The 115,343-nt window shown below is 47.6% G+C and carries 102 protein-coding genes and 1 pseudogene (2 of these 103 cut by a window edge); 49 read left to right on the top strand and 54 right to left on the bottom strand.

What is annotated here, in order from left to right; translation table 11 throughout:
- The 12 genes from ispH to rplS form a co-directional block, all read left to right on the top strand.
- Positions 1–568: the 3' portion of a 4-hydroxy-3-methylbut-2-enyl diphosphate reductase gene (ispH, locus tag BKE30_RS01390; protein ID WP_076876868.1), read on the top strand. Its footprint begins 386 nt before the window's first position; only the last 568 of its 954 coding nucleotides appear in the window; the start codon falls outside the window, past its left edge; its stop codon occupies positions 566–568.
- Between the two features lie 164 nt (positions 569–732).
- Positions 733–1,182, top strand: coding sequence for a GspH/FimT family pseudopilin (locus BKE30_RS01385; RefSeq protein WP_076876867.1), 450 nt, complete (start codon positions 733–735; stop codon positions 1,180–1,182).
- A complete protein-coding gene (gene pilV / locus BKE30_RS01380; protein ID WP_076876866.1) occupies positions 1,182–1,703 on the top strand; it encodes a type IV pilus modification protein PilV in 522 nt (173 codons plus the stop codon). Before BKE30_RS01385 ends, pilV begins: the two co-directional genes overlap by 1 nt.
- A gap of 1 nt (position 1,704) precedes the next feature.
- On the top strand, positions 1,705–2,754 hold the full coding sequence (locus BKE30_RS01375) for a PilW family protein (protein ID WP_076876865.1): 1,050 nt from the start codon (positions 1,705–1,707) through the stop codon (positions 2,752–2,754).
- Positions 2,755–2,756: 2 nt separating this feature from the next.
- On the top strand, positions 2,757–3,581 hold the full coding sequence (locus tag BKE30_RS01370) for a pilus assembly PilX family protein (RefSeq protein WP_076876864.1): 825 nt from the start codon (positions 2,757–2,759) through the stop codon (positions 3,579–3,581).
- Between the two features lie 18 nt (positions 3,582–3,599).
- Positions 3,600–7,814 (top strand): pilus assembly protein, encoded by a 4,215-nt coding sequence (locus BKE30_RS01365; protein ID WP_406564647.1) that lies wholly within the window; start codon positions 3,600–3,602, stop codon positions 7,812–7,814.
- 21 nt (positions 7,815–7,835) lie between these two features.
- A complete protein-coding gene (locus BKE30_RS01360; protein ID WP_076876862.1) occupies positions 7,836–8,381 on the top strand; it encodes a type IV pilin protein in 546 nt (181 codons plus the stop codon).
- Complete coding sequence (locus BKE30_RS01355; RefSeq protein ID WP_076876861.1) at positions 8,368–8,832, top strand: type IV pilin protein; 465 nt, start codon at positions 8,368–8,370, stop codon at positions 8,830–8,832. The genes BKE30_RS01360 and BKE30_RS01355 overlap by 14 nt, the downstream gene beginning before the upstream one ends.
- Before the next feature lie 135 nt (positions 8,833–8,967).
- On the top strand, positions 8,968–9,237 hold the full coding sequence (rpsP, locus tag BKE30_RS01350) for a 30S ribosomal protein S16 (RefSeq protein ID WP_076876860.1): 270 nt from the start codon (positions 8,968–8,970) through the stop codon (positions 9,235–9,237).
- Between the two features lie 22 nt (positions 9,238–9,259).
- The gene (gene rimM / locus BKE30_RS01345) at positions 9,260–9,808 is read left to right on the top strand and encodes a ribosome maturation factor RimM (protein ID WP_076876859.1); all 549 of its coding nucleotides are present in this window, start codon (positions 9,260–9,262) and stop codon (positions 9,806–9,808) included.
- A gap of 51 nt (positions 9,809–9,859) precedes the next feature.
- On the top strand, positions 9,860–10,660 hold the full coding sequence (gene trmD, locus BKE30_RS01340) for a tRNA (guanosine(37)-N1)-methyltransferase TrmD (RefSeq protein WP_076876858.1): 801 nt from the start codon (positions 9,860–9,862) through the stop codon (positions 10,658–10,660).
- Positions 10,661–10,860: 200 nt separating this feature from the next.
- On the top strand, positions 10,861–11,238 hold the full coding sequence (gene rplS / locus BKE30_RS01335) for a 50S ribosomal protein L19 (protein WP_076876857.1): 378 nt from the start codon (positions 10,861–10,863) through the stop codon (positions 11,236–11,238).
- Positions 11,239–11,318: 80 nt separating this feature from the next.
- On the opposite strand, the gene BKE30_RS01330 is transcribed toward rplS, so the two are convergent.
- From BKE30_RS01330 to BKE30_RS01290, 9 genes are all read right to left on the bottom strand, one after another.
- The gene (locus BKE30_RS01330; protein ID WP_076876856.1) at positions 11,319–12,374 is read right to left on the bottom strand and encodes a lipase secretion chaperone; all 1,056 of its coding nucleotides are present in this window, start codon (positions 12,372–12,374) and stop codon (positions 11,319–11,321) included.
- Positions 12,375–12,500: 126 nt separating this feature from the next.
- Positions 12,501–13,460, bottom strand: coding sequence for a lipase family alpha/beta hydrolase (locus BKE30_RS01325; protein WP_198938029.1), 960 nt, complete (start codon positions 13,458–13,460; stop codon positions 12,501–12,503).
- A 176-nt stretch (positions 13,461–13,636) separates the two neighbouring features.
- A complete protein-coding gene (locus BKE30_RS01320) occupies positions 13,637–14,002 on the bottom strand; it encodes a Na+/H+ antiporter subunit G (RefSeq protein WP_076876855.1) in 366 nt (121 codons plus the stop codon).
- 40 nt (positions 14,003–14,042) lie between these two features.
- A complete protein-coding gene (locus BKE30_RS01315; protein ID WP_076876854.1) occupies positions 14,043–14,324 on the bottom strand; it encodes a K+/H+ antiporter subunit F in 282 nt (93 codons plus the stop codon).
- Entirely contained in the window at positions 14,314–14,919 is a 606-nt protein-coding gene (locus tag BKE30_RS01310; RefSeq protein WP_076876853.1) for a Na+/H+ antiporter subunit E, read from the bottom strand. Before BKE30_RS01310 ends, BKE30_RS01315 begins: the two co-directional genes overlap by 11 nt.
- A complete protein-coding gene (locus BKE30_RS01305; protein ID WP_076876852.1) occupies positions 14,909–16,783 on the bottom strand; it encodes a monovalent cation/H+ antiporter subunit D in 1,875 nt (624 codons plus the stop codon). The genes BKE30_RS01310 and BKE30_RS01305 overlap by 11 nt, the downstream gene beginning before the upstream one ends.
- The gene (locus BKE30_RS01300; protein WP_076876851.1) at positions 16,783–17,160 is read right to left on the bottom strand and encodes a Na+/H+ antiporter subunit C; all 378 of its coding nucleotides are present in this window, start codon (positions 17,158–17,160) and stop codon (positions 16,783–16,785) included. The genes BKE30_RS01305 and BKE30_RS01300 overlap by 1 nt, the downstream gene beginning before the upstream one ends.
- 28 nt (positions 17,161–17,188) lie before the next feature.
- Complete coding sequence (locus BKE30_RS01295) at positions 17,189–20,023, bottom strand: monovalent cation/H+ antiporter subunit A (RefSeq protein WP_076876850.1); 2,835 nt, start codon at positions 20,021–20,023, stop codon at positions 17,189–17,191.
- Between the two features lie 250 nt (positions 20,024–20,273).
- Positions 20,274–21,215: a tRNA dihydrouridine synthase gene (locus tag BKE30_RS01290; RefSeq protein ID WP_076876849.1), complete on the bottom strand. Its 942-nt coding sequence runs from the start codon at positions 21,213–21,215 to the stop codon at positions 20,274–20,276.
- Positions 21,216–21,388: 173 nt separating this feature from the next.
- Between BKE30_RS01290 and relB the strand changes: the two genes are divergently transcribed.
- Genes relB through BKE30_RS01275 form a run of 3 tightly spaced genes read left to right on the top strand, consistent with a single transcriptional unit; the run spans position 21,389 to position 22,181 of the window.
- Complete coding sequence (gene relB / locus BKE30_RS01285) at positions 21,389–21,616, top strand: type II toxin-antitoxin system RelB family antitoxin (RefSeq protein WP_076876848.1); 228 nt, start codon at positions 21,389–21,391, stop codon at positions 21,614–21,616.
- Positions 21,600–21,875, top strand: coding sequence for a type II toxin-antitoxin system RelE family toxin (locus BKE30_RS01280; RefSeq protein ID WP_076876847.1), 276 nt, complete (start codon positions 21,600–21,602; stop codon positions 21,873–21,875). The genes relB and BKE30_RS01280 overlap by 17 nt, the downstream gene beginning before the upstream one ends.
- A 30-nt stretch (positions 21,876–21,905) precedes the next feature.
- Positions 21,906–22,181 (top strand): hypothetical protein, encoded by a 276-nt coding sequence (locus BKE30_RS01275; RefSeq protein WP_076876846.1) that lies wholly within the window; start codon positions 21,906–21,908, stop codon positions 22,179–22,181.
- 7 nt (positions 22,182–22,188) lie between these two features.
- Here the strand turns inward: BKE30_RS01275 and BKE30_RS01270 are convergent, their stop codons facing one another.
- Positions 22,189–23,724 (bottom strand): UvrD-helicase domain-containing protein, encoded by a 1,536-nt coding sequence (locus BKE30_RS01270; protein ID WP_076876845.1) that lies wholly within the window; start codon positions 23,722–23,724, stop codon positions 22,189–22,191.
- Positions 23,725–24,211: 487 nt separating this feature from the next.
- On the opposite strand from BKE30_RS01270, the gene BKE30_RS01265 reads away from it, so the two are divergent.
- A complete protein-coding gene (locus tag BKE30_RS01265) occupies positions 24,212–24,688 on the top strand; it encodes a DUF2750 domain-containing protein (RefSeq protein ID WP_083698383.1) in 477 nt (158 codons plus the stop codon).
- A 202-nt stretch (positions 24,689–24,890) separates the two neighbouring features.
- Here BKE30_RS01265 and BKE30_RS01260 read toward each other — a convergent pair whose 3' ends face one another.
- From BKE30_RS01260 to BKE30_RS01190, 15 genes and pseudogenes are all read right to left on the bottom strand, one after another.
- The gene (locus BKE30_RS01260; protein ID WP_076876843.1) at positions 24,891–27,128 is read right to left on the bottom strand and encodes a PhoX family protein; all 2,238 of its coding nucleotides are present in this window, start codon (positions 27,126–27,128) and stop codon (positions 24,891–24,893) included.
- Positions 27,129–27,350: 222 nt separating this feature from the next.
- A complete protein-coding gene (gene tatC, locus BKE30_RS01255; RefSeq protein WP_076876842.1) occupies positions 27,351–28,118 on the bottom strand; it encodes a twin-arginine translocase subunit TatC in 768 nt (255 codons plus the stop codon).
- The gene (gene tatB, locus BKE30_RS01250) at positions 28,115–28,624 is read right to left on the bottom strand and encodes a Sec-independent protein translocase protein TatB (protein WP_076876841.1); all 510 of its coding nucleotides are present in this window, start codon (positions 28,622–28,624) and stop codon (positions 28,115–28,117) included. The genes tatC and tatB overlap by 4 nt, the downstream gene beginning before the upstream one ends.
- A 92-nt stretch (positions 28,625–28,716) precedes the next feature.
- Positions 28,717–28,953: a Sec-independent protein translocase subunit TatA gene (gene tatA, locus BKE30_RS01245; RefSeq protein WP_076876840.1), complete on the bottom strand. Its 237-nt coding sequence runs from the start codon at positions 28,951–28,953 to the stop codon at positions 28,717–28,719.
- 274 nt (positions 28,954–29,227) lie between these two features.
- On the bottom strand, positions 29,228–30,031 hold the full coding sequence (gene hisIE, locus BKE30_RS01240) for a bifunctional phosphoribosyl-AMP cyclohydrolase/phosphoribosyl-ATP diphosphatase HisIE (protein WP_076876839.1): 804 nt from the start codon (positions 30,029–30,031) through the stop codon (positions 29,228–29,230).
- Positions 30,032–30,256: 225 nt separating this feature from the next.
- Positions 30,257–31,372: a hypothetical protein gene (locus BKE30_RS01235; RefSeq protein ID WP_076876911.1), complete on the bottom strand. Its 1,116-nt coding sequence runs from the start codon at positions 31,370–31,372 to the stop codon at positions 30,257–30,259.
- Positions 31,373–31,500: 128 nt separating this feature from the next.
- Positions 31,501–33,249: a hypothetical protein gene (locus tag BKE30_RS01230; protein WP_076876838.1), complete on the bottom strand. Its 1,749-nt coding sequence runs from the start codon at positions 33,247–33,249 to the stop codon at positions 31,501–31,503.
- A 225-nt stretch (positions 33,250–33,474) separates the two neighbouring features.
- Positions 33,475–34,587: a patatin-like phospholipase family protein gene (locus tag BKE30_RS01225; RefSeq protein ID WP_076876837.1), complete on the bottom strand. Its 1,113-nt coding sequence runs from the start codon at positions 34,585–34,587 to the stop codon at positions 33,475–33,477.
- Between the two features lie 113 nt (positions 34,588–34,700).
- Positions 34,701–35,486, bottom strand: coding sequence for a TraX family protein (locus BKE30_RS01220; RefSeq protein WP_083698382.1), 786 nt, complete (start codon positions 35,484–35,486; stop codon positions 34,701–34,703).
- A gap of 76 nt (positions 35,487–35,562) precedes the next feature.
- Positions 35,563–36,162, bottom strand: a complete 600-nt coding sequence (locus BKE30_RS01215; protein ID WP_076876909.1) for a LysE family translocator — start codon at positions 36,160–36,162, stop codon at positions 35,563–35,565.
- A 93-nt stretch (positions 36,163–36,255) separates the two neighbouring features.
- On the bottom strand, positions 36,256–37,875 hold the full coding sequence (locus BKE30_RS01210; RefSeq protein WP_076876836.1) for an ABC1 kinase family protein: 1,620 nt from the start codon (positions 37,873–37,875) through the stop codon (positions 36,256–36,258).
- A gap of 158 nt (positions 37,876–38,033) precedes the next feature.
- Positions 38,034–38,705: pseudogene (locus tag BKE30_RS01205) on the bottom strand (ubiquinone biosynthesis accessory factor UbiJ); the annotation flags it as partial.
- 397 nt (positions 38,706–39,102) lie between these two features.
- Positions 39,103–40,062 (bottom strand): bifunctional demethylmenaquinone methyltransferase/2-methoxy-6-polyprenyl-1,4-benzoquinol methylase UbiE, encoded by a 960-nt coding sequence (ubiE, locus tag BKE30_RS01200; RefSeq protein WP_083698381.1) that lies wholly within the window; start codon positions 40,060–40,062, stop codon positions 39,103–39,105.
- Positions 40,063–40,286: 224 nt separating this feature from the next.
- On the bottom strand, positions 40,287–40,991 hold the full coding sequence (locus tag BKE30_RS01195; protein WP_076876834.1) for an FFLEELY motif protein: 705 nt from the start codon (positions 40,989–40,991) through the stop codon (positions 40,287–40,289).
- An 88-nt stretch (positions 40,992–41,079) separates the two neighbouring features.
- Entirely contained in the window at positions 41,080–41,802 is a 723-nt protein-coding gene (locus BKE30_RS01190) for an FFLEELY motif protein (RefSeq protein ID WP_076876833.1), read from the bottom strand.
- 231 nt (positions 41,803–42,033) lie between these two features.
- Here BKE30_RS01190 and BKE30_RS01185 point away from each other — a divergent pair, with 231 nt between their 5' ends.
- The gene (locus tag BKE30_RS01185) at positions 42,034–43,539 is read left to right on the top strand and encodes a phosphate--AMP phosphotransferase (RefSeq protein WP_083698386.1); all 1,506 of its coding nucleotides are present in this window, start codon (positions 42,034–42,036) and stop codon (positions 43,537–43,539) included.
- Here BKE30_RS01185 and rtcR read toward each other — a convergent pair.
- Positions 43,521–45,167 (bottom strand): RNA repair transcriptional activator RtcR, encoded by a 1,647-nt coding sequence (gene rtcR, locus BKE30_RS01180; RefSeq protein ID WP_076876831.1) that lies wholly within the window; start codon positions 45,165–45,167, stop codon positions 43,521–43,523. The genes BKE30_RS01185 and rtcR overlap by 19 nt on opposite strands.
- A 178-nt stretch (positions 45,168–45,345) precedes the next feature.
- Between rtcR and BKE30_RS01175 the strand changes: the two genes are divergently transcribed.
- Complete coding sequence (locus BKE30_RS01175; RefSeq protein ID WP_076876907.1) at positions 45,346–46,332, top strand: ribonuclease Z; 987 nt, start codon at positions 45,346–45,348, stop codon at positions 46,330–46,332.
- Between the two features lie 12 nt (positions 46,333–46,344).
- Here the strand turns inward: BKE30_RS01175 and BKE30_RS01170 are convergent, their stop codons facing one another.
- Positions 46,345–46,692 (bottom strand): hypothetical protein, encoded by a 348-nt coding sequence (locus tag BKE30_RS01170; RefSeq protein ID WP_227518284.1) that lies wholly within the window; start codon positions 46,690–46,692, stop codon positions 46,345–46,347.
- A gap of 79 nt (positions 46,693–46,771) precedes the next feature.
- On the opposite strand from BKE30_RS01170, the gene BKE30_RS01165 reads away from it, so the two are divergent.
- The 7 genes from BKE30_RS01165 to BKE30_RS01135 all read left to right on the top strand — a co-directional run bounded on the left by BKE30_RS01165 (position 46,772) and on the right by BKE30_RS01135 (position 52,110).
- Positions 46,772–47,044: a hypothetical protein gene (locus BKE30_RS01165; RefSeq protein WP_227518283.1), complete on the top strand. Its 273-nt coding sequence runs from the start codon at positions 46,772–46,774 to the stop codon at positions 47,042–47,044.
- 275 nt (positions 47,045–47,319) lie between these two features.
- Complete coding sequence (locus BKE30_RS01160) at positions 47,320–48,594, top strand: RtcB family protein (RefSeq protein ID WP_076876904.1); 1,275 nt, start codon at positions 47,320–47,322, stop codon at positions 48,592–48,594.
- 32 nt (positions 48,595–48,626) lie between these two features.
- A complete protein-coding gene (locus BKE30_RS01155; RefSeq protein WP_076876830.1) occupies positions 48,627–49,043 on the top strand; it encodes a hypothetical protein in 417 nt (138 codons plus the stop codon).
- A gap of 1 nt (position 49,044) precedes the next feature.
- The gene (locus BKE30_RS01150) at positions 49,045–49,500 is read left to right on the top strand and encodes a DIP1984 family protein (RefSeq protein ID WP_076876829.1); all 456 of its coding nucleotides are present in this window, start codon (positions 49,045–49,047) and stop codon (positions 49,498–49,500) included.
- A gap of 292 nt (positions 49,501–49,792) precedes the next feature.
- Complete coding sequence (rtcA, locus tag BKE30_RS01145) at positions 49,793–50,818, top strand: RNA 3'-terminal phosphate cyclase (RefSeq protein WP_076876828.1); 1,026 nt, start codon at positions 49,793–49,795, stop codon at positions 50,816–50,818.
- 156 nt (positions 50,819–50,974) lie between these two features.
- Positions 50,975–51,499, top strand: coding sequence for a hypothetical protein (locus BKE30_RS01140; RefSeq protein WP_076876827.1), 525 nt, complete (start codon positions 50,975–50,977; stop codon positions 51,497–51,499).
- Positions 51,500–51,597: 98 nt separating this feature from the next.
- On the top strand, positions 51,598–52,110 hold the full coding sequence (locus tag BKE30_RS01135; protein WP_076876826.1) for a hypothetical protein: 513 nt from the start codon (positions 51,598–51,600) through the stop codon (positions 52,108–52,110).
- A gap of 59 nt (positions 52,111–52,169) precedes the next feature.
- On the opposite strand, the gene BKE30_RS01130 is transcribed toward BKE30_RS01135, so the two are convergent.
- Together BKE30_RS01130 and BKE30_RS01125 are read right to left on the bottom strand one after the other, a co-directional pair.
- Positions 52,170–54,005 (bottom strand): ABC transporter ATP-binding protein, encoded by a 1,836-nt coding sequence (locus tag BKE30_RS01130; protein WP_076876825.1) that lies wholly within the window; start codon positions 54,003–54,005, stop codon positions 52,170–52,172.
- 392 nt (positions 54,006–54,397) lie between these two features.
- Positions 54,398–54,901 carry a hypothetical protein gene (locus BKE30_RS01125; protein WP_076876903.1) on the bottom strand — a complete coding sequence of 168 codons (504 nt, stop codon included), beginning with the start codon at positions 54,899–54,901 and terminating at the stop codon, positions 54,398–54,400.
- Between the two features lie 443 nt (positions 54,902–55,344).
- Between BKE30_RS01125 and BKE30_RS01115 the strand changes: the two genes are divergently transcribed.
- The 5 genes from BKE30_RS01115 to BKE30_RS01095 all read left to right on the top strand — a co-directional run bounded on the left by BKE30_RS01115 (position 55,345) and on the right by BKE30_RS01095 (position 66,577).
- The gene (locus BKE30_RS01115) at positions 55,345–58,818 is read left to right on the top strand and encodes an exodeoxyribonuclease V subunit gamma (RefSeq protein ID WP_076876823.1); all 3,474 of its coding nucleotides are present in this window, start codon (positions 55,345–55,347) and stop codon (positions 58,816–58,818) included.
- Positions 58,819–58,893: 75 nt separating this feature from the next.
- Positions 58,894–62,652, top strand: coding sequence for a UvrD-helicase domain-containing protein (locus tag BKE30_RS01110; RefSeq protein ID WP_076876822.1), 3,759 nt, complete (start codon positions 58,894–58,896; stop codon positions 62,650–62,652).
- Positions 62,653–62,733: 81 nt separating this feature from the next.
- Entirely contained in the window at positions 62,734–64,497 is a 1,764-nt protein-coding gene (gene recD, locus BKE30_RS01105; RefSeq protein ID WP_158073142.1) for an exodeoxyribonuclease V subunit alpha, read from the top strand.
- A gap of 385 nt (positions 64,498–64,882) precedes the next feature.
- Positions 64,883–65,335 (top strand): hemerythrin domain-containing protein, encoded by a 453-nt coding sequence (locus tag BKE30_RS01100; RefSeq protein WP_076876821.1) that lies wholly within the window; start codon positions 64,883–64,885, stop codon positions 65,333–65,335.
- 153 nt (positions 65,336–65,488) lie between these two features.
- Positions 65,489–66,577: a catalase family protein gene (locus BKE30_RS01095; RefSeq protein ID WP_076876820.1), complete on the top strand. Its 1,089-nt coding sequence runs from the start codon at positions 65,489–65,491 to the stop codon at positions 66,575–66,577.
- Between the two features lie 76 nt (positions 66,578–66,653).
- Here the strand turns inward: BKE30_RS01095 and serA are convergent, their stop codons facing one another.
- Positions 66,654–67,886: a phosphoglycerate dehydrogenase gene (serA, locus tag BKE30_RS01090; RefSeq protein ID WP_076876819.1), complete on the bottom strand. Its 1,233-nt coding sequence runs from the start codon at positions 67,884–67,886 to the stop codon at positions 66,654–66,656.
- 101 nt (positions 67,887–67,987) lie between these two features.
- Here serA and BKE30_RS01085 point away from each other — a divergent pair, with 101 nt between their 5' ends.
- The 3 genes from BKE30_RS01085 to BKE30_RS01075 all read left to right on the top strand — a co-directional run bounded on the left by BKE30_RS01085 (position 67,988) and on the right by BKE30_RS01075 (position 70,670).
- On the top strand, positions 67,988–69,397 hold the full coding sequence (locus BKE30_RS01085; protein WP_076876818.1) for an FAD-binding oxidoreductase: 1,410 nt from the start codon (positions 67,988–67,990) through the stop codon (positions 69,395–69,397).
- 80 nt (positions 69,398–69,477) lie between these two features.
- On the top strand, positions 69,478–69,921 hold the full coding sequence (locus BKE30_RS01080) for an ATP-binding protein (protein WP_076876817.1): 444 nt from the start codon (positions 69,478–69,480) through the stop codon (positions 69,919–69,921).
- A complete protein-coding gene (locus BKE30_RS01075) occupies positions 69,918–70,670 on the top strand; it encodes a tRNA(His) guanylyltransferase Thg1 family protein (RefSeq protein WP_076876816.1) in 753 nt (250 codons plus the stop codon). Before BKE30_RS01080 ends, BKE30_RS01075 begins: the two co-directional genes overlap by 4 nt.
- A gap of 195 nt (positions 70,671–70,865) precedes the next feature.
- On the opposite strand, the gene BKE30_RS01070 is transcribed toward BKE30_RS01075, so the two are convergent.
- From BKE30_RS01070 to infA, 3 genes are all read right to left on the bottom strand, one after another.
- Entirely contained in the window at positions 70,866–71,744 is an 879-nt protein-coding gene (locus BKE30_RS01070) for an MASE1 domain-containing protein (RefSeq protein WP_158073141.1), read from the bottom strand.
- A 170-nt stretch (positions 71,745–71,914) separates the two neighbouring features.
- On the bottom strand, positions 71,915–72,676 hold the full coding sequence (locus BKE30_RS01065; protein WP_076876814.1) for a hypothetical protein: 762 nt from the start codon (positions 72,674–72,676) through the stop codon (positions 71,915–71,917).
- A 320-nt stretch (positions 72,677–72,996) separates the two neighbouring features.
- Positions 72,997–73,218, bottom strand: coding sequence for a translation initiation factor IF-1 (infA, locus tag BKE30_RS01060; protein WP_026472443.1), 222 nt, complete (start codon positions 73,216–73,218; stop codon positions 72,997–72,999).
- Positions 73,219–73,451: 233 nt separating this feature from the next.
- Between infA and BKE30_RS01055 the strand changes: the two genes are divergently transcribed.
- Positions 73,452–74,462: an AraC family transcriptional regulator gene (locus tag BKE30_RS01055; RefSeq protein ID WP_076876813.1), complete on the top strand. Its 1,011-nt coding sequence runs from the start codon at positions 73,452–73,454 to the stop codon at positions 74,460–74,462.
- A 55-nt stretch (positions 74,463–74,517) separates the two neighbouring features.
- On the opposite strand, the gene truA is transcribed toward BKE30_RS01055, so the two are convergent.
- From truA to asd, 4 genes are all read right to left on the bottom strand, one after another.
- Entirely contained in the window at positions 74,518–75,315 is a 798-nt protein-coding gene (gene truA / locus BKE30_RS01050; protein WP_076876812.1) for a tRNA pseudouridine(38-40) synthase TruA, read from the bottom strand.
- A 37-nt stretch (positions 75,316–75,352) separates the two neighbouring features.
- Positions 75,353–76,375, bottom strand: coding sequence for an asparaginase domain-containing protein (locus BKE30_RS01045; RefSeq protein ID WP_076876811.1), 1,023 nt, complete (start codon positions 76,373–76,375; stop codon positions 75,353–75,355).
- A 178-nt stretch (positions 76,376–76,553) separates the two neighbouring features.
- A complete protein-coding gene (locus BKE30_RS01040) occupies positions 76,554–79,250 on the bottom strand; it encodes a FimV/HubP family polar landmark protein (protein WP_076876810.1) in 2,697 nt (898 codons plus the stop codon).
- A 149-nt stretch (positions 79,251–79,399) separates the two neighbouring features.
- Positions 79,400–80,524: an aspartate-semialdehyde dehydrogenase gene (gene asd / locus BKE30_RS01035; protein ID WP_076876809.1), complete on the bottom strand. Its 1,125-nt coding sequence runs from the start codon at positions 80,522–80,524 to the stop codon at positions 79,400–79,402.
- Positions 80,525–80,707: 183 nt separating this feature from the next.
- On the opposite strand from asd, the gene BKE30_RS01030 reads away from it, so the two are divergent.
- A complete protein-coding gene (locus BKE30_RS01030; RefSeq protein WP_076876808.1) occupies positions 80,708–81,814 on the top strand; it encodes an endonuclease/exonuclease/phosphatase family protein in 1,107 nt (368 codons plus the stop codon).
- Positions 81,815–82,198: 384 nt separating this feature from the next.
- On the opposite strand, the gene BKE30_RS01025 is transcribed toward BKE30_RS01030, so the two are convergent.
- The 4 genes from BKE30_RS01025 to BKE30_RS01010 form a co-directional block, all read right to left on the bottom strand.
- Positions 82,199–83,302: a glycosyltransferase family 4 protein gene (locus BKE30_RS01025; RefSeq protein WP_076876807.1), complete on the bottom strand. Its 1,104-nt coding sequence runs from the start codon at positions 83,300–83,302 to the stop codon at positions 82,199–82,201.
- Positions 83,303–83,420: 118 nt separating this feature from the next.
- Positions 83,421–84,356 (bottom strand): LpxL/LpxP family Kdo(2)-lipid IV(A) lauroyl/palmitoleoyl acyltransferase, encoded by a 936-nt coding sequence (lpxL, locus tag BKE30_RS01020; protein WP_076876806.1) that lies wholly within the window; start codon positions 84,354–84,356, stop codon positions 83,421–83,423.
- Positions 84,353–85,051 (bottom strand): hypothetical protein, encoded by a 699-nt coding sequence (locus tag BKE30_RS01015; protein ID WP_143253613.1) that lies wholly within the window; start codon positions 85,049–85,051, stop codon positions 84,353–84,355. The genes lpxL and BKE30_RS01015 overlap by 4 nt, the downstream gene beginning before the upstream one ends.
- A 4-nt stretch (positions 85,052–85,055) precedes the next feature.
- Complete coding sequence (locus BKE30_RS01010; RefSeq protein ID WP_076876804.1) at positions 85,056–87,005, bottom strand: ATP-binding cassette domain-containing protein; 1,950 nt, start codon at positions 87,003–87,005, stop codon at positions 85,056–85,058.
- A gap of 35 nt (positions 87,006–87,040) precedes the next feature.
- Between BKE30_RS01010 and BKE30_RS01005 the strand changes: the two genes are divergently transcribed.
- Positions 87,041–87,286, top strand: a complete 246-nt coding sequence (locus tag BKE30_RS01005) for a SlyX family protein (protein ID WP_076876803.1) — start codon at positions 87,041–87,043, stop codon at positions 87,284–87,286.
- Positions 87,287–87,341: 55 nt separating this feature from the next.
- On the opposite strand, the gene BKE30_RS01000 is transcribed toward BKE30_RS01005, so the two are convergent.
- Complete coding sequence (locus BKE30_RS01000; protein WP_076876802.1) at positions 87,342–88,136, bottom strand: enoyl-CoA hydratase-related protein; 795 nt, start codon at positions 88,134–88,136, stop codon at positions 87,342–87,344.
- A 128-nt stretch (positions 88,137–88,264) separates the two neighbouring features.
- On the bottom strand, positions 88,265–89,014 hold the full coding sequence (locus BKE30_RS00995; protein WP_076876801.1) for an SDR family oxidoreductase: 750 nt from the start codon (positions 89,012–89,014) through the stop codon (positions 88,265–88,267).
- Positions 89,015–89,185: 171 nt separating this feature from the next.
- On the opposite strand from BKE30_RS00995, the gene BKE30_RS00990 reads away from it, so the two are divergent.
- The 7 genes from BKE30_RS00990 (at position 89,186) to BKE30_RS00960 (ending at position 95,840) form a co-directional block, all read left to right on the top strand.
- Positions 89,186–89,524: a winged helix-turn-helix transcriptional regulator gene (locus BKE30_RS00990; RefSeq protein WP_083698379.1), complete on the top strand. Its 339-nt coding sequence runs from the start codon at positions 89,186–89,188 to the stop codon at positions 89,522–89,524.
- Between the two features lie 108 nt (positions 89,525–89,632).
- Positions 89,633–90,085, top strand: a complete 453-nt coding sequence (locus tag BKE30_RS00985; protein ID WP_076876799.1) for an ammonium transporter — start codon at positions 89,633–89,635, stop codon at positions 90,083–90,085.
- 42 nt (positions 90,086–90,127) lie between these two features.
- Positions 90,128–92,848, top strand: a complete 2,721-nt coding sequence (gene topA / locus BKE30_RS00980; RefSeq protein WP_076876798.1) for a type I DNA topoisomerase — start codon at positions 90,128–90,130, stop codon at positions 92,846–92,848.
- Positions 92,849–93,111: 263 nt separating this feature from the next.
- The gene (gene tmk, locus BKE30_RS00975; RefSeq protein ID WP_076876797.1) at positions 93,112–93,729 is read left to right on the top strand and encodes a dTMP kinase; all 618 of its coding nucleotides are present in this window, start codon (positions 93,112–93,114) and stop codon (positions 93,727–93,729) included.
- A gap of 12 nt (positions 93,730–93,741) precedes the next feature.
- Positions 93,742–94,062, top strand: coding sequence for a hypothetical protein (locus tag BKE30_RS00970; protein WP_076876796.1), 321 nt, complete (start codon positions 93,742–93,744; stop codon positions 94,060–94,062).
- A 5-nt stretch (positions 94,063–94,067) separates the two neighbouring features.
- Entirely contained in the window at positions 94,068–94,853 is a 786-nt protein-coding gene (locus tag BKE30_RS00965; protein WP_076876795.1) for a dCTP deaminase, read from the top strand.
- Positions 94,854–94,859: 6 nt separating this feature from the next.
- On the top strand, positions 94,860–95,840 hold the full coding sequence (locus BKE30_RS00960) for an oxidoreductase (RefSeq protein WP_076876794.1): 981 nt from the start codon (positions 94,860–94,862) through the stop codon (positions 95,838–95,840).
- 196 nt (positions 95,841–96,036) lie between these two features.
- Here BKE30_RS00960 and BKE30_RS00955 read toward each other — a convergent pair whose 3' ends face one another.
- The 3 genes from BKE30_RS00955 to BKE30_RS00945 form a co-directional block, all read right to left on the bottom strand.
- Positions 96,037–96,801: a hypothetical protein gene (locus tag BKE30_RS00955; protein WP_076876793.1), complete on the bottom strand. Its 765-nt coding sequence runs from the start codon at positions 96,799–96,801 to the stop codon at positions 96,037–96,039.
- 35 nt (positions 96,802–96,836) lie between these two features.
- A complete protein-coding gene (locus BKE30_RS00950) occupies positions 96,837–97,808 on the bottom strand; it encodes a CorA family divalent cation transporter (RefSeq protein ID WP_076876792.1) in 972 nt (323 codons plus the stop codon).
- 287 nt (positions 97,809–98,095) lie between these two features.
- Positions 98,096–98,941 carry an inositol monophosphatase family protein gene (locus tag BKE30_RS00945; protein ID WP_076876791.1) on the bottom strand — a complete coding sequence of 282 codons (846 nt, stop codon included), beginning with the start codon at positions 98,939–98,941 and terminating at the stop codon, positions 98,096–98,098.
- A gap of 320 nt (positions 98,942–99,261) precedes the next feature.
- On the opposite strand from BKE30_RS00945, the gene BKE30_RS00940 reads away from it, so the two are divergent.
- The gene (locus tag BKE30_RS00940; RefSeq protein WP_076876901.1) at positions 99,262–100,266 is read left to right on the top strand and encodes a zinc-binding dehydrogenase; all 1,005 of its coding nucleotides are present in this window, start codon (positions 99,262–99,264) and stop codon (positions 100,264–100,266) included.
- A gap of 182 nt (positions 100,267–100,448) precedes the next feature.
- On the opposite strand, the gene dxs is transcribed toward BKE30_RS00940, so the two are convergent.
- Positions 100,449–102,374, bottom strand: a complete 1,926-nt coding sequence (dxs, locus tag BKE30_RS00935) for a 1-deoxy-D-xylulose-5-phosphate synthase (RefSeq protein ID WP_076876790.1) — start codon at positions 102,372–102,374, stop codon at positions 100,449–100,451.
- A 316-nt stretch (positions 102,375–102,690) separates the two neighbouring features.
- Here dxs and ribA point away from each other — a divergent pair, with 316 nt between their 5' ends.
- Both ribA and hemF read left to right on the top strand, forming a co-directional pair.
- Positions 102,691–103,290, top strand: coding sequence for a GTP cyclohydrolase II (gene ribA, locus BKE30_RS00930; RefSeq protein WP_076876900.1), 600 nt, complete (start codon positions 102,691–102,693; stop codon positions 103,288–103,290).
- A 172-nt stretch (positions 103,291–103,462) separates the two neighbouring features.
- Positions 103,463–104,455, top strand: a complete 993-nt coding sequence (gene hemF / locus BKE30_RS00925; RefSeq protein ID WP_076876789.1) for an oxygen-dependent coproporphyrinogen oxidase — start codon at positions 103,463–103,465, stop codon at positions 104,453–104,455.
- 148 nt (positions 104,456–104,603) lie between these two features.
- Here the strand turns inward: hemF and BKE30_RS00920 are convergent, their stop codons facing one another.
- The 3 genes from BKE30_RS00920 to BKE30_RS00910 form a co-directional block, all read right to left on the bottom strand.
- Positions 104,604–105,968, bottom strand: coding sequence for a hypothetical protein (locus BKE30_RS00920; protein WP_076876788.1), 1,365 nt, complete (start codon positions 105,966–105,968; stop codon positions 104,604–104,606).
- A 223-nt stretch (positions 105,969–106,191) separates the two neighbouring features.
- Positions 106,192–107,742 carry an OmpA family protein gene (locus BKE30_RS00915; protein WP_076876787.1) on the bottom strand — a complete coding sequence of 517 codons (1,551 nt, stop codon included), beginning with the start codon at positions 107,740–107,742 and terminating at the stop codon, positions 106,192–106,194.
- Between the two features lie 433 nt (positions 107,743–108,175).
- Complete coding sequence (locus tag BKE30_RS00910; RefSeq protein WP_076876786.1) at positions 108,176–109,228, bottom strand: NAD(P)H-dependent flavin oxidoreductase; 1,053 nt, start codon at positions 109,226–109,228, stop codon at positions 108,176–108,178.
- 123 nt (positions 109,229–109,351) lie between these two features.
- Here BKE30_RS00910 and BKE30_RS00905 point away from each other — a divergent pair, with 123 nt between their 5' ends.
- Together BKE30_RS00905 and BKE30_RS00900 are read left to right on the top strand one after the other, a co-directional pair.
- Complete coding sequence (locus BKE30_RS00905) at positions 109,352–109,855, top strand: DUF6586 family protein (RefSeq protein WP_076876785.1); 504 nt, start codon at positions 109,352–109,354, stop codon at positions 109,853–109,855.
- A 195-nt stretch (positions 109,856–110,050) separates the two neighbouring features.
- Complete coding sequence (locus BKE30_RS00900) at positions 110,051–110,332, top strand: hypothetical protein (protein ID WP_034280446.1); 282 nt, start codon at positions 110,051–110,053, stop codon at positions 110,330–110,332.
- A gap of 253 nt (positions 110,333–110,585) precedes the next feature.
- Here BKE30_RS00900 and BKE30_RS00895 read toward each other — a convergent pair whose 3' ends face one another.
- The 4 genes from BKE30_RS00895 to BKE30_RS00880 all read right to left on the bottom strand — a co-directional run bounded on the left by BKE30_RS00895 (position 110,586) and on the right by BKE30_RS00880 (position 114,548).
- On the bottom strand, positions 110,586–112,322 hold the full coding sequence (locus tag BKE30_RS00895; RefSeq protein WP_076876899.1) for a cation:proton antiporter: 1,737 nt from the start codon (positions 112,320–112,322) through the stop codon (positions 110,586–110,588).
- Positions 112,323–112,531: 209 nt separating this feature from the next.
- Entirely contained in the window at positions 112,532–112,687 is a 156-nt protein-coding gene (gene rpmG / locus BKE30_RS00890) for a 50S ribosomal protein L33 (protein ID WP_003654787.1), read from the bottom strand.
- Between the two features lie 12 nt (positions 112,688–112,699).
- Entirely contained in the window at positions 112,700–112,936 is a 237-nt protein-coding gene (gene rpmB, locus BKE30_RS00885) for a 50S ribosomal protein L28 (protein ID WP_031952295.1), read from the bottom strand.
- Positions 112,937–113,096: 160 nt separating this feature from the next.
- Complete coding sequence (locus tag BKE30_RS00880; RefSeq protein WP_076876784.1) at positions 113,097–114,548, bottom strand: coniferyl aldehyde dehydrogenase; 1,452 nt, start codon at positions 114,546–114,548, stop codon at positions 113,097–113,099.
- Between the two features lie 125 nt (positions 114,549–114,673).
- Between BKE30_RS00880 and BKE30_RS00875 the strand changes: the two genes are divergently transcribed.
- Positions 114,674–115,343, top strand: partial view of a TetR/AcrR family transcriptional regulator gene (locus tag BKE30_RS00875; RefSeq protein WP_076876783.1) — the 5' portion only. 56 nt of this gene lie beyond the right edge of the window; 670 of the gene's 726 nt are visible here — the first part of the coding sequence; the start codon lies at positions 114,674–114,676; the stop codon falls past the right edge of the window.

Raw genomic sequence — 115,343 nt, 5'->3', positions numbered from 1 at the left:
CACCATGGGACAATATGATAAAAGTGCTGGTGGCACTATTTATCTAGTTGAAGATGAACAGGATGTTGCTCGCCTTGAAGTCCGTGATCCTGAGCGCATTGCTTTTGTGACCCAGACCACATTGTCGCTGGATGATACCGCGCGTGTAATTGATGCCTTGCGTGCGCGCTTTCCCAATATTCAAGGGCCTCGCAAAGACGATATTTGCTATGCCACTCAGAACCGTCAGGATGCAGTCCGTGATCTTGCCAGCCGTTGCGATGTGGTGCTGGTGGTAGGTTCCCCTAACTCATCCAATTCCAACCGCCTGCGTGAACTGGCAGAACGCATGGGCAAGAAGGCTTACCTGATTGATAATGCAGACCAGCTCAATCCAGAATGGTTTTTCAATGACTGCAAAATTGGCGTCACGGCCGGCGCATCAGCACCTGAAGTATTGATTGGCCAGGTCATCCAGCGTCTGCAATCCTGGGGTGCTACCTTGCCTCAGGAGCTGGCAGGCCGTGAGGAAAATATTGTATTCACCTTACCCCGTGAACTAAGAATAGCTACGCATCAAGTTGACTGAGTTCACATTTTTAAAAATATAAAAGATAAAAATAGCCAGAAACTGTAGCTCATCATGCTTTTATAGGCGTCAGTCGCCTACTGCTTGTGTTATGTACTTTACCTGCTTAATCTAAACTATAGAGAAGTGTTCAGGATGAACATGGGCTTGATAAGGTGGTAGGTATGCAGAGTAGTCGAGGCTTTACGCTAGTTGAATTAATGGTCACGATTGCTGTAGTTGCCATTTTAGCGATGATTGCTGCCCCATCGATGAGTAATTTGATCGCTAAACAGCAGTTAAATAAAACAACACGTGAACTTGCTGAAACATTAACGCTTGCCAGAAGTCAGGCTGCACTTTTAAGGCAGGAGGTTACCGTGACATTAAACAGTGATACAGCGAACACTGATACTAATTATTATTGGAAGCCATCAGCAAATAATACACTTAAGGCTCCAACTACTATTCCTTCTCTCGTGTTTATGGCAAATGGAACCATGAAAAATACGGCATTGAATACACCATTTACAGATACCGATTTTGTCATTTGTAATTCGAGAATTCCCACTCCAAAAACTATAAAGCTTTCAAGAATGGGCAGTGTGACTTTGGGTACAGGGGGTTCTTGCTAATGAATATTTTAATTAAACAAAAAGGCGTAGGGTTGGTTGAGGTTTTAGTGGCACTTTTGCTTTTGGCAATTGGTGTAATAGGCTATGCGGCTTTACAGTTAAGAGCAGTGGAAGCTTCTAGTGAGGCGATGACTCGTTCGCAGGCATTATTAGTGATGCGTAGCTTAACCGAAAGCATTAGGGCTAATGTAGCAGGACAAGCATTATATCCTGCAGCTGTAAATTCTTATGTGAATTATACGAATGCCACTTCAGCACCTACCAGCTGTGCCAATTCTTTATGTACTGCTACGCAATTTGTTAATTATGAAGCTTATCAAGCTGCCAAGTCAGCTTATGTGGTAGGTATGACAATGACAATGACCGATTGCCCGGGTGTTGGCAGTGCCAGTGTCAAGCGGCAATGTGTGTTTGGAGCTTGGGGGGATACCACTATTACTGCAACAGATTATACAAACTGTATGTCTGTGGCAGGTGTTTATAAGTCTCAAGCAAAATGCATTATGATGGAGGCTTATTAAAATGAATAATAATCATGGTGTAAAAATAATAAGCGCCACAATGAAAAAACAGGCTGGTTTTACGCTTATAGAGTTAATGGTATCAATTACATTAGGTTTAATTGTGACTGCAGCAGCAATTCAGCTGTTTACAGGCGGACTGATTAGTACGCGCGTTCAACAGGCAAATTCCGAGCTTCAAGATAGTGGGTTATTTGGCTTAGAATATATTGCGCGTGATATTCGCTTGGCAAATCAAGGTAACTTAAGCAACCCAGCTTTAAATGATCAAACTTTATGGGGTGGAATCGTATTAACCGCCAGAACGTCGACTGTGACAAATGCAAACTTACCCATTCCTGCTGCCGCTCCCTTTATATCTTCAGGTTTGCTGACACATAGTGTGGGTACTGGAGAAGCAGTAAGTGCGACTGCTAATGAGTGGCTTGGGTTATCAAAAGTAAAAATAGGTAGTGCTGATGCAGTGAGTGACCAACTTACCATTCAATTTGTTGCACCCACAAATATGACAAATTGCGAAGGCGTGAATGTTTTGGAGGGAGATTTGGTGGTGCAGCGTTATTTTATGCGACCTGATACTTCTTCAACCACTGATTATGTAGTTGCATGTGATGCTAACACGCCAAATGCCACAGCCACAGCACAACCTACAACCCTGACTGGATTTGGCGATGCTGGACAAGTGGTGATTCCTAGGGCAGATCATTTAAAGTTCTTATTAGGTGCTAAGGATCCTAATGGAAATCTTTCCTATTATACAGTGAATCAGTATAGAGCAGCTGCTACAGAGGCAAGACGGGTTGCCGCTGCCACAGGTGGTGCCACTCCGCAGCCAGCAAAAACTGCCACTATTCCACCACGAATCGTTTTGGTGAAAATGGGAATATTGATTAGGTCTTTAGATAACACTCAAAATCCGTCACTTGATCTAACAAAAACTTTTGATATTTTAGGTGACACAGTCACACCAGCTGACACCACTACTCGCTACGCACGCCATGTTTATACAGTGACAATCGCGCTAAGAAACGGCTTAGGAGAGGTGCTATAAACATGGCTAAACTAATTAGGCAAAAAGGTCAACAAGGCGCCACTTTAATCATGGTATTGTTTGTCTTATTGATTATTACCATGGTTGGTGTACTAGCTATTCGTGTTGCAATGACTTCGCTTAATGTTGCAACGAATAGCCAAATTGGACAATTATTATTACAAACAGGCGATACACCAAATAACCAAATATTAAACACTACAAATTTATCCAATATTTTGGATTTTAGTGGTGCTGTAGGCGCTGCGATTAAAGAGCATGAAACCGATCCGGGTAAAGAATATATTTTTTGCTATAAACCCACATCTTCCAAAAAACTAGGCGCATTAGTTGACACAACAGTACTAGTACCACCTGCTAGCAATGCAGTAAGAGATACAAAAGCTACTATAGATTCAACACAAAGTAATCGTACCGGGTTCTGTAACTTGGAAAAAGACTTTGGAAGTGGTCGCGAAGCAGTAGTTACTCAAATTGCAATTACAATTCCAACGGATGCTGATGCTGATGCGGCACCAGGTGCTTATTTAGTTCGAGATACTGATGTTAGCTCGGGCTCTAGCGCAGCGACCAAAACGTCACAGCAACGTATTCGTGTTACGACTACTGCAATTTTACCAGCCTATGCTTCAGCATCTTTAAGCGTTATTCAAGAAGATTGTATTGGCTCAGCAACTGCTGTTGGCTATATCAATGATAATACTGATAAAGCGACGGTGGGTAAAAAGACGATGGCAGACTGCTTGGCTGGATATGGAGTACCTGTAAATAGCCAGATGCAGGAAATAAACTTGGTTGAATTACGAACTCAAACGCAAGCACTATAGGTTATTGGGAGAAATATGATGGAAAATGAAAATAAATTGTTCCCAATGATGCGCTTGCAACGCGTGAAATTGGCTGCATCTTTTGCATGGGCATTTACTGGAACACTACTGATTGCCTCATCTGTCGTGCAAGCCAGTGATATGCAAATTTATGCGGTACCTACGGCAGGTAAAAAAACCATTGTGATGATGTTGGATACATCAGGTTCGATGAACTATATTTCTGCAGATTATGACGTTGGTGGTAATTCAACTTCAGCTACAGGAACAAGTGTAACAGCTAATGGGTCAGGAACTAGGGTGCAAATCCTTGATGCCCTTACAGGACTTAGTGATAACACAACTTATAAAGTGACGGGTACAAATCTGCCATATATGCTGCGATTCACCTATGTGAATAAAAGTAGTGTCGCAGATGTACCTGCTAAAGTAAAAAATACAACCTCAGGTTGTGAAAAAGTGGGTACAACAGGAAGAATTTATCGCTGTTATGACCGAATCACACGCTTAAAAGACGGTCTGTTCGCATTTTTAGATAGTGATAACTCCACCTTGGTAAATGCTCGGGTCGGTTTAGGTCATTATTCTGTAGATGGCGATGGTAATGCAGGGAAAATTTTGGTGCCTGCGAGTGCCTTAGGTGCAATCGGCTCAACACAACGAAATGCGCTAAAAACTGCAGCAATGGGTTTAGTAGCCATAGGTGGTACACCTACTGCTGCTGCATACACCGAAGCAGCCGCTTATTTGATGGGGACATCGACAGTCGGTTCAAGTACAGTCAGTATCCCAATGTATATTAGATATTATCCAACAATCTCAACACAAACTTATTTTTATCGTCGAACTGGTAATCAAAGTAATCGTAGGTTTTATCAATGTAGAGCCGATGGAGCTGGTGTAACAAGCACCTCTGCTTGTACTTCAACGACCGAAATCACAGATAATAATACGATTAATAACATCACAAATATGGATAATGACGGTGGTAATAATCCTCGTTATTATTATAGAAATGTCGATACAACTTCAACAACGCTTAATTATAGAAGTTGTACGGCTTATGACACAAGTGGTTGTACCTCATGGAGCAGTGCTTCAACAACTAATCCGACAACTTCAGCTTATACTGCATGCACAGTGAGTGGTGCGAGTGGAGGGGGGTGTGTTTATGAAGATAAAACGATTTTAGGCACAAACAGCTATAGCGGCTTTAAGGACTCAGTCTCAACATCTAAAAAAACAGATTTATTAAGTTATTCTTCGCCTCTACCAGCGGCTGCAGATCGTGTCAGTTGTGATGGTCAGGGTGTATATATCTTATCGGATGGTGTACCTACTGAAAAAGATGATTCAACGCTGAATTCAGTCATGAATGCCAGTCTCAATAGCACAACTTTTAGCTGTTCTGCATCTGGCGCATTGACGAGCGATTCAGATTGGCACTGTATGAGTAACTACGCCAAAAAATTATTTAATGGTGGGGAAATTCAAAGCGTTGCTGCAAATGCAACCAATCCCATGAATGTTCCCATCCAGACTGCATTTGTTGGTTTTGGTGGTGATTTCTCTGACTTGGCAGGGGATGATGTAAAAAATGCCTGTAAATTAACGTCTAGGACTCAAAGTGATCGTACCAGTGATGATGCCTGTTCTCCTAATCAGGGTACAAATGCAGTAGCAAATCCTGGCTATGGTAATGGCGGCTTTTTTACAGCACAAACTGCTGCTGGTGTCACTGATAGCGTGATCGCTTTTATTAACAATTTAGGCGTAGCGCCATTAGAGCCTTTAACCACAGGTGCAATTTCTGTTCCCGTAGATCCACTAACTTCTAACGGCTTTCAGCCGTATGGTTATTTACGTGCATTAGAGCCTAATCCAGCCAATGCTAAGCTCATATGGTTAGGTAATTTGAAGAAATATCAGGTTCTTTTGGATGGGACTAATGCTGGTGCCTTTGGTGATAAAAATAAAAGCTTAATTTATAATAGTAAAGGCGCTTTTGTACAATCCACTAAAGACATGTGGAATACCAGTGCATATGATGATGGGGGTATTACTCAACTTGGTGGTGTTTACTCAAAAGTACCTATGCCAGTGCTTGGTCAAACTCAAGATTTAACAACAAAGCCACCAAAATATACCGTGCTAAGCAATCCAGATGCCATCCGCTCTCTATTTACCGATGTAGCTTCAACAGATGGCGCTACGTTAGGTGCAATGTCTAATAATAATTCACTTTTACGTATTCCTGAAGGTCCAGTACCAACGACAGGTGTCGGAGCTTATATTCTTAGTAAGTTAAATGCGGCAACTGGTCAAACGACACTTAAAGATTTCCCTTTGTTAGCTAAGCAAAAAATACTTAATTACTTAGGTTATAGCGTACCGCTTGATAGCACAGCAACTGCTTTGCCATCTTCACTAGTTACACCAGATGCACCCCATCTTGCTATGGGTGGTAGTGTCCACTCTTTCCCTGTGCAACTGACTTACTCTGGAACATTGGACGCTAATGGAGACTTAACTGCTACCCGTGATCAATCAGTACTATACGGCAGTATGGAAGGTGGCTTACATATTGTGAACGGTGATACAGGTGTAGAGCAAATGGTTTTTGTTCCATCAGAGATATTGAGAAATGAAGTTGCATCCAAAGCATTGGTTAAAGGTGAAGAAGATTTACTATCCCCAACAGCTGGGGTGGATGGTGCTTGGGTGGCAGATCCTGCCTACAAAGTAAGTAGTACTGGTAATTCTATTACAGCTCGTCAAATGAATGTCTATGGTGGCTTGCGCATGGGTGGTAATAGTTATTACGGATTAGATGTACTTGATCCCTCTAGCCCTAAACTTTTATTTAGAGCTGGGTCCGATCAGTCGGATTTTAGTCGGATGGGTCAAAGTTGGTCTAAACCCGTATTGGCTAATATTCGCTACAACGGTGCTATTAAACGTGTAATGATTGTTGGTGGTGGTTATGACACTTGCTATGAAAGTCCAACTTTTACGTTAGCTGCATCAGGAAGTGGTACTACTTGTGCTACTACCAGTGCTGCTAAAGGCAATGCGGTATATATTATTGATGCAAAAACTGGTGCACGTTTGTGGTGGGCTAGTGATTCAGGTGCTGATAGTAATAATGCTAATATGAAACATAGTGTGGTTAGTCGTATTAGCGCATTAGATCGAAATGCTGATGGCTTAATTGATCATCTTTATTTTGGTGATCTGGGTGGGCAGGTATTCCGCGCTGATTTAAATAATAATCAGACAAAGACTGGTAGTAGTTATAGTTCATTTGGCGTAAGGGTGGCTCGGCTAGCTAACCTAGCAACAACCGACGCGGGTGCAGCTCTTACAGATGGTAAAAACCCACGTTTTTATGAAGCACCAACAGTTACTATTCATGATCAAGCAGGCAAAACTTTTATTGTGGTGGGTATTGCCTCTGGTAATCGTAGTACACCATTAGACGTTTTTCCTATTATAGGGCGCGATGGCATGAGTCCAGCAGTAGCACTCAATGACCGGTTGGTGAATAATGTATACGGTATTATAGATCGTGATTTTATCAATAAAGATTTGATGACAATTGCAGACACTTCATTAATTACACGAGATAAGACATTATCGACATTCCAGAAAGATCCTCAGACCATTGCTAGCGGAAGTGTAATAAGTACATTTTTTCCGTCTTCTGGTACGGGGAAAGATGGCTGGTATCGTTCTTTGTCTAGCAAAAGTGATGGTACTGAACGAGCCGATAATAGTTTCCGTATTAAAGGCGGAATGAAAGCATTTGAAGAGCCGATTGCATTAACTGGTAATTTGATTGTTCCTGTTTATGATCCGCAAGGAACAGGTATTACACCATCCAACTCATGTTTGCCAAGGGTGGTAGGCGAGACAGATAGACAGTTGTATTGCTTACCATTTGGTGTTTGCTTAAATACCAACGGTACTACAAATACTACTGCTGAGCTTAAAACTGGCTTCTTAACTACTATTGATACGGCCAAATGCCCAGTAGGTGTCACTGAATGTAATGACAATACTTTGGGTTCTGGAATTCGTGGTGTTGCATTAGTGCCTAAGAAAGACACTTCAGGTAGTCCAGATAGTTGTGGAAGACTAACACTTGCTGGCAATGAAAGTGGAGTGGGTGAGTGGCAATGTACTCGGAAATTAAACCCAACTCGATGGTATGAAAAATACACGAGTTCTTAAGGGTTTAAGGGGGGGTAGATTATGAAAAGTAAGTGTACTGGGTTTACGTTAGTAGAGCTGATGATAGTTGTGATGATTGTTGCTATCTTGGCAGCAATTGCTCTGCCTAGCTATCAAGTCTACGGGCGTAGAGCTGCCGTTTCAACAGCCCAACAAGAAATGCTGAAGCTAGCAGAGCAATTAGAGCGACATAAAGGTAAAAACTTTAGCTATGCTTGCTTTGATTTAGCTGATATTTATGGCGGTACAGCAGGTCAAACTACTAAAGATTTGCCTTTAGGGGCTAGTGCTAGTAGCGTTCAGTACACTTTAAGCCTATTTGATACGAGTACATCAACCGCAGGTGTTTTATATAATGCAGCCTGCGTAGCTCCTACCTTTCCTCCATCTTCTGATATAAAACCAAGGGCTAAAAAGTGGGCTATTAAAGCGACTAAAAGTGCTAATGGTATGCAAGTGCAAAATTATAATTTATTAATGACCAGTGATGGGGTGAGGTGTATGACCAAAAACGCAATTAGTGGCTACAGTAGCTGCGGCGCAGGTGGTACCTATGAAATATGGTAATAAAGGTTTTACGCTTATAGAGCTGATGATCGTTGTTATAATCATCGGTATATTGGCTGCAATCGCATATCCTTCGTATAAGCAGTATTCCATTAGAACACAACGTACAAATGCGCAAGGGGAAATGCTACAAATCGCAAGAACGCTTTCTAATTATAAAATGGCTAATGGTAACTATGCAAATAGAACTTCTGCAAATGTATATGGAGGCACTGTTATACCGAATCAAGGTACTGCATTGTACAGTATAACTCTTACAGATAATGCCGATAAGCTACTAACTGCATCAGATGCAAATGTTAACACGTGGAAATTAATAGCTAAGCCCATTTCTAATACTGCTCAAGCTGGTAATGGATGGATATGTTTAAACGATCAGCTGCAAAAATATTGGGCAAAAGGAATTAACAGTTGTAGTTTATCGGCTACTTCAGACTGGTCTGATCGATAAATAACTTCACCCTATTGATTAAATTTCTTCCTATTTAGCTCTTAATCAAGTAAAATACCGCCCTCTTGAAAGGGGTCTAAAGACTGTTCGGTGGTCGGGCAGGGTGAAGATCCGTAAGAATCATAAAGGTGTATCATGGTTGTAATTCGTTTAGCCCGTGGCGGTGCCAAAAAGCGTCCATTCTATCAAATCGTTGTGACTGATAGTCGCAATGCGCGTGATGGCCGTTTTATTGAGCGTATTGGTTTTTATAACCCAACCGCACAAGGTAATGCTGAAAAAATCCGTTTAAACACTGAGCGTTACAGCTACTGGGTAAGCCAAGGTGCACAAGCATCTGAGCGGGTAGCATCCATTGCTGCACAAAGTGCTAAAGCGCAAAGTAATGTACAGCCTGCTGCTTAATTTTCAGCAGATTGTTTAAGTCATGAATACGATACCGCAACCACCGGCTGACCGCATTCACATTGGGCAGTTGCGTGCTGCGTATGGTATTCAGGGCTGGCTATGGGTGTATTCCAATACGGATCCCATGGCCAATCTGTTTAATTACCTGCCATGGTGGATTGAAACACCCACTGGCTGGAAAACAGTAGATGTGAAGCGCTGGCGCACGCAAGGCAAGGGTCTGGTTGTTTTACTAAAAGATGTTGCAGACCGTAATGCTGCTGAGCAGTTAACCGGAGTGAACATCTGGATATCCAAGTCACAATTGCCCAAGCCGGGGCTGGATGAGTTTTACTGGGCCGATCTGGTGGGACTTACTGTGCTGGGTACTGATGAAGCGGGGAAGTCGGTGAATCTGGGTCAGATTGCCGAGTTGTTTGAAACTGGTGCCAATGATGTGATGGTGGTACGTGCTACCGCTGATAGTGTTGATGGCGATGAGCGCATGATTCCGTGGCATGTAGATGTGGTGCAGGATATTGATCTGGAAGCACGGCAGATGCGGGTTAACTGGGGTGCAGATTATTAAGCCTAAGCTGCCAATGGTAGCTGCTTTTAATCGTTAAGGGATAATGTTGCGATGTGGCTTGCAGTCATTACTTTATTCCCTGATATGTTTGATGCCATGACTGAATCCGGAATTACCGGACGTGCTATTAAGCGCGGTCAGGTTCAGTTTAGCTGCGTTAATCCACGCGATTTTACGATAGATAATTATCACCGGGTGGATGATCGGCCATTTGGTGGTGGGCCGGGTATGGTAATGCTGCCTGAGCCGCTAGAAAAAGCCATATTGCATGCCAAGGCCAAGGCAGCAGACGCAGGCTATCCAGAAGTTCCAGTGGTGTATATGTCACCGCAGGGCAAGACGCTTAACGAATCAGGTGTTAAACAGCTGGTTCAGTATGATGGCCTGATTGTATTGTGCGGTCGCTATGAAGGCATAGATGAGCGCATCATTGAGCAGTATGTTGATCAGGAATGGTCAATTGGTGATTATGTCCTAACAGGTGGTGAATTGCCTGCCATGGTAATGCTGGACAGTATGATCCGGCGCTTGCCTGATGTGATGACCGATAATCAGTCGGCAGAGCAGGATTCCTTTGTGGATGGTTTGCTGGATTGTCCGCATTACACCAAACCTGATGTGTTTAATGGTATAGCAGTGCCGGCAGTTTTAAAAACGGGCCATCACTTGAATATTGAAAAATGGCGTTTTTTGCAGCGCTATCAGCGTACACAGGCTCGTCGACCTGAATTGCTTGAAGGTGTGCAACTGACGCGCCAGCAAAAAAAATGGTTGATGAGTGAGAAAAAATCAGAGTCACTTCGTCTTGCAGGACAATGTCCTTCATCTGCCCAAGCGCAAGACGATAGTTAAGCCCGAGTGGCAAAGAATTGCAGCAATTGAAAAATTGTTGTTCTGACCGAGGATTAATCGGTTATTTGTAAAGCGCTTTTGGCCCATAATTGTATGGTTCCAAAGGTAAACCATAACGGGAGATATGCGCCTTAGCCTCTGTCCCCAGTGTGTCAAACCTGCTTTTGACTCAGGTTGACCACATATCAGGAGTATCCACCATGAGTGGCAAGCATCCTTTAGTTCAAGCTGTAGAAACTGCTCAGCTGAAATCCAATATCCCTGCTTTTGCACCCGGCGACACTGTTGTTGTTCAGGTTAAAGTAAAAGAAGGTGACCGTGAGCGTTTACAGGCTTTTGAAGGCGTGGTTATTGCGATTAAAAACCGCGGTTTAAACTCTGCATTCACTGTACGTAAAATTTCTAGCGGTGTTGGTGTTGAGCGTGTGTTCCAGACTCACTCTCCAGTTGTGGCCAACATTGAAGTGAAACGTCGTGGTGATGTACGCCGTGCCAAGCTGTACTATCTGCGTGATCGTTCAGGTAAATCTGCACGTATCCGTGAGAAGTTACCAGCTCGCAAAACTGCTGCTCAATAAGCAACAGTTCCGCATAAAAAACGCACTGATGTGCGTTTTTTTATGGCTTTAAATTACGGTGTGCCATACTGGTTTTACTGTTATTGCAGTAGTTCGCTGATGTTAGTGCCCTGATCCTTAAAATGTTCATACGTCACTGCACGCTGGCGTTCAGCTTCATTACTGAACTGACGCTCACGCAATGCAGTAATAGCCTGCTGCTTGTCTTCGGCAGCCTGATTGCTGTTTAAAATGCTCTGACGCTGACTGAGATAATCCTGTACCCGGTTTTGCCAGCTGGCCCGTGACTGGTCTAGCTGATCTAGCCGCTCGGCCGCTTCATGGCCCACCAGTTGTTCACGCATTTGCTGCAATTCGGCCTTGCTGCCATTTTTTTGCCTGATTTGCTGGGTTAATGCCCGTAAGTCTTGCAGCTTGCTCATATCTTGCAGGTTTTTTTGTAAATCCTGTGGCAATTGAGCAAAACGTTGTTTGAGTTGCTGGGCTTTTTGCGCGGCACTCAGGGCTTTATTATCAAGAATGCTCAGGCGGTCAATGGTGTACTGGTTATAGGTGATTTCATCACCGAACAGGGCATTTAGTTCTGCCGGGTTAAAATACTGCTGACGCAACTGGATTAACTGATTTAGCACGCGCTGCAAATGATCAGGGTCAGTATTGGCCCCGCTATTTTGCAGTTTGCCTTCCGCTTCACGGTATTTCAGGTAACGTTGCCAAAGATCGGTAGCCTGTGTTGCTGCACTGTCTGGCAGGTTTTGGCTGATGTACTGTTTAACTTGTTGATCAATGGCAGTGAGTGGTTTTTCGCCAATCTGGGTTAAAAAATATTCAAAACAACGGCGAATATTGACATTCAAAACCAGTTGGCCTGCCGATGTTGCTTCTAGTGCGCAGTCCAGTTCAGTGTCCTGCAATGAGGCCGATAATCCCTCTGCTGCTTCAGTAGGGCTACTGATTTTGACAGCCACCGGGTCTTGTAGGCTTGTGGTTTGTTGGGCATGGCTTTGTGTGGTAAACGGTACGTCATGTGCGGAAAGCGTGGAGGGATTGTCCGGTTTAAGCCAGAGGATCAGGCTAGTTACCGCGATTGCCAGTACAACGACTAGCGTGGTTGCAAGGAGATATTTTTTTTTCATTAGCCGATTTTAATAAGCAGAAAATAATGCAGGACTGCATTTCCAGTAAAGCCTAATACTGAGGAAACCGGAAATGCAGTTGATGGAAGTACGCCCTGAAAACAATTTATGGACGTAATGGCAGGTTTATAGTCCGGCCAGTTTCAGGCGGTTGGCGTGCTGGCGATACAGCTCAACCGGATCCGGACTAAACAGGCCACGTAAGCCCAGAATCTGGTTTACTTCGTCCAAATGATTATGGGCGTAATCATCACGAATGACCTTGCCAAAATGCGCGCTACAGGTGCCAACCAGACCATCATTATCTGTAAAACCAAAAGCTAAACCAGCAAGGCCCACAACGATGGTGTCGGGGTCAAGCACGTTGGTTACGGTCTTGTTGCCTGTCCATGAGTAGTTATAAATGCCATTGGTTACTGCTGTGCCTTGTCCGCACTCAGTGGTTGGGATGCCATTTGGAAAGCGCTTGTTAAAGGTCAGTGCGCCTTGAGTGCTCAGACTTTTTAATGAAGCATTCATGTTGGTTGGCAGGTTGGGCTTGCCCTGTGCCCAGTTCATGACAGGCACCAGCGTGGCTTCCACAAAGGCTGACACGACGGTCGCACCAACGCCGGTAGACAACAGTAAGTCAGCTACCTTAGAGCCTTTATTGACCCCTGCAACTGTGGTGACTGAAGCAATTTTGGACGGAATGACGCCCGCTGCATAACGGGTAGTTGGGCCGCCATGGCTATGACCAATCAGATTGACTTTTTTGGCACCCGTAATGGCCAGCACTTCTTCAACCTGTCGTACCAGTTGTTCGCCACGCACTTCGGTACTGTTGAGGGGGGAAACCTGGGTGGCATAAACGGTTGCCCCGTTACTGGCCAGATCAGGCAATACACGGTAAAAATAGTCCAGACCAAACTCAGGCACGCCCAGACGGGTAAAGCCAAACATGCCGTGGTTGAATACAATCGGGTATTTGGTTTTGGCGTAGGTGGCTTTGGTGTTGGTCGGGGTTGTCTGTACGGCTGCAAAGGCAGAGCTGCTACCCAGCAGTGTTAAGCCGACCAGACCGGTGATTAGTTTACTTTTCAGCATCATTGCCGTTCCTCATTATTAAAATTGTCCTGAGAACCTTATTAGTTTTACTTAAGGCCGGTTAAATATTATGCTTTTTAAAAATGAGGACGAACTGTGGAGGATGACTGGCGCGACATAATGGGAACGCTGTCGCATTTTTGATCAAATTATAAGAGTAGTGACCAGTATAAAAATTATTCTTCGGACTCGCGGGGGCGCTGCCATGGCAGGGGACGGTCAATGGCTTCGGGAACATCACCGCTTTGTGAGCGTAGATTAAGGTGAATGGCTGCTTGCGCCATCAGGTTGGCGGAAACCGGCGCGGTAATGAAGGCCAGCAGGCTGATCAGGATTTCAGCCATGCCAAAACGTCCAAAGGTAATAGACAGCAAAATTGAGGCAATCAGTACACCACCCAGACCCAGTGTGGAAGATTTGGTAGGTGCATGCAGGCGCATAAACAGGTCGGGCAGGCGAAACAGGCCCACTGCACCAATTACCAGAAACAGCGAGGCTGTCAGCACACAAACAATGGCAAGAATTTCCAGTATATGATTCATGTCTGGCTCCTGATAACTAACATGTTATTGAATAAAAAACTTAATCAATAATGTGGCCGGTGGTGAAGTAACGAGCCAGCGCGGCAGTAGATACAAATCCCAGCATGGCGACCAGTAGGGCTGCTTCAAAATAAATAAAACTATGCCAGTACATGCCCAGAATCACAATGAGCGCGGTGGCATTTAAAAACAGGGTATCCAGTGCCAGCAGGCGATCCACTACCGATGGGCCAATCAGCAAGCGCCACGTACACAAGGCAATGGCAAAACTAACGGCACCAAGACTGATTTGCAGGGCCAGCGTTAGCCAGTCAATGGTCATGCTGTGGTTCTCCTTCTGGCTTGGTGATAGGAGCTGTTTTGGTGAGGTTGCTGAATGGTTTAGTAGTCATGTCACTGGGCTGGACATTAAATATCCTGATTAATGGCTGCTCATAACGCTGCTTGATTTCATCAATAACTGCATTAGGGTCATCAGTACTCAAAGCATGCACCAGAATATTATTCTGGTCTTCTTCCAGTCCGGCAGATACAGTACCCGGCGTAGTAGTAATAATGAGCGCCAGCAAGGTATTGACCTTAGGATGCGTTGTGTCCAGTGGCACCCGAATCCATTTGGGATGCAGCTTGTGCAACGGCCCCAGCACCTGTATGGCCACCCGGATATTGGCCACCATAATGTCCCATAACACCACCAGCAACAGCCGGATTGCGCTAGGCCAGTGTACCGGTTCAGCAGGCTGGATAAAGTACTGGCTAAGCTTGGGGAAAATAATGGCTACCAGTAAGGCCAGTAACAGGTGCGCAGTTTCCACGCTGTGCATGAGCATAAGCCAGCTAGCACCCAGAACAAATGATAAAAACGGGTGCGGAAACAGGCGATGAAAGCGGTCGGGCCAGACACTGTCAGGGCGCATCGGGAGTCCTCACTGGTTTTATTTCAGAGATGACCTGCTTGGGTAATTCAGGCACGGTGGACTGGTTTTGTGGCATGGGTGCATTGGGCACACCAGTGGTTGCCTGAGGGGAAGCCACAGCCGGATTTGTAGCAGGTGGTTCAATTTGCCGGGCCTGATCAACAAGTGCCGGGTCTTCAATAACCTCATCCTGTTCCAGATTATCAGTGACCGCCGTGGACTGGGTATTTTTAACATAAGGCAGATAGGACGGGTCAAACGGACGCCGACTGATGGGCTGGTTGCTGGCATCATATTGCAATATGGCCTTCTGGTAGGCTGGCGCATCCTGAAGTTGCAGGGCGGTTGCGGTGGTGTACTGGCGTACGGGTGAGGCAAAAATCATCAGTAACAACAGCACACCGAGCAGGCTAAAAAATGCAACCGGCAAACGGTGCGGAATCACCCGATCCGGCAACAGGTACTGTGACTGAACAAGGTCATTGGGTGGTTCTACCCGCCAGAAAATAATAATCCCGACCCGGACTAGCGCCAACAGACTGATAAAACTGACCAGCAATACGGTTAGGAATATCCAGAAAGTACCCGGCAGCTCGGCTGCACTGCGCAACAGCATGATTTTGCCTAAAAATCCGGTAAAGGGTGGCAGGCCAGCAATCATCATCATTACGACGATAGTGCAAATACCCAGCAATACGGGCTGCTGCACAGCAATGGCCGGATGCAGGGTGTCTTCAACCGCACTGCGCTGGTAGCTGATCCATTCCACCAGCAAATAAAAGGCAGCCACCACCAATGTACTGTGAATTAAATAAAACAGGGCAGCTGACCATGCCGCAACACTGGGCAGGGCAATACCAATTAAGATAGTTCCCACGGACGACAGCAGCATATAGCTGACCAGCCGGCGCAGGGTATGGGCTGCCAGTGCGCCAATAATGCCAATAATGCTGGACACCAGTGCAATGGGCAATAGCCAGCTCATCAGTTGCTGGCTGGCATCTACTGTGGCGGCAGCAAATATAGTGCCATTGACCCGCAGGATAGCGTAGACCCCAACTTTGGTCATAATGGCAAACAGTGCCATAACGGGTGGTGAGGCTGCTGCATAGGTATTGGGCAGCCAGAAGGATAACGGCACAATAGCCGCCTTAATGGCAAAAACCACCAGCAAAATCATGCCAGCGGCTTGCGCCATGGCAAACTGGTCACTGCCGAGTGCTGGAAGCAGGCGCGCCACATCGGCCATGTTCAGGCTACCGACATTGCCATACACCACGGCAAGGCCAATCAGGAAAATGGCGGAAGCGGTGAGGTTGAGCACCACATAATGCACCCCCATGCGAAAACGGATACGGCCCTGTCCATGTAGCAGCAACACATAAGAGGCCAGCAGCAGGATTTCAAAAAATACAAATAGGTTAAACAGGTCACCCGTTAAAAAAGCACCACACAGTCCCATTAGCTGGAACTGGAACATGGCATGGAAGTAGCGCCCTTTCTGGTCCCAGCCGCCAGTGGCATACCATAGCACCGGCAAGGCCAGGCCATAAGTTAGCATGATCATCAGGGCAGACAGACGGTCAAGCACCAGGGCAATGCCAAATGGGGCAGCCCATTCCCCCAGGTAGTAACTTTTAATGACACCCTGATCGGCTTGTACCAGCAGGTTAACCGCCAGTAAAAAACCCAGCGCTGTAGTAGCCAGTCCAATAATCCGGCTGGTACGCAGGCGATGTTTATGCTTATTGGAGTCAAGGCTGGGATAGCCCACCAGAATAAGGCTAAAAGCTGCAAATGCTGGCAATAAAATAGAAAAAATAGGCGTATGCAAACGCCAGAAATCAATCATGGCCTCAAACATTAAGGCATATCCCTAACTTTGTTTTGAATGGTCTGCGGTGCCTGCTCCGGAATGGCAGCATCCACATGGTCACTGCCACTTTCATGGCGACTGCGCAAGGCCAGCTGCACCACAAAGGCAGTGGTGGCAAAACCAATCACAATAGCAGTCAGCACCAGCGCCTGAGGCAGTGGGTCGGTACTTTGGGTGGTATTCACCAGAATGGGCGCGGCATCGGTTTTTAGGCGGCCCATGCTAAAAATAAATATATTGACCGCATAACCCAGTAGCGATAAACCCAGAATCACCGGAAAAGTGCGACCACGCAGCAGCAAATAAATAGCTGAGGCAGTCACCACACCAATTCCGGTTGCCACCAGAAACTCCAGACTAATCATAATGAGTCATCCTGTACTGTTGGTTTTTTCATTGGGGTTTCTCCGGTAGCACAGGGCCTGCCATGGTGGAATGCCGTGAATCGCCCAGCACGGAAATCAGCAGCAGGGTAGAACCTACCACTGTAAAAAATACCCCAATGTCAAACAGCATGGCAGAAGCCATTGGCAGTTTACCCAGAATGGGAACGTCCAGATAAAAATAAGCACTGGTTAAAAATGGCCGGCCCCACAACAAGGCGCCCAGACCTGTCAGGCCTGCCAGACTTAGTCCGCCACCAATCCAGCACTCATACAGGCGTCCATCACGGGCATGAATCAGTTTTTCAGCCTGTTCCTGTCCTACCGCAATGTATTGAATCACCAGTGCAATGGCCGTAATCAGACCGGCAATGAAGCCGCCACCCGGCAAATTGTGTCCACGGAGCAAAATATACAGGCTATATACCAATGCAATGGGCAATACCCATGAGGCGGTCATACGCAGCATCAGTGGAGACGGATGAAAGCGCAGGGTTAAGCCCGGTGTGGCAATAGCTCCATGCGCGCGCATGCCATCCATCATGACCAGTGCACCCACAGCAGCAATAGCCAGCACACAGATTTCACCAAAGGTATCAAAGCCACGGAAATCTACCAGAATTACATTCACGACATTGCTGCCACCGCCTTTGGGCAGGGATTCCTGCATAAAGAACCATGAAATGGACTGGTGGTCACGGGTCATGATCAGCCACGCCAGCCATGCAATCCCGGAGCCGCCCAGTATGGCTAACACCACATCACGCCAGTGCCGGGTACGGCTGGATTCATAGGGCGACAGTTGTGGTAATAGTGATAAACCCATCAGTAGCAGCACGGTAGTGACCACATCAACCGAGAGCTGGGTTAAGGCCAGATCCGGCGCAGACAGGGCAATAAAACATAAGCTGGCGACCAGCCCGACTGCCCCTACCAGCAGCACAGCCTTGATACGTTCATGGTGGAAATACAGCAGCATCAGGCAGGAAATAATCAGTAAAACCCACAGGATAATGGCAGGCCAGGTGGCATAATTCAGCAATCGGCTACCTGTAGACAGGTTTTGTCCCCATAGAGGGGCCAGTGTCATCACCATGGTAGACACCACAATGAGCATTAGGTAACGCTGCAACGAACCATTTTCCAGATAATTGGTAAAGCGGCGTGCGGCTTTGACACTGTTTTCCAGCGTCCAGTCCAGCAGGTTTTCACCAGTAAAACGGCCAAACCACTGGTTGGTGTTTATTTTTAAAATATTGTGTTGTCGCACCAGCAGCAAATACAGCAGGGTTCCGCCAATCAGTGCCACAAGGCTCATGATCAGTGGCAGGTTAAAGCCATGCCATAGCTTTAGGTGCGCTGGATGTGCGGGAACATAGCCCAGTATGGCATTGGCACCCAGATGAATAATGCTTTCAGCAAAAAACGCAGGTAAAACACCCACCAGCACACAAATACAGCACAACAGAATAATGGGTGCGCGCATCCCCAAGGCAGGTTCATGCGCTTGCTGGTTGGCAATTTTCTGGTTTAACGCGCCACCAAAAAAGGTATTGTGCACAAAGCGTACCGAATAAGCCACGGCAAACAGGCTGGCCAGGGTTGCCAGCATGGGCACCAGTAACAGCCAGGTGCTGCCAGCTAAAGCCACGGTTTCGGTCAGGAACATTTCCTTGGACAAAAATCCATTGGTGAGCGGCACACCTGCCATGGCCGCCGCTGCAATCATGGACAGGGTGCCGGTAAAAGGCATAAGCGCCCACAGCCCGCCCAGCTTGCGTAGATCACGCGTGCCTGCCTCATGGTCAATGATCCCGGCAATCATAAACAGGGCAGCCTTGAAAGACGCATGGTTCAGCACATGAAAAATAGCCGCAGCAATGGCCAGAGGTGACCCTAAACCCAGCAGGCAGACAATCAAGCCCAGATGGCTAATGGTCGAGTAAGCCAGCAGGCCCTTAAGATCATGCTGAAAAATGGCCAGAAAAGCCGCAAAACAAAACGTAAGCAGACCAACCGTGGTCACAATCCCATGAAACCACAGCGAACCTGCAAAAATGGGAAACAGACGCGCCAGCAGGAAAATCCCGGCCTTAACCATGGTGGCAGAGTGCAAATAACCGGACACCGGCGTTGGCGCAGCCATGGCATTGGGTAGCCAGCTATGAAAGGGGAATTGCGCACTTTTGGTAAATGCACCCAGTAAAATCAGCAGCAGGGCCGGAACAAAATAAGGACTGGCCTGCAATTGCTGGCGCATTCCCAGCAAAACATCCAGCTCATACGTGCCGCCAATATAACCGAGCAGGACAAAGCCACCGAGTATGGCAAGCCCGCCAAATCCGGTAATGGTCAATGCCATTTGTGCGCCTTTTTGCGCCACTTCGTAGTTTTGCCAGTAACCTACCAGCAGGAACGATGAAATACTGGTGAGTTCCCAAAAAATCAGCAGTATCAGTAAGTTATTGGACAGCACAATGCCCAGCATGGCGGACATAAACAGCATAAGCAGGCTATACAGCTTACCCAGCGAGTTTTTGCGGCTCAGGTAATACCAGGCATAAATAAAAATCAGGGTACCAATACCTGAAATCAGCATGCCAAAAATTAGCGCCAGTCCATCCAGCCGGAAGCTTAAGTTCAGGCCAATTTCCGGCAGCCACTGCCATTGCTGCAACAGGGGCTGTTCCAGACCGTGCGTAAGGGCAAGCACCAGCAAGCTGCCAAAACAGCCAAGACTAATGGCACAGGCTGCAATGCAACTATAAAGCCTGTCAATCCGCGCCAGCCACCAGGTTAATGGCGTTCCCAAAAGCAGAGGCAGCAGGACAATCAGTAGCAACACGGCAAGTTTCCATTTTTAGTAAAAAGGATATCTGGCTGATATCACAATAAATTAACCCTAAGCATTGAATCATAGCAGTATCAGCAGATAGCTGTACCCGAAAACATTGCAATGGACAAAACAACTGACGTAGTCAAAAGGTTTACGTCAAAAAAACAGCCAATAAAGTATACTGAATAAAAATTAATGCACACTTAAGGGTTACAGTGGCTGGACAACAATAACGGAAATACAACTATTTTTCTATGCGTTACTGCTTTAGACAGTGCTGTTGCAACGCAGCACGCAGAATATCCATATCCCTGATTTTTTTAATGTCATTCCACAGTAACTCGGCTTCACTATAGCCCTGCGTCAGCATGCCCAGCCATTGTTTGTAGCGTCCCACCAGTCCTTGCTCGGTCTTCGTGGCACCATCCAGAAAATCCAGTTGCAACTGAACCAGTTCAGGCCAACTCAACTGCTGACTGTCATTGTTGTGGCGCACCCGGTTAACCAGATCAGGCCGGGTCACCGCACCACGCCCCAGCATTAAATCCTTGCAGCCGGAAATTTCCAGACAGCGCTGTGCCTGTTCCAGTGTCCAGATTTCACCATTGGCAATGACCGGAATGCCAATAGCCTGTTGAATGGCAGGCAATTTTTCCCAATAGGCAGGTGGCTTATAGCCATCAGACTTGGTGCGCGCATGCACGGTCAGCCAGCTTGCACCAGCCGCTTCTATCGCCAGCGCATTGTCTAGCGTGTGGTTTTCATCCAGATAGCCCAGCCGCATTTTGGCCGATACTGGAATATGCGCAGGGACGGCATCACGCACGGCTTTCACCAGCGCATAAATCACGTCGGGTTCATCCAGCAGCACCGCGCCACCGCGATGCCTATTTACGGTTTTGGCGGGGCAACCAAAATTCAGGTCAATGGCGGGCGCGCCCAGTTCCGCTGCCCGTGCGGCATTTTGCGCCAGCCGGTTGGCATCATTACCCAGAAACTGCACATGCACCGGCGTGCCACTGTTGGTTTTGCCGCCGTTTTGTAGCTCTGGGCAAAAGGTATAAAACACATGTTCCGGCAACAGGCTGTCAGTCACACGAATAAATTCGGTCACGCACCAGTCGTAATGACCCACTGACGTGAGTAAGTCCCGCATCAACGGATCAGTTAAGCCTTCCATTGGCGCTAGAACCAGTTTCATAAATATGCTCGGATTTAGAGAAGGAAGTAGGATAAAAGTCAGGCGCTTTATAGCGGATTTTTGGGGTGTTGGCGAGGGAAATAAGCACAAATGTAATTGTCGCTTTGGTAAATATGATAACGTATAATTGAATACATGTATTCAAAAACGATGCCTTCAAGGGGAGTTTTACGATGGCTACTTCAATTCGGCTTGATCCAGTAACCGAGCAACGCCTGAATCATTTGACGACAGCAACGGGACGTACCAAGGCATTTTATCTACGTGAATTGGTAGAGCGCGGTCTAGAGGATTTAGAAGACTATTATCTGGCTGAAAATACTATGCAGCGCGTACGTCAAAGCCAAGAGCGCATTTATAGTCTGGATGAGGTGGAGCGCGAACTTGGTTTGGCAGATTGAATTTACTGAAGCATCGCTTAAGCAGCTTAAAAAGATTGACCGCACGGTTGCAAAACGAATTGTCGAGTTTATGAAAACCCGAATTGCGGCACAGCAAGACCCACGGATTTCTGGCAAAGCATTACAGGGAAAATCACTGGGAATTTATTGGCGCTACCGAGTAGGAGACTACCGGATTATTTGTGATATACAGGATCAAAAATTAATTGTTCTGGTGGTAGAGGTTGGACATCGCAAGGATGTTTATTCTGGGCAGTAACAATAAAATGAATAATTAGGAAAGAACATTTTGAGTTTTATTAGTGTTGGTATTTTTGCGAATGATAGTGATGAGGATATGATCGTTTTCTTGGAATTACTTTGTGAAGAAATTCATGTGAGTGCAGGGCTTTCTTTTGATCTTTTTATTGAAGATATACCCCATGCTTTGCCAATCACTATTAATTATAGCAAGCAGACTCTACAAATTTATCCAAATCAAGGAATACCTAAATGGCTGATTGAATTTAATGGGCAACAAATTGAGCCCGGCTATCCTACTATACTGAAAAACTATCTAACCTAAACACTTTTCAAAACGCCACAATCTTCTTGTCACTTGGCTTGTTCTTATCTTCCTTGATTTGCTCTTTGCGCAGCGCATTTAACAGCGGCATTAAATAATGCACATTCAGGCTCTTTTGCGCACGGGTGCAGGCCACATACAGCAGGCGCAATTCTTCCACGCTCACCTGTGCCTCATCCTTGTGAATTTTAAAATTATAGTCATCTTCAATTTGCACATGATGCCATTCCAGACCCTTGGCCTTGTGCGCAGTGGAAATCACATAATCGGCTTCGCTAATCGGGCTGATTTTGGCCAGTGCCCGCTTTAACGGTTCGGTGCCGTGTTCATCCACCAGCCGTACCAGTGGCTTAATGTCACTGCCATCATTGGTTTCGCAGTATTCATGCACTTCATGCCACGAGCTAAACCATGACAGTTCCGGCACATCAAATACCTTGCGGCCCTGCTTGAGCGCGCTGGCCGCATCGACAAAACGCGCAATGCGTTCATGGTCGGCTTGTAATGCCACCTTGTTGCCCTGTACCAGACCGGACAATAACAACTCCATGGCGCGGGCATTGCTGCGGCACAAAATCGCATTACGTTTTTTGGGAAATGGCTGGGTGTCCACGATGGATTTTAAGTCATCACGGCCATGCAACGGCACGTCTTCGCCCAGTTTGCGTAAAAACACATTGGCCACTTCAGCAATGGATTCACCAAAACGAAATGATTGCGTCAACCGTGACGAGGGCAGTGGCAATTGCTGCATGGCATTGACTGCACCGCGCCATGCATAAATCTGCTGGTGCGCATCACCCACATAAATTACCTGCGAATTTTGTTTCAGCAAAATGCCCAGCATCAATGGGTCGGCATCCTGTGCTTCATCAAACAAAATATAATCGCTATGAATCACCGGACTGGACAGCGCCCATTTTTTTAAATAAATATCGTGGCCAATGCCAGCATTGTGGCGCGGGTCAATGGATTCCAGCCAGCGCCGTTCCACAAATGGATACAGGTGCTGTTGCAGGGCAGTGGCGTCGTCCTCGTGCATCCATTCGGGCATCATGACATGGCGAGGTGCCGGATATTGGGCATTGGTGGAGCAAAACTGGCTAACCGCATTGCTGATCAGGTTGGCTTGCCGGCTGGCCGTTAAGGTAAAATTTTCATAGCTGCCGCTGAGCAGGCGGCGAATGGTGATGGGCTGAAGCTGGTATTCGCGCGCCAGAATGCTGGGGCTTAAACGCGGCAGGCGCAGCTTGTCGGTAATGCCGCGATCCACATGCCGAAAAGCCAGCGAGTGAAAAGTACGGCAGTCCACGCCCCGGTGAAATTTTTGGCGTGCCTGATCGGCAATACCCTTGTTAAAGGCCAGATATAGCCCGCGACGCTGTGGCATGGCATCGCTAATCATTTTGAGCGTGGTGGTTTTACCCGTCCCGGCATAAGCCATGATCTTGAAGGATTCCCCCAGCCGTGCATGGTCAATAGCGGTACTTTGTTCGAGCGTGGCAAGCACTTCCTGACCGGCGGGGTGTTGTGATTGGGTCACAGTATTCCTTAATTCAACAAGACAAAATGAATAAAACTAAACCAACAGAACTAAACCAGTAAGGCTAAGCGAATAGGCATCAGCAGGCCTAAGCAGGCAAACAGAAAAATAAACACAGCGGCTGCAATGCGCCTGTACACCAGTGGCGTATGATGGCGGCTGCCAATAATAAAGAGAAATGGATGCGTCTTATGCTACCTGAAATTGGCTGTCATGGCAAAAAAACAGCCGTTCCTGATTGGTTATAAAATACTTAAGCCAAGCGCATAGTGCGGGCTTTTCTTGACTTTCCGGGGCAGGGTTGTTTTACTTTTCAGGGCCTACTTTTAAGCGGTACGTGTAAATCAGCTTTGCCTGTTGGTGCTTTACTGTTGGCAGGGCCACCAAGCATTGCTGATTGTGTATTTATGGCTTTAAACGGTAAGGTGCTGAACTTTAGATAAAGCCCAGCCAGTTGAATAAAAATATTTATTGTCGAGAGATAACTATGGAAAATTTAGTGCAGGTACCCCAGCCGAATATGCTGGAACTGGATGCCAAAGCCCGCTACAAATATTTTATCCAGAAAATTGTTGCCAAGCGTGAAGTCTGGGGCCTGTATCACGAAGGCTGGGCCATGTCCGGTACGGTTGGTGGTAACATGGCCTTGCCACTGTGGCCGGATGCCAAATATGCGCGGCTCTGCAACAACCGTAACTGGGCCAAGCATCAGGTACAGGCCATGAGCCTGAAAACCTTTGTGGAACAGTTGATTCCACTGTTAATTGAAAAACAGTGCATGGCTTCGGTTTTTTTAACGCCGGACTGGAACAGTGTGCTGGTAGAACCCGAGCGTTTGCTGGCCGATATCAAAAGTTATGTGTATGCCTGCTTTCAGGCAGAAAAAGACCAGTGGCCTGAACAAGCCCACATACATCAGGCTGAACCGGATTTGCCTACCCTGTCCAGCCCGTCCATTCAATAAAGTTCTTTCAAAGTTCTGGTTTCGACAGGGTTCAACACGCTCACGCCGGGGACTTGTCGAAATGGTCGAAGGCACAGGGATGAGTTATAAAGGAAGTCTAATCAATCCTGAATATAAACATAAATTCCAAAACATAAAACCCTCCGGCAGTGGGAGGGTTTTACAAAGCCTAACGCTTAGTTAACAGCATTAACCGCAGACATTAACCAACAATCACGCCGCCATCCTTACGGGTTACCACCACTGTGGCAGAGCGTGGACGGCTGGTGGTATTGGCAGCATTGGTTTGCGTGGCTGGCCAATGACTGCCAAAACTGGCCGGGTTATTGTAGTCCGGTTTGCTTTCTTCACCCGGATGCTGGACATTCAGGAAAATCGCCTTGCAGTCCGGGGTCATGGCAATGCCAGTAATTTCACATTCCTTGGGGCCAACCAGAAAACGCTTTAGACTGCTGTCAGTCACATTTTTGCCTTTAATGGTCATTTGCTGGCCAGAGGCATTGCTCAAGGCTTGTGCCGTCGCCACACCACCGTCACCCACCTCACCCGGCAGGGCAGCCAGCATCATGCAGTTGGTCACATCAGTGTACTGGCCATCATCGGTTTGAATCCACAGCACGCCACGGTTATCAAACCACATGCCATCCGGGCTGGAGAAGTCATTGGTATCGGTCAGGCCAGACAGGTTAACACTGGTGGCCGCATCCGCCTGCGCGCCAAACAGGTAAATATCCCAGCTAAAGGTAGTGCCATCATGGCGGTTGTTGGCTTCCTTAAAGCGGATAATATGACCGTTATTGTTGCCGATTGAAGTTTTACCTTCCTTGTCGTCTTCGTATTGACGCGGGTTCATGGCATCAACCGGATATTTTTTACCGCGGTCGCTGTTGTTGGTCAGGGTAATATAGACTTCACCGTTGGTAGGATTAACCGCACACCATTCCGGGCGATCCATCTTGGTGGCACCCACGCTGTCACCGGCCAGCCGTGCATGGGCCAGTACATCCGCCTGATTGCTAAAGGCATAGGTGCTGTTGTTACTGGTCAGGCCATTTTTGCCATAGCTCAGCTCAATCCACTGGCCCTTGCCATCTTCGCTGAACCTGGCCACATACAACGTGCCTTCGTTCAGGTATTTGTCACCTGCCGCATAGCCACCGTTAATGTCTGCATTGCGCCACAGTGCCTTGGATACGAACTTGTAGATGTATTCGCCTCTGGAGTCATCACCCATATAGAAGGTCAGGGGCTGTCCTTCAACGGCTGGGCTAACCCGGCAGTCTTCGTGGGCAAAGCGGCCCATAGCCGTGCGCTTGCGTGGCGCACTGGTAGAAAACGGGTCAATTTCCACAATCCAGCCAAAGGTATTTGGGCCATTGCGATAATCCTGCTCGGCGCTGTTAGCAGTTACCGAGGCATTCCAGCGGTCAAACAAATCCTGCTGGCTACTGCCGCTTACGGTTTCCCACAGATAGCGTGAACCAGAGCCCTGTTTTAGGCCATAGCGGTTGAGGGCTATAATTTCCTTGGGAGTACGCTGAAGATCATCAGCAGCATTACGGGCAAAGTAACCAATATAGTTTTCTTCACAGGCTAAATAAGTGCCCCATGGTGTATTACCGTTACCACAGTTGTTATGTGTGCCGCGGGTTTTGTTGCCATTGCTGGAAAACCTGGTTTTGACCAGATCGCTGCCTCTGAGCGGGCCGCTAATTTCCATTTCGGTGCTGGCAGTAATGCGGCGGTTAAATACAGAATCTTTAACCATGCTCACCTTGCTGGTTTTCTCGTCTTTTTTGACTTCAACCACCGATACACCGTGGGCGTTGAATTCCTTAATCACCTCATCTTCAACCGTGCGCTTGCCAGCAACAATGGTTGCCCCAGTGGGATGCAGGTAATTCGGGTTGATGTATTCGTGGTTTAACACCAGCAGGCCGCGGGCAGACTGTTCGGCCTGCCATTTGTTATTACTGCCAACCCCAAAGAAATGCATGCCATCATGGCAGTCACCGGAGCGCATGCTATAAGACGCGCCACTTTCACGGCTGCTGTCCTGCCATGCGGCAATGCTGGAACTTAAAGGGTCACCCATGGCATAAAGTACAGTAGCTTCATAGCCTTCAGGTACAGTCACCAGGTCATTCCTGTTTTTATCAACCGCTTTAAAGCTTAAAGCTTCCGGGCGCGCAGGGGTGTCTGGTGTAACCGGTGGAGTGGTATTGCCGTTATTGTTGTCGTTATCATTGTCATCGCTGCCACAGCCCACCAGGGAGGCTGCCATAAAGATTGCAGCCGCACCACTGCTGGTTTTAAGTACCTGACGACGGCTCAGTTGATTGTTCAGTAACCGGCTGTTTAAAATACTGTCAAAATGAGGATTGTCCGAGGTGTTGCAGTCAATTTCGCGTTCTTCGGTATAGGGGCTTAGCTGAGTCATTGTCAGTCCTGGCAAATCACATGTCAAAAAAAGGAATGCCTGCATATTGCAGGCTATTGATGACAGAAACTTGACAGGGAGTTGACCAATTAATGACAGTTTAAATCATTAACCAAGCCACTAAAAACAATCACTTAAACCATCATTTTCAGTAAAAGCATTCAGGTTAAGCAGCCCCTGTTTAGCAATATATTTAAAAGGTTAAAATTTCAGTCATTGAATTTAAGAATTCGCGCGCTGTTTTTCCAGAAAGCGGCCAAAGAACAAGCCTACTTCAAACAGCAGCCACATGGGAATGGCGAGCATGGCCATACTTAGGGCATCCGGTGGGGTAATGAACATGGACACAAAGAAACAGCCCACAATAATATAACGCCGCTTGGCCACCATGGTTTCTACCGACACAATACCAGCCAGAATCAACAATAGTGTGGCAACCGGCACTTCAAAGGTCAGGCCAAACACCAGAAACAGCTTGAGGCAAAAACCCAGATAACTGTTGATGTCAGTCATGGGGGCTACTGTTTCAGGCGCGGCATGAATAAAAAAAGTCAGCACTGCAGGCAGCGTAATAAAGTAAGCAAAAGCAATGCCCACATAAAACAGCACAATACTGGAAAACAGCAGCGGCATGGCAATACGCTTTTCCCGGCTGTACAGGCCGGGGGCTACAAACTGCCAGATCTGGTGCAGGATATACGGCATGGCAATCATTAGCGCAATAAAGAAATTGAGCTTAAAGGGCGCCATAAAAGTTGCGGTCACATCGGTGGCAATCATGGTGGCATTGGCAGGAAGCTGGGCGCGTAATGGCCGTGACAGACCTTCATACAACTGATTGGCAAAGGGCAGCATGATAAAAAACAGCACCAGCACAACACTTAAAATGCGGATCAGCCGGGTGCGCAGCTCCATTAAGTGCGAGGTCAGCGGCATTTGCGATAACTGCTCTTGCTCAGCCTGTTCAGGTGGGGTGCTGAGTAAATTCATAAGGCCGCCTCAGTTGGAATTACAGCAGAAAGTTGAGGTTGTTGAGACCCGTTATGAGGCTGAGCACCAGCATGGTGTTGAGCATCAGGCGCTAACTGATACTGTTGCACCAGCGCCAGCCTGAGCAAATGACCAATGGTGTAAGGCGCACCCATTGCTTGCGTCAATGGCAGCGTAATGGGTAAATAAATACTGGCAGACGCAAGGACAGATGGTGCAGTAGGCGACTGATTCAGCTCAGCCAGTTCATCAGACATCTGGTCAAGCTGTGCCTGCATTTGTGCTTCAATGGTTTTAATACGGGCCAGTTCCTGCTGCATGTGCTCGCGCAGTTCTGCCAGTTGTAGTTCTTTTTCAATATCCTGTTGCAGGTTGCTAACCAGATGACGCAAGCGTGCATACCAGCGCCCGGCAGTACGTACCGCCGTTGGCAACTTTTCTGGTCCCAGAATAACCAGCGCAATAATGCCAAACAGCAATAATTCGCTAAAACCAATATTTAGCATAAGTCAGATTCAACCTGAGGCGGGCAACTTTATTCAACTTCATTTCTGGCACATCAAACGGGATATAGCACAGCAATGCAACCAATCCCGCTTCAGGTTTTGTCCTGTGAGGCAACTGGCTCAGCTACAGTGGCTTTGCCATTAACCACACGTTCATCATGCAAACGTGCCGCTTCTGCTTTTCGGGCTTCTTCATCCTTAACAGAATCCTTGAAGTCTTTGACCGCCCCGCCCAGGTCCTTACCCAGATTTTTGAGTTTAGAAGTACCAAACAGTAAAATCACTACGATGGCAAACAGCACAATATGCCAGATTGATAAACCAGCCATGGCCAGCTCCTTGAAATATTATCGTTCATTGACTCATGACAAAATTAGCATGATTTGATGACAACATTGTGAATATTTATTGATGACGCTTGGCGCTAAAGTTCTTTAAGCACCTTCTTTTTATTAAAAATTTTGTATTGGCAGTGTATTGCGGCTTACCCAGCCGTAATTTTATTTTTCTGATGGCCAAAAAACAGGACTAATACCTTGTGGCGGGCTTGCCCTGAGAATTGCTAGGGCAGGCACACCATTAAAACACTTTTATGCTGAACTGTTATGACGAAGCACCACGCGCTGCTTTTTCATCCAGTCCCGACAGCCCCATGCGGCGTGCCAGTTCATCCAGCACCAGTTGCGGTGCCAGATCAAAATAACCCAGCATGACAATACTGTGAAACCATAAGTCAGCGGTTTCATAAATCAGCTTATCCTGATATTCCTGCGCATTCAGGTGAGTTGCACAATCCTTGGCCGCCAAAATGGTTTCTATGCTTTCTTCACCGACTTTTTCCAGCACCTTGTTCAGACCTTTTTGATAAAGGCTGGCCACATAGGATTTGTCACCGCTGGCCTGTTTGCGCTGCTGCATGATACCCGCCAGATGGGCCAGTACATCATGGCTTTCCATGTTGGTAAGTTGCTGTTCGGCCTCTACTGCCTGACTGTGCTGTAGATCATGTGATGTTTTGCGGTCCCCACCATAAATGGCATGCGGGTCTTTTTGTACCGCATCCACTACTTGCCAACCCTGTGGGGTGAGTACCTGGTAAAAGCAGGATTCACGTCCGGTATGGCAGGCAATGCCACCGTGCTGGGTAATTTGCAGCACAATTACGTCACTATCACAGTCCAGCCGGATTTCATGCACTTCCTGATAGTGCCCGGATTCTTCACCTTTATGCCATAGCCTGTTGCGCGAGCGCGAAAAATAAACGCCACGGTTTTTTTTGGCGGTTAGCTGGAGTGCCTCACGGTTCATCCATGCCACCATGAGAATCCGGCCAGTGTGATGATCTTGAGCAATTGCCGGAATCAAGCCGTTTTGGTCAAATTTTACATCATCTAGCCAGTTACTCATGAGGATACTCGTTGGGTGAAATCAGAAAAGGTTAAGTGGAGATTATAATGTAATTTGCACCGCTTGTACGGGTCAGTGCACTAGTGTTGTCGGCATAAGGGTTGTCGGTAGAGTGCACTTCAATGCCTACAAAAAAACCATACCCATAAAAAGAAAAACTGGCTTCTGAAAAACGCTTCAGCCGCCAGTTTGAACACCACATCAAACTACAGTTACAGCAATTGATTAAAAATTGGCAAAACGCACACCAAATGAGGCGTAACCATATTTACGGTCTAACCGTGATGCAGTGACTGAGTTATACAAAAATGGAATAGTGCCAATGAAGTTGTTTTTAAACACCTGACTGGCCACAAACACACTGGTGTAATTGTTTAGCTTATAGGATAAATCCAGTCCCAGCGTATGGTTGCTCTTAATGGCTGAGTTGCCATAATTGCTTACCCGGTCATCAATATCCTGACGCATCAGGTACTGAAACTGATAACCCAACTGGCTATTGAATTTCTTGTAGCTCCAGTTCCACGAACCGCCAATACTAAAAAAGCCAGCGTCATAGCTTAGGTCTTTATCCATATCCAGCCCGTAGTCTGAAGCGGGATAGCTAATAATGGCTTCATTGATTTGGGTATTGCCGTCTCTACAGGGCGCAACCAGTTGGCCATTGAGCTGATTGCTGGAATCCACCTGAATATTAAAATTACAGTTACCACCAACATTCAAAGTGGCATTTAAGCTATCTACCTCTACTTTGCTATAACCAAGGCTGACAAAACCATTTAATTTATTCTGGCGATCCAGACGGCGTGCAAACAGTAAATCCACTTGAGCCTGGATATCGTTCAAGTCATTGACTTTAAGATTACTCAAGCGCTGGTTGTTAACAATGGTGGTGGACGTTTTGCTGAGTTCGTCAGCCTGATTACCCCATAAAGATAGCCGAATGGCCGCTTCATCACCCGGCTTAAGGGTCAGTAGTGGCTTGTATTGAACAGCAGCCAGCCAGCTATCAATCTGGTTACTATCCTGTCCGTATTCAATATTACGGTTCCAGTACGCTACCTCGCCAATCCACTGCGGATTAAAGGCATAACTGAGTATGAGATGGCCGCCGTCATAATCTCCAGCATTGTCGCTGGTTGCGCCTTCACTTTCACGGATATTAAAAATATCAACCGTGTCATTCACAAGATCAAAACTGGCTTCTACGGCTAGTGGCGAGGCAGTATTGGCTGGCAGGGGTTGCAGGAACACATCATTGGGTGCTGCAAAACCAGTACCTGAAACAGCGCAAGCACAACCGAGCGCTATACTGGAAAAATAATGACGTTTGGGAAACATAAAAAATCCTTCATCGACAAGAAGGTGAAATACAAAAATAAGTACTTTGAAAAAATGTAAAGCCATAATGCAATAAAGCTGCCCGAAGGCAACTTTATTGGTATTACATCGGGCTAATTTGCAATAACTTACTGAATCGCAAGTTGTGCATTAACACCCTGACCCAGCAAGCTAGCCTGACCCGCATTAACAGTAATGCTGGTGGCCGGAGTACCATTACCAGAACCTACACGAACGGTGGTATTGGCAGTTGCACCCATACTGACCTTGATAGATACTTTGTCACCTGATTTTGGTGTGTAGCTCGCCATGGCTGCTTTAAAAGCACTGCTCTTGTTAGATGCTTTATTCAGGAACACATCCACAGGCAGGCTTAGCGTACCATTGGTAACAGTCAGGTTATCTACTGCTAAATTAGCGGACTGTACACTGGTCGTTTGTGTACCAGCAGTGGTGAAAGAATAATTGGTGCCTTGAGGAATTGAGGCAGAAGTAAGTTTGCCGGCATTGTCAAAGCCCAGATTAACTTTATCTACCACAATATTTAACGTGTTGGCGTTGTTAATGGTGTAGCTCAAGCCTACTTTAGCTTCTGAGAAACCAGTTTTAAACGGGTTACCCATTTTATTCATGTTTAATTGAACTGAATTAAAGCCACCTGTTACAGCTAAAGGAGCATTATTGGCACTAGAGTTAGCCAATTGTTGTACGCTGTAGGTCTGGGCATTACCATTAAACCCGGCGTTTACCAGTTGAATAAAGTCATTGTAAGTTTCAATATTCTCAAGGTCATCAATCACATCGGCAGGTAGCTGCTGATTGGCTGGCAAGGTTTGATTCAAGGCATTAGCTGCATCAGCAATCCCTGTACCACTACCAATTGCTACACCTAAAGCTTGTAGGGCAGCTTGGGTAGCAGGATTTGTATTGGTAATTAAACTAAATACAGCATCAAGTGCTTCAGGGGCCGCTTGTGATAAAGAAGCGGTTCTAATGGTTGCAGTTTGACCACCGGCTTGCAGCGCAGCTAACGTTTCAGCAGGACTGCCTTTTACTGTAAAGCCTTCCATTGCATCATTAACAGCTTCTACTTTTTGCTGAATAGTTGCTGCGGCGATAGCGGCAGTATTCTTGGCAACGGCATCAATATTGGCTTGCAATTCGGCACTTAAATTGGCACTTGCATTTCGTACAGAGTTTTCAATGACGGACTGAATAAATGCAGTTTCAGTCAGGCCAGAGGTTGTGCTGTTGCTGTTCACACGTGCAACCATCTGGCTAGATAATGCTTTTGTTGCCGCTTGGGAGGCTTGTTCTGGTGTTAAAGTTGTACCAGATTGGTCACTGAGTTCAATCAGGAGTGATTGAATCTGATTGAGTAACTGCTGGGTTACTACCGTCGTTTGTAGAACTTCACTATTGGTCATTGGATCAATCAACAGGAAATTCTGGTTGGTAATTCCAAGCTGCTGAGCGAATTTTGCAGTGTTTGCGATACCGGCATCGGTATAGCTAATGATAGTAGTGATTGGAGAAACTACAACCAAGGTAGCTCTATTATTTGGAATTGCCAATGCTCTTAGTACGCCATTAAACGGCAGGCTTGTACCAATATCAGTACCACCAGTTACGGTGACAGTACTTTCAAAACAGTTTGCCGGGAAGTTAAAGCCACCTTGGGTGTCTGTTACAGTGGTTTGGCCATTACAGCCATCAAATCGTACGGTAGCGCCAGATAAGTAAAAGTCAATAACCTTACCTTTTGGGGCCACTTGAGGAGTATTGGAGTCATTATCACTACTGCCGCCGCCACAACCTGCCAATAACAGAGAGCTGGTAGCCAGAGCGAGTGCGGTGGTTTTAAAGAGGGTTTTCATTTGCTTATTCTTCCTTTGGCAAAAAATGGAGAGCTATTAACCCGGACAATCGAACCATCAGTAATGGTTTTTCCGGCCAAATAACTGTTGTTGTAGGCTTAAAATGATTTTCTTATATCAAAAAACGGCTGTACGGGCAATGGAAAAAGGACAAACCTCCTTTTTTAGTTCAATATTTCTTGTAAAATTTGTTAAATAAACTTAAAACTGTTTCACGGTTTTTGATCAAAATACAATCATTTTCTCAATAATCTGCTGTTTTTCTACCAGCTCCAGAAACTCATCGCCCAGACGCTGGCTTTCTGCCACGGACTGTTGCCAGCATTTTTTGCGCGCGCTATCGTTACCGGCAAAACGGGCAAAGTCGCTGCGGTCCGGCAAACGGCCCAAGGGCAGGGACGCCAGATACTGCGGGGATGGCGAAATCAATACGGTACGTTGATGGTTCTGTGCATTGGCTTTACGCCAGCTTAATCCTTTATCAAACCAGCCGGGTATAATCCGGTCGGTAAAATGCGGATAAAGCACTAGTCCTTTGGGCCTGTAAGCCAGATCCAGATGATAGTCCAGCAAACCGCCATCACGATAACTGCCTTTGGGTGCCAGCGGAATATCCTTAACCGCGCTCATCACTGCCGGAATGGCTGCCGAGGCCATTAGCAAATGCATGGCATTGTCCATAGTGAGGGGGAGATGGTGGGTAAAAAATTCCTGCGTATCATTGAGGGGAAGCGGATTGTGCTGTGGATGGGCATAGGCAAACCCGCGTTGCATAAACAGGCGATTAGCCCGCCGGGATAACATGTTGCTGCCAAATACGCCTGCCAGCGCCAAACCCAGCGGAACGACATGGTCACTGGCAAAAATATGCCGGCTTTTGACCACCACAATCACCAGTTGCATCCATGGATGAGTAATCAGGTTATCCATCTTGTCCTCAATAAGCTGTTGCAGCATGTCATGGCAGCGCTTGGTGACATCCGGTATTTTGTCTTTTTTGGAAAACTGCATGTCAGTGTACAGCTCAGCCAATCGTTTTGGTCCTTCTATGCCTCCGTGCGCAGCAATAGCGGCAAAACGCCAGCTACCAATGGAAGCACCAAAACACGTTCGCTTGCCATCCCCATGAACAGGCGCACGCGGCAGGAAATCTGCAAAAATGGCTTGATCCAGTCCGCATAGTCCAATGCCTTTGGGACCTCCGGCTGCACCCGGAATAATGTCAATATCCTGCGGCTGTAAGCCATTCTGGCGAATATGTGCCATGGCCTCTGTTCCGGCACGAATGGTGAGAACCGGAGTTTTATGGTGGATATACGCCAAAACAGTCTCGCACATCAAATGAACACAACTGTATTGTGCAAAAACGGTTGGATATGTACAACCATGTTATCAGAATGACCAGTTTATAGATTTTGTTTAGGTGGATAGAGGTGTTTATTTTTTAATTTTTATAATTTAATCAATTGATATTTAAAAATTTTTATAAGATAAATAATAAGCAGGTGAGCTGGATAGAACCAGTAGCCCCAGCCAGTGACCGGATACACTGCAAACCTGATAGGCTGGCGTAATAAAAAAATACCGAGAGCAGGTGCCATCAATGCAGTAAACAGTAACAGGCACTGGTGCAAGTTAAAGGTAGTGTTTGGCGCATTAAACCCAGTGCTTAAGGTATCAAATGAAGTATTACACAAGGCGCTAAGCAGCATGGCCAGCAAGATAAAACCATGGCCGTATCGTAAACCAGCCAGACAGGCTGCTGGCAACAGAACGCCCAAAGCACCATACATCAGCCATGGGTGCAGCAGCAGGGCCAGCCCTGAGAAAGTGACGGCGAGTAACAAACCAATGCGTGATTGATAATGCAAAGCAAAACAAATCAATAAGCCCAGCAGTAGGGTCGGCATGATATTTAAAGTATCTGCGTCGGGACGTAGCAGGCGATAGGGTAATTCGGAAATCAGCGCAAAAATCCCTAAACGAACCAGATAGGGAAACTGATGGTTTATAGCAGCATTAGACGGCAGGCGCTGGACATTGGCGGCAATGGCTAAACAAAATAGCGGAAATGCAAAGCGGCCAATGATAATTAAGGCAGGGCTATCAGGAAAAACAAAGCGCAAATGGTCAATTACCATGGTGAGCATGGCAATCCATTTCAATAGATCCTGTGCTTTAGCGCGTTGTTGCATGATTTTTTGAAAGCGGCTACCGGTAAGTTTAAGTTTTTGCACTGGAAAAGCGTGATGATTGCAGTAGCACAATGATGGCTTGAATCCAGAACTGCCACAGATCCGGCATAGTTTGTGTTTATTTCAGAATAGGGTAAATACTGGCAACCAGTAAAAAGCCCATGCTGATATTAAACCATTTTAAGTAGGCTGGCCGATTAAGAACCTGCTTTAGTAATACGCCAAACAAGGCCCAGCAGGCAATGCAGGGCAGGTTAATGAGGGCAAATACCATGGAAATCCACCACATGCTGGCAACCGGATGCAGGGTGCTGCTATAGAGAATCATGGCTGATAGCGCCATCATCCATGCCTTGGGATTAACCCATTGAAATAACGCAGCTTGCAGGAATGTCAGGGGGTGGCTGGTGGCCAATTCATTGCGATTCATACTGCGGCTACGGGCTATCTGAATCGCTAGATAAATCAAATACAGTGCAGAAATGACTTTTAAGGCCAGATGTAATGCAGGAAATTGCTGTAAAAACGCCCCAATCCCCAGACCAGTTGCCATACATAGCACAAAAAAACCGACACAAATGCCCAGCATGTGCGGGATCGTTCGCCTAAAGCCAAAATTAACCCCGGAACTCAGCAGCATAATATTATTCGGGCCGGGTGTAATGGAGCTAACCAGCGCAAACAGTGATAGGCCCGTTAAGGTTTGGAGCGTCAACATTACCATCACTGCACTCAATTTACCCTGTTAGCCAGTGTGTCTAATCGGCACATCAGGCTTATTACTTAGTAATGACAATAGACCAATACGCCATTAGGCAATTAGGCGCCAGAGCACCACAAATCCGGCCAGCACCAGAAAAATAACCGCCACTGGCCATGGCAGTTGGGTGGCAGTCACCAGCAATGCCAAAAATCCACTGGCAGCTATCCAGTCGCGGCGGCGGGTTTGCTGCATGTCCAGCCGCATTTGCTGTAGCTCGCGCCATTGGCGATCCTGCCACGCGCCTTGCTGGCGCAGGTTATGCAGGCTATCAATCAGCAAGGCAGGCAAGTCAGTGGCGCCCATCAGCATGTCGGGAATTTGCTGGCCCAGTTCCTTAAGGCTGGTCATGGGATTAACGTTTTGCTTGACCCATTCGGTTAAAATCGGTTTGGCCAGCTTCCAGATATCCAGTTGCGGATACAAGTCACGGCCCAGGCCTTCAACATGCACTAGCGTTTTCAGCAGTAGCATCAGTTGGGGCGGGATGTCCAGATGATGGCGGCGGGCAATATCCATCACCTGAATCAGGATTCCGGCAAAATCCAGCTGATCCATGGGTTTTGAAATCATGGGGCCAACGGTGCGACGCATTTCACGCGCCAGCGTATTCTGGTCAGTACCCGCCGGAATCCAGCCAGCCTGATGTACAATCTGAATGAGCTGCTCAAAGTTATTGTTCATGACGGCCAGCAGCAAGCGTGCCACGGTCATCTGGTCGCTTTTGGACAACTCGCCCACAATGGCACAATCAAGGGCAATAAAACGCGGATTTTGCGGGTTTAGGGTTTCAACAAACACATTGCCCGGATGCATATCGGCATGGAAAAAGTTGTCCCGAAAAACCTGAGTAAAGAAAATGGTCAGGCCTTTTTCACCCAGCATGGCGCGATCCATGCCCAGCCGTTCAAAGGTTTCAAGATCCGATACCGGCACACCGCTAATGCGCTCGGCCACCATCACATCCTTGGTAGCGGTATAGACTTCCGGTACGTACATCATGCTGGAACCCATAAAATTATGGCGCATCTGCATGGTATTGGCGGCTTCCAGACTCAAGTCCAGCTCGTTGAGAATTACTTGGCGGTAATCGCTAATCACCTGTACCAGATGTACGGCGCGCGCTGCTTCAACGCGGGCTTCCAGCCAGTGTCCCAGCCAGTTAAGGATTTCAAAATCCTTGATAATTTGCGGACGAATAACTGGCCGTACAATTTTGACAATCACTTCACGCCCGTCATGCAGGGCAGCGGTGTGCACCTGAGCAATCGACGCTGCGGCCAGCGGGGCATCATCAAAACGGGCAAACAAGGTTTCAATTCTGGCGTTTAGTGATTTTTCGACCTGCTGTCGGGCAATATCAGTGGCAAATGGCGACACACGATCCTGAAGCTGCACCAGCTGGGCCAGCAGTTCAGGCGGAATTAAATCACGGCGGGTAGACAGCAACTGGCCTAATTTAACAAACAAGGGTCCCATTTCTTCCAGTGCATGCTTAAGGCGCAGTGGGTCCTTGCTGGCACGACTGGTCCATGCTGCCGGATGCAACTTGATGAACTGGACTAGTGGACGCGCTTTGGCAGGAAGATCCTCTTCCGGAATCAGGGTATCCAGCCGGTGATGGGCGGCCAGTCGCCAGAGTTCAAGCAGTCGGGAAAAATGCGGAATCATTGGCTATCGTCCTAAAGTTTTTACTGTTGCTGCTGTTCTTGCTGTTGCCGGGTTTGCTGCTGTAAGGATAGCGATGCGGCAGATAGAGTATTGGCCTGTTCAGGCTGATGCGGTTCAACTTGTTTTTGTTCCGGCATGGCTTGCATATTTAGTGCATGCTCAACTTTGTGTTGTAGCTGCTGAAGCCTGGCCTGTGCGCGTTCAATATCCTGACGCAGGTTGCGGACGTTGTTCTTAAACTGGTCCATTTGCCAGCGTGCCACAAATAGCTGGCTGTCTTCAGTAATCGCCTCGCTACCATGGCTGGCTACACTGGACGCCATGCGACTAACCACCTCACGGGTCTGGTTGATGGCATTGCCCAATTGGCTGGCTGGAATGGCACCAATCCATGGGCTTAAGCGGCTGGCCAGATCAGGCTGTGCCTGTGCCAGAATGCGTTGCAACTGCTGGAGTAAACTCATGTTACCTTGCAATGGGATATTGCCGGTAGCACCTGCCTTGGCACTCATCAGCTTGCCCAGCTCAACCAGATTGGCTACATGCAATGTGGTAGTGGCCTGCTCCGGGGCTTGCGCGGGATCATTAACCGGATCATAAGGCCGCTGCTCAAAAATACTGGTTTTACGTTCAGCCATGCCTAGTGCAGTGGGGTTTAGGCGTACCTTGTCCTGGTCAAACCAGACATCCACCGACAGTTGCGGCGAATCAATCACCACGCGCAACAGTTTGCCTGCCAATCCATTCAGTTGCTGGCGGGTGGCTGCATCAAGGTCAATCCACTGGTTAAACAGGGTTTCTACAGTGCCCAGTGCAAGTACAGCAAACATTATGATTTCCTTAAAGAATATCTGCTTAGATAGCGGCATAGCAGAAGGTTGAAAAGAAAAATAATCACAGAGTATCTTGCTATGTATGGTTTAAAGTAAGGAGAAACCTGCTTCGCCTTGCACGGTGTATAAAGTCTTATTTTATACTTGCTCAGGTTGTAGTCACTTTTGTTTCCACATGAGCGGCTTTTCCGCGCAAGAACAAAACCATGGGTCAGTTGCAAACTGGATATCTACCATTCTTAAAATAATATTTTATTAAAAGCTAAAATATCATTTTGCCAATCTCGTCCTATCTTAAATAATGCAACTGACTTCCTTATAAATCTATATCGGATAAATATCCGTAGCGTTAAAATTAAACCACTATTTTAAACTAGTTGCTTATTTAAACTCATTATTTAAAGCCGCGATGCAGCGCCACAATACCACCCGTCATGTTGTGATAGTCACAGCTCTGGAAACCGGCAGTTTCCATCATTTGCTTTAAGGTGCGCTGGTCGGGATGCATGCGGATGGATTCAGCCAGATAGCGATAGCTTTCAGAATCATTGGCCACCAGTTTGCCCATCACCGGCAGTGCGGTAAAGGAATACAGGTCATACAGGCGCGACAGTGGCTCAAACACCGGCTTGGAAAACTCAAGGATTAGCAGGCGGCCACCCGGCTTGAGCACGCGGTACATAGAGCGCAAAGCGGCGTCTTTGTCGGTGACGTTACGCAGGCCAAAACTGATGGTAACCAGATCAAAGCTTTCGTCGCTAAAAGGCTCCAGCGTTTCAGCATTGGCCAGTACAAAGTCAACATTGGTGCAACCCTTGTCAATCAGGCGGTCACGGCCAACATTCAGCATGGATTCATTAATATCCGACAGGACGACATGGCCTTGCGGTCCAACTTCGCGGCTAAAGGCCAGCGCCAGATCGCCTGTGCCACCCGCAATATCCAGTACTTGCTGGCCACGGCGTACACCAGACAGGTTGATGGCAAAACGTTTCCACAAGCGATGAATGCCAAATGACATCAGGTCATTCATCAGGTCATATTTGGCCGCGACCGAATGAAAGACTTCAGCCACTTTTTGCTGTTTTTCTTCCACGTCTACTGTCTTATAGCCGAAATGCGTGGTTGAGCCCAGGTTGCTGTGATCGGCACCTTTTGGCAGGCTTTGTTGCTGACCTTGCGGCGTGCCCTGCGGTAAGGGCTGGCTTAAAAAAGGAGAGTTGGCACTGGCAGCATGGGTACTGTCTTGTAGGTTTGACGCATGCTGGTTTAGCACTTGTGCATGCTGAACCGGAGTGTTTTGCGATGCAGGACTGCTGTTTTTATTATCGTTGCTATTGTTGCTGTCGGACATGGGTCAAACTCCCTGATAAGCTGGTAAATGCGGTAAAACAATAATAAACAATGCTGCCGATCATGCCAGATTTTAAACAGGGTTGCTGGCCTAAACTGCAAAAAACTACATTAATTTAATGACTAAAGTGAACAAATTTCATCACTTAACCGCGCGCGGCCAGATTTTAGGCAAAGCGCGTTTTACATTGGTATTTTATAGCTTTGTCCACTTGTTTTAGGCTATCAGGCAAATGGATACAAATCACCCGAATGGACTTTTTCAATGATCTCGCGCTCTTTGGCCGTAAAGGTATTAACAAAAACCTGTGCCGAATTAAGCGGTTTCATGGCTTCAAAGCCTTCTTCCACAAAGTCGTACATCGGGCCAACCTTATACTTGTAAGCCAGACCCTTGGCCATTTTAAAGGCTGCCTTGACCATGCGTGAGCGCACATATTTATCCAGACTAATGCCCAGCTCATCCAGCAGTGCCATTTGGCGCAAGCGCGGTTCACGCTGATCCAGCTTGAGATAGGCGCGGCGCATAATGTCGTCATTAAGTGGCATGGTAGGCGCATAGGTGTTCAGCAGCTCAACGGCAAGGGCCTGATCCAGCCGTATGGCCAGTACCGCAAGTTCTACCCCGGAAAATCCGGTGCGAATGGCCGAGTCGGGAATAATCTTTTCCACCATCCCGGCATTATTAATGAGCCGGGCAATCTGGGCGGCCAGCACATCAAAATCCGGGCCACCATACAGCCGGTTTAAAAAATACTGGGTCATTAAATGATGTTCTGGCACTGCAAAAAAATCATGGTGGGTTTTTCGCATCCGTTCTTTTTGCCAGGTTTGCACATCATTTAAACGCTTGGCAAGCTGGGGATCCTGATGAAAATCCAGCGCATGAAAAACTTCGAGTTGCTGTTGCAGTGCATCAAACTTAGACATAAAAAATCATGAAAAAAAAATAACATGGTGGCAAAGCATAACCGATTTTAATCCGTACGGAATAATCCCGATGTGCCAAAATTTTGCATTAAACGCGTTCGGGTTGGCAGTTCTGGCCAAAAGGGACCGGGATACCGTTGTAAATCTCAACCAGCACCTGTTTTTCACCCGCAATAAACAGTTCAAAAAAACCATTGCTGCTATCGGTACTGCGAATGGCCATAAATGCCTCGGCCAGATAGTCATATAAAAAATTAAATTCACGCCGGTAAGCGGTTCGCCGTGCCAGCCGGAATGCACTTTGCGTTAAAAAGCTGCGGCCATAATGCTGCAAGGCCTGACTAAGCTGCCGCAACAAGACCAGTTGCCTTAAGCGTGCATTGTATTGTTGCAGCGCCAGCATGGCCTGCTGGATATGTTCATCCTTAATGGTGGTAACGCCTTGATCCAGCAGGTATTTGGCAACCTGCTCATCCAGTTTCAGGGTTAAGTAAGCCAGCCGGAACGCAGAAATCGCTGCATCGAGAACGGCAGAGGGCAAAAAACGATCCAGCTTGATTTTTTCCTGTAAGGCTTTATCAAGCTGGCTGCCCAGCATCATCAAGTCATTTAAGTTATACAGGCGTGTTGTTAAAAAGCTGGCCATTAATTGATGACGCGGCTGGTTAAACAGCAAGCTATGGGCTTGCAGCATGCGGTTTGTTTGCCAGTGCTGAACAGCAGCCAACTGCTGCGCCAGCGCCGGATGATCATGAAACGCCAGCTGCTTAAATTGCTCAAACTGCCGGGATAAAGTGACAATAGCTGACATAAATCAAGTCAATAAAAAGACATAATGCCAGCATACTTAACTTTTAATCATTTAATGTAAAAAAAGGATAAAGCCATGCCAAAAAAACCAGTGGCCACGCAGTCAACATCGCAGGTAACGCAACAGGCTTTAACTCAAGAGGCTGCCGCTCCAAAAGCCACAGCCCAAAAATTATCCACTCCCGAACAGCCATTGGCTAAGGCAAAACCCACTGTACCCGCGCTAACCCATATGCAACCGGAATTCTTAAATCTGGCATTATTAAAAGCCCAGCTTGAGTTGCGCGCCAATAGCCAGACCACTAATCAGCCCCAACCCGGCAAAAGCCTGCTGATTCTGGTGGGTGGCATTGAACTGGCTGGCAAGGGTGAGGCGGTGATGCAGTTGCGCGAGTGGATGGACCCGCGCTATTTAAAGGTAAAAGCCAGCCTGTCCAAACCACTGGCCAGCAACCAGCCATTCTGGCAGAACGACGTCGATGCCATTCCGGCCTGTGGGCAAATTGCCGTGCTGTTTGGTAACTGGTATGGCGACCTGCTCTATAGCGGTCTGCATGAAAGCCGTTTTAATACCCGCCAGTTTCAGCAAACCGTACGGCAAATGCGTGAGTTTGAGCAGGATTTGGCAGCCAATGGCGTGATCGTGATTAAATGCTGGTTTGATATTTCATGGAACTGCTTGCAGCAGCGTCTGAACACGCTGGATTCCAGTACCCAGCAGTGGCAACAACTGCATGGACTGAACTGGCGCGACCAGCAGCAGTACCGCAAGATTCAGCGCTTGCGCAAACAGTTTACCGACGACTGGTTTATCATCAATGGTGAAAACAGCCAGCAGCGTGATCTGGAGTTTGGCCATCTGGTGCTGGATGCATTAAACACCGCGTTACCAGTGCCGCAGACTGCAAATCACTGGCAACAGGCCAGTATTCCAGCCATGTTGTTAAAACCGGCACAACAAAAGCTGGAAAAGCAGCAATATAACGTGGAGCTGGCACAGCTTCAGCAACAGGCCGCGCAACTGTTACGCCAGTATATGTTGCACTCATCGGTGTTAATTGTGTTTGAAGGCATGGATGCGGCCGGCAAGGGCGGCGCAATCAAGCGCGTGGTGGCGCCACTGGACCCGCGCGAATATGAAATTCATAGTATTGCTGCGCCAGATTCCTTTGAAAAACGCCATCCATATTTATGGCGCTTCTGGACCCGTTTGCCCAGACCGGGCGGCATGACCATTTTTGACCGCTCGTGGTATGGCCGCGTGCTGGTTGAGCGGGTGGAAAATTTTGCCAGTGATGCCGAGTGGCAGCGGGCTTATGATGAAATCAACCACTTTGAACAACAACTTAGTGACAGCGGAATATTGGTCATCAAGTTCTGGCTTGGCATTAGTGAAAAGGAACAGCTCAAGCGCTTTCAGGCCCGCGAGGTTAATCCACACAAACAATATAAAATTACTGCCGAGGATTGGCGCAACCGCAAAAAATGGCCACAGTATCTGGAGGCCGCAGCAGATATGTTTAGCCGGACTCATACCGGGCAAGCGCCATGGCATATTATTGCCAGCAATGATAAAAAAACTGCACGTATTGCAGTGTTACGCCATCTTGTCAGCCAACTGGAAGCCAGGCTGAAAACAATAGCTAAATCAACCCGTAGGCCAAAAGTAATCAGCCATCATCAACCTGATTCCATGACTCAAGCAAAGACTACTACAGTTCATGGCCCGGAAGGGTGAAGCATTTCCCAGCTTAAGCCAAAGCGCGCCAGATACTTTTTAATCCGGTCACTGTCGTTGTTAGTGCTGCGCTGCTCACGCGATATGGCAAATAAGCGGCGTCCGGCTTCTGCCATGGTTTTACTGTGCTGGCACACCTGAATAACGCCAACCAGTTGAATTTGATCAAATGGGTCAATCTGGCTGAGTTGCTCAGTGCTTAAAAACCGTTCTAATAATGTCGTATCTGTGGATAACTTATGGGTTTTCCCCAATGTATTTTCTTCAAGGGAATGGTCTGCTGTTTCAATTTTCCACAGTTGCTTGAGCCGCTCAATTTCCTGCATGACATCCGGCAGGCTAATGCGTGACCCATTGGCCAGCGTGGCCATACGGGTCACACTGGCGGTTAGGTCCCGAAAATTGCCTTGCCAAGCGGCTTCTTGCGACTTTGCAAATTTGAGGTATGCATCCAGTGCTTCACGGTTAAAACGCAATTGACGCTGGTGCAGGGTGGCAAAGCGTTGTAGCTCAAACTGCACATTGGGTGCAATATCCTCACTACGGTCTTTGAGTGCGGGCAAAAAAAATGTCCAGGTATTGAGGCGTGCCCACAAATCTTCCCGAAAACGTCCGGCTTTTACTTCTTCACGCAAATCGCAATTGGTGCCGGCAATGAGCTGGAAGTCGGCCTGAATTTCCTTATCACTGCCCACCGGGAAAAATATTTTATCTTCCAGTGCCTTGAGCAACATGGCCTGTTCATCAGCTCCCAGTTCGCCAATTTCATCCAGAAACAAAATACCGCCATCGGCACTTTTGAGCAGGCCTTGCCGAGCGCTAGCTGCCCCGGTAAATGCCCCTTTGACATGACCAAACAACGCCGACATGGCACTGTCACCACGCAGCGTGGCACAGTTCACATCCACAAAGCGGCCACTAAAATGGAATTTTTCTTTTTTTAATTGGTAAATTTGCTTGGCCAATTGCGACTTACCAACGCCGGTTGCTCCCATAATCAAAATCGGCGCGCTGGAACGGGTTGCCACCAACTCCACCTGTTCAATCAACTGGTTAAAGGCCGCATTATGCGTGGCAATATTGGCTTTGAGCTGCTGCCAGTTGGCATTTTGCTCACTTTCAAAGCGCTGGTTGAGGGCATCATATTTGGATAAGTCCAGATCAATAATGCGGTACTGGCCTTGCGCGGTTTTGTCCTCATTGGGCGAGCTTTGAATCAGCTTGGCAGGCAGATAACCCGCTTCAATCAGCAGGTACCAGCAAATCTGAGCCACATGCGTGCCGGTCGTAATATGCAGTAAATAGTGATAATTTTCAGTATCAAAGGGATAGTTTTTGACAAAGTCGTACAGGGCACCATAAACATCGGCAAAATCCCACGGATCACGCAGGTTAATTTTAACCCCACCGACCTGTGTCTGTGGTGAAATCTGTGCAATGTCTTCTTTTAAAAAATTAACCAGTGACTTGGCGCGGTGATCATGCAGCAGCACCAGATCATCAATTACCAGATCATCATGCATCAGCAAACTCATGGTTGGCCGCCAGCGTTGCCAGCGGTCATCCTTTTTGCCCTGATCCACTGTGGAGCCGACAAAGCCAATTACCACGGTTTTTTTATGCGTCATTCCAGTTTAGCAATATTGATGTCTTGGCTGAATTCTAGCGATAAAACCAGCCAATAAACATGCGCGACCTGCTTTTTATTCAATGTTCACAAGCGCACTGACAACTCGTGACCCACAGAAATGATAAACCCGGTAAAATCAATACAGTTTTTTTGTATTGTGTATTGCCATGACCGACATGCTTACCTTGACCTTTCTGGGAACCTCTTCGGGGGTGCCCACCAAAAGCCGCAACGTGTCCGGCCTTGCGCTACAAACGTCTTTAAGCAAAAAATGGCTACTCATTGATGCCGGAGAGGCTACCCAGCACCGCTTGCAGCATACTGGACTGTCACCGCATGACATGGCAGTGGTGTGCATTACCCATGCGCATGGCGACCATTGCTATGGCCTGCCGGGGTTGCTGGCCAGTGCCAGTATGGGCAAGCGCACCGAACCCTTAACCCTGATTGCACCGCAAAACGTACTGGACTGGTTTGGTGCAACCCTGCAACTCACCGACCTGCATTTGTCCTATGAGGTGATTTTGCGTGACAGCAACAGTGTGCTGGAGCAGCCGGTTGAATTGATGGATGGCGTTTGGGTGCAGGCCTACGCGCTGGTGCATCGGGTGGAATGTTATGCCTATGCGTTTACCGTGCAGCACAGTAGCCGCAAGCTCAACACGACTGCGCTGCAACAAGTGGGTTTGCCAGCCGGACGTGACTGGAAAGCCTTGCAGTACGGGCAGGATATAGAATTTAACGGACAAATTCTGCATAGCCACGATTTTGTGCAAAACCATACCACGCAGGTTAAAGCGGTGATTGCTGGCGATAACGCGCAACCCAATGTGTTAGCGCAAGCGTGCCAGAATGCCGATGTACTAGTACACGAGGCTACTTACTTGCAGGCAGTGCTGGACAAGGTGGGGCCGGGGCCAATGCACAGCTCGGCCAAGCTGGTGGCAGAGTTTGCCCAGTCAGTGGATTTGCCTAATCTAGTGCTGACCCATTTTAGCCCAAGGCATCATGGCGAAGCGGGGCAGGCAGAAATTTTACAGGAAGTGAAAGACTATTATGGCGGCACAGTATTTCTGGCCGATGATTTTAAGCGCTATCGCCTGAGTGAAACTGGTGTATTGCAGGAAGTTAATGAGTTAACCGGACAGAAAAAAGAGCGATAAAATTAAAACCAGTTAAAGATCAGGAGAAAAATCAATATCCAGATGCTTTAACAGTTTACCCAGCAAGCGAAAGGGCCAGCTAATAATCTGAAACAGCAACTCAATCGGTAAATCAACGATATCCAGCCAGCTATAGTCAGTATTACGTCGCCCCGCGCGCTGGTGCCGTGAGCTTGAGGGCTTAATGAGATAAGCCAATATAATGCAAGCTGCAAAGGCGAGTAGAAAAACCCAGTTCCAGTCATCCATAAAAAACCGGATGACACAAAATATGCCTGTAATGAATAAAACTATTGCCAGTAGATAACGGATAAAAACCATGATTATCGACATCGTGTGAAGTGATACAATTTGCATCATCTATCTTGCCAGTGCAATAATCAACCATTAACAATAAAGACAGGTGTCAGTCTTTAAAACGCCTATTGTGTCTATCACAGTGTTTTTGCAAGAAAATGAAAGTATAGAACAGGCCTATCAGCGTTTAAACTGTAAACGACACCACTTACAGGCATCACGCTGGCATAAACGTCGTTATGGCTATTATGAAAAACCTTCCCAATTAAAAAATAAGAAAAAGCGCATGCGGATTAATCAAATACGTACTGTTGAAAACGCCCATTATTCACAACAGCCTGTCGTCTACCTTTCTTTAAAAATTGGTTTACAAGCTCAGTTCGCGCGTGAAGGTAAAAATGCTGTTGGATACTAATTTTAGTATTAGATTAAAAGATATAAATTTATATTTATTTCTATATTTTTTAAAGGCGTCAAAAAATATAAATTGTTCAATAGAAATTTTTACGTAATTAATTTGCTGATTTTAAATGATTTATTTTTAATTTAAAAAGAAAATTTAAAGCTGGCACAGGCTATGCAATATATAAATCAGCAACAATAGCAGAGAAAAATTCCTGCTTAGGCCATGAATAAACACAAGTTATTTTCAAATAGGGTAACACCATGAACACAGCCATTGAGCAATCCATGAATAATTCAGCCCAGTCTTCTGTAGAGTTGTCAGCGCAACCGCACGCTGCTTCCCGTGCCTATAACGTGATTCAAACTGAAAAAACAGTTCCAGTAAAAATGTGGACGCAAGGTGTGAACGTGGATGAGAAGTCCAAGGATCAATTGCTGAAAACCGCGCAAATGCCATTTATTTATAAGTGGATGGCGGTGATGCCGGATGTGCACGTGGGTATTGGTGCCACCATTGGGAGCGTAATTCCAACCAAGGGCGCGATTATTCCAGCGGCCGTGGGCGTGGATATTGGTTGCGGGATGATGGCGGTAAAAACCAGCCTGACTGCCTCGGACTTGCCAGATAATCTGCATGCCTTGCGGACAGAACTGGAGCGCCTGATTCCGCATGGCATGAGCCCCCGAAATCGTGGCCGTGACCGGGGATCATGGGAAAATGCACCAGAACGGGTGGATCAGGTATGGAGCGAGCTGGCTGCGGATTTTGACCTGATTTGCGCCAAGCATCCGCGCCTGAAAAACACTAATAACCGCAAGCATTTGGGAACGCTGGGAACCGGCAACCATTTTGTGGAAGTGTGTCTGGATGAATATCAGGGCGTGTGGATTATGCTGCACTCCGGTTCGCGCGGGGTAGGTAATGCCATTGGTAGCCATTTTATTGAGCTGGCGCGTAAAGACATGCAAAAGCATTTTATCAACCTGCCCGATAAAGACCTTGCCTATCTGGTTGAAGGTACCGAGCATTTTGATGATTACTGGTTTGCCGTGGGCTGGGCGCAGCGTTTTGCCCTGAAAAACCGGGAACTGATGATGGAATCTGCCATTAAGGCACTGGCCACTATTATTCCAAAACCGTTTAATGCCAAAGTGGAAGCGGTGAATTGTCACCATAATTATGTGGACCGCGAAACCCACTATGGTGAAGAAGTGCTGGTGACCCGTAAGGGCGCGGTGCGTGCGCGTTTGGGTGAATATGGGATTATTCCGGGTTCAATGGGTGCCAAGTCGTTTATTGTGCGCGGCCTTGGTAATCAGGAGTCGTTTTTTTCCTGTTCGCATGGCGCAGGCCGATTGATGAGCCGTACCGAAGCCAAGAAACGCTTTACCGTGCAGGATCAAGTTGCGCAGACTGAAGGCGTGGAATGCCGTAAAGATGCCGCGGTGATTGATGAGATTCCATCGGCCTATAAACCGATTGAAGACGTGATGAAAGCGCAAAGCGATCTGGTTGAGGTGGTCTATACCTTGCGGCAGGTGGTGTGTGTGAAGGGTTAATTTTCATTTTATTGAAGATAAGAGGATAGCATATGAATAAGACACAGCTTGAAATAGCAAAACATCAGTTAGATAAATCTATTGAACTATTAATAGATGAGGAAGATTATATTTGTGCATTGACGCTTGCTGGTGCAGCAGAAGGAATTTTAGCTGGTTTTAACCCTGATATTTTCAATTTTGTTAGAGATAAAGCTGCTGAAAAATTTGATAATACACCCAAGGAAATTGCAAATTCTTTTAATGAGTTTAGAAACTTATTAAAGCATGGTAGTGCAGATATTTTGACAAAAAGAATTGAAATAGATGCCTTCGAAGCAGCATTTATGATTCAAAGAGCTATAGCTATTTTGTCGTATATTCCAAATGAAGAAGCTTCTGTTCATGTACTTAAGTTTAAAGATTGGCTTGAATTTAATAAAGTTTTTGAATGTGTTGAGGACAACTAAAATGAAACTCGCAGAAGCATTATTACTGCGCAGCGATCAGCAAAAAAAGCTGGCATCCCTAAAACAGCGCATTAACGCCAATGTATTAGTACAGGAAGGTGATTCCCCAGCAGAAGACCCAAATGAGCTGATGCAACAGGTATTTGCCTTAACCCATGAAACTCAAGGGCTAATCTTGCAGATTCACCGTACCAATGCGCAGGCAAAACTGGGCGATGGACGCCTGTTGCTGGAACTGTTAATGCAGCGTGATGAACTGGCAGAACGGCATAAAATTATCACGGGAGCGATTGCCAGCACGCACCGTGAGCCGGATCGCTATAGCGCGCGTGAAATTAAGTGGCAAAAAGTGATACCCGTCGCCAGCCTGCAAAAACAGGCCGATGATATCAGTGCCAAATTGCGTGATTTGAATATTACAATTCAGGCTGCTAACTGGCAGATTGATGTAATTTAACGCATTATTTAAAGAATTTTGCGCATTACTAAGGTGATGGGCAATACCGTTTAGAACATACTGGGCGAGTGCAAGACCCCCGTAATTCCCGTCTGAGGGGTTGAACAAATATCAGAGGGCTATGGCGCGCGGTGAGCTCGTGCACAACTTTGCACATGGCAAGCTCAGCACCTGGCACGACTCAAGCCTTTGCCTAACCCGCAAAGTCACTTGTAACCCAGCACTACCATGCACTGACAGTATGTTCTTTAATTTGAGACGATTTAAAAAAGAAATTGATTAGAGAAAACCAATGACAACAATCATAGAGATTGATGGATCACAGGGGGAAGGCGGCGGCCAGATTTTGCGTACTGCATTGTCGCTGTCCATGATTACCGGCAAGCCTTTTCGGCTGGCCAATATCCGCGCTGGCCGTAAAAAACCCGGCTTAATGCGCCAGCATCTGGTCTGTGTGCAGGCGGCGCAGCGTATTAGCAATGCCAGCGTGCAGGGGGACGAGCTGCACAGCCAAAGTTTGTATTTTGCTCCGCAAGCCATTCAGGCCGGGCATTATGACTTTAATATTGGAACGGCAGGCAGCACTATGCTGGTGTTGCAAACCCTGCTACCCGCCCTGTTGCTTCAGGATCAACCCAGCCGGATTAGTATTCAGGGTGGCACGCATAATCCCATGGCACCGACTGCTGATTTTATCCGGCACTGCTTTTTGCCAGTTATGGCTCAAATAGGGATTCGGGTGGAATTTGAGGTAGAACAGGCCGGATTTTTTCCCATTGGCGGTGGCAAGGTTATGGCCACTATCCAGCCATGGCAAAACCGGCAAAGCCTGAATCTAACCGAGCGTGGCCCGGTTCAGGCGGTCAAGGCTTATGCTGGTGTGCTGAATTTAACCGATGACATTGCCAAACGTGAACTGGCCGTGTTGCAAGACCAGTTGTCGCCCAGCCACAGCCAGCAGGTTTATTTAAAAGGCATTAGTCAGGGCAATACCGCTTACGTTGCCGTGCAAAGCGAACAGCATTGCCAGCTTTTTACCGCGCTGGGGGAAATGCGAAAGAGTGCTGAACGGGTTGCCCATGATCTGGCGCGCGAGGTGAAAAACTACCTGGGAAGTAATGCGGTCGTGGATGAGCATCTGGCCGATCAGTTATTATTGCCACTGGCCTTGGGGCAGGGGGGTACATTTACCGCACAATGCATCAGCGAACATACCCGAACCCAAGCCGCCATGATTCAAAAATTTCTGGATTGCGCCATTGAATTAACCACCACAACAGACGGAACAGATCTGATTACCGTGATGGTTAGTCATTAAAAATGGTTCAATCCTAATAATAGCAAGTCATTAAAAGCAAAGCGCTAAAAAGATAATTCATGCTATATTTTTGGCGCAATAATAGCGCTTTGATTAAAAAATTTTGTACTAAAAGCCGTAGATCAAAAACTACAGCAAGAAAGTTTTGGGGAACTCATGAATTTAAATCATTTGCTGGTGGCAGCACTGGTGTTTATTGTGGCTGGCACATGGCTTTATACCAGCATATCCAACGCGCAACAGCGTGCCAAGCTGGCAGCAGAAAGTGCATCTATGCAGGATCATTCACCAGTGTACAGCACCCTCCAGCTTAAAATGCAGGGCGAGGGCAGGGAAATTACCTTAAAAGGCGTGTTTGAATCGGTTGATGCAGAACATTGCTTTAACGAATTGCAAAAAAGTTCATCACTGATTGGTAATTATCAGCAGCGCTGCGACCATGAGGCAAGCTGTAAGTCACTTAAGCTGTCCACCTGTAGCACTTATGTGGAAGCAAATTACCAAGACATGCTGAATAAAAAACCAGCATCCACCCGCTATTTGCATTTGCAAAATGCTCAAAATCCTAAAGAGCGTGGTGTACTGGTATTCTGGGGCTTAAACAGCAGTGAAGCTGATGATTTTTGTACTCACATGACCAAAGAACGTGTACCCGAACACATTGAAATGGCTTGTATTTAGAGTATTTCAAGGTCGAGAATTAGATTAGCTAAATTATTTAATGGCCAAAGTTTTGGCTGATCTTAAATTATAAGTCTTTTAAAAATTTGGGATAATTAATGAATAAGATATTCGTAGTATTGCTTGGGGTATTGCTGGTTATCGTTGTCAGTATTTTTTCTTACAACAGTTATAGTCAGGCACAGCAGCAGAAAAGATTAGCAGACATCGCCGCCCAGGTTGATAATCAACCTGTTTATTCAACAGTAGAGATGAAGTTTCCTGCAGATGACCGCATTATCACCTTAAAAGGTGTTTTAGAGTTTCCAAATATTAAACGCTGTACCCAAGTGATGCAGAGCAAAACCTCAATGTTTGATGAGCCGTGTGCTGGCAGCGATTGCGCTTCGCTAGAGGTGATCAGTACCTGCGTATCGTATGTAGATGCTAAATATAAGGATATGTTAAATAAGAAACCAATGCAGACTACATATGCGCATGTGATTAATGCCAAATTTCCTGATGAAAAAGCGGCTATGGCAATGTTGGGATTAAGCAGCGAAGAAGCAAAATTATTGTGTCAGGAATTCATTAGCGATAAAACAACTGATGAAATAGATGAATGCATCTGACGTGAAATTATAGGCCGACAGGCTCAGTCCAAGTGCCGCATGAGCCTGTCGAAACTTATTTAATTTGTATCATCTTCGACTAAAAAACCGCCACTCTGGTGCGCCCAGAGCCGGGCATAAATACCATTTAATGCCAGCAGTTCCTGATGGGTGCCCTGTTCCACAATTTGCCCCTGATCCATTACAATCAGGCGATCCATGGCCATGATGGTGGACAGCCGGTGTGCAATGGCAATCACGGTTTTGCCTTGCATCAGCTTGTACAGGCTGTGCTGAATGGCTGCTTCCACTTCTGAATCCAGCGCGCTAGTGGCTTCGTCCAATAGAAGAATGGGTGCATCTTTTAACATCACACGGGCAATGGCAATCCGCTGACGCTGGCCACCAGACAGTTTAACGCCTCGCTCACCCACATGGGCATCAAAACCAGTGCGACCACTAGGGTCGGTGAGTTGTGCAATAAATTCATCCGCTTCAGCTTGCTGGGCAGCCGCAATTAGTTCGGCTTCGCTGGCATCCGGCTTGCCATACAGGATGTTTTCACGCACTGAGCGATGCAGCAGGGACGTATCCTGCGTGACCATGCCAATCTGGGCGCGCAAGCTGTCTTGCGTGACCTGTGAAATGTCCTGACCATCAATCAGAATCTGGCCTTGCTGCGGTTCATAAAAGTGCAGCAGCAGGTTAATCAGGGTAGATTTACCCGCACCGGAACGCCCCACCAGTCCAATTTTTTCACCAGCCTGAATATCCAGATTCAGGTGAGACAAAATGGGTTTGTCCGGGCTATAGGCAAAGCTGACGTTGTCAAACTGCACCCGGCTTTGTGTCACTTTTAAGGTGGTGGCATTGGGTTTGTCTTCAATCAGTTGCGGCTTGGTTAAGGTGTTAATACCATCCTGCACCGTACCAATATTTTCAAACAGCGATGAAATTTCCCACATGATCCACTGGGCAAAACCATTCAATCGCAAGGCCATGGCAGTGGTTGCCGCCACTGCACCAATGCCCAGCACCGAATTTGACCACAACCACAAAGCCACACCCGAAGTCGATAAAATCAGGAATGCATTTAGGCACTGGTTGGTGAGTTGCAGCCACGTCACCAGACGCATTTGCTGGTGAACAGTCACCAGAAAATCATCCATGGATTCGCGCGCATAGCCTGCTTCACGGCCGGCATGCGAAAACAGCTTGACGGTCTGGATGTTGGTGTAGGCATCTGTCACCCGGCCCACCATGTTGGAGCGGGCATTGGCCTGCGACTTGGCAATAGCCCCCAGACGCGGCAAAAAGTAGTACATGCTCAGGCTATAGGCGGTGAGCCAGATAAAAAACGGCACCAGCATCCACAGGCTAAACGAACCCATGACCAGACTTAAGGTGACAAAATACACCAGCATAAAGGCCAGAATATCGGCAGCCAGCATCCATACGTCCCGTACCGCCAGCGAGGTTTGCATAACCTTGGTGGCAATGCGTCCGGCAAAGTCATCACTAAAAAAGCCCAGACTTTGATTTAAAACCTGCCGGTGAAAATTCCACCTTAGGCGCATGGGAAAAGTACCCAGCAAGCCCTGATGCTTGATGAGCGACTGTAGCCCCACCAGAACAATACTGCCCACAATCACAGCAGCCAGCAGTGCAAGATGCATGCCTTCCTTTTGCCACAGCAGTGCAGGTTCAACATTGCTGAGCCAGTCCACCATTTTACCCATCATGGCAAACAGCAGGGCTTCAAAAACACCAATAATGGCGGTCAGCACCGTAAGGCTAATAATCAGCCCGCGTGTTCCTTTGGTGGCCTGCCAGATAAAGGCAAAAAACTGTTGCGGCAACAGCGGCGGCGGTGCATCGGGATAAGGATGAATCCGCTTTTCAAACCAGCTAAACATGAAATGTCCTTCAAATTTGCAAATACAGGGCTGTTAGCACAGCAGCAGAAAAAAAAGTTGCAGCTAAAGCTATGTTGTTCTGAACAGGCATTTTTTCAATGCGGCAATGGTCTTGAGCAGTTTATTTTCTCGTTGTAACAGCAAGGCTAGGGTAATTTAATCAACGCATCTAGTCATTGAGCGTTCGGTCAACTTCAGGCTGAGGGCGTATTGAAATACTAAAGGCACTATCAGCACTGCTGAAAGAATTTCCGTAATAACCCCTATTATTGTTATGACGATAGTAGCCATTGTAATGCATTCATCAGTTAGGAAAAACAGTCCAGCACAGGATTGAAGGTTAAGGGCTGCGCGCAGAACAGTATCCTGCGCGCAGCCCTTAGCTCAGGGTCTTACTGCTTTTTTTGCTGCTGTTGCATTTGTTTGGCCAGTTTATAGCTGTCTTCCACATGGGTCAGGGCAATTTTTTTCAAAATCTGGTAACCCAGTGTGGCAGCAACCACCTGACCGCCCAGCGGAATAAACTTGGTCACTTGCTTGGTAAGGATTTTGCCGACAAAACCGCTTAAGCTCTTGCGGGCCACAGCACGGGTTGTCACCAGACCTGCAAACTGGATCCCGCGCTTGCGTAATGAATTCCAGTGTACCTGTCGGGTTTTGGGGTCATACACGGCAATTTGTTCTGGTTCCAGCCCAAATTTGGCGTTGATCTGGGGCAGCAGCACACTTAGCACGCTGGTATCAATGACCACGTCCAGAAACGGCACCGGGACTACAGCAGCGCCAGCAGAAATCCAGGCACGTTTTTTAACCAGATCAATGCATTCACGGCGAATTTGCTCAAGGTTTAACGTTGGGCTAATCAGGTGCTCATCGGCATTTTTGGCAGTTGTCATTTTTTCTCCACGGTCATTAGAAACACAATTATTAAAAATATGAAAAGGCTGGTGGCCTGTATTTGTGGACTGCTTATGCATGATCTGGCACGCACAGCCACAGAATAAGAAATCAGGCATAACCAGACAGGCAAATGGATACACTTAAACGATAGTCATAAAGTGCCATAAAACCAGATGCTTGAGTTAAGGATTCGTTTAGTGTTCCTGATAAACTTTGTAAATTTTTTAAAAATGCAGGCTTGCAGTGGCAAGAATCTGCCAGATGCGATAGTTGAAATGGTAAGGCCACACGGGTGTTTACAGGGTGATCCATATCAGCAAAACTGTATGGAATGGTTTAAGATAAGGCCCGGAAAACAAGGAATGTTGCGGCAAGGCCCAGATGGTTTTGCTGATTATTATTTGTTCTATTTTCATTAAAGGCGGTGTCCTGATTAGCCATGCTTAACATTACCCAGAGCCAGCGCATTGACCTGCTGTTTGCGGCCATGCAGGACTTTTTTGCCGCGCATCCGGTGGGTGTGCTGGACGCGCAGCAGGTGATTGTGCCATCGCATGGGGTGGGGGTGTGGCTGCGTTATCAACTGGCCAGCCAGCAGGGGATTAGTGCGCGCCTGAATACCGACTTCTTTGGAACCTACCAGTGGACACTATACCGGCGGGTGCTGGGCAATCATATTCCACGCAGTGCACCATTTGCACGACAAGTGATTCAATGGAAACTGTTTGCCTATTTTCTGGCAGTGCTCAAGCAGCCAGAACAATACCCACAGGCCCAAGAGGTATTAAAGCCGCTATTTGAACGGCTGAGCAATTCTAGCCATCAGCAGGGCAAAAACCAGCAGCGGCTGCTGTGGAAAATGGCTGAGCAAATTGCACAGGTGTTTGCCAATTATGTGCTGTACCGGCCCGACTGGCTGGTGCGCTGGGGCAAGGGCCAGTTACTGGATATGATTCCGGTGCTTGTAAATATGGATGCCAAAACCCCGGAATGGCTGCTGCAACGCTACAGCGAAATGGAGGTATGGCAGCAGTTTTTATGGCAGACGCTGTTTAGTGAAGACTTTGAAAAGCACCAGAATATCCGCCGTAATTTCTGGCAGATACTGGACAGTAATCCGGCCAAGCGCAAGGTGCTGCCCAAAAGCCTGACGGTGTTTACCGTGCTGCAATTGCCACCATCCGAGTTTACTTTTTTAAAGGAACTGGCGCGTTTTATTGATATCCAGTTTTTACATTACAACCCTTCACAGGAATATTGGGCCGATAGCGTTGATCCGCTGTGGCTTAAGCAGTTTGAACTGAAAAATCCCAAGGCAGCAGCCTTGTTTGATAGCCGCCATCCACTGCTCACCCGCATGGGCAAGCAGGCCCGTGATATTTTTGCGCTACTGGCCGAACTCTCCGGCAATGAGATGAGCAGTCAGGGCGAATGGCTGGATTTGTTTCCAGCTTATTTCCCCAACACCTTGCTGGGTCAAATCCAGCATGATGTGCTGCATCTGGTGCAACCGCAAAAGCACTGCTTTAAATTGCAGCCGCAGGATGATTCCATTCAGGTGCATGCCTGCCATTCGCCACTCCGCCAGTTGGAAGTGCTGCGTGAACAGCTAATGGGTTGGTTAAGTAGCGACAAGTCCCGCAAGCCGGCAGATATCGTGGTGTTTGTACCCAACCTCAATGACATTGCCCCGCTGGTGCGTACCGTATTTTCAACCCAGAGCGGCATGTATCTGCCCGTACATATTACCGGGGTGGCACAGGCCGATGCCGAGCAGTTATGGCAGGCCATCACCGGGCGCTATTCTTTGCTGGATGGCCGTTTTAGTATTGAGGACTTGCTGGACTGGCTGGCACTGGAAGCGGTACAGGAGCTGTATGCCCTCAGCCGTGAAGATGTACAACGGCTGGGCGAGCTACTGGCCGATGCCGGGTTCCGGCGTGGTTTTGATGCAGTACACCTGCGTGAAACACTGGCGGATGGCGACCATGATACCCGCTTTACCTTGGAGTTTGCCTTAAATCGCTTAATGCTGGGCATTGCCATGCCAGTGCAGGCGGTGCATGCGGGGGTGCTGGCTTATGAGGAAGTAGGGCGGCAGGATTTTGAATTACTGGCCAAACTGTCCCGCATCTATCAGGATCTGGCTGCACGGCGTTATTTGCTGAAAAGCCAGCATAAAACCCTAGATAAAACCCCAGTTAAAAACCAAGATCATGCCCTTCATTACAGTTTGCAAGACTGGCTAAGCCTGCTGCGTGAAGAACTCAGCAGTGATTTTGACCATACCACGGGTACGGTGGGCGGCAAGGGCGTGGCCTGTGCGCTGGATGAATTGCAGCACAGTCTGGATTTAACCCAGAGTTCACAGCTCAACCTGCCATTTCGCTTTGTGCTGGATGAAGTAGGTCAGATTCTGGCGCAGGCACCGCCCGGTTCGGTGCCAACCGGCAAAATTACCTTTAGCCGTCTGGGGACACTACGTCCACTGCCCTATAAACTGGTGGTGATGCTAAATCTGGATAGTGGCCTGTTTCCAGCGCGTGACAACAAAAATACTTTTGACCTGATGAGCGTCATGCCGGCACAGCGTGGTGACCGTTCACGCCTGATTGATGAGCAGGGTGCTTTTCTGGATGGCCTGCTGCTGGCACAAGAGGCCTGCTGGCTGTTTTACAATGGCTTTGATGTTAGTGACACCCAGCCGCGCCAGCCGTCCGGTACTGTGCAGGAGCTGATTGAGTTTATCCGTGACATGCTGGAAATACCGGACATGCTATATGCACATATTGTGCATTACCATACGCTGGAACCGTTTGAGCTCATGAATTTTCAGGCCGGAACACTTGATGCAGATGTTGTTTCAGGTCAAAGCCCAAGCCGGCTAAACCATCGGCAACCGCGCAGTTATCAGGGCACGTGGTCGGTGGTGGCGGCCAACCTGCAACAGCAGTTCGCGGCAGTCAAGTGGCTGGATCAGGACTTGGTTCATCCGGTGCAGGTGCAGCAGGGACTGATTTCGCTTGATTACATCATTCGCCAGTTGTGCCGTCCAGCCAGTCATTTTTTAAGCCAGAGCCGGGTGCAGCAAATTGCCCGTCAGGATTTACCGGCTATTTTTGAGCCATTAAGCCTGAACAAGCTGGATGAATACCATATTCGGGCCTTACACCAGCAGCAGCCGGATCAACTGGCGCAGGGTCACTTGCAGGCCATTTTGCCAGTGGGTAGCGCTGCCATGGCCTACTGGAAAAAAAGTCAGGCCGAGGCTGCGCGCAACCGCCAGCGCTTGCGCCGTTATGGCGAGCAGGAAACAGCACTCACCGAACGGGTATTAATGCTCGAACCATGGCAATTGCGGGTACAGATACCGCAGGATGAACAGTGCCAGCTATGGCTCAGCCAGTATCCATACAAGCAAAAAGGCCAGCGCCAGTTGCGTTACTGGCTGGAGCATCTGGCCTGGCATATCCAGCGCAATACCCAAGCGGCTGACGTGCAGCAGGGCATTGGCCAGCGGGTAATTGTGCTAAGTGATAGCACGTTGATTTACCAGCCCATTACGGCTAAAGATGCCACTGCGCATTTACTCAAATGGCTGGACGTGTGGCAACAGGCAAGCAGCGCGCCCTGGGTATTGCCACCCAATCTGGTGCTGCATGCATCCGGCGTGCAATACGATGCAGAACAGCAGCAGGCCAGTATTAAAAATCTGGATAGCCTGCGCAAGACATGGCTGGACGGTATTCAGTTTTGGCCCGTGCATGAGCAGGAAGACTGCGCCCAGCATCGGGACTGGCAACTGATTTTACGCGGGCAGGATGCAGGCCAGCTATTTGCCGAATTTATGCAGCAGCATGCCATTGTGCTGTATCAGCCGATTAAACAGTTTAGTCAGGTGCTTGATCAATGAAGGCTTTAACAATGGCTGTTTTATTTGTGATTGCTTCACCAATGATTGCTGTATCAATAATTCAGTGCGCAGTTGATGAATAGTCAGGTACAGCCACAGGCTGTTATTCCACAGACACCCGCCATTGACCTTGGCCTAAACGGGATTCACCTGATTGAAGCCTCGGCAGGTACGGGCAAAACCTGGACACTGTCGACCCTGATGGTGCGCTTTATTGTGGAAGGCGAGTACCTGACCCGCCAGATTATTGCCACCACTTTTACCCGTGCCGCCGCGGCTGAGCTAAAACTGCGTATTCGCAAGCGCTTTGAGGATTTTCGCAGCCTGTTTCATCAGGCCATTGAAAACCACAGTGAGGTGTTACAGCGGGTGCAGGCTGAGCAGGACTGGCTGGCAGTGTACCTGTTGCAAAAGCTTGATGTCGAACAACTCAACCATGCCAGAAACCGCCTGCAATTGGCACTGGACAGTTTTGATGAACTGTTTGTGGGCACGCTGGACAGTTTTTGCCAGAAACTGCTGAATGAATTTGCCTTTGACAGCGGCCAGCATGAAATCCTGCAAATCAGTGAGCAGGAAGCCGAAGCCTGCTATCAGGTCATGCATGATGCCTTGCGCCAGTGGCGTAGCCGTCAGCCGGCCCGTATTATTGAATTGCTGGTGCTGACCGACCAGCTCAAGGACGTGGAAGATTATCGTGGCAGCATTACCACGGTACTGAATTTTTTATCCGCGCAATTGCAGCCGGTGGAAATGCCAGTGATTGACTGGACACTGTTTGAGCAGACCCAGCAGCAATTAAGTCAGTGTGACTGGACAAGCTTGGCTGCGTTTTTACAGCCGGATGGTGAATACCATGGCAAGCTGGTGAAGAACCGTGCCTTTAGCAACAATAGTCAGGTATTTCCAGAAATTATGGCTGCCTTACAGGATAACCTGCTGGATTATTTGTGTGGGCTTAAGTCGGATAGTGCCGAATATCGCTGGCTGGAAGGGTTTGGCAAAATTGATGGCCAGTTTAAAAAGGCAGATGACGCACTTAGACAGCAATTTATCAGCCTGCCTGCCTGTCAGGTGTTGAAGCAGGTTCAGCAATGTATGCTGCATTTGCAGGAAAGTCTGGAGCAGATTTCCCAGCATATTCATTATTTTGTCAGCCAGATGGTGCGCCAGCAATTACCCCAGATTTTAAGCGAACGCGGCGAAACCACCTTTTCCCAGCAAATGCGTGTACTGGCCGATGTGCTACAGCAGGATACCAGCCAAAGCCTTGCGCAGCATATCCAGCACCGTTATCCGGTGGCGCTGGTTGATGAGTTTCAGGATACCAATTTTGATCAGGACCGGGTCATTGCCCACATCTGGCGGCAGGCTGCTAAAGAAGTAAAAAACGCACTGGTGCTGGTGGGTGATCCCAAGCAGGCGATTTATGGCTTTCGCGGTGGCGACATGCTCACGTACCAGCGTGCCAAAACACAAGTAATGCAATATGGTGGTCAACAGCATTTTTTACGGTTTAACCATCGTTCCATTGCACCACTGGTGGCTGCGGTAGACCGCTTGTTTCAGTTTAATCCTGAGTTTGGCGAGCAGGTGGCGTATCAGCCAGTCGAAGCAGGGGGCCGCAATGTGACCGAGCTGCGTGACGGCAATGAACTTAATGCAGTGCCGCTGCGCCTGCTGTGTGTTGACGAACAAAAGACCGAGTTTGAACAGGTTGCCTGGCAAATTATTCACTTGCTGCAATCAAGTCATAGCGGGCAGGTGCAAATCAAGCATCGTGACCAGTTTGAAGCCATTAGCCCCAGTCATATTGCCGTGCTATGCCGCTCCAATAGCCAGCTGGACAAAGTACAGGCGGTATTACAGCAAGCCAAAGTGCCGGTATGGCGTGGCTCGCGTTTAAGTATTTTTCAGACCACACTGGCCGAGGACATTGTGGCCCTCATGCAGGTGATGCTGGCACCGTACCATGAAGGCCGCTTGCGCCGTGCGCTGGCCGGTAGCCTGATTGGTAAAACCCTAAAGGCACTGGTAGAACTGGACCAGCAGCCGGATGAACTTGCACGTTTGCAGGGCCTGTTTTTTAATCTGGGTGAACGCTGGTACAGGGCCGGTTTTCTGGCAGCATGGCAGCAACTGACTGATGCATTTGATATTTGGCCGCAATTGTCGCGACAGCCCAATGCCGAGCGACTGGTGGTAAATTTACGCCATTTGATTGAAGTGATTCACCAGCAAAGTGAGAAAATTCAGGGCCAGCATCACTTGCTGGCATGGCTTATGCGCCAGATTAGCCAGCCGGGGCAGCGCGAATGGGAACTGGAGCGCAGGCTGTCCGGCGAGCAGGGCGTGCAGCTAATGACCATCCATAAATCCAAGGGACTGGAGTTTCCCATTGTGTTTGTGGCCGGGCTTGATCCAGTTAAAGGCGGCCAAAAATCCAATATTATTTTTTATGAAGAAAACCAGCAGCGCATGCTGTCGTTTTCCAGCCGTAATGCCGCCCAGCTGGAGGCCCACCAGCAGCGTGAGCAGGCTGAGCTGCGTCGCCTGATTTATGTTGCCCTCACGCGTGCCAGCATGCGATTGTATGTAATTGCACCGCCAGCGCCCGGCAAGGATGGCAAAACAAAGGATGGTAAAATCAGGGGCGCACTGTATCACTGGCTACCTGTGGCACGCGAGGGCTGGAGCGATCCGAATACGCTGGTGCAGGACGGCTTAGCTGCATGTCCGCAGTTTATCTATAAACAGCTCAGCAGCCCTGTGGATGTAGATGCACGGCCCATGCCCAATCACCGGGTTTATGCCTGGGGGCTTACCAGCTTCAGCCAGTTATCACGTCACCAGAAAATGCTGCCCATCGCAGTGGAGCCACCGAGCCACCACGCATCAAATGATGCAACTGATAAAACAGCTACTCCCGCTGATGACATTTTGCTGCATACCGATGAGCCACTGAGCAGCCAATTGCTTGGCCAAACTATGGTTCAGCCCGCTCGTATATTATCCGGCACAACAGAAAAACCAGCCATACAACCCGAAGCAATGCCATCACAATCAACAGATACGCAAGCCAGTGAACCTGCGTTGCCCTTGTGCTTTGCCTTTCCACGCGGAGCCAACGCCGGCGACTGTCTGCATCATGTGCTGGAACAGCTCAACCCGAAACATCAGGAATACTGGGCACCTGTATTTGAAAAGCAATTGCAGAATTTTGCCATTAATGCGCAGTTGGAACGTTATGGACAACCTGTGGTGGATCTGGAGCAAATGGCAGGCTGGTTTACCGATATCTTGCAGGCCCAGCTACCGGAAGGGGCGACGCTGGCCAGTGTGGAAGGCCAGATTCATGAGTTTGAGTTTCACCTGTCGGTTGCTGACAAGCTGGTAGACACACACGCGATTGGGCAGTTACTGGCACAGCATCGGGTACCGGTTGCCCCGCTCAATAGCGTGATGAATGCGCGCTACCTGCATGGCTTTATTGATCTGGTTTATGTGCATCAGGACAAATATTATATTGCCGATTACAAGAGCAATTATCTGGGTAACCAGTTTAGTGACTACCAGCCAGCGGCACTGCGTGAAAACATGAGTAGTTCAAGCTACTGGTTGCAAGCGGTACTATACCAGCTGGCATTGCATCGTTTCCTTAAGCTGCGGCTACTAGGTTACCAGCCTGCACAACATCTGGGTGGGGCCGTGTATTTGTATTTGCGCGGTATGCAGCAGGGTTCTGACCAGACGGGAATTTTGCACTGGCAGGCAAGCGAGGATTTGCTCAACCAGCTGGATGAGTTATTGGGGCAGCATGATCCATGGCATTAAGTCAGCAGTTCAATGACACAGGGGTAAACGAGATGGATCATTTATTGGTTTTAAAAAACCATCAAACAGGCAGGTAAAGCTGTGGATAACTCTGTTGAAAACCCTGTGGGTAAGTTTGTGGATAAGCCTGTTGATAACCTTGCGGATAAGTCTGTTGATAATATTCAGACTACGGACGAGCCAATAGAAGGGACTTGGTATGCTGCGCTAGCGACCCAGTTAACCAGTCTGGATGCTTCACTTACTGACCTTAAAAAAGATCAACTAAAACAGCTTATTATTAGTGTTGGGCAGGCACTGGAAAGTGGTCATACCTGCTTGTTGTTAACTACGCAAAACCCATTACCTGAGTTATTACAGCATGCCCTGATTGTGGATGAAAAACAGGCCACAGCGCAACCGGCACCGCTGGTCAGGGCGGAGGATTATCTATACTTTTATCGGCAGTGGCAACAGGAACATCGTCTGGCTGAGCAATTAACACGCATTTTAGCTACTGTTCGGCCAGTAAATGTACAGTTTGAAGCCAATGAAACTGCCAATACACGCCAGCAACAAGCCATTACACTGGCCGCCAAGCATTCTTTTAGCCTGATAACCGGCGGGCCGGGCACTGGCAAAACCTACACACTGGTGCGGATTGTTAAAGCCTTGCAACAGGCCCAGCCAGATTTGCGCATTGCACTGGCCGCACCTACTGGCAAGGCCGCCCAGCGCATGCAAAGTGTGCTGGATATTGCCTTTGCCGAATCCGGTATTCAAAGCAGCCAGATTCAAACCGCCCAGACCGTGCATCGGCTACTAGGGCTGGGGACTACCGGTAAACCCCGCTATCACCAGCGCATCCCGTTACCCTATGACCTGATTGTACTGGATGAAGGTTCCATGCTGGATCTGGCACTGGCCAGCCTGCTGTTTGATGCCATTGCACCAGGCACCCGCCTGATTATTCTGGGTGATGCCGACCAGCTGGCTGCGGTGGATGCTGGCGCCGTACTGGCCGACCTGCAACAGACGCCCGCGCTACAGGATCACCAGATTCACTTGCAGGAAAGCAAGCGCTTTAACGCCATGCAAGGCATTGGCCAGCTTGCCTCGGCTATTTTGGCGCAGGATGTAATGACTTTCTGGCAAACCTTCCACAAGCCTGAAAACCAGTCGATTTTAAAACACATTAATCCACAGCATTTAAGCGACCAGCAGCTATTTGACCAGCTATGGCAGGGTTTTTTACCATTTGCTCGTGCACTACAAGACGGTCAACCGGTGCAACAACTATTTGCAGTGTTTGACCAGTACCGGATTTTAACGGCCATGCGTTCAGGCCGGCTGGGAGTAAAACGCATTAATCAGGAAATGTCCCGTCGCTTGCAACTGACACTAACCCAGACGGCTGGCTTTAGCGACTGGTTTGCTGGCCGTCCGGTGATGATGAGCCGCAACGACTATGGCCTGCAATTGTCCAATGGCGATATTGGCCTGTGCCTGCCGGATCATAGCGGCAAATGGCAGGTTTATTTTGCCCATTTAAGCCAGCCGATAGCAGTTACACGCTTGCCCTTGCATGACATCAGCACAGCGTTTGCCATGACGGTACATAAGTCACAGGGTTCGGAATTTAACCGTGTTGCAGTAATACTGGAATCCGCTGCCCAAAACTTGCTCAGCCGTGAGTTGCTATACACCGCCGTCACGCGCGCCAAACAACAGGTTGACTTGTGGAGTGATACTACCGCTGCCGAGCAGGCGTTACACAACAAGCTGGTTCGTCACACAGGCTTACAGCGCCAATTGCAAAAACACATAATTGCACTCAATTGTGAACAAAAGCAGACAGCATTGTGAGCAAATGCTCACACTAGATACATCTTTTAACGACTATAGACCGATCAGTCTATTTGCGATGATGGCAGCACGATAAGTTGCTGGCAAGGAGCGCTGGTAAAGCACCATAAACACAAGAATATGGTTGGGAAACCTGCAAGCTTAAAGGAACTAAGTACATAATAAAGAAACCGTTTTATACAGCCGCATAAGCCCAGAAGGTAGTATCAGAACCCAAGGGCTTTTCTTTTTTTTCATGTCTTATTTTATAAAAATTCAGTTTATCATTTATTTATTTAACTTTACAAAGCGCTAAACACTGCATGCATTTTTGCAACACTTCCAGCAAGATCAATAAGTTATTTTAATGCTGGATATTAACTCATGCATAAAATAGGTGTTAGCCATGAATATTTTTGAAGCCCTACGCCAGAGCCACGACGTACAACGTCAATTGGGCGCACAACTATTACAAACCCAAGGGGCTAGTGCAGAGCGCGATGAAATTTTTAAAAAATATAAAATTGAACTGGTGGCCCACGAAACTGCTGAAGAGCGTTATTTTTATGTACCCTTGCTCATGGATGACAATGGGGTGGATTTAACCCGCCATGCCTTGTCCGAGCATCACCAGATTGATGAATACATTGAGGAACTGGAACAGGCTGACCAAACCACCTCATCATGGATGGCCACTGCCAAAAAACTGGTTGAACAGGTGCATCATCACCTGTCGGAAGAGGAACACCGCTTTTTTCAGATGTCCGGCAAAATTTTAAGTGAGCAACAAAAACAGCAACTGGCTAAGCAGTATTTTGAAGAATTTGAGCGCCAGAAAGAAAAACATGCAGCGGCCTAAGCTGCATTTTTGGTTCTTTTAAGACTTTAGAGGATGCTAAAAAATATAGTGCTAAAAACATAAATTTCTGTTGAAATTCAGTGAATTAAGATTATATGTTTATTTGTTTTAGCGCATTTAACCCAAGCCAGTATTCAAGCAAGCGAGCCTGTTATGTCCTACTATCCTTACACGCCAGATGTTGAAGTCAAAGCCAGTGATGAAGATGACCTGATTGAAAAGATTGTAGAATCCATGGCACGGGTCAACACGCGTGCCTTTGACCAGCACCGGCACGCCACCCGGGATGCACATGCCAAAAGCCATGGGATTGTGGTTGGTCATCTGGAGGTCTATGACAACCTGCCTGAGCATCTGGCGCAGGGTTTATTTGCCAAATCAGGCCGCTATCCGGTGGTGATCCGCCTGTCCAGTGCCTTTGGCCATATTAAGGATGACCGTATTCCAACTGCCTATGGTATGGCCGTGAAAGTGATTGGCGTAGAAGGTGAAAAAATCCTGCCGGAGCATCAAAATGATGTAACCCAGGACTTTTTAATGGTGAATCATCCAGTCATTCCGTTTGGGCATGTTAAGGCCTACTGGAAGATGCAGCACATGGCCGAAAAATACGATGAGTCACCCGACCTGATTAAGCAGATTGGTGAATCACTGGCCAAGCCGGTGAGCACGGTAGCTGGCTTGCTGGCACATACCAACTCGCCATTAAAAAAACTGGGAACCCCGCCTACCCATATTTTAGGGCAGACTTTTTATACGATGGCTGCCATTCGTTATGGTCGCTATATTGCTAAAATCAGTGCCGCGCCGCTATCACCTGAGGTGGCTGCGCTGGCTGGACAAAGCGTGGATATTACCAACCGTCCTTCTGGCATGCGCGATCTGGTGGTGGATTTCTTTAGCCGTTCCGGCGCCCAATATGAACTGCGCGCCCAGTTGTGTACCAATCCAGCCGATATGCCGATTGAAGATGCGTCCATCGAATGGGATGAAAACAAGTCGCCGTATCAGCCGATTGGCAAAATTGTGATTCCACCGCAGGATGCCTATAGTCCGGCACGCCGTGTGTATGCGGATGATGTGCTGTCCTTTAATCCTTGGCATTGCCTCAAGGAACATCAGCCGCTGGGTTCTATCAACCGGGTGCGTATTCCGGCCTATGCGCGTTCCAGCAAGTTCCGCCATGACATGAATGTGCAACCACGGGTAGAACCACGCGATATTAGTGAAGTACCGGATTGAGTTTTTATTAAATATTCTTACCATAAAAAAAGCCCCATCAACTGACGGGGCTTTTTTTATTCTGGACTAGAATTCATTAGTACAGGATACGCACGCGAATCGTGCCTTCAACCGTTTGCAGGGCTTCCAGCGCGGCTTCAGAGGCACCGGCATCCACGTCCATTACCAGATAGCCGATATCACCTTTGGTCATTAGGCTTTGCGCGGCAATATTAATATTTTGCTTGGCAAATAGCTGGTTGACCGCAGACAAAACGCCCGGAATGTTTTTGTGAATGTGCAGCAGGCGATGGGTGCCTTCCTGTTGTGGAATGGCCACTTCCGGGAAATTCACGGCAGTGATGGTTGCACCGGCATCGGAATAACGCACAAACTTCTCAGCCACTTCCAGACCAATATTAGCCTGTGCTTCCTGCGTAGAACCACCAATGTGCGGCGTCAGAATGACATTGTCAAACGCACGCAGCGGCGACAGGAATTCTTCATCGTTGGCTTTTGGCTCTTTCGGGAACACGTCAATGGCGGCGCCATTTAACTGGCCAGACTGAAGTGCTGCGGCCAGATCATCAATTTCAACACAGGTGCCACGTGCCGCATTAATGAAAATCGCGCCTTTTTTCATTTGGGCAAACTGTTCGGCACGCATCATATTCTTGGTCGATGGCAGCTCAGGCACATGCAATGACACTACATCCGACTGGGCCAGCAATTCTTCCATGCTACCGACCTGACGCGCGTTGCCCAGAGGCAGTTTGGTCACGACATCAAAGTAAATCACTTTCATGCCCAGGCTTTCGGCCAGTACCGACAACTGGGTGCCAATGGAGCCGTAACCCACAATACCTAATGTTTTGCCACGGGCTTCATAGGAACCTTCGGCAGATTTTGACCAGCCACCGCGATGAACCAGCGCATTTTTTTCTGGAATGCCGCGCAGTAACAAAATTAGCTGACCCAGTACCAGTTCAGCCACCGAGCGGGTATTGGAATAAGGCGCGTTAAACACGGGAATGCCGCGTACCAGCGCCGCATCCAGATTTACCTGATTGGTGCCAATACAGAAACAGCCCACAGCAATCAGCTTATTGGCTGCTTCCAGCACTTTTTCGGTAATCTGTGTGCGCGAGCGAATACCAATAAAGTGTGCATCCTTGATGGCCTCAATTAAGGCATCTTCATCAAGTGCTGTCTTACGATAGTCAATGTTGGTATAACCAGCCGCATGGAGAACATCGAGGGCGTTCTGGTGTACGCCTTCAAGCAGCAGAAAACGAATTTTATCTTTTTGCAAGGAAAGTTGTTGGCTCATGCCGGCTCCACAAAACCAAAAAAGTGTAAAGGCCAAAAATCAAGCCGTATATGATAGCATATTGCAATAGAGTCTGCTTTTTTTCTTAAGAGTCGTTTGCCATGAATGCGCCGCTTGCCTTATCTGCTGTTGTGTTGGAACAATTATCTGCCATCGTGGGCGAACAACGGGTCAGGACTGATCATGACAGCCTGCAAACCTGGGGCAAGGACTGGACCAAGCATTTTGAACCCAATCCGTCGGTCATTGTATTTCCGGCCACGACGGAGGAAGTGCAGGCAGTGGTTAGGCTGGCCAATCAGCACCAGATCGCCATTACCCCAAGCGGTGGACGTACCGGTTTATCAGCCGGTGCCGTAGCCACCAATGGTGAAATTGTAATCAGCCTTGACCGCATGAACAAAGTGCTGGAATTTTTGCCCGCTGATCGCATGGTGCGCGTGCAGGCCGGTATTGTCACCGAAAGCCTGCAACAGTATGCCGAACAGCAGGGCCTGTATTATCCGGTGGATTTTGCCTCGGCTGGTTCCAGCCAACTGGGTGGCAACATTGGCACCAATGCTGGCGGCATCAAGGTGATTAAATATGGTATGACCCGCCAGTGGGTGCTGGGTCTGACCGTGGTTACCGGCAAGGGCGATATTTTACACCTGAATAAAGGCATGATTAAAAACGCCACCGGTTATGCTTTGCAACATTTGTTTATTGGCGCAGAAGGGACACTGGGTATTGTCACCGAAGCGGAAATTAAGCTGGAACGCCAGCCACAGGATTTAAAAGTACTGGTACTTGGCACACCGGATTTTGAGTCGGTGATGCCCATTTTGCATGCATTCCAGCAGCGGATTGACCTGACAGCATTTGAGTTTTTTGGTGAAGTGGCCCTGCAAAAAGTGCTGGATGCCGGTCATGTGGGCAAGCCATTTGATACGCCGTGTCCATTTTATGTGTTGCTGGAATTTGAAGGCCGCTTTGAAGCGGTGGTTGACGATGCCATGAGTATTTTTGAGCATTGCATGGAACAGGGCTGGGTGCTGGATGGCGTCATGAGCCAGACTCAGGCGCAGGCACAAAACCTGTGGCGCTTGCGTGAAGATATTTCGGAAACCATTGCACCATTTACGCCCTATAAAAATGATATTTCCGTACTGATTACCCATGTGCCGGCGTTTATCAAGGAAATTGATGCCATTGTGGCAGCCAGCTACCCGGATTTTGAAATTTGCTGGTTTGGCCATATCGGCGATGGAAATCTGCACTTAAATATCCTGAAACCGGCCAATCTGTCTAAAGATGAATTCTTTGACCAGTGCAAACTGGTAAATACCCAAGTGTTTGAAACCGTGCAAAAATATAACGGTTCCATTTCCGCTGAGCATGGCGTAGGCATGACCAAAAAAGACTATCTGGAATATACCCGCGATGCCGTGGAAATTAGTTATTTGCGTGAGCTGAAAAAAGTATTTGATCCGAATGGCATTATGAATCCGGGCAAGATTTTTGATTTGTAAAAGCCTGTTTGGAAACTAACCAAAACGCGTGGCTTCGGCTGCGCTTTTTTATCTAAACAAGAACGATAAAGTGAGCAATAGTGGAGCTAATTATTTTTATTGGGGTGCAAGGGGCGGGTAAATCGACTTTTTATTCAAATTATTTTTTTCATACCCATATGCGAATTAATCTGGACATGCTGAAAACCAGACACCGTGAGAAATTACTCATTCAAGCTTATCTGGAAGCAAAGCAGCCATTCGTGATTGATAAAACCAATCCTTCCAGTGAAGACCGCCAGCATTATATTGAGCTTGCAAGGCAATATCAGTTTCAGGTCAAAGCTTATTACTTTGATTCCAGTTTTGAAAAAGCATTACAGCGCAATAACCAGCGCAGCGGAAAACAGAAAATTCCTGAAGTGGGCTTGAAAGCAGTGCTTAAAAAAATGCAGCAACCTGTCTATGCCGAAGGTTTTGATAAAATTTATACAGTAGAAAACCTTGATGGAAACGGGTTTCAGGTAAAGGAAATAGAACATTGAAATTTGAAGCACTGGACAAAAAGATGCGTGTGTTTGAAACCGCGCATGATTATTGTGTACTCCCGGAAGTGTATATTGTTGTGCGTTTGGATGGCCGTAATTTTACAAGGCAAACCAAGGAATTATGGGATCTGGAAGTTCCTTTTGACATACGTTTTCGTGATGCCATGATTAATACAACCCATCATTTGATGAACTGTGGTTTTCATGTGGTGTATGGCTATACACAAAGTGATGAAATATCGTTGTTATTGGCACCTGATGAAGCAACCTTTGGCCGCAAAACCCGCAAGCTGATTTCGATACTGGCTGGAGAAGCCAGTGCTGCTTTTACCCTGCAAATGCAGCAGATAGCCTGTTTTGATGCACGGATTTGCGAATTACCATCAATTGATATTGTTGAGGATTACTTTGCATGGCGTCAGGAAGATGCGCATAGAAATTCGCTCAATGCCCATAGTTACTGGTTGCTGCGGAAACAGGGCCAATCGGTACAGGCTGCTACCAACTATTTGGTTGGACGTACCGTATCAGAAAAAAATGAACTGCTATTCCAAAACGGCATTAATTTTAATGACCTGCCAGCATGGCAAAAACGAGGCACTGGGCTTTACTGGCAAGCTTATGAAAAACAAGCGGTCAATCCTTTAACCCAGCAAGCTGTAACCACCACCCGCAGAAAGATTCAGGCTGATTTAGAGCTGCCATTAGGCTTGCCCTATAAACAGTTTATTCATCAGTTATTATAAGATGGCTGTTATTGATCAACACTAAAACTTCTGATTGAGAAACTTAGGGAAAATTGAATTAAATTATTGACTTATAAAATTATGTGGGTCTGGCAAGGGCTGATTTAACCCTGCTATTACCAGACCGCAGCGCCTGTATAAATCAAAAAGTCATGCGGCCTGATCACGCATTGTATTTATATTTTTTTGGGCCTGTTACCACAATTTCAAATTCTGAATCCGTTGCATTGCAGCAGCAAGCAATAAAGGCTGAAGCAGAGTCATCACCAGTGGCAGGTACAAATAAGCATCACTTTGCATATATTGGCCCTGAATGGACGACTGAAAAACACCCATTGCAATGAGCGTACTGATAATCACCGAATACACCAGCACGGCCAAAGCCGTTCCTGAAAAACGCCCAATAAACGCCACCAGAATCAGGGTTGCTGAAATATAAATATACGGATCAGGCAAGTAAACAAAACCAAACAGTGCAATCAGTAGCGCCAGCAAAATACACATCAAAAAGGTAAATGACTGGTTAATCTGGATAAAATCCTGCCAGCCATAGAGTGCCAGTAACAATCCCATAGGAATAATGGAAATGGCACCCACCACACTGCCCGTAAACAGGAATAGCCAACCCTCTGGATAGGGTACAAGGCCATATAGAGTTAACACCAGCGCACCCAAAGACGCACTAATGGCTATTGGCAGTAGCATCAGGGATAGCATTTGCAGCAGGATCAGCGGATTTTCGATGCATTGCCGCAATGGTATAAAACGGCGCAGGCAATACGCTGCCAAGCCAATTTCCAGCAAATTACCCGGAATAAAGGCCAGGCTCATGCCAATGGGATCATTAAATACAATATTGGCGCAAATGTTTCCCAGTGCGGCCAGAAGCAAAAAGATGTACCAGTCGCGATAGGCAAACACCTGTAAAAACATCACCATAATGGCATTGGCATACCAGATGGCTGCAACACTACCGGGTTGTCTGGAAATATAAATGCAATACAGGGCTGCCATAAAATACAGCACAAACGCCAGTATAAAGATACCAATGCGACGGCCCTGCAGCTGAAGCATTTGATTTTCAGGATGGGTAAATAGCATTGTGTTAACTGACCAGTACTAAAGTACAGATTGAATTACAGGTAAAAATGACCGATGTCCGTATGCAGATAACTGGGTCATATTTTTAAAGGTATGTCCCAGTGTAGCATAAACCCTGAGGCTGGCTCAGGAAACCGGCCATATTAATAGTCATCGTAACCTTCTTCCTCAGCAAGCCCGGCTTCAAGGTGCTGTATGTCTTCCAGCGAAATTTCACGAATTTCAAATAAGGGATTGTTAAGCAGGGCATTAACGCTGTAGAGCGCCTCAGTATCCCAGTTATTAATCTCAAGCTGCTGCTGTTGCGGCTTATAGACAATGTTGCGATTACTGGCAATGGCAGCCTGTAGCAGGGCAGGTGTACTGGACAGGCTTTCCAGGCTACCGTTAAGCACCAGTGGACAACCCTGTTCATCAAAAATGCGCTCCAGCTGGCCTTTTAGCTGCTCAGGACTAGGGGCATAAACTAGCCCGGTAAAGTATTCATCATAATCCTTATACAGCTCCTGCTGTTTTACCGACCATAGTGCATAGAATTTGGGCGCACCTTCAAAGCACATCAACTGATAGCTTTGCATGCCGGCACGCTCTACAAACTCAAAAGTATCATCATCAGCTAACTCTGCGGGCAAGGTATCTTCACTGATTTCATAGCCATCAGCAATATGCTGGCCACAGCGCTCAAAGACAAAGGCATCCAATGTATTTAATTTTTCTTCACTGGCATTAAACAGGGCTTCAACTTCATACAAGGCAAAGTTTCGTGCCGCATCAATTTCAAGCTGCTTATAGGCCTGCTCAGCCTGTGCCTTGTCCTGAAAAATATTGGCAATCCGGTTGCCTGCCACATAGAACACTTCATCGTTATAGCCAAAACACTTGGCACGAATCACGTAAGTAGACATAAAATTTCCCTTTCTCTAATTAAAAATGCCGTTGTTAAAATGAATAAACAATGCTGTATTGGGAGTAATGAAAAAGGCACGTTATGGCAGGAGTATAGGCCTCTGGCATGGCTTTCATCTGGCAGCATTGATTAGGGCTTAAGCCAGTAAGGTAATGGTTATTTTAATAAAAATCTATCTGGAAATAAGTGCTTGGCGTCATGTAGTGTCGTGAATCAATGAAATTGTCTATACAGAAAACAGCCAATAAAGAATGAAAAAAACCAGAATGGCAACAACACAAAAAGCCGCAATAAATGCGGCTTCGGGCGTTTTAATACTTAGCGGGCGCGGTACGTAATGCGACCCTTAGTCAGGTCATAAGGTGTCATTTCAACCTTAACCTGATCACCAGTCAGAATGCGGATATAGTGTTTGCGCATTTTGCCGGAAATATGAGCAATCACTTCGTGACCATTTTCCAGACGAACGCGGAACATGGTGTTTGGCAATGTCTCGGTGACAACGCCTTCAAACTCAATGAGTTCTTCTTTGTTGGCCATAGCCTACCTGATACGAAAAGATAAGGCGCAAATTATAGACAGTTCCGGCTAAAAAAACAATCCATTCGTGTGGCTGTGCGTACACACATTTGGCGAACAAATGCAGGGCTGCCGTTCAACAATACTTTTCATTTCTGGCTGGATGGCATTAAACTAGGCTGTCAATTCAGCCAATAACCTGACAGAATGGTTTTAATCAGCATTGGCAACTTAAGGCAAATGAGAGCGTAGATATGGCGGGACAACTGACAGATGCTTCAATTATTTTGCGTTTAGGTTATCAGGCCATGCGCCGGGCCAATATGCCGGTTGAACAGATTCTGGGCCGTGCCGGAGTTGCCTTAAGTCAGGTCGATGCCCGCAAACGCACGCCTTTAAGTGCGCAGGTTGCCTTCTGGCAGGCTGCTGAGGAAGTCACGGGTGATCCTGATGTGGGCCTGCATCTGGGTGAACATTTGCCATTGTATCGTGGTCAGGTCATTGAATACCTGTTTATGAGTAGTGGTACATTTGGCGAAGGCCTCAAGCGGGCACTGGCTTACCAGCGCCTGATTAGTGATGCGCTGAATGCCCAACTGGTGGTGGATAGTAAAAGCTGCTATCTGACCAATGGCCGCATGGAATATTCCGATACCAAGGTACAGCGTCATTTTAGTGAGTGTGTGGTTTCCGGGGCATTACGGTTTTTTAATTTTGTCACCGAAGGCCGCTTTCAGGTAACCTGTCTGGATTTTAATTATAACTACGGGACCAGTGAGGCAGAATACCGCCGTGTGTATAATTGTCCGGTAAGACTGGGACAAACTGAAACCCGTCTGTACTTTGAGCCAGCCATTCTGGATTATCCACTGTGGCAGTCTGAACCGGAGCTATTGCGCCTGCATGAGCAACTGGCACTGGAAAAGTTACAGGAACTGGCGCGCTATGATCTGGTGGGCGAAGTGCGCCGTGCGATTGGCTCAACGCTGGAAAGTGGTGAAACCACACTGGAAACCGTGGCAGCCCAACTCAACATTACCCCGCGTCGCCTGCGCACCCAATTGAGTGAAGCCAATACCTGCTTTCAGCAAATCCTGTCGGACTACCGTTGCCGGCTGGCCAAGCGTTTGCTGTCACAAACCAATGAAAGTGTAGAGCGTATTGTGTATTTAACCGGCTTTTCCGAGCCGAGTACCTTTTATCGCGCCTTCAAGCGCTGGACCAATGAAACGCCGGTGGAATACCGCAAGCGCAAGCAGCATTAAAGCCTACGCAGCATCAAGCCTTTACTGTTATGAGGCGCACCATAATCAGTTGGGCTTATTCTGGCAGGTTTAACCAGACTGGTCCCAGATCTACCGGTGGCAGGTTAAATTCTGGCGGATAGTAAGCCTGAATAAAGTACAGCCCATCGGGCGGCGCTGTAATACCAGCCTGATTACGATCCTGAATCGCCAGCAAATGATCCATCCATTCTGGTTCATGCTCGCCCGTACCAATTTCCAGCAGTGTCCCCACAATATTACGTACCATGTGATGCAGGAAACCATTGGCCTGAATATCCAGAATTAAAAACGCCCCATGCCTGAACAGCCGGGCATGGGTGACCTGACGCACAGGCTGGTTAGACTGGCAAGCCGCTGCCCGAAAACTGGTGAAATTATGCGTGCCCACCAGCTTATCCACAGCCTTGATCATGTTATCCACATTTAAATCCTGATAAACATGAGTCACTTGGCCATATAGTGAAGCAGGACGGAAACGGTGCTGATAAATAATATAGCGATAACGCCGGGCACAGGCTTTAAACCGCGCATGAAAATGGGTATCCATGGGCTGAATCCAGCGCAGGGCAATATCCTTGGGCAGTAAGGTATTGGCCCCCATAATCCAGCCGCGCTCAGGGCGAATGGCACTGGTATCAAAATGAGCAATCATGTTGCTGGCGTGCACACCCGCATCCGTGCGGCCAGCGGCATGCAAATCAACTTTGTGATTGGCAATTTTGCTTAAAGCATTTTCGAGGGTAAGCTGCACACTGGCAACGCCGGCCTGCTGAGTTTGCCAGCCACGGTAATGCAGGCCATTAAACTCAATCCCAATTGCATAGCGTTGCATAATATTCTCGGTAAAATGTTGTCAGGTCAGGCGTGTTTTAGGCACTGGCATCAATATATCGCTGTTGTTGGCACTGCCATTGCTGCCGGCGCTGTTCAAAACCAAGCGGTTGGCATAACAGTAAGGCCAGACGGGCATAGAGGGCAGCCAGTGACCAATTGCCTGCGGATAATACACCAAATTGAGCCAGCCAATGTCCGGCAGCATAGTTAAAATTCACACCGCCAAACGCTACCTGAGTACTGAGTACCAGCAGGACTTTAGCTTGCTGTGCCTGCTGCAACACGGTTTCTATGGCAGGGTGCTGTGGCAGATTACCTGCACCAAAAGCCAGAATAATCATGGCCTGTGGTTTGGAAGCCAGTAACTGCTCTAACTGCTGGGCCAGTAGCTCAGGATTTAAAGGTAGCGCGTAATACACCGCAATATTCAGGTTAGGCAAGTCTTCAAGCGTAAGTGAGTGCGGTTCAGGCAGTAATAATAATGGGACAGCCGTTCCAGCAAATGCAGGGGTGCTGGCGGTATGAATTTTCTGCACCGTATGGGCAGGCCAGACTTGTCCATCAAAGGCCACCCAGCAGTTACTTTGTGCTAGCGATGAACTACCACAGAGCTGCTGATACGCGGTGGCTAAATTGCTTAAGGCATCGCTATATAGGTTTACCGCTTCACCAGTCGCTTCCAGTAGCGGAAACTGGCTACCGGTAATCACCAGTTGTACAGGGTGTAGTACGACATTGGGTATAAATTCTGCTAAAAATGCAGCGGTATAGGCCAGGGTATCAGTGCCATGCACAATCAGGATTTTTTCAAAGCCCTGTTGCACCAGTCCTTTAATTTGTAGCAGCAAATCCTGCCAGTCTTGGGGTTCAAGCTGGCTACTATCGCGGATATGGGTACTGGCAACAAAGGCTTGAAGTGCCGGATAATCATTTTGTAACACCTGTTGCAGCCGGGGTAAAAAAACCTCAGCAGGCAAGGGTGTGAGTGGCTGACCCGTACAGCCAAAAGTGCCACCCATATAAATCAGGGCCATTGAAGAAAGTGGCTGTTCCAGCATTGTTGGTATCCTGCTGATAATAATTTGCTCAAGGCGCAATGATTTGAATTGTTAACCACATAATGAAAAAAGCTAAGCATGATTTTTATTAAAATTGGTTCCTGATAGCGCCCAACAAAAAAGGCAACTCCAGTGATGATAACCAGAGTTGCCTTTTAAGTGCAGGAGACGCGTTAAATCAGGAGGCCAGCTTTTGCATCAGGTGCTGAGCCTGAGCCTGTTGCTGTGGATTACCCTGATTCATCACTTCACCCAGCAGTTCACGGGCACTGGCGCGTTCACCCAGATTGATATAGCTTTCAGCCAGCTCAAGGTTGGTTTGCTGAACATCAAGGTTAACCAGAAACGGGAATTCCTTGGCCAGAAAATCTTCCGGGCTACCTGAGGTATCCGCAGGAGTTACCGAGACAGATGCAGCAGACGCTGGCGTGGTTGAGGTGCCAATGTTGAAGTCCTGATCATCAAAGCCATCGGCCCAGTTGGTATCTGTAACTTCCAGATTTTCCAGATTCACCTGTGGAGCAATCGGTGCTTTAGCTGACTCTTTAGGCTGGTTTAGTTCAAGATTAAAGCTGGTAGGCGCAGGTTCCGGGATTTTAACTTCTTCCAGAACGAAAGAATCATTCAGGTCGAATTCAAGATCAATCGGTGCATCTTCCGGTACTGCTTTGGCAGGGGCTGGCTCAAAATCAACCGGCTTGGCTTTTGGCTGTACTTGCGGCTTGCTGTCAAACTCATCCAGATTCAGGTCAAAAGTGGTAGCAGCCGGCTCGGATTTGACTGCAGGTTCCTGCGCAAAGCCAAACTCAGCTTCCAGCTCGGCCAGTGACTGGTCGGCAGCAGAAGCAGGAACTTCCACCTCGTTTGGCATGGCAGGGGCTGATTGCGCATCAAATTCAATAACGTTGTTTTCAGCAGATGCTGGCTTGCTGCTTTCAAAGTTAAAGCTTAAGTCATCAACCGGCGTAAAGTCTTCCGCTGGTTTTGGCTGCAACAGCATGCGCATTTTTTCGGCATGCTGCGAGGTTTCTGGCTGGTTAAAAGCCGTAACGATACTAAACTGCTGTTCAAAGCCGTCAATGTCATTTTGCAGGGCATAGACTTCAAGCAGTTTCACCTGAAGGTCAACACGCTCAGGATTCTTGCCAATGGCATCCTTAAGCAGGCCGACAGCCTGAGTATAGCGATCACGTTCAATATAGCTTTGTACTTCCTGTAGCACATCCGTGGCAACCGGCTGTGTGGCGGCCGGACGGGCAACCGGTACAGGGACTTCAGTGGCAACAGCTGCTGTAGGACGGGCAACAGGCTGTTCTTTTTTCACAGCAGCCGGTGCGGCGCGCTTTGTGGCAGGGCGCTTGGCTTTACCACGGGCCGCAGGCTTGCTGGAGGACTTACCCATCAATACCTTGGCCACAATGGCACCAATAACCACTACTGCAACAGCAATAATGATCCAGATCGGGAAGCCCCCTCCGCTGTCAGCTTCGGCGGCGCGTGCCATGTTGGGCGCAAACCCAAACAGGCCCATACTGGCAAAAGCAACAATGGGAAGAATGGCATTGGCTACCTTTTTGGGAGGCAGGGCTTGCATGTGCTGCTTTTGCGCAGGCAGTTTTTTAGCCTGATTGCGCGTTTTCAGCTGATGTTCCAGTTCGGCGAGTTTAGCGTTTAGCATGGCGATCTTCTTATCGTTTAGCGCGAGTTGAGCGTCCAGCTCACTCACTTCATGTTGCATTAAAACTGTTTTACGACGTTCTTGACCAATTTTCAAGACTATTTCGCGCGGCAGCGGTTGAAAACCTACATTTTGACCAGTGGAGCTGTTTCCTTGAGCACTTCCTTGCACATTTGGTGCCACAAGGGTTAGCTCAGCTTTGGGCAAGCGCCCACTGCGGTTTATGGGAGTACTGGCACTGGCAGTTGGTGCTTTGGGCACAGGCCTGAAAGGAGAGGTCACCTGAGGGGTGGCAACAAGGGTGGTATTTTGGTCGCGTTCCGGCAAAATCAGGGTAGCACCACGCTTGAGCTGATTGGGATCACCTGCAATAAAGGCATCCTGATTCATGTCACGGATACGCTGCATAATCTGGCCAACCGGCTGCTTGAGCTGGGGTTCCAGTTGTTTTGCAATTTTCCACAGCGATTCATTTTTTTTAACCACATGGCGCGGCTGGTTTTTTCGGGGTGCTGTAGAAACTTCAATTTCTTTGGCTACGGCTGCTTTACTGCTGGCTTGTATGCCAGTGGGCTGCTGGGGTGTCATATCCGGTGGCAGGGCATTCACCACATTGAGTTTGCGTTCTGTGCTGGGCAAGGGCTTTTCATTGCGGCTTGCTGGCATATCAATTGTTGGGGTGGTAGACGTTGCCAGTGATACTGCTGTACTGGTACTGGCCTGTACCGGATTCTGGCTTTGCTTTTGCGTTTGCAAATTGACGAGTTTTTTATTTTTATCTGCCGGGTCAATCATGGCATTAACCCGTTGCAGACGGGTGTTCTGGCCGTTTTTAACCCGTAGTACAAAGTCAATAAAAGGCTCATTGACCGGCTGGCGGCCACGAATCACGATAATGCCACGGTCGGCTGAAATGGCTTGTATATTAAAGCTGAGTGTCCCGTTATATGAGCCGGATCTAACGCCAAGATCAGCCAGCTCTTGCGGACTGGCCATGCCCACTGCAAGATCCTGTAGCCTAACAGCACCAAGGTCTGATAGGGAGACTTCGGCATAAAAAGGCTCGCCCAGTGCAGACTTGACCTGAACCGGCTGAATGACCAGCGCATGAGAAAAAGAAGCAGACCACAATGAGACAGAAAACAGGGGTAGTAATCCGGTGCTTAAGCTGGCAAAAAGGCGCTTACGCAAGACCATACTAAAATTCCATTATGCTAGTGAATGATCTTTTTCCGTAGGAAAATGAAAAGGAAGAATTGTCTAAATAACGACTTGATTTGTAACATAAATGGGCAAGTTACTCAATCTCTGATTCCTTGCCCGTTCTTCATTGACGCTAGAGCTGCTTAAGCAGACTGATGTTCAATCAGCAGGCGCAACATGCGGCGTAGCGGCTCGGCAGCACCCCACAATAACTGGTCACCCACGGTAAACGCACCCAGATACTGGTTACCCATATTTAGCTTGCGCATGCGGCCCACCGGAACGCTCAGTGTGCCGGTTACGGCAACCGGGGTCAGGTCAGTCATGCTGGCTTCACGGGTGTTGGGCACCACTTTGACCCAGTCATTGGACTCACGGATCATGGCTTCAATTTCATCCATCGGCACATCTTTTTTAAGCTTGATGGTGAGTGCCTGAGAGTGGCAACGCATGGCGCCAATACGCACACACAGGCCGTCAATCGGGATAATATCCTGACCTTGCAGGCCCAGAATCTTGTTCGATTCCGACTGACCTTTCCATTCTTCCTTCGACTGGCCATTGTCCAGCTGCTTGTCAATATAAGGAATGAGGGAACCGGCCAGCGGAACACCAAAATTGGCTTTGGGGAACGCATCGCCACGTTGCAGCTCGGCCACCTGACGGTCAATGTCCAGAATGGCACTGGCTGGATTGTCCAGCAGATCCTTAACGCCATCACGCAGGTAGCCCATGCCGCCAATCAGTTCACGCATGTTTTGCGCACCGGCACCAGAAGCGGCCTGATAGGTCATGGCAGTCATCCATTCCACCAGATTGTTCTGGTATAGCGCACCAACAGCCATCAGCATGAGTGATACGGTACAGTTGCCGCCCACGTAGTTTTTAATGCCTTTGCTTAGACCATCTTTAATAACATTCAGGTTCACCGGGTCGAGCACAATAATGGCGTCATCCTGCAGGCGCAGGGTGCTGGCCGCATCAATCCAGTAACCCTTCCAGCCGTCATGACGCAGCTTGGGAAAAATCTCGCTGGTATAGTCGCCACCCTGACAGGTAACAATGACATCCATTTGCTTTAGGGCGCTAATATCAGTGGCGTTCAGCAGGGCAGGCGCGGTTTTATTGCCATACGTTGGCGCATCGCCACCTGCATTACTGGTTGAAAAATAGTATGGCTCAAAATGCGCAAAGTCATTTTCCTCAACCATACGTTGCATCAGCACAGAACCCACCATGCCGCGCCAACCAACCAAACCCACTTTCATATCATTACGCCTCAAGTTGCATTCAGTGTACAAAGTATCCGAGTTTAACAAAACTACGTGGCGGCTGCACGTTTAGCATGCAATAAACCACAAAAAGTTCAAATGTTGAGGGCTGGTAAAAACCATGCAAAAAGTTCTGAAATTAAGGCATGATTAAGCATGAAAAATACTGACTGTTAAAACATGCTGGAATTAACTTTACGCAGCCTGGAAGTGCTGGCTTTAATCGTGGTGTTTGCAACAGCATGGTCGCTGATTCCCCGTGATGAATGGTGGGTGCGTGACCTTGACTTCCCACGCTTGCAAATCCTGTCTCTGGGCCTGACTGATCTTGTGCTTTTGCTGGTATTACCTACGCCTTGGGATATATGGCGTGGCCTGATATTGTTCCTGCTGGCTGCCGCCCTTGCTTACCAGATTAAAATGGTCATTCCGTATACCATGGTCTGGCCCAAGCAGGTAAAACAGGTCACTACGCCGCACCCGGACCAGCAGATTTGCATGCTGGTATCCAACGTATTAACGCCCAACCGCAAGCACTATTTGCTGATCGAACAAATCCGCAAGCACCAGCCGGATCTGGTGCTGACGCTGGAAACTGACAAGGTCTGGGAGCAGGCATTAACCAGTATTGAGCCGGACTATCCGCATGTAGTACGTATTCCGCTGGACAATTTGTATGGCATGCACCTGTATAGTCGCCTGCCGCTTGAGCAGACCGAAGTCAAGTTTTTGCTCAGTGAGGAAATTCCTTCGATCCACACCACAGTGACCTTGCGATCTGGCAAAAAGGTCAAGCTGTACTGCCTGCACCCCAAGCCACCTAGCCCAACCGAGGCCTATGAGTCGACCTTGCGTGATGCCGAACTGCTGATTGTCGGCAAGCATATTGCGTCGGTAGACCAGACCTGTATTGTCATGGGTGATTTGAATGATGTGGCCTGGTCGCGCACCACGCGCTTGTTCCAGCGCATTAGTGGCTTGCTTGACCCACGGGTTGGCCGTCATTTTGTAAATACTTTTCATGCCAGCTATCCGCTGTTACGCTGGTCACTCGACCATGTATTTCACAGCCCGGATTTTGCCCTGATTACCATGCAGCGCTTGCCAGATGTTGGTTCGGATCATTTTCCGGTATTAACCCGCTTGCAGTACATGCCTTCTGCACAAGCTGAGCAGCAACCGCTGGATGTAGATGCCAGTGATTATCAGGAAGCCAGTGAAAAAATAAAGGAAGGGGTAGAAAAGGCCGAAAAATCAGTGACAGATCAAATCATCATTGAGCAATAATGTGTCAATAAGTGACATTCTGTAAGCAATTACTTACATTAAGTGCCGAGTTTAGCGTCTATGTTGCTGGCCAAAAAATTTATAAGATAACTTCATCAGCGCAGGACATGGCACGGAACAGGCCAGCTAGGGATAGATACCCTGTAAAGGGTAATGCTGAAAGGAAAGACAGTATCACGGACAGGATACGCGACAGGGAAAGCAGGATACAATAACACACGAGAGCACAGCCGCAAGCATCAACCCGAGCAGGCAGGACGCCACGCTCGGGTTTGTGTTATTCAGCATATAATAAAAGCTTTCTAATGAAAGTAATGGCTTAAAATCTAAAAAATTTTCTGGTTCAATCAGTGCTCTGTAAAAATCAATTTTCTAAAAAACTTTCTATATTGATCCGATCACTTGCTGATATAAGGCAATGGTTTGATCAGTCATTTCTGACAACTGAAAATCCTGTACCGGTGCGGGTTTTACCGGTGTAGCCAGCAACTGGTGAATTTTTCTGAACAGGGCATCGGCATTTTCTGGTTCAACCAGACCGGTAGGATAGCAGCGGTTTAAAATTTCAGCTACGCCGCCACGGTTCCAGCCCACTACCGCCGTACCCAGTGCCAGTGCTTCTAGCGTGGTGCGACCAAAGGTTTCGGGCTGGGTGGATAAGGACAGCACCAGATCACTGGCCGCCAGCCATTCCCGGATATCACTGCGGTGGCCAACAAAGGTGACATGTTCCTGTAGGTTCATGTCCGTAACCCGCTGGTGAAGTTCGTCCAGATAGCCCTGTTTTTTTTCATCTGCACCACCCACAACCACCCCATGCACATTAAATTCTGCTTTTAAGACCTGAATCAATTCCAGCAGGTATTCATGTCCTTTAAGGCGGGTAATACGACCGGGCAGGGTAATTAGCGTTTTGTTTTCCAGTTGGGGAAAAAGCTGGTACACCATGTGCCACCATGCTGCCGGGGGCTGATAGCCGTGTGGAAATTCATGCAGGTTAATGCCGCGGTAAATCCGCACAATACTGGATTTTGGGCAATGTGGATAATGCTGGTGAATATAATCCACCACGCTATCAGACACTGCAATCACCCGTTCTGCCCTAGTCATGATGGCGCTATAGCCATTAACCGAATACATGCCATGCACGGTACTGATCAAATGCGGGCGCTTTTTTGGCGCAATACCACGCAGGGCAAAATGGGTAATCCATGCAGGCACACGCGAACGTACATGCACAATGTCCGGTTGTTCCTGCACAATAAGCTTGCGTAATGGCCTGATTTTAAACAGGCTGCTAAAAGATTTTTTATGAATGGCCAGTTGCAGGTGACGCGTCCCTTCCTGTTCCAGTTGCGGCACCAGACGACCCCCATTGGATACCACCACTGATTCATGCCCTTTGGCCACCAGCGCATGCCCAATTTCCAGTGTGCCGCGTTCTACACCGCCACTGTTCAGTTCAGGAAGAAGTTGCATGACTTTCATAGCAGGCTCAGGGAATATGGGTAAGAGGCAAGGATTTTCTTGAAATAGTATTCAGTTTTTTAGAGGAGTCAAAATCAGTTTGGTAAACGCGCCTGACCAATGGGTGAAATAAATAGGCCTAGTAAATTCGGGAGTAACCTTCAGGACGGGTTTTAAAGCGACGGTGAAACCACATGTATTGGGTGGGTGCCAGATTCAATTGCTGCTCAATCAACTGGTTGCTGGTGGTTGCATCAGCGACTTCATCATTGGTCGGGTAGTTTTGCAGGGCAGGCGTAATGTGGATGTGGTAATGCGGTTTACGGTCATCCTGACGGTAAAAATGCATGGACATGACTGCGGCATTGGTCATCTTGATCAGGCGACGCTGTGCGGTTACGGTTGCGGCAGGCACACCATAAAAAGGTGCCATCACCCCTTGCTTGAGGCCAAAGTCCTGATCCGGTGAGTACCAGATTATCTTTTTTTCCTTCAGGCGGCGTACCAGCAGGCGGATATTGCTACGGTCAATTTGTTGATCATAAATGTTATGCCGCGAGCGATAAATCAGCCAGTCCAGCATGGGGTTGTTTTGCGGACGGTAGACCACATCCAGATTAAAGTAATAGCTGCACAGCAGTCCACCGGCATCTAGCAGGGTCGAGTGCAGGCCCAGCATTAAAATACCCCGTTGTTCAGCTTGTGCCTGTTGCAAATGCTCAAGGCCGCTAATGCTGACTTTGCCATTAAAGCGCTTGGGGTTGTACCAGGCTGTCAGGCTTTCAAGAATACCAATGCCCATGTTTTCAAACACATCCAGCCCCATACGCTGGTACTCGGCATCGGTCAGCCCGGGGTAACAGACACGCAGGTTGGTTAGTGTGGTTTTGCGTCTGGATTTAAGCGCTTTCCACAAAAGCTGACCAATGATGCGGCCAAGGACACGCTGCATCAGCCAGGGGGCATAAGCCCATGGCAGCAGCAGCAGGATACATAGCCAGATGCCCCAGTATTTTGGGGCCAGAAAAGCACGTGAGAATTGAGGTTCTGTGGTGTGGTGTGGTGATGAACTCATGAACAGTGGGCAGTTTTCTTCCAGTCTGCCAATTGTGCCGGGGTAGCGGTGGCTAAATCAATGGATAATGCCATTTCAGAACCAGAGTTTTTAATCTGGCGGCCCGGAACCTGTACATTTCTGGCCAGTTGCGCCAACATTTGCTGCATGGTGGCTTCATCATATTTCGGCTGGGTATGCTGAATCACATAAGCATAGTCGCCACGCTTATGGATGAGCAGACCAATAAAACGCTCGCTGTTCTGGTTAAGCACCAGATAACCTGATGCCCCAAGGCTGGAGCGTACCGGTTTAACAGCACCCTGTGTGACTTGTGCCTGATACAGTTGCGCATACAGTTGGCCAATCTGGCTGCTTAGTGCCACAATATCCTGCTCACCGGCACCGGGCAGCTTGGGATTGTTATTCAGGTTAATCGCATCAATCCGGTAAAAACGGCCAATCTGGTCGGCAATGCTCAGGCTGTTGCCTTCAGGGGTACAGCTATCCTGCAAATTAAGCTTGCCTGCCAGAACAGCCGAGTTAAGGTCCAGATTGTAGGTTTGTGCCGGGGCGTAGTACACCTGATTGGTTTGTGCCAGTGGCTTGTTGGGCTGAATCTTTGCATGATGGCTACAGGCACCAATGGCCATAGACAGGCCAGCCATCCCTATAAGCCATATGGTTTTTATCCGTGTTTTTTTCATACCCAGCATTGTCTTACTCTCCTTGACTGGCGGCCTCAAGCTCGGTCCAGCGCTCCAGTTTGTCCATCAGTTCTTGTTCTATCTCGGCCAGCCGTGTAGTGGCCTGAGTGGCTGCCTGTGCATCGGTGGTAAACCAGCTACCATCGGCCAGCTTTGCAGACAGCTGTTCCTGTTCAGCTTCCAGCGCGGCAATGATGTCCGGCAAGGCTTCCAGTTCCCGTTGATCTTTATAACTCAATTTTACTTTTTTGGATACGACAGGCTGATGATCTGCCTTGGCATTTTGCCCTGAGTTTGGATCGGCCTTTTGTGCTGCTTTCTGATCCTTGAATGAATCACGGCTGCTGGCCTGTACGTTCTGGTATTTGGATTGCTGGGCTTTCTGAGTCAGATAATCCTGATAGCCACCAATGTACTCTTCAATGCCGCCCTTGCCATCAAACACCCAGGTTGAGGTCACCACCTGATCAACAAAGGCCCGGTCATGGCTGATCAGTAGCAAGGTACCCTGATAACTACCCAGCATTTCTTCCAGCAGCTCCAGCGTGACCATATCAAGGTCATTGGTTGGTTCATCCATTACCAGCAGGTTGGATGGCTTTAATAGCAGGCGTGCCAACAACAGGCGATTGCGCTCGCCACCGGATAGTGCTTTTACTGGCGTACGCGCACGTTGTGGCGAAAATAAAAAGTCCTGCAAGTAGCTGAGGATATGCCGTCTGGCACCGTTGATCTCAACAAAGTCACTGCCGGCACTGACGTTTTCCTGTACGGTTTTTTCCAGATCCAGCTGGTTGCGTAACTGGTCAAAATAGGCCACATCCAGTTGCGTACCGGCCTGAACTGTACCACCATGCTCCTGCTCACCCAGCAAGGCACGGATCAAGGTGGTTTTACCCACACCGTTATCACCAATCAGGCCAATGCGGTCGCCGCGCATGACCAGTGCTGAAAAGTCATTGACCAGTACATTGTCGCCAAACTGCAAGGATAAGTGTTCGATGTCAAACACCAGCTTGCCGGATTTTTTGGCATCCTGAACATTCAGGTTCACATTACCTTGTTGACTGCGGCGTGCCTTGAATTCTTCCCGCAACGCTTTGAGTTCGCGTACACGGCCTTCATTACGGGTACGGCGTGCCTTGATACCCTGACGAATCCACACTTCTTCTTCAGCCAGCTTTTTATCAAAGTTGGAATTTTGTTTTTCTTCGGCTTCCAGTTGCTGGGCTTTTAGTTCCAGATAGCGCGCATAGTTGCCTTCATAGCTGCGCAATACACCACGATCCAGCTCGACAATACGGGTCGCCAGTTTGTCCACAAATGCACGGTCATGCGAAATAAATAACAGGGTTAAATTTGGCCAGTCCAGCAGGAATTGCTCCAGCCATTCAATACTTTCTACATCGAGATGGTTGGTCGGCTCATCCAGCAACAACACATCGGGTTCGCTGAGTAATGCACGTGCCAATAACACCCGACGTTTACGGCCACCGGATAAGTCGCCAATATCTGCCTCACCATCCAGTCCCATTTTGTTCATGATGGTGTCGACCTGTCGCTCAAGCGCCCAGCCACCCATGTCATCCATTTTGCCTTGCAGGTCGCCCATGCGTACACAGGCATCCATATCCCCAGCCACGCACGCATTGCTGGCATGATGATAGTCAATCAGCACCTGGGCAACTTCACCAGCACCACCGGCCACAATATCAGCCACAGCGCCTGAACTCATCGGCACGTCCTGTTCCAGCATGGATAAGCGTAAATTATTTTGTATGCTGACTTCGCCACTGTCTGCCGTTAAGCTACCATTGATCAGCTTGAGCAGGGTGGATTTGCCCTCACCATTACGGCCAATCAGACACACGCGCTCACCGCGCTCAAGAACAAAGCTTGCGCCATCCAGCAGGGCAGGGCCACCAAAGGCCAGATGGATGTCGCGTAAGCTAATAAGTGCCATAAACAAGGGTTTCCATAAATGAGGAGAGCAATACCGTGGACGAACAGTTACGCCAGCTGGAAAACACATTTTCCGCACGAATTGAGGATTTGCAAGTTAAAATTGCATTTCAGGATGATTTTATTGAGTCTTTAAACCAGATGGTGGCCAGTCAGCAGCAAACCATTCTGGCTTTACAAAAACAAATGCAGGTGCTGTATCAGCGGGTGGAATCTTACCAGAATGGTGAAAACGGTGTGGAACCATTTGACCCATCACAGGAAATTCCACCGCATTATTAATGTATTGCGGTGGATTATGACAATAGATTAAATTCTGTTGTGCACGCTAAAACACTTAATCTTCAAACTGCCTAAAATCCGGCGCGCGTTTTTCCTTAAAGGCAGCCACAGCTTCATGCAGGGCCGCAGACTGGGCACGCTCAATAAACAGCTCCCCTTCGGCATTAATCTGCTCCAGCACCTGTGGCGTCTGGCCGCGCAGCAATTGCTTGCTCATTTTCAGGCTAACCATGGGCAATTGGGTCAGGCGTTTGGCTTTATTCATGGCATAGGCATAGACGTCTTCATCTTCAATAATCTGGTTAACCAGACCGGCAGACAATGCAGCCTGTGCATTAAAAGGCTCGCCCAGCAGCAGCATTTCGGCTGCTTTTAAATAGCCAGCGCGCTGTGGCAGCAATAAAGTAGATGCACCTTCAGGCACTAGCCCCAGCGTTAAAAATGGTAACTGAAAGCGGGCCTTGGCATCGGTATACACGAGGTCGGCATGCAGCAGCAGGGTCGAACCAATGCCAATCGCCACACCTTTAATGGCAATCACCAGTGGCTTGCTGAAGTTGGCCGCCGCCCGCAATACCGCAAACGCCGGTGCCTGAGTATTTTGGGGTGGATTATCAATAAAGTCCTGCAAGTCATTGCCAGCACAAAAATCCTGCTCACCACGCAATAGCACCACACGCACCGCATTGGACTGGTCAGCTTCATTAAGTACCTGTGCCAGCGCCAGATAAAAGTCACCAAAAAACGCATTCTTGCGTTCAGGACGGTTAAGAACCAGTTCCAGAATGCCATTGTCATGCAATTGGGCATTCAGGTTTTGATGGGGTGCAGTCATGTATGCAAGCGTCATTGTTGTGCTCAATCGATAAAACTGCATCATCATAACGTGTGTTATTGGCAGATGACGAGAAAAAAGCATGAGCCGCAAAGTTGATATTTATTGAAAGACAGCAGCCCATGCTTTGAAACTTGCTGATATTAAAGATTTAATACACCGCCATCCAGCAATAGCTCAGCACCCACCATAAAGCGCGATTCATCTGAGGCCAGATAAACAGCAGCTTTGGCAAGCTCAACAGGTTCACCCAGACGTTTCAGCGGCACCAGATTTTTAATGTCGTCAATCATGCGAGTTTTGGCATCGCCAGTTAATCCTAATTTATCAAAAGCAGCAGTGTGGGTTGGGCCAGGACTGAGCATATTGAGGCGAATGCCTTGCGCCAGTAACTCGCTGGATAAAGTCCTGACCAGTGAACGGCCCGCTGCTTTACTGGCTGCATAAACACTGCTTTGTGCCAGTCCAATATGGGCACTGACCGAGCCACATAAAATGACTGATGCCGGATTATTGAGTAAGGGATTTAAAGCCTGAAGCAAAAAGAAGGGGGCTTTAAAATTGGTATTGAATACACGGTCAAAATCACTGCTGGTCCATGCGGCCAGTGGCATATGGGTGACATCACCTGCATTCAGGTAAACAATATCAAGCGCATGAAAGTGCTGGCCGATCTGCTGGGCCAAACCAGCTTGTGCCCTCACATCGCTGGCATCAGAAACAACATAAGCGGCCTTGCCCTCTAATTCTGCAACAGCCTGCTGCAAACGCTGCTCAGAGCGCCCCGTTATGATGACATTGGCACCTTCGGCAATGAACTGTCTGGCAGTTTCCAGACCTATGCCACTGGTTGCGCCAGTAATAAGTGCATTTTTATTCTGTAAACGTTTCATGCGTTGTGCCTTTTGAGAGATCAATACAGTTTATTTTTATTACTTTGGTATCTAAAGTATAGTAAGCACCAAAAGGATACTAAGGGTGCAGATGGAATCAAATGCAGCCTGAGCTACTTTTTAATAATGTAAAAAAAAGTAATGATTTGCCACACAGCTCAGGAAGTAACAATGACCATAACGCCTAAAGAGTACCAGTGCCCCATGATGCAGTTTGTCAACTTAATTTCAGGCAAATGGTCTATTCCCATTGTGTATCGCTTGATCATTATTGATGAGCCGGTTCGTTTTGGTGAGTTGCTCAAGCACCTTGCACCAGTGACTCAAAAGGAACTAACCAAGCATTTGCGGGCTTTTGAAGAAAAAGGTCTGGTTCAACGGACGGTATATGCTGAAATACCACCACGGGTTGAATACGAGATTACCGCCTTGGGTAAAACCTTAAAGCAGCCTTTAGCCGGGTTGGCAGTATGGATGGAGCAGCATGCTGCCTATCTGCTACACAAATAAATGCTTAGGCAGCTTAAGACGGATATGGAGCGCCAAAAAATAATAACTTGCCTTTATACAACAGGCTAGGCACTCTAATATAAAGCGTTTGAACTGGAATAATACATCATGAGTGCAACGGCTTACTGGATCATTGGCTTTATTATCCTGTTTGTTCTGGGCTCTATTATGGGCCTGCGGGTAAGCCCACGCGAAAAGGCACTGGGCCAGATGCGGGACCGTGCGCGCAAAATGGGTCTGCATCCCCGCCTGATGCCAGCACCGGCATGGATTCACCATACTACACCTTCGGGTCGTGAGGGTGGTATGGTGGCGTTTTACAGTATTTTGCTGCCAGACGCCCGCTTGCCACTCATGCAGGCACGGGTTAAAGAGCAAAAATTGCATGTGCAGACCGGGAATACGCAATTTGATGGACAATCCCTCGATTTAAAGGGAATATACGCGCTAGAAATGCAAGCCAACTGTGCAGGCCTGTATTGGAATGAAGAAAGCGATTTGCATGGCGAACAGCTTGAAAAAATGAAAAATACCCTTATGTCCTTTGCACAGCAGGCTTAAATTCAGCAAGCTACCTTAATTTTTTGAGAAAACCGAAGCACTATGCCAACAGCGCCACGCTCTACCACAAAAACAACTGCCAGAAGCCGTAAGGCAGCCAGCAGTACTGCCCTGCCTGATGATGATCAGGATATCAGTACGGCTAAAAAGGCACGTGCACTGGTTATTGTAGAGTCACCTGCCAAAGCCAAAACCATTAATAAATATCTGGGCAAGGATTATATTGTTAAATCCAGCGTGGGCCACGTGCGTGACCTGCCAACCAGCGGTGGCGGCAAAACATCAACGGCAGCTAAAGGCCAGACCAAAACCAAGCTCACTGAAGCTGAAAAAGAAGCCAAAGCCCAGCAGGCACTGGTTAACCGTATGGGGGTTGACCCGGAACATGGCTGGAAAGCGCACTATGAAGTGTTGCCCGGCAAGGAAAATGTGGTTAGTGAGCTGAAAAAACTGGCCGCGCAGGTTGATGAAGTTTATCTGGCAACGGATTTGGACAGGGAAGGGGAAGCGATTGCCTGGCACTTGCAGCAGGTAATTGGTGGCAAACCCGAGCGTTATCGTCGCGTGGTGTTTAACGAAATTACCAAAAATGCCATTCAGGATGCCTTTAAAACGCCGGGTCGCCTTGATGTTGACAAGGTCAACGCGCAGCAGGCCCGTCGCTTTTTAGACCGCGTGGTGGGCTTTATGGTGTCGCCGCTGCTATGGGAAAAAATCGCCCGTGGCCTATCAGCAGGCCGGGTGCAATCAGTGGCCGTAAAGCTGGTAGTAGAGCGTGAGCGTGAAATCCGGGCGTTTATCCCGGAAGAATACTGGCAAATTTTTGCGGATACCTTAAACCAGGGCAAAAACAGTCAAGGCAAAAATCAAAACGATGAAATCCGCCTTGAAGCCGTAAAACAAAATGGCAAAACGCTGAAACTGCAAAACAAGGCACAAACCGATGCCGTGCTGGCTTTGCTAAAAGATGCGCAATACAAAATTATTGCACGTGAAGATAAACCCACCAAGGTTAATCCCAGTGCGCCGTATATTACATCTACCCTGCAACAGGCAGCTAGCACACGACTTGGTTTTTCCGTCAAGAAAACCATGACACTGGCACAGCGTCTGTACGAAGGTGGTTTTATTACCTACATGCGTACCGATTCAACGTTTTTAAGTAATGATGCCGTCAATATGGTGCGTCATCACATTGAGCATGAATACGGTGACAAATACCTGCCTGCCAATCCAAACCGCTATGGCAGCAAGGCCGGCGCGCAGGAAGCCCACGAAGCCATTCGACCATCTAATGTAGGGCTAAAAGGTGATCAGCTCATTACCATGGAGCGTGATGCACAGCGCCTGTACGACCTGATCTGGCGCCAGTTTGTGTCCTGCCAGATGAATCCGGCGGAATATTTGTCCTCGACCATTACCGTAGATGCCAATGGAATTGAACTAAAAGCGCGTGGCCGTACGCTGGTGTTTGATGGCTTTACCCGGGTGCGTGGTGCCAACAAGCAGGATGACGATGTGCTGTTGCCAAGCGTTAAGGTCGGTGAAGAGCTTAAGCTGGTTAAGCTTGATCCGAGCCAGCATTTTACCAAGCCACCGGCACGCTTTACCGAAGCCTCATTGGTCAAGGAATTGGAGAAAAAAGGCATTGGTCGTCCATCCACCTATGCGGCCATTATTTCTACCATTCAGGATCGTGGCTACGTTAAGCTGGAAAACAAGCGCCTGTATGCGGAAAAAATGGGTGATATTGTCACTGACCGCCTGAATGAAAACTTTAGCAACCTGATGGATTATGCCTTTACTGCCGATCTGGAAGGGCAACTGGATAAAGTGGCAACCGGCGAGCGTGACTGGAAAAACCTGCTGGACAGTTTTTATACCGACTTTAAAGGCAAGCTGGATCATGCGCATGCGCAGGATGGCGGCATGCGCCGTAATCAGCCCGTCGAAGTGCCAGATATCCATTGTAATTTGTGTAGTCGTCCGATGCAGATTCGGACTGGTTCTACCGGCGTGTTTCTGGGTTGCTCCGGCTATAACCTGCCGCCAAAAGAGCGCTGCAAGGGCACAATGAATCTGACACCAGCCGAGTCACTGATGGCCTTGGCTGCTGATGATGACAGTGCCGAAACCGCCGACCTGATGGCCAAGAAACGCTGTCCGGTGTGTGACACCGCCATGGACAGTTATATTATTGACGGTGGCCGCAAGCTGCACGTGTGTGGCAATAATCCAGACTGTGATGGTTATCTGGTTGAAGAAGGCACGTTCAAGATCAAGGGCTATGATGGCCCAACTATTCCCTGTGACAAGTGCGACGGCCAGATGCAGCTCAAAACCGGCCGCTTTGGGCCATATTTTGCCTGCGATAGCTGTGACAATACCCGCAAGGTGCTCAAAAGTGGTGAGGCTGCACCGCCACGGGAAGATCCCATTCAAATGCCGCATTTGCGTTCCACCAAGCATGATGATTTCTTTATCTTGCGTGATGGCGCAGCAGGCCTGTTTCTGGCCGCCAGCAAGTTTCCAAAGGTACGTGAAACCCGTGCGCCCACCATTGCCGAGTTGCGTAGCGTCAAAGACCAGCTTGCCGCCAAGTATCAGTATTTGCTTAAAGCCCCTGATACTGACCCGGACGGCAATCCGGCCATTGTGCGCTGGAGCCGTAAAAACGGGGCGCAGTATATTTCTTCGGAAAAAGACGGCAAGCAAACCAAATGGACGATGGTGTTTAAAGATGGTAAATGGGTTGAGGGTTAAGTTTTTTAATAGATATTAAAGCTACGTAGCTGACATGGTGGGTTGTTGAGACACATCACGCCAGTTTAATAGTTTGCCTATACTAAAGTAAAGATATGGATGTTAGAGGAGCTTTAAGCTCTTCAAACGCTATGGTTAGTTCTTAATCAATGTTATATAAGAGATGTTAGAATATCAATCTGAACTATGAATATACAGATAGCTTTTTTAGTAAAAAAGCAGATCTGCTAAGCTACTCTTATTAATTTGAAGATGAGTAAAAGATGAAGGGCAAATTTATTGTTATAGAGGGTATTGATGGTTCTGGAACCTCTACGCAATCACAATTACTTTTTGATTATTTAAATAATCAAGGAAATAAGTCTCATCTAACTTATGAACCATCTAATGGCCCTATTGGAAATCTTATTCGTGAGATCTTTAAAGGGAGAGTAACAGTCTGTTCAGATGAAATTCTCTTTGATAAGCAGTTAGCTCTTCTATTTGCTGCTGATAGACATGATCATTTGCATAATCCTATTGATGGAATGGAAAATTTTTTGAACAAAGGTCTCAATGTTGTTTGTACTCGATACTTTTTTTCATCTTACGTTTATCATTCTAGAACACATGAAGAACGACAATTTCTTTATGAAATTAACAAAGATTTTTTAAAGCCAGATTTAATTATTTATTTAGATAATCCTATTGATGTGTCTTTAGCACGTATGTCTAATCGCTCTGTCAAAGATGCATATGAAAACATTGAAAAACTCAAAATTGTTAAGAAAAATTATGATTTAGTGATTCAGGAATATCAGGGTGAGGTCGTAAAAATTCCTGCGGATTTACCCGTTCAAAATATTCATCAACGTATTATTGATTCAATTAATAACTTATAAGTGAGTATTGTAATGAAATTTCCAGATTTACTTGATCCTGATACACAGGTAGTCCTAAATGAGTTTGATACATTATTAAAAAATAATCAGCATTTAGAAAAGGAATTATTCCACTTATTGAATAGTTATGCATTTAAACATCCTTCTATGAAAACTTATTTAATATCTATATGTTATACATTGGTAGATTGGAACTTAGCTTTAGCGAAGCCTTTTAAAGAAAACTTTCACAAAAATATTTCAGAATTAATCAGTAAGAATTCAATTGATAAAACTGATGTTAAAGCTATTGATCAATGTCTTGAAAGAATTATTTTGCTTAACTGGAAATAGAAAAAATGATTCTTAGCGATAAATATATTGAACAGCAAGCTGCTCTAAATAAGATTATAATAAAGGGATTTGATTCTAATAATCTCAAAGGAGCTTCTTATGAATTGACAGCTAGTGAAAATTATTTTGATTTAACAGAAAATCCATCAAAAAAATTGACAGCAAAAAATGAAGATGGCAAAAAAATCCTTATTAAACCATTGCATAAGGTTGTGTTGATCACACAAGAACATTTAGATATTCCTTCTAATATATTAGGCCGAGTTGTAACTAAAGGTTCATTATTTAGCATAGGTTTAAGTGCAGTTAATACCATTGCAGATCCTGGTTTTAAAGGGCAATTAGGGCTAGTCCTCTATAATTATAGTTCTAAATATATTGTTTTAGATATTGGGGAGAAAGTTGCGAAAATAGATTTTAGCCAACTAATGGAAGATAGTCGGTCATATTCAGGTCAGCATGGTTTCAGCGCGCAAACTTGGCCTGTCCCAACACATCTGCAATATGAATATAATGATGTAAAAGATCATGTGAGAATGAAGCCTTCACCTTTAGAAGAAGCATATTCTGTTTTGCCTTTTGAAATATCAAATCTTCTAAAAGTATTAAAAGCTGGTATTACTGCACTACAAATTGCTTTAGTAATTCTAGTTTTTGTTAATTTAGCTACAGTTATACTTTTATTTATGGATAAAATAGATAATATATCAGCTGCTATTTTTATTAATGTTGTAAGTACAATTGTTGCTTCAGTATTTACATTTTTTTATAAATATTTTATAAGTAAGTAAATTTAAATGCAGGTTCAAAAGGAAAAATTTTTTTTAGCTGTTAATACAGGAATGACGGATGGAGATAACTTAATAAATCAAAAGTTTATTGAGTTTTATGAGGCTAGAGCTAGTGAAAAACTGTATTGCGCTATTGTAGGAAATGTAGTGATTCCAAATGGTTTCGGGACTAATGAGAGGTCACCTAACTTAACAAGTGATAAAATATGGAAAGAATTAGCATCTAGAATAGAAAATAAAGGAAGCATACCTGGCATACAGTTGGCTAGCACATGGATGGGCTATAAAGGTCAATATAGCTTTATTTCTAAATTAGATAATGTTTCATTATATAAAGGTTATGCCTCTGAATTTAATGAAAATTTTATATTAGAGCAATTTCAAAATTTAAAGCAAGGCACAGAGTTAGCAATCGAACATGGCTTCCGTCATATTCAGCTCCATGCAGCTCATGGTTACTTATTTAATTTACTTATAGAACCATTTTTTACAGTACATTATGGGTTAGTCTTAAGCTGCATAAATGATTGGCTTTTATTATTGAAAAAGCATCATATAGATTCTTCTATTCGAATAAGCTTAATAACAGGTGATCCATGTCTAGATGAGATCTTAAATATTAAGTCTTTTATACAGTCAGTCAAACCTGATTTTTATGATTTAAGTGATGGTTTTTATAATATAAATAAGCGATTGATATACCCTTACTCAAAAAATATTGAAGAAAGAATAGCGCGGCAAATAGCTGTTGCTAATCAATTCCCTGAGCAAAATTTTATATCTTCAGGACTTTCATATGGATATATGATGCACGAAAAAAATCCAAATAATTTGCATATAGGAATTTGTCGAGATCTGATAGCATCACCTAATTTTCTTTTTTCTGATAAAGTTAGGTGCAATTCTTGTTCAAAGTGCCATTATTATTCAAGAGCAAGGCAGGAGCTTGAATGTCCTCAATGGAATATTCCTAGTTCGGAATTATGAAAATTAGTATAATTTAAATTACAAAATTTTGATTTAATATTTCTCTGATTATTAAGAAATTGCATAAAAAATATTATTTTAGCTTATGTAGAAAAAGGCGTAAAAGTAGACTTTTTTATTGGTTTGGGTCAATTATCAAAATTATTAACGCAAGAGCAAGCTCTAAAGAAATTTTTTCTTGTGTTTGCTTAGAAATCTACTTCACCCAGCCAATCTCCCGCGCCGTCTTTTCACCAATCACAGTGTACGTCAGACTTTTAGGAATCACGGCTTTATTTTCATTAATCACAACTCTTCCGCCCATCAGTTCTGCTTTGGCTTGAGGAAATAACGGCTGCTGCTGCGGATTGCCGTAGCCATCGGGAAAGGCTGGCATGTTATTGGCAAAATCATATTTGTCAGTCGCACCCAAGGTATGCAACAGTTCATGGCTTAAAATCACCAGATTTTGCTGGCTATAGCTGGCATCACCAAACAGGTTAACCCGGCCCACACGACCTTTTTGCAGGGCGGTGGAGTGACTTAGCCTAGGTTGTAATTTGGGATCAAAATACAGTAAATACAATTGAATTTGTGGATGCACACTAAAGTTTTGTTCATGCCTCCAGGCAAAATAACGTAGCTTTAAACTCCAGAGCATGACTTCAAAAATACCCCCATTTACCGGGGGTGCGGGCGGCAACTGGCCAATGGGTTTACCCAAGACAATATTAATCGGGCGATACAGCTGAATACCATAGCGCTTGGCTTCACTGTTTAAAAAATCAGTAGCTTCTGCAAAATCCTGCACTTGCAAGCTTTGAATGTACTGCGCCACCTGCGGATTGTTTTCCACATTGATGGGATACACGGCCACGTAAAAGCTATTTTTCCAGTTCAGGTCAGATTTGTCCTGTAGCGATTGAATCACTACCACAGCCAGAACCAGCAGCAAAATAAAAACCCGGATTTTTTTCCACATAAGCTGTCCTTGTGGGGTGGCTGAATCAGGTTGGCTTAACGGAGCCAGCCTTTACGCTTGATATAGATCAGAGGAAGTAGCGCCGCCGCAATGGTGAGAATCATGGAATAAATAAAACCATATTTCCACGAGAGTTCCGGCATGACTGAAAAATTCATGCCATAAAATGTGCCAACCAGCGTCGGTGGCAGAAACACTGCGGTAATAATGGTAAAAATCTTGACGATCTGGTTTTGCTTGATGTTCAGGATGTTGGTGACTGCATTTTGTAGATAGCGCACTTTTTCATGTTCAAAATAGGCATGTTCCTTGACACCCGCTACATCCGCAGCCAGTTCATTCACCAGTTCCTGTAGCTCAGGTTCTTTTAAGTTATCTACTTCGCTGCTTAAATAACGCACCACGCGCGCCAGGGATAGCTGCGATTCCAGACAGCGTGAAATCAGTTTTTCCTTTTCATTCAGGCGGCGCATAATCTTAAGCAGGTCCTGTACGCCCAGTTCACGGCCATCGATGCTGTGGCCTTCTGAAATTTCAAAGATATTATCGGACATGCGTTCAAGTGCATCGGTAATCTGATCAATACTGCTATCAGCAGCATCGTTAGCCGCCTGAAGCAGGAAACGCAGTACCGCTCTTGGATTGCGGGTGCTGCCGGTTTTTTTGCGTAAGCGCGAAATTACATGGTTAAATGGATGAAAATCTGCCTGCTGGCTTAAGGTGGCAACCCACTGATCACCCAAAATAAAAGTGACTTGACCAAAATGAGGAGTGGCGTGCTGATCCCGCATTAGCAAATTGGTGCGCATATATAACAAGCAGTCAATTTCAATGATATTGCTGTGCTGACTAGCGATGTCAATACCAAAGCGCGAGAGCAAAAGCGCCGCTTCTTCCACAGTAGGTGCATTGATCTCAAGCCAGATGATCTGGCAATCTTCCTGTACTTCAGGCAGGCCCGAAATAATTTTTAATTCTTGCTGGGTTTTAATCAGGCTGTTGATCATAAGATAACTCGGTTATTGTTTGTTTTGTTGGTTACTCAGGGCTTGATATTGTAGAGGTTATTTTAAAGCTCATGGTTCAAAGTGCCAGTAGTGCACAATTACCATAATGCCAACAATCAACAGGTAGAGAACCAGTACGGCAAACAGCACTTCATTTTCCATGCTGATTTTATGATTATTTTTTTTCATGCTGGTAGCTTGGCTGAAAAGTAAGTGAAGGGATTATTACAGGTTAAACCTTAAGCTGGACCCATTGCCCAGCTTAAGCACGAACCGCCTAGGCTGGCCTAGCGAATCGCATCGCCCCAGGCTGGTACAATGGTTTGCATCAGCGGTTTGAGCAATTTCATGGAGGTGGCAATAATCTGGCCATTGTTCAGGCTATCATTGCCGCCCTTGGCATCCACCACAATACCACCCGCTTCCTTGACAATCAGTTCACCTGCTGCCAGATCCCATGGTTTTAAGCCCAGCTCAAAGTAGCCATCAAAACGGCCAGCAGCCACATAAGCCAGATCCAGTGCGGCAGAACCACCACGACGAATTTGCGCCCCGGCTTTGGTCACAGCCAGCAGGGTATTGAAGTGCTGCTCGGCATATGATACGACTTCGCCATTGCGCATGATGGCATATGGATAGCCCACCGCCAGAAAAGTGTCTTGTAAAGTGTCTTTGGGTGTCATGCGAATGCGACGCTGGGTGCCACTGACATCACGCAGCAGGGCACCCTGACCACGGCTGGCCGTAAACATTTCGTCTTTGACCGGGTCATAAATGACGCCATGCTGGGTCACACCTTTGTGCTGCACGGCAATCGATACACAAAAATGCGGATAACCCTGAATAAAATTAACGGTGCCATCTAAAGGATCAATGATCCAGCACCAGTCGGCATCGTTACCCTGACCTTCTTGCAGGCCAAATTCTTCACCCAGAAAGCTGTGCTTGGGATAGCTTTTTTTCAGGGTGGCAATAGTAAGTTCTTCAATATAGCGATCCAGACGGGTAACCGGGCCATCCATGCCCTTACTTTCAATTTGCAGATCCAGCTTATGGCGATTTTGATGCGCTTTTAAAATTTCACTGCCAACTGTTTGTGCCGCGCGCGCAGCCATCACCACCATAGGTTCCATGATTCACCCATTTGAATTAATTAAAGACGTCAAAGAATATAGAACAAGTCTAGCCGGTCATTTTAGCAAACTTATGCCTGCTCGTGTGGATTATTACATGGCGTCTGCAATGCCTCGGCTGCTTAATCAGTAGCAGGTTTTGCAGGTTTACGCTGGCGCTAAAGATTTAAGATAAGGAATTTAACCTTTTACCGGTTTTGTTACAGCAAATATTACAAAGCAGGACAGCAATAAATAGGGCAGGGCGGTTAAATAGCAGCATAAATTTTTTGCAAAAAAGATGAGTAAACCAGACAATGAACCACAACATGAACCAGAAAATGCAGGCTATTGAAATTGTGCGCCCCGGTGGGCCAGAAGTTTTAAAACGCACTGAACGCAGTATTCCTGTACCGCAGCCAAATGAGGTGCTAATTGAAATTGCAGCCGCTGGGATTAACGGCCCCGATGTAATGCAGCGTAAGGGCCTGTATAACCCGCCAGCCGGAGTGACCGATATTCCGGGACTGGAAATTGCTGGCAGGATCATGGCCTTGGGCACTGAGATCGGGCAAGTCAGTAGCTACAAGGTAGGTGATGAGGTATGCGCTTTGATTGCAGGGGGTGGCTATGCCCAGTATGCGGTAGCCCCCGTGCGCAATGTAATGCCGGTACCCACCGGTTTAAGCCTGATGGAAGCGGCTATTGTGCCGGAAACTTTTATGACCGTGTGGGCGCACCTGTTTATGCGGGCTGGGTTTACGGCTGCCAAGTCCATTTTGATTCATGGCGGGACATCAGGCATTGGTACCACAGCCACCATGCTATGCCGTGCCTTGGGGGCCACCCAGATTTTTACCACGGTGGGCAGTAAGGCGCAGCAGGATGCCAGTCTGAAGCTGGGGGCAGATGTGGCAATTAATTACCGCGATGAAGATTTTGTGGAGCAGGTCAAGCAGCACACAGAAGGCCGTGGTGTGGACTTTGTCATGGATATTATTGCCGGGGAGTATGTCCCGCGCAATTATCAGGCCGCAGCCATGAATGGCACGATTGTGCAAATTGGCGTTGCACAGGGCAAGGTTAAGGAGCTGGATTTATTCCCCATGCTGGCTAAGCGTCTCACCCATTTGGGTGCAACCTTGCGCTCACAAACCGTAGAGGAAAAGTCGGAAATTTTGCGCCAGTTACAGGAGCGGGTATGGCCACTTTTTGCCGCAGAGAAGATCAAGCCGCAATTATTCAAAACCTATGCCTTGCAGGATGCGCACCTTGCCCATGAGCAACTGGCTCAGGGCGGGCATATTGGCAAGCTGGCACTGATTAATGAAAGTTTTAAAGCTTGATTGGCGAGGTAAATTCTACGGCTTTAATAATTTTATCAATCACTTGGGCCTTAATGGCTGGATTTATTAAAGTCTGTTAGTGAAGCGGATATAAAATAAGGCACTTATTTGATGAAGTGCCTTATTTCTGGATCAACCTAATGCAAATTAGCGCTATAAAGAGTTAAATTCCAGATGAGAAGCTACGCTATGTCAGCAAGACTTTTCATAAACTGCTGGACATCACGCGTAATGCCATCTGCATTGAGGCCACATTCTGCCAGCATTTGCGGATGGGTGGCCTGATGCAAAAAGCTATCCGGCAAACCCAGATTAAGCACAGGCTTGAGAATACGCTGTTCATGCAGGCTTTCATTCACTGCACTACCAGCACCACCCATAATGGCGTGTTCCTCAATGGTTACAAATGCACTCACCTGACTGGACAGTCGTACCAGCAATTGCTGATCCAGTGGTTTGACAAAGCGCATGTTGACCACCGTTACACCCAGTTGCGGGCTAGCCAGTTGTTCAGCCGCCTTAAGCGCTGGCGTTACCATACTGCCAAAAGCCAGCAGGGCAATCTGTTGGCTTGCGTCTACATGATGCTGTGCCAGAATTTCAGCCTTGCCAATTTCCAGTGTGGTAAATTCGGTGGCAATATGGCTACCCGGCCCAGTACCACGTGGATAACGCACGGCAGCTGGCCCCGGATACTGATATGCCGTGTGCAACATCTGGCGGCACTCGTTTTCATCTTTTGGCGCCATCAGGATCAAATGTGGAATAGTGCGCATGTAGGCATAGTCATACGCCCCGGCATGCGTTGGGCCATCTTCACCCACCAGTCCGGCACGATCAATGCCAAAGGTCACATCAAGGTTTTGCAGGGCCACATCATGAATAAGCTGGTCATAGCCACGTTGCAGGAACGTTGAATAAATGGCAACCACGGGCTTTAAGCCTTCGCAGGCCATGCCAGCCGCCAGCGTGATGGCATGCTGTTCGGCAATGGCCACATCAAAAAAACGTTCGGGATACTGGCTGGCAAACTGCACCATGCCTGAGCCTTCACACATGGCCGGCGTAATAGCCAGCAGGCGGTCATCCAGCGCAGCCTGATCACACAGGAACTGGCCAAACACATCGGCATATTTCTGCGGCTTAAGCGGTGGGCTTTCATCCGGTTTTTTAACAGTATTAATGATGTTGCTGCTGAGCTTGCTGATGGCATGGTAACCAATCGGGTCTGCTTCAGCCGGGATAAAACCCTTGCCTTTGGTGGTATACACATGCAACAGGCGCGGGCCTTTACGGTCTTTAAGCAAGGCCAGTATGCGAGTGAGTTCTTCAAGGTTGTGGCCATCAATCGGGCCAAAATATTCAAAGCCAATGGCATGAAACAAGTTTTCGGCGGAATCATTGCTGTTCACGCGCGGATTAAATGCCCATTTGGGATGCGGCTGAATGGAGACTTCGCCGTTATCGCTTAAATAAACCGACTGACCTTTTTTCCACAGCGCACCCAGATGTTTGGCAAATCCACCCACACTGCCGGAAATGGACATGTCGTTGTCATTAAGCACCACCAGCACATCAGCCTTGTGCTGTACGGCATCATTCATGGCTTCAAAGGCCATGCCGGCAGTCATTGCACCGTCGCCCACCACACAGGCCACCCGGCGGTCATCTTTCTGGTAGCGCAACGCCAGTGCCATGCCAAGCGCTGCTGAAATGGAGGTTGAGGAATGGCCTACCCCAAAGGTGTCAAATGCTGATTCTTCACGGGTTGGAAAGGCTGCCAGCCCGTCCTTGCTACGAATGGTAGGCAGTGCTTCGCGGCGTCCGGTCAGCACCTTGTGCGCATAAGCCTGATGACCGACATCCCAGACCAGACGGTCCTTGGGCGTATCCAGCGCATGGTGCAGGGCAATGGTAAGCTCCACCACACCCAGATTGGCACCAAAATGCCCGCCGCTTTGACCCGCAGCATATAAAAGATAAAGGCGTAATTCATCAGCCAGTTGCAGCAATTGTGCTGTATTGAGCACCTTTAACTGGCTGGGCTGGTCAATACTATCCAGAAGTGGCGTAGCGGGACGAGCGGTTGGGATTGTGTCATACATCATGTGGCGATATACCTGCTAGCCTGGCATTCCTCAGCTGGGATTGAGTGTCGATTGACTAAAATCGGCGTCTTGCGTCTAAGCTTAATCAGCAAAGCGAATAGGCAATATTAGGCGCAAATCGTATCATTTGCTGCATGGATGTCCTAGTATTGTTGTCAGGAATTCGCATTAATTGCCTGTTAATTTAGCAGATTTTGTCATTTAATCGGTGGAATATTTTGTATTGTTAAACGTAACTGAACAATAAGATGGTTAGTTTATCTGGTGCTTATTTTCGTTATACTACTTCACTTCAATGTTTGTGGATGAAAATGTAGTGCCCATACAATTTGTTGCCACCTCTAAACTCCCGACGGCGCATGGTGAATTTGATATTTCGGTATTTGAAGACCCGGCAACCGGTGAGGAACATGTGGCACTTTCCAAAGGCCTGCTGCATAACCAGATAGGGGTGCAGGCTGATGCGGTGTTGGTGCGTTTACATTCTGAATGCCTGACGGGCGATGCCTTTGCCTCCCTGCGTTGCGATTGCGGCCCGCAGTTGAACGCGACCTTAAAAATGATTGAAGAAACCGGTAAGGGGGCGTTGCTGTACTTGCGTCAGGAAGGGCGTGGTATTGGCCTGCCCAACAAGATTCGCGCCTATGCCTTGCAGGATCAGGGCCATGATACGGTGGATGCCAACCTGCTGCTGAACCTGCCTGCCGACGCCCGGACCTATGAGATGTGCAAGGTAATGCTGGATCATTTGGGTATTCGCAAGGTAAAACTGGTGACCAACAACCCGGCCAAGGTTGAGGCGCTGCAACAACTGGGCGTTAATGTGGTAGAGCGTGTACCGCTTCAGGTAGGCAAAAATCCGTTTAACGAAGGTTATCTGGCCACCAAGCAACAGCGGATGCGCCATTTGTTTTAAGGCTTCCATGTACTTGCTAGCTGGAACGGCCACCAAGTGCATGGAAGCCTTGCACCGCGCGCGGGCTAGACACATAAAAATAAGTCCAAAATCCCATAATTTTTTTATGGGATTGCGTTATGATAAGCAGCTCAGCTCATGATTATTTCTTTTTATTGTTCTGGATGCTGCCATGACCCTATTTTCAAGTGAAGTATCACCACAGCACTCAAGCGAGTCACCCTCATCCAGCCACCCGGATATCCAGCGGGTGCGTGAGTTTTTGCTGGACTTGCAGGCGCGGATTTGTGCAGCACTGGAGCAGCAGGAAAGTGCTGGCGGTAGTAGTGCCCGTTTTGTGCCTGATGACTGGACACGGGCGGAAGGTGGTGGTGGTCGTTCCTGCGTGTTGCAGGGCGGTACAGTGATTGAAAAAGGTGGGGTGATGTTTTCCCACATTGATATTAAAAACCTGCCTGCATCAGCCACCGCGCGCCATCCGCATATTGCCGGGGCCAAGGCACAGGCACTGGGCGTGTCACTGGTCATTCATCCCAACAATCCGTATGTGCCTACCTCGCATGCCAATGTACGGCTGTTTGTGGCAGAAAAAGAAGGGCAACCACCCATCTGGTGGTTTGGTGGCGGCTTTGATCTCACGCCGTTTTATCCTGAAGAAGCGGATTGTGTCGCATGGCATCAGGTGGCACATGATTTGTGCCAGCCATTTGGTGAGGATGTTTATCCGCGCTTTAAGGGTTGGTGCGATGAGTATTTTTATTTAAAGCATCGTGATGAGCAGCGTGGGATTGGCGGACTGTTTTTTGATGATGTCAATACAGAATCCATGGGCTGGGATTTTGAAACCTGTTTTGCCTTTATGCAGGCTGTGGGCAATGGCTATCTGCAAGCCATTATTCCGCTGTTTCAAAAATATCAGGATAAGCCCTATGGCGAGCGCGAGCGTGAATTCCAGCTTTACCGCCGTGGCCGTTATGTTGAATACAATTTGGTGTATGACCGGGGCACGCTGTTTGGCTTGCAAACTGGTGGCCGCATTGAATCCATTCTGGTTAGCCTGCCTAACCTTGCGGGTTGGTCATATCGGCAGGAGTGGGAAACAGACTCGCCTGAGGCCCGTTTAACCCAATATTTTTTAAAGCCAAGAGAGTGGCTGGATAGCTAGCTAGTTATGGGTCTGATTGTAATGGATTGCGTGCACAGGCTCATCAGGCAGTGACTCAAGGCAGGGCAGTGTTAATGCCCTGCCTTGATTGGAATGCGTCAAATACGCCAAATAAATCTAATTTACCATTGGCGCACGCAGGTAGGATTTATTGACTGGCGATATGAATCAGCAGGCCATTTTTAATGGTTAAGGGTTGCTGAGTGCCATTAACCGGGCTTAATACCGTAGCGTTAAAGGGGAACTGGATAAAATTGGCATTACGCTGATCAACGTTCACCCCGTTGCAAGTCGCCAATGTACCGATACCACAAGCCCAGGCATAATTGTTGTCTTCAAGCTGAATGCTTTTAACCGTATTATTTTCGACAGTTACTTTGACATTCTGGGTCTTGTCGGCGTTGAAAAAGGTGTAAATATCCGGCGACTTGATTGCAACTGAACTGGCTTTGCTAAAACTGCAAAAATCCTGTGGGGCATCCTTAAAGCCCAGTTTGTCATCGGCGCCATTCGATTCACACCCAGTAATGGCTAGCGTTTTTTCTGCATAAAAACCTGAAAAATCAGCACTTTCCGCACTGTATTTCCCGGCTGTGGTTTTAAATAATGTGATATTGCCTTTATCCGTTAATAAAACATGGTTGGTTCCGTTATTTTGTACATTGGGGCCGCAGACCTGCCTGATGGTGGCATTTATGCCGTTGGCGGTTAGGCTGCCAGTCTGGGTATTTAAGCTGAATATGGTTGCACCTGTGCTTGGTGTGCTTTTGTCCTGATAGTCACCAGCATAATCATGAATTGCGCTGAGTGTCGCGGTAGGCAGGTTTTTGCTGGCACAGGTTTGTACATTGGGTGGTAACACAGGTGCCGCGACAGGTAGCAGGGCTGCATTTCCACTGGTTGCAAACAGCTCAAGCAGGGCATTGTAATCCTTAATGCTGGCACTACTGGCGGTTAGGCTGGCCTGAAAGACATCCAGCAATTGATCAAAGGCATCACCAACATTAAAAACTGTATTAAAGAGATGAAAGTTGGCAGGCAGGCTATAGTTTTTACCTGTCAGTTGCTGGTTGAGTTCATTGATCGCTGCATTGATTGAGCTGTCAGTAATGGCCTGATTACTTTTAAACCATTCAGCCGGGTGCTTGCGGCTAGCCAGTGCAATTGCCAGATCGGTCAACGGGGTAATATTGACATTACCTGAAGTAGTGGCGTAGCTGTGCAAGGTGGCATTTGCAGTCTTGGCTTGCAGCGCACACGGTAAGCTGTTAGCCAGCACCTGTCCTGACCATTTGCCATTGCGGTCAGTGCTTACAGGCTGGTTAAAGCCGCTTCCACCCTGACAGCTTGCAGTTACACTGGCATTATTCAGCGCTGCGCCGGTTGCTGCCGTGCCTGATAAGGTGATGTGGCTGGGTTTAGCGGAAGTTTGATTGTTATCGTTATTACAGGCACTTAAGCCTAGCGTGCCAAGTCCAAGGCAAATGACCAGTGTTTTTAGGGAGGTTTTCATGGGGCTAATCCTGAGGAGTCTATGGACTAGCATCATTTTTGCCTGCTAAAAACTCAACCCCCGGTTTAAGGGGGTTAAGCCATGAAAAGGGCATTAAATCCGGCCAGACAATCAAAGTAGAAGCGCGTCAGCCAAAGCCCAACAAGCTTGGAAGTAAAATATTTAGCGCCACATTAAGACAGTGACGCTAAAAACAGGGGGCATAGACAGTTCTTGCAGGTGTTTAAGGGATGCTGGCCTGCTCGGCAGTTGAGGTAACTGCGGTAGATTCATCGACCTGCTCTACATTGCCAGTCTGGGTATCAATAACCCGAAACTCAATCCGGCGGTTGTGAAACTTGCCTTGCTCGGTCACATTGTCGGCCACTGGATTTTCCGGGCCATAACCGGTTGCACTCAGCTTGCTGGCAGCCACACCCTGACTGACCAGATAATCCAGCACGGCACGCGCGCGTTGTTCGGACAGACGCTTGTTATAAACCGCATCCCCGGTTGAGTCGGTATAGCCTTCAACCATTAAGGCAATATCCGGTGCCTGCTTCATCAGGTTGGCGGCAATATCCAAAATAGCCTTGTTGGGAGCAGGAATAACCGCAGAATCACTGGCAAAGTTAATAATTTGCAGGTTGAGGGCACGGGCCACATCTTCGGCCTGTGCTGGATTGGGCAAGCTATTTAAAGCACTACGTGCCGCTTCAATACTGCTATTAACTGACTGGTCAATATCCAGTGGGCTGATGGCAGCCACGCCAAGTTCAGGTGCAATGCCCTTGATCTGGTCAACCAATTGGTTAATGGTGGCCGTATCCGGTGCATTAATCACCAGTTGATTGCCTGTCCAGGTCAGGCTGGCATTGGGGTAGGGCTTAACCAGATTTAAAATGGTTTGCATTTTGTCCTGTGCTGGCAGCGTGCTGCTATAGGCCGGATTTACCAGTGTATTACAAGAATACTGACTGCCAAACACATTGCCAATTGCAGTGTTGAGCATACTGTTTAACCCAGCATCCCCAACACTGGCATTACAGGCCAGCAGGTTATTGCTACTGCCCACAGTCAGGTTAATGCTGGCCGGATAAGCACTATTGCTAGCATTAACAGGTGTCGTTGTGGTTGTAGTCGTTACAGGTGGCGGAACTTCTTCCCGCTGGCAGGCGCGCAGCAACAGCAATGCCAGCAATAATAGTGCTGCCAGTCCAAGCCACCATGGCAACTGGTCACGGAAGGTTTTGGCACCGGTTTCAACGGGCATGTGGTGTGCGGTTTCAATTTCAGAAACAGGCGCTACAGCCGGAATATCAGCTTCTGGCTTAAACAGGCCCGCCAGTCCCAGACTACCCAGAACTGCAATGGACCATGCCGGAATACTGCTAACAATAATGGGGAGGTAAGTCTGCAAATAATCAAACACATTGGCTGGGGCAATATCATCCTGCAAGGCCTGCGCGCTGAGCGGCACTGCCCGATCCAGCAACGGGGTAATGGTGTCTACTGGTAAATTGTGGTGCCTTGAGAATTCTTCCAGCAACTGGTTAAAAGACGCATTGGCGATTTGCTGGGGAAAAATATCGGAAAACAGGGCGTTTGGATGTTGCAGTGCAAAATTAAACGCATCGGGGTGATAGGCAAAAACCCCCAGCAGGATAGGATAAAACTGATCCAGCAAGGCAGACTTGCTGTTGAATTGGTGGTGACTGGCATCGGTCAGCGGATCAGGCTGAATCACTTGCGGGGTAACCTGCTCTCTAAGCAGGTCAATCGGATTAATCGCCATTTGTTATTCTCCAGTTGCAGGCGGCCAAATTGCCATTGTGCGATGCTGGCCAACCCTGCTTTTGTCAGATTTTTTGTCAAGCGCCACAGGTTCAGGTAGCGCGCCAGAAATTAAACAGACAATCTTGTTGTGCATGCTTGTTGTGTTGGTCGTACCCTTTGATCATGCAATATTTTGATAAATTTATAGTTATGCGTTTTTGTTTAAATTGTGAGCTTTTCTAGTCGGCAGGTAAAAATTGTAACAATACTCATGATTTTTAGCCGTGTAAAAACCTCTGGCGAATAAAAGAACCATTCAGCCAAAACAGGGTCAGGCAAAATTAGTTTTTACCTGATCCTGCCGGGCTTAAAGGTTGTGCTTAAATTTCAGCGTAATGAGCAGTGAATCTTAATCACCACTAAAAACCAATCGGTTGCTTTAATCGGTTGCATCAGTGGGTGGTGATAGAACCCGCCAGAACCTGATTGACCTGACGGCTTTGCTGGCGGGCTTCGTCAATAATGCGTTCAACCAGCATGTGCGCGGTAGGGATGTCGTGGATCAGGCCTTGCGACTGGCCAATAAATTGCATACCAGTTTTCAGGTCGCCCTGTTCAGTTGCTGCTTTAAGCCGTGGCGTAGCTGCCCCAAAGCAGGCCAGCAAGCGAACCTTGGTCGGTTCAACTACCAGCCCCGCCATAATTTTCCATAAGGAAATATTAAGCTGTCGTGCTGCCAGCATGGCTTGCCACGCCGCTACAAAAAAATTCATGGGCTTGCGTGTCAGGCGCTGGGCTGTGGCAGTTTGCATGTAACGCGCAGGCAGGCCATCGAAGTTGGATGAATAAATGGTGGCATGCTGGTCCTTGTCCAGCACCGCCTGCTTGGTGTGCTGGTGTACCGGACTTTCAAAACAGGTGGCAAAGCGTGAACCCATGGCAATGCCGGATGCACCCAGCGCCAAGGCAGCCAGCAAACCGCGTCCATCGGCAAAACCGCCACAAGCAATTACCGGGACTTTAACCGCATCTACCAGTGCCGGCACCAGTACCAGTGAAGTCACATCGCCACCATGGGCGGCGGCCTCGTGACCCGTGGCCATGATGGCATCTGCGCCCTGTGCTTCAGCCGCCAGCGCATGCTTGGCCGTGGTAACCGTGGCAATGACCTTGCCGCCGTAAGCATGGCAGCGCTCAATCAGCCAGTCACCCTTACCCAGTGAAAAATTAATGACGGGCACCTGTAATTCCAGCGCGACTTCGGCATTTTCCTTGGCGCCGGGCATGAGCAGGGTACAACCCACACCAAAAGGCTTATCCGTCAGGCTGCGGATTTTCAAAATAGCGACCCGGGTTTCCTCAGGGCTTAATGGGCCTAAAGCCAGCATGCCCAAGCCACCGGCATTGCTGACTGCCGCCACCAGCTCTGGTGTGGAAATCCAGCTCATGCCTGATAAAACAAGGGGGTACTGGATGCCCAGAAGCGTGGTTAAACGGGTTTGCATGCTTAATTTCCTAAAATACCAACAACCTAAAATATCAACAATTGAATACCGGCCAAAAATAAAAAGCACTGATAGTCACGGTATAATAAAATGATTATAGCCAATTTAGCCCCGAGAAAAATCATGTCACGTGTTGCCCGTTACCATGCTGACCGTACCAACCAGAAACTGTATTTTGCCCGGCTGGCCTGCCAGCAGGCGGAGCAAACGGATAAAGTACAGCAGGCACAGGGTGCGCGGGAATCTGCCGTGTTTCATTTGCAGGGTGCCGTACTGGCTTTTTTGCAGGAACTGGCCCGCTATTATCGCCTTGATGATCCACGACCAACCCTAAAGAGTATCAAGGAAAAAATGGCGGCACGTGAGCAAGTGTCACCCGAAGTCAGCATTCTGGAGCAATTGTCGCAGCAAGGTTTTCTGGCTGAACTCAACCGTGCCTATGCCTTTTGCCAGTATGCCCCGGAACCTCCGGCACCCGCGCCGGAAGAAGAAAGTTCCTCCATGCTGATTATCAAGGTAACCCAAAGCCCGCAGGCGTGGCTGCCGGATGTGCAGATCTTGCGCGAGTGGCATCGTGAGTTATTGCAACTCATTGAAGGTTTTCGTGATGAAATGGTAGAGTTTTAGCCATTTTTTTATAAAAAGGCCGGTATTGCCCTTGAAAAAAGCTGTCATTGATCGCATTTTAATTGAAGTAAAGATATCAAATTTGTTTTCAGGGTTGTCATTATTTAGTAGCAATCTGATTGCCTGAAGCCTATTTGATGGCGTTTCGCACCAGCGCGATAGCTGATCGCGACTGTAGGATTGGTGGAGAAGACAATGGCTTCAATTGAAAAAATCAAAGAATTACTGAAATCAACCGAAACCGTGTTGGAACTGGTGCAACAGGCCAACGGTGAGCTGGTATTGCGTCCTTCTGGTAGCGACAGTGAGCCACTGGTGAGCATCAAGTTTTCTGATCAGGTACAGGCTGTATTGGGTGACAATGCACAGGCACTGGGGCAGCATATGATTCAGTCTGCCATCTACATGATGATGGAACAACAGTCTGCGCGCTGGCATGCTGAAGTGTTTGATGTCGAGCCTGCACACTATAGCTAATGGGCTTAAGCGTTCATGCACCTGCTTTTGTCATTGTGCAGTTGTTAAAAGCCGACTGTTTCAGTGTCCTGCTAAAAATTGACACGCTTTTTTAGTAATCAGCTTTTAAGTAATCAGCAAGTTTTTAAGAAAAAAGAGCGCTACTTGCCAAGGGTAGCGCTCTTTTTTTATCTTGTTTTAGAACAATTGTTTAACGCCACGGTTCAACATCATGCTGGTTTGTAAGCACAGTGGTACTGGCCAGCGCGAAGTATTAATGCGCCGCTTTTGACGCAGGTTCACGTTCATCAAACCCCATTTGCACCAGAATATGATGGGTCATATTGCTGGCCATTTCAGTTTTGGCATAGTACACACGGCCAATGTTTTCCTGCTCCAGCACTCGGGCTTCTTCAATGTTTTCGGCACACAGCATAATTTCAATATCCGGATTAAGCTGGCGTGCAATTTCTGCCATGCGCCGCACATACAAAATATCCATGGGGGATACCACCAGCATCCGCGCATGCATGATATGCGCCTGAATCAGTACCGCAGGCTCAGTGGCATTACCCGACACCGCTGCAATGCCTTTGTTACGCAGGTTTTCTACAATCTCCCGGTTTTCTTCGGCAATTACCACGCGGATATTTTGTTCCTGCAAGGACTTGGCAATGCGGCGGCCCACTTCGCCATACCCCACCATCACCACCTGATTTTTCAGGTAGGACTGGTCAACTTCATCCGGCAGCATGGCCAGCGGATCGCCACTGCGTTCTAGCAAGCGAGCCAGATGCGAGCGAGCGCGTATCCAGCGCTGTACTGGTTCAATGGCAGTAAACATAAAGGCATTTAGGGTAATAGAAATCAGCGCGCCGGCCAGAATCAGGTTTTGTGCTTCAGGGGTAATCAGTTTGAGGGACAGCCCCAGTGTGGCCAGAATAAAGGAAAACTCGCCAATTTGCGCCAGACTGGCCCCAACGGTAAGGGCTGTGTTTAGCGGGTAACGGAAAAACAGCACCAGCGCCATGGCCGCCAGCGTTTTACCCAGCATAATAATGGCAACTACTGCCAGAATCTGTAAGGGCTGTTCCACGATAATGCTGGGGTTGAACAGCATGCCAACCGAGACAAAAAACAACACAGAAAAGATTTCACGCAAGGGCAGGGTTTCTTCTTCAGCGCGATGGCTAAAGTCTGACTCCTTCACCACCATACCGGCAAAGAAAGCACCCAGCGCCATCGACACGCCAAACAGCACATACGAGCCATAAGCAATGCTGACGGCTGAGGCCACCACGGTTAAGGTAAACAGCTCCCGCGAACCAATCCGCGCCACCAGTAGCATAATTTTGGGGATGAGCCGCTTGCCGACAATCAGCATAAAGGCAATAAAAGCTGAAACCTTGAGCAGGGTTAACAGCAGGGTAAGCCAGATATTCTGGTCGGCAGCAGTATGGCCTTCCTGCACCGGGGCTTCGCCACCCAGCAGGGTTGCAGTTGCAGGCAGCAATACCAGCACCAGTACCATCACCAGGTCTTCAACCAGCAGCCAGCCTACCGCAATTTTGCCATTGACCGAATCCAGCAGGCCACGGTCGCCCAGCGCCCGCAGCAATACTACCGTGCTGGCACATGACAGGCTCAGGCCAAATACCAGTGCCGCACCAAAGCTCCAGCCCCACCACATGGTCAGGCCAATGCCCATCAGGGTTGCCACTGCAATTTGCAGCATGGCACCGGGCAGGGCAATCCGGCGTACCGCCAGTAAATCTGACAGTGAAAAGTGCATGCCAACGCCAAACATCAGGAACATGACGCCCAGTTCAGCAAGCTGGTTGGCCAGCGCAATATCACCCACCACACCGGGCGTATTAGGGCTAATAATAATACCGGCAATTAAATAGCCAATTAAGGGTGGCAGGCGCAGGCGTGCCGCCAGATAGCCAAATACCAGTGCCGTACCAAAGCCGACGGCCAGTAAAATAATTAGATCAACTTCATGCGGCACCAGTTTCTCCCAAAAAAGACAGCCAGCAAAATGGCTTAAGGACATTCAAAAAGGGTAATAAATTTAAGTTACAGCGTTATTAGTCAGTGATACTTTTAGATAGTAATGAATGAATGCAGGAATTGTAGCAAAGTCGCGGAAATTACCCGAAAAAAATGTAAAAAAAAACGGCTCAATATTGAACCGTTCTTTTTGATGCTAAAACCAGATTACTTGATTTTGGCTTCTTTGAAAATAACGTGCTGACGAATCTTCGGATCAAATTTTTTGATCTCCATTTTCTCAGGCATAGTACGTTTGTTTTTGGTGGTAGTGTAAAAATAACCAGTACCAGCAGTAGACACGAGACGAATCTTATCGCGCATGACCAGGGCTCCTTAGATCTTTTGACCTTGAGCACGCAGGTCAGCAATAACCTTTTCAATGCCCAATTTGTCGATAATACGCATACCTTTAGTGGTCAGGCGTAGGCGTACAAAACGCTTTTCGCTTTCTAACCAGAAACGGTGGTGATGCAGGTTCGGCTCGAACCGGCGTTTGGTTTTGTTGTTGGCGTGCGAGACGTTGTTGCCAACGACTGGACGCTTGCCGGTAACTTGGCAAACCTTAGACATGGTAAACTCCATTGATCAGGCCACAATGTTAACGGCCTTTCATATCAAAAAAGTGGTTGATTAAATTCAAGGGGCGTTTTATACCAAAAAAACGCCCCAAACACAAGTCAAATGGCTAGAAAAAGCACTTTTAATTGTATTGACCCGACTACGCGTTCATTTAGCGCAGCATGGTCTTGAACAGGATTTTATGAATTGGCTTGCCAAACGGCGGCAAAATCATTTTCAGGGCATAAAAACGTGGCTTAACCATTACAGAGCGTGCATGGCTCATGTTGTAAAAGCCTTCCTCGCCATGGTACTTGCCCATGCCTGATGCACCAACGCCACCAAACGGCAGGTCATCCTGTGCCACGTGGGTGAGCACCTGATTAATACCAAAATGGCCAGAATGGGTGCGGCGCGCCATGTACTCGGCACGGTCAGCATCATAATCAAAATAATACAGCGCTAATGGACGCTGGCGCGCATTGATGTAACTAATGGTTTCGTCAATGTCGTCATATTCGATAATCGGCAGTACCGGGCCAAAGATTTCCTGCTGGCACAATGCCATATCAGGCGTTACATTGGCCACCAGCGTTGGGGCAATCTTGCGCACGCTGCTTAACTCTTCGTTGGCCGGGTTGAATTCAAAAAACTCGGCACCCTGCTCACGGGCATCGTCCAGATAGCCCTGAATACGATTATACTGCTTGTCATTGATGATGCTGGTGTAATCCGGGTTGTTACGCAGGGTTGGGTACATGCTGGTGGCAAAATGGCGCATATGGGCCACAAACTCACGGGTGCGGCCGCGTGGCAGGAATACATAATCCGGTGCCACACAGGTTTGGCCGGCATTCCAGAACTTGCCCGCAGAAATACGCTCGGCAGCATCTTTAAGCGACATGGATGGATGCACAATGGCCGGTGACTTGCCGCCCAGCTCCAGAATGACTGGTACCAGATTTTCAGCAGCGGCTGCCATGACGGTTTTGCCCACCGGGATGGAACCGGTAAATACGATTTCATCAAACGGCAGGCGGCAGAATGCATCGGAAATCGGGCCGCCGCCATTGATGACAGTGACCAGATCATTGGGGAATACTTCAGCCAGCGCGCGCTCCAGTACCTTGCCAAAGCTTTTGGACGAGCTGGAGATTTTGAGCATGGCATGATTACCGGCAGCCAGTGCGCAAATCAGTGGGCCAACCGACAGCAGCAGCGGATAATTCCAGGGTGCCATGATACCAATCACCCCCAGTGGCTGGTATTGTACCCAGGCTTTGGCTGGCTGGTGAATGGCAGACACATGACGCTTGGATGGTTTCATCCAGCTGGTCAGGTGCTTGCTGTAATAGGTACACTGCTCAAGGCAGGTCATGATTTCGCCAATTTTGGTTTCATGAATAGAGCGATTGCCGAAATCCTCGGAAATGGCACTGGCAATTTCATCCTGATACTTCACCAGCGTACGGCGCAGGCGGGCAATACGCTCAATGCGCTCATGTGCAGACGGCACCGGATTTTGTGAGTAAGCAGTTTTTTGGGCTGCCAGTGCATCATGCATGCGTTGAATTTCGAGTGGCAATGTGCTTTGTACGCTGACAGGAGATGACAAGCTATTCATAATAGGACATGAGGCCAGATTTTATTTAAGATACGTTGATTTTTAGAGTAATTGCTCTAAAGTGTCAATAGGTTTTTGATGAACCGTCAGGTTTAAAGGTTATTCAATTGCAATCAGGATGAGCTATTTTGAAGCCATTAAAGACACGAGACCGGATTTTACAGATCAGTTTGGCGCTGTTTAACCAACGTGGTGAACGTGTGGTTACGACCAATCATATTGCTGCTGAAATGGGGATTAGCCCTGGCAATCTGTATTATCATTTCAGGAATAAAACCGAGATTATTAAGGAGTTAATGGACACGTACCAGACTGAGACGATTGATCTGCTGAGTCTGCCAACAGACCGTCCGCTCACCGTCGCTGACAAGATCCAGTATTTTCAGTCCTTAAGCCAGCAGTTGTGGAAGTACCGCTTTTTGCATCGCGATATTCATCACCTGATGGATTCCAATGAGGACTTCAAGCAAATGTATCCAAACTTTGCCGGGCAGGTGATGCAAAAGGGCAAGCAGATTTATCAGGGCTTTGTGGATGCCGGACTGATGAAAATTGAGCCGTCCGAAATTGAGGCACTGATTATCAATATCTGGATTGTGCTGACCAACTGGACCAACTTTTTATACATGTCAGGGCATATTTCGCATGCTGGCGTGATGGATGAGCGCTGGATCTGGCAGGGTTTACGCCAGATGGTGTTTCTGGAAGGCCCATACCTGATTGGCGATAGCCGTCAGGCCTACGACACCTTGCTGACCAATATTGGCAAGTCCGAGCTGTTTGAAAGCCTGTCAG

The sequence above is a fragment of the Alkanindiges hydrocarboniclasticus genome (assembly GCF_001982605.1).
Lineage (GTDB): Bacteria > Pseudomonadota > Gammaproteobacteria > Pseudomonadales > Moraxellaceae > Alkanindiges > Alkanindiges hydrocarboniclasticus.
The sequence above is the reverse complement of the archived record's forward strand: the minus strand, read 5'-3'. Positions and strand labels throughout refer to the sequence as shown.

Bases quoted from the DNA above. Each gene is read 5' to 3' on its own strand.
- BKE30_RS01385 (WP_076876867.1), top strand. From the start codon at position 733: ATGCAGAGTAGTCGAGGCTTTACGCTAGTTGAATTAATGGTCACGATT.
- pilV (WP_076876866.1), top strand. From the start codon at position 1,182: ATGAATATTTTAATTAAACAAAAAGGCGTAGGGTTGGTTGAGGTTTTA.
- BKE30_RS01375 (WP_076876865.1), top strand. From the start codon at position 1,705: ATGAATAATAATCATGGTGTAAAAATAATAAGCGCCACAATGAAAAAA.
- BKE30_RS01370 (WP_076876864.1), top strand. From the start codon at position 2,757: ATGGCTAAACTAATTAGGCAAAAAGGTCAACAAGGCGCCACTTTAATC.
- BKE30_RS01365 (WP_406564647.1), top strand. From the start codon at position 3,600: ATGGAAAATGAAAATAAATTGTTCCCAATGATGCGCTTGCAACGCGTG.
- BKE30_RS01360 (WP_076876862.1), top strand. From the start codon at position 7,836: ATGAAAAGTAAGTGTACTGGGTTTACGTTAGTAGAGCTGATGATAGTT.
- BKE30_RS01355 (WP_076876861.1), top strand. From the start codon at position 8,368: ATGAAATATGGTAATAAAGGTTTTACGCTTATAGAGCTGATGATCGTT.
- rpsP (WP_076876860.1), top strand. From the start codon at position 8,968: ATGGTTGTAATTCGTTTAGCCCGTGGCGGTGCCAAAAAGCGTCCATTC.
- rimM (WP_076876859.1), top strand. From the start codon at position 9,260: ATGAATACGATACCGCAACCACCGGCTGACCGCATTCACATTGGGCAG.
- trmD (WP_076876858.1), top strand. From the start codon at position 9,860: ATGTGGCTTGCAGTCATTACTTTATTCCCTGATATGTTTGATGCCATG.
- rplS (WP_076876857.1), top strand. From the start codon at position 10,861: ATGAGTGGCAAGCATCCTTTAGTTCAAGCTGTAGAAACTGCTCAGCTG.
- BKE30_RS01330 (WP_076876856.1), bottom strand. From the start codon at position 12,374: ATGAAAAAAAAATATCTCCTTGCAACCACGCTAGTCGTTGTACTGGCA.
- BKE30_RS01325 (WP_198938029.1), bottom strand. From the start codon at position 13,460: ATGCTGAAAAGTAAACTAATCACCGGTCTGGTCGGCTTAACACTGCTG.
- BKE30_RS01320 (WP_076876855.1), bottom strand. From the start codon at position 14,002: ATGAATCATATACTGGAAATTCTTGCCATTGTTTGTGTGCTGACAGCC.
- BKE30_RS01315 (WP_076876854.1), bottom strand. From the start codon at position 14,324: ATGACCATTGACTGGCTAACGCTGGCCCTGCAAATCAGTCTTGGTGCC.
- BKE30_RS01310 (WP_076876853.1), bottom strand. From the start codon at position 14,919: ATGCGCCCTGACAGTGTCTGGCCCGACCGCTTTCATCGCCTGTTTCCG.
- BKE30_RS01305 (WP_076876852.1), bottom strand. From the start codon at position 16,783: ATGTTTGAGGCCATGATTGATTTCTGGCGTTTGCATACGCCTATTTTT.
- BKE30_RS01300 (WP_076876851.1), bottom strand. From the start codon at position 17,160: ATGATTAGTCTGGAGTTTCTGGTGGCAACCGGAATTGGTGTGGTGACT.
- BKE30_RS01290 (WP_076876849.1), bottom strand. From the start codon at position 21,215: ATGAAACTGGTTCTAGCGCCAATGGAAGGCTTAACTGATCCGTTGATG.
- relB (WP_076876848.1), top strand. From the start codon at position 21,389: ATGGCTACTTCAATTCGGCTTGATCCAGTAACCGAGCAACGCCTGAAT.
- BKE30_RS01265 (WP_083698383.1), top strand. From the start codon at position 24,212: ATGGAAAATTTAGTGCAGGTACCCCAGCCGAATATGCTGGAACTGGAT.
- BKE30_RS01260 (WP_076876843.1), bottom strand. From the start codon at position 27,128: ATGACTCAGCTAAGCCCCTATACCGAAGAACGCGAAATTGACTGCAAC.
- tatC (WP_076876842.1), bottom strand. From the start codon at position 28,118: ATGAATTTACTCAGCACCCCACCTGAACAGGCTGAGCAAGAGCAGTTA.
- tatB (WP_076876841.1), bottom strand. From the start codon at position 28,624: ATGCTAAATATTGGTTTTAGCGAATTATTGCTGTTTGGCATTATTGCG.
- tatA (WP_076876840.1), bottom strand. From the start codon at position 28,953: ATGGCTGGTTTATCAATCTGGCATATTGTGCTGTTTGCCATCGTAGTG.
- hisIE (WP_076876839.1), bottom strand. From the start codon at position 30,031: ATGAGTAACTGGCTAGATGATGTAAAATTTGACCAAAACGGCTTGATT.
- BKE30_RS01235 (WP_076876911.1), bottom strand. From the start codon at position 31,372: ATGTTTCCCAAACGTCATTATTTTTCCAGTATAGCGCTCGGTTGTGCT.
- BKE30_RS01230 (WP_076876838.1), bottom strand. From the start codon at position 33,249: ATGAAAACCCTCTTTAAAACCACCGCACTCGCTCTGGCTACCAGCTCT.
- BKE30_RS01225 (WP_076876837.1), bottom strand. From the start codon at position 34,587: ATGTGCGAGACTGTTTTGGCGTATATCCACCATAAAACTCCGGTTCTC.
- BKE30_RS01215 (WP_076876909.1), bottom strand. From the start codon at position 36,162: ATGTTGACGCTCCAAACCTTAACGGGCCTATCACTGTTTGCGCTGGTT.
- BKE30_RS01210 (WP_076876836.1), bottom strand. From the start codon at position 37,875: ATGATTCCGCATTTTTCCCGACTGCTTGAACTCTGGCGACTGGCCGCC.
- ubiE (WP_083698381.1), bottom strand. From the start codon at position 40,062: ATGTCCGACAGCAACAATAGCAACGATAATAAAAACAGCAGTCCTGCA.
- BKE30_RS01195 (WP_076876834.1), bottom strand. From the start codon at position 40,991: ATGTCTAAGTTTGATGCACTGCAACAGCAACTCGAAGTTTTTCATGCG.
- BKE30_RS01190 (WP_076876833.1), bottom strand. From the start codon at position 41,802: ATGTCAGCTATTGTCACTTTATCCCGGCAGTTTGAGCAATTTAAGCAG.
- BKE30_RS01185 (WP_083698386.1), top strand. From the start codon at position 42,034: ATGCAACCGGAATTCTTAAATCTGGCATTATTAAAAGCCCAGCTTGAG.
- rtcR (WP_076876831.1), bottom strand. From the start codon at position 45,167: ATGACGCATAAAAAAACCGTGGTAATTGGCTTTGTCGGCTCCACAGTG.
- BKE30_RS01175 (WP_076876907.1), top strand. From the start codon at position 45,346: ATGCTTACCTTGACCTTTCTGGGAACCTCTTCGGGGGTGCCCACCAAA.
- BKE30_RS01170 (WP_227518284.1), bottom strand. From the start codon at position 46,692: ATGATGCAAATTGTATCACTTCACACGATGTCGATAATCATGGTTTTT.
- BKE30_RS01160 (WP_076876904.1), top strand. From the start codon at position 47,320: ATGAATAATTCAGCCCAGTCTTCTGTAGAGTTGTCAGCGCAACCGCAC.
- BKE30_RS01155 (WP_076876830.1), top strand. From the start codon at position 48,627: ATGAATAAGACACAGCTTGAAATAGCAAAACATCAGTTAGATAAATCT.
- BKE30_RS01150 (WP_076876829.1), top strand. From the start codon at position 49,045: ATGAAACTCGCAGAAGCATTATTACTGCGCAGCGATCAGCAAAAAAAG.
- rtcA (WP_076876828.1), top strand. From the start codon at position 49,793: ATGACAACAATCATAGAGATTGATGGATCACAGGGGGAAGGCGGCGGC.
- BKE30_RS01140 (WP_076876827.1), top strand. From the start codon at position 50,975: ATGAATTTAAATCATTTGCTGGTGGCAGCACTGGTGTTTATTGTGGCT.
- BKE30_RS01135 (WP_076876826.1), top strand. From the start codon at position 51,598: ATGAATAAGATATTCGTAGTATTGCTTGGGGTATTGCTGGTTATCGTT.
- BKE30_RS01130 (WP_076876825.1), bottom strand. From the start codon at position 54,005: ATGTTTAGCTGGTTTGAAAAGCGGATTCATCCTTATCCCGATGCACCG.
- BKE30_RS01125 (WP_076876903.1), bottom strand. From the start codon at position 54,901: ATGACAACTGCCAAAAATGCCGATGAGCACCTGATTAGCCCAACGTTA.
- BKE30_RS01115 (WP_076876823.1), top strand. From the start codon at position 55,345: ATGCTTAACATTACCCAGAGCCAGCGCATTGACCTGCTGTTTGCGGCC.
- BKE30_RS01110 (WP_076876822.1), top strand. From the start codon at position 58,894: ATGAATAGTCAGGTACAGCCACAGGCTGTTATTCCACAGACACCCGCC.
- BKE30_RS01100 (WP_076876821.1), top strand. From the start codon at position 64,883: ATGAATATTTTTGAAGCCCTACGCCAGAGCCACGACGTACAACGTCAA.
- BKE30_RS01095 (WP_076876820.1), top strand. From the start codon at position 65,489: ATGTCCTACTATCCTTACACGCCAGATGTTGAAGTCAAAGCCAGTGAT.
- serA (WP_076876819.1), bottom strand. From the start codon at position 67,886: ATGAGCCAACAACTTTCCTTGCAAAAAGATAAAATTCGTTTTCTGCTG.
- BKE30_RS01085 (WP_076876818.1), top strand. From the start codon at position 67,988: ATGAATGCGCCGCTTGCCTTATCTGCTGTTGTGTTGGAACAATTATCT.
- BKE30_RS01070 (WP_158073141.1), bottom strand. From the start codon at position 71,744: ATGCTTCAGCTGCAGGGCCGTCGCATTGGTATCTTTATACTGGCGTTT.
- BKE30_RS01065 (WP_076876814.1), bottom strand. From the start codon at position 72,676: ATGTCTACTTACGTGATTCGTGCCAAGTGTTTTGGCTATAACGATGAA.
- infA (WP_026472443.1), bottom strand. From the start codon at position 73,218: ATGGCCAACAAAGAAGAACTCATTGAGTTTGAAGGCGTTGTCACCGAG.
- BKE30_RS01055 (WP_076876813.1), top strand. From the start codon at position 73,452: ATGGCGGGACAACTGACAGATGCTTCAATTATTTTGCGTTTAGGTTAT.
- truA (WP_076876812.1), bottom strand. From the start codon at position 75,315: ATGCAACGCTATGCAATTGGGATTGAGTTTAATGGCCTGCATTACCGT.
- BKE30_RS01045 (WP_076876811.1), bottom strand. From the start codon at position 76,375: ATGCTGGAACAGCCACTTTCTTCAATGGCCCTGATTTATATGGGTGGC.
- BKE30_RS01040 (WP_076876810.1), bottom strand. From the start codon at position 79,250: ATGGTCTTGCGTAAGCGCCTTTTTGCCAGCTTAAGCACCGGATTACTA.
- asd (WP_076876809.1), bottom strand. From the start codon at position 80,524: ATGAAAGTGGGTTTGGTTGGTTGGCGCGGCATGGTGGGTTCTGTGCTG.
- BKE30_RS01030 (WP_076876808.1), top strand. From the start codon at position 80,708: ATGCTGGAATTAACTTTACGCAGCCTGGAAGTGCTGGCTTTAATCGTG.
- BKE30_RS01025 (WP_076876807.1), bottom strand. From the start codon at position 83,302: ATGAAAGTCATGCAACTTCTTCCTGAACTGAACAGTGGCGGTGTAGAA.
- lpxL (WP_076876806.1), bottom strand. From the start codon at position 84,356: ATGAGTTCATCACCACACCACACCACAGAACCTCAATTCTCACGTGCT.
- BKE30_RS01015 (WP_143253613.1), bottom strand. From the start codon at position 85,051: ATGCTGGGTATGAAAAAAACACGGATAAAAACCATATGGCTTATAGGG.
- BKE30_RS01010 (WP_076876804.1), bottom strand. From the start codon at position 87,005: ATGGCACTTATTAGCTTACGCGACATCCATCTGGCCTTTGGTGGCCCT.
- BKE30_RS01000 (WP_076876802.1), bottom strand. From the start codon at position 88,136: ATGACGCTTGCATACATGACTGCACCCCATCAAAACCTGAATGCCCAA.
- BKE30_RS00995 (WP_076876801.1), bottom strand. From the start codon at position 89,014: ATGAAACGTTTACAGAATAAAAATGCACTTATTACTGGCGCAACCAGT.
- BKE30_RS00990 (WP_083698379.1), top strand. From the start codon at position 89,186: ATGACCATAACGCCTAAAGAGTACCAGTGCCCCATGATGCAGTTTGTC.
- BKE30_RS00985 (WP_076876799.1), top strand. From the start codon at position 89,633: ATGAGTGCAACGGCTTACTGGATCATTGGCTTTATTATCCTGTTTGTT.
- topA (WP_076876798.1), top strand. From the start codon at position 90,128: ATGCCAACAGCGCCACGCTCTACCACAAAAACAACTGCCAGAAGCCGT.
- tmk (WP_076876797.1), top strand. From the start codon at position 93,112: ATGAAGGGCAAATTTATTGTTATAGAGGGTATTGATGGTTCTGGAACC.
- BKE30_RS00970 (WP_076876796.1), top strand. From the start codon at position 93,742: ATGAAATTTCCAGATTTACTTGATCCTGATACACAGGTAGTCCTAAAT.
- BKE30_RS00965 (WP_076876795.1), top strand. From the start codon at position 94,068: ATGATTCTTAGCGATAAATATATTGAACAGCAAGCTGCTCTAAATAAG.
- BKE30_RS00960 (WP_076876794.1), top strand. From the start codon at position 94,860: ATGCAGGTTCAAAAGGAAAAATTTTTTTTAGCTGTTAATACAGGAATG.
- BKE30_RS00955 (WP_076876793.1), bottom strand. From the start codon at position 96,801: ATGTGGAAAAAAATCCGGGTTTTTATTTTGCTGCTGGTTCTGGCTGTG.
- BKE30_RS00950 (WP_076876792.1), bottom strand. From the start codon at position 97,808: ATGATCAACAGCCTGATTAAAACCCAGCAAGAATTAAAAATTATTTCG.
- BKE30_RS00945 (WP_076876791.1), bottom strand. From the start codon at position 98,941: ATGGAACCTATGGTGGTGATGGCTGCGCGCGCGGCACAAACAGTTGGC.
- BKE30_RS00940 (WP_076876901.1), top strand. From the start codon at position 99,262: ATGCAGGCTATTGAAATTGTGCGCCCCGGTGGGCCAGAAGTTTTAAAA.
- dxs (WP_076876790.1), bottom strand. From the start codon at position 102,374: ATGATGTATGACACAATCCCAACCGCTCGTCCCGCTACGCCACTTCTG.
- hemF (WP_076876789.1), top strand. From the start codon at position 103,463: ATGACCCTATTTTCAAGTGAAGTATCACCACAGCACTCAAGCGAGTCA.
- BKE30_RS00920 (WP_076876788.1), bottom strand. From the start codon at position 105,968: ATGAAAACCTCCCTAAAAACACTGGTCATTTGCCTTGGACTTGGCACG.
- BKE30_RS00915 (WP_076876787.1), bottom strand. From the start codon at position 107,742: ATGGCGATTAATCCGATTGACCTGCTTAGAGAGCAGGTTACCCCGCAA.
- BKE30_RS00910 (WP_076876786.1), bottom strand. From the start codon at position 109,228: ATGCAAACCCGTTTAACCACGCTTCTGGGCATCCAGTACCCCCTTGTT.
- BKE30_RS00905 (WP_076876785.1), top strand. From the start codon at position 109,352: ATGTCACGTGTTGCCCGTTACCATGCTGACCGTACCAACCAGAAACTG.
- BKE30_RS00900 (WP_034280446.1), top strand. From the start codon at position 110,051: ATGGCTTCAATTGAAAAAATCAAAGAATTACTGAAATCAACCGAAACC.
- rpmG (WP_003654787.1), bottom strand. From the start codon at position 112,687: ATGCGCGATAAGATTCGTCTCGTGTCTACTGCTGGTACTGGTTATTTT.
- rpmB (WP_031952295.1), bottom strand. From the start codon at position 112,936: ATGTCTAAGGTTTGCCAAGTTACCGGCAAGCGTCCAGTCGTTGGCAAC.
- BKE30_RS00880 (WP_076876784.1), bottom strand. From the start codon at position 114,548: ATGAATAGCTTGTCATCTCCTGTCAGCGTACAAAGCACATTGCCACTC.